Origin of the sequence: Nocardioides sp. IC4_145 (genome assembly GCF_011250565.1) — a bacterium.
GTDB lineage: Bacteria > Actinomycetota > Actinomycetes > Propionibacteriales > Nocardioidaceae > Nocardioides.
In genome coordinates, this window is sequence record NZ_JAANMS010000001.1 from 57,672 (window position 1) to 167,489 (window position 109,818).

General features: G+C 72.6%; 122 protein-coding genes and 1 riboswitch (2 of these 123 running past the window's edge). Of the genes, 74 read left to right on the top strand and 48 right to left on the bottom strand.

Features of this window, described 5'->3' with window-relative positions; genetic code table 11:
• From G6553_RS00270 to G6553_RS00300, 7 genes are all read left to right on the top strand, one after another.
• A protein-coding gene (locus G6553_RS00270; RefSeq protein WP_166188071.1) for a hypothetical protein crosses the window boundary here: on the top strand, positions 1–139 show its 3' end. Its footprint begins 413 nt before the window's first position; the window shows 139 of its 552 coding nt (coding positions 414–552); its start codon lies off the left edge, out of view; its stop codon occupies positions 137–139.
• A 12-nt stretch (positions 140–151) separates the two neighbouring features.
• Positions 152–940 (top strand): hypothetical protein, encoded by a 789-nt coding sequence (locus G6553_RS00275; protein WP_166187945.1) that lies wholly within the window; start codon positions 152–154, stop codon positions 938–940.
• A 73-nt stretch (positions 941–1,013) separates the two neighbouring features.
• Complete coding sequence (locus tag G6553_RS00280) at positions 1,014–2,015, top strand: NAD(P)/FAD-dependent oxidoreductase (protein WP_166188074.1); 1,002 nt, start codon at positions 1,014–1,016, stop codon at positions 2,013–2,015.
• Between the two features lie 3 nt (positions 2,016–2,018).
• Positions 2,019–2,213, top strand: a complete 195-nt coding sequence (locus G6553_RS00285; RefSeq protein WP_166188077.1) for a ferredoxin — start codon at positions 2,019–2,021, stop codon at positions 2,211–2,213.
• Positions 2,214–2,220: 7 nt separating this feature from the next.
• Positions 2,221–3,132 carry a 3-oxoacyl-ACP reductase gene (locus tag G6553_RS00290; RefSeq protein WP_166188080.1) on the top strand — a complete coding sequence of 304 codons (912 nt, stop codon included), beginning with the start codon at positions 2,221–2,223 and terminating at the stop codon, positions 3,130–3,132.
• A 13-nt stretch (positions 3,133–3,145) separates the two neighbouring features.
• The gene (locus tag G6553_RS00295) at positions 3,146–3,913 is read left to right on the top strand and encodes a glucose 1-dehydrogenase (RefSeq protein ID WP_166188083.1); all 768 of its coding nucleotides are present in this window, start codon (positions 3,146–3,148) and stop codon (positions 3,911–3,913) included.
• 17 nt (positions 3,914–3,930) lie between these two features.
• Positions 3,931–4,428 (top strand): TIGR03618 family F420-dependent PPOX class oxidoreductase, encoded by a 498-nt coding sequence (locus tag G6553_RS00300; RefSeq protein ID WP_166188086.1) that lies wholly within the window; start codon positions 3,931–3,933, stop codon positions 4,426–4,428.
• Positions 4,429–4,644: 216 nt separating this feature from the next.
• Here G6553_RS00300 and G6553_RS00305 read toward each other — a convergent pair whose 3' ends face one another.
• Positions 4,645–5,247, bottom strand: a complete 603-nt coding sequence (locus tag G6553_RS00305) for a TetR family transcriptional regulator (protein WP_166188089.1) — start codon at positions 5,245–5,247, stop codon at positions 4,645–4,647.
• Between the two features lie 228 nt (positions 5,248–5,475).
• Between G6553_RS00305 and G6553_RS00310 the strand changes: the two genes are divergently transcribed.
• Genes G6553_RS00310 through G6553_RS00320 form a run of 3 tightly spaced genes read left to right on the top strand, consistent with a single transcriptional unit; the run spans position 5,476 to position 8,612 of the window.
• Positions 5,476–6,759 carry a glycosyltransferase family 4 protein gene (locus tag G6553_RS00310; protein ID WP_166188092.1) on the top strand — a complete coding sequence of 428 codons (1,284 nt, stop codon included), beginning with the start codon at positions 5,476–5,478 and terminating at the stop codon, positions 6,757–6,759.
• A complete protein-coding gene (locus G6553_RS00315; RefSeq protein WP_166188095.1) occupies positions 6,746–7,522 on the top strand; it encodes a class I SAM-dependent methyltransferase in 777 nt (258 codons plus the stop codon). Before G6553_RS00310 ends, G6553_RS00315 begins: the two co-directional genes overlap by 14 nt.
• Positions 7,515–8,612, top strand: coding sequence for a prenyltransferase (locus G6553_RS00320; protein WP_166188097.1), 1,098 nt, complete (start codon positions 7,515–7,517; stop codon positions 8,610–8,612). Before G6553_RS00315 ends, G6553_RS00320 begins: the two co-directional genes overlap by 8 nt.
• Here the strand turns inward: G6553_RS00320 and G6553_RS00325 are convergent.
• On the bottom strand, positions 8,571–9,242 hold the full coding sequence (locus G6553_RS00325) for a class I SAM-dependent methyltransferase (protein ID WP_347565415.1): 672 nt from the start codon (positions 9,240–9,242) through the stop codon (positions 8,571–8,573). The genes G6553_RS00320 and G6553_RS00325 overlap by 42 nt on opposite strands.
• Positions 9,243–9,316: 74 nt before the next feature.
• Between G6553_RS00325 and G6553_RS00330 the strand changes: the two genes are divergently transcribed.
• Both G6553_RS00330 and G6553_RS00335 read left to right on the top strand, forming a co-directional pair.
• Positions 9,317–11,398 (top strand): acyl-CoA dehydrogenase, encoded by a 2,082-nt coding sequence (locus G6553_RS00330; RefSeq protein ID WP_166188100.1) that lies wholly within the window; start codon positions 9,317–9,319, stop codon positions 11,396–11,398.
• Positions 11,399–11,505: 107 nt separating this feature from the next.
• Positions 11,506–12,645 (top strand): CDP-glycerol glycerophosphotransferase family protein, encoded by a 1,140-nt coding sequence (locus tag G6553_RS00335; protein WP_166188102.1) that lies wholly within the window; start codon positions 11,506–11,508, stop codon positions 12,643–12,645.
• Positions 12,646–13,035: 390 nt separating this feature from the next.
• Here G6553_RS00335 and G6553_RS00340 read toward each other — a convergent pair whose 3' ends face one another.
• Entirely contained in the window at positions 13,036–14,280 is a 1,245-nt protein-coding gene (locus G6553_RS00340) for an alpha/beta hydrolase (RefSeq protein ID WP_166188105.1), read from the bottom strand.
• A 109-nt stretch (positions 14,281–14,389) separates the two neighbouring features.
• Here G6553_RS00340 and G6553_RS00345 point away from each other — a divergent pair, with 109 nt between their 5' ends.
• Positions 14,390–15,826, top strand: a complete 1,437-nt coding sequence (locus G6553_RS00345) for a wax ester/triacylglycerol synthase family O-acyltransferase (protein WP_347565416.1) — start codon at positions 14,390–14,392, stop codon at positions 15,824–15,826.
• A gap of 28 nt (positions 15,827–15,854) precedes the next feature.
• On the opposite strand, the gene G6553_RS00350 is transcribed toward G6553_RS00345, so the two are convergent.
• Positions 15,855–17,405, bottom strand: a complete 1,551-nt coding sequence (locus tag G6553_RS00350; protein ID WP_166188108.1) for a DNA polymerase ligase N-terminal domain-containing protein — start codon at positions 17,403–17,405, stop codon at positions 15,855–15,857.
• A 65-nt stretch (positions 17,406–17,470) separates the two neighbouring features.
• Between G6553_RS00350 and G6553_RS00355 the strand changes: the two genes are divergently transcribed.
• On the top strand, positions 17,471–18,385 hold the full coding sequence (locus tag G6553_RS00355; RefSeq protein WP_166188110.1) for an NAD(P)-dependent oxidoreductase: 915 nt from the start codon (positions 17,471–17,473) through the stop codon (positions 18,383–18,385).
• Positions 18,386–18,410: 25 nt separating this feature from the next.
• Positions 18,411–18,998, top strand: a complete 588-nt coding sequence (locus tag G6553_RS21510; protein WP_166188113.1) for a sugar O-acetyltransferase — start codon at positions 18,411–18,413, stop codon at positions 18,996–18,998.
• A gap of 96 nt (positions 18,999–19,094) precedes the next feature.
• Here the strand turns inward: G6553_RS21510 and G6553_RS00365 are convergent, their stop codons facing one another.
• Positions 19,095–19,658, bottom strand: coding sequence for a dihydrofolate reductase family protein (locus tag G6553_RS00365; RefSeq protein ID WP_166188116.1), 564 nt, complete (start codon positions 19,656–19,658; stop codon positions 19,095–19,097).
• Between the two features lie 186 nt (positions 19,659–19,844).
• Between G6553_RS00365 and helR the strand changes: the two genes are divergently transcribed.
• The 3 genes from helR to G6553_RS21935 all read left to right on the top strand — a co-directional run bounded on the left by helR (position 19,845) and on the right by G6553_RS21935 (position 25,254).
• Positions 19,845–22,073, top strand: a complete 2,229-nt coding sequence (gene helR / locus G6553_RS00370; RefSeq protein WP_166188118.1) for an RNA polymerase recycling motor ATPase HelR — start codon at positions 19,845–19,847, stop codon at positions 22,071–22,073.
• Positions 22,074–22,161: 88 nt separating this feature from the next.
• Positions 22,162–23,004, top strand: a complete 843-nt coding sequence (locus tag G6553_RS00375) for a formate/nitrite transporter family protein (protein WP_166188121.1) — start codon at positions 22,162–22,164, stop codon at positions 23,002–23,004.
• A 105-nt stretch (positions 23,005–23,109) separates the two neighbouring features.
• On the top strand, positions 23,110–25,254 hold the full coding sequence (locus G6553_RS21935) for an acyltransferase family protein (protein ID WP_166188123.1): 2,145 nt from the start codon (positions 23,110–23,112) through the stop codon (positions 25,252–25,254).
• Positions 25,255–25,357: 103 nt separating this feature from the next.
• Here the strand turns inward: G6553_RS21935 and G6553_RS00385 are convergent, their stop codons facing one another.
• Entirely contained in the window at positions 25,358–25,903 is a 546-nt protein-coding gene (locus G6553_RS00385; protein WP_166188126.1) for a DUF488 domain-containing protein, read from the bottom strand.
• Between the two features lie 41 nt (positions 25,904–25,944).
• On the opposite strand from G6553_RS00385, the gene G6553_RS00390 reads away from it, so the two are divergent.
• From G6553_RS00390 to G6553_RS00400, 3 genes are all read left to right on the top strand, one after another.
• The gene (locus G6553_RS00390) at positions 25,945–26,769 is read left to right on the top strand and encodes a universal stress protein (RefSeq protein ID WP_166188128.1); all 825 of its coding nucleotides are present in this window, start codon (positions 25,945–25,947) and stop codon (positions 26,767–26,769) included.
• Between the two features lie 293 nt (positions 26,770–27,062).
• Positions 27,063–27,404, top strand: a complete 342-nt coding sequence (locus tag G6553_RS00395; RefSeq protein ID WP_166188131.1) for a DUF2200 domain-containing protein — start codon at positions 27,063–27,065, stop codon at positions 27,402–27,404.
• A gap of 240 nt (positions 27,405–27,644) precedes the next feature.
• Entirely contained in the window at positions 27,645–28,211 is a 567-nt protein-coding gene (locus tag G6553_RS00400; protein WP_166188134.1) for a dihydrofolate reductase family protein, read from the top strand.
• Here G6553_RS00400 and G6553_RS21940 read toward each other — a convergent pair.
• On the bottom strand, positions 28,205–28,921 hold the full coding sequence (locus G6553_RS21940; RefSeq protein ID WP_166188137.1) for a LuxR C-terminal-related transcriptional regulator: 717 nt from the start codon (positions 28,919–28,921) through the stop codon (positions 28,205–28,207). The two genes, G6553_RS00400 and G6553_RS21940, sit on opposite strands and share 7 nt — an antisense overlap.
• 512 nt (positions 28,922–29,433) lie before the next feature.
• Between G6553_RS21940 and G6553_RS00410 the strand changes: the two genes are divergently transcribed.
• From G6553_RS00410 to G6553_RS20820, 10 genes are read left to right on the top strand one after another with little or no spacing between them, the layout of a single operon-like run.
• Positions 29,434–30,204 (top strand): hypothetical protein, encoded by a 771-nt coding sequence (locus G6553_RS00410; RefSeq protein WP_166188140.1) that lies wholly within the window; start codon positions 29,434–29,436, stop codon positions 30,202–30,204.
• Between the two features lie 5 nt (positions 30,205–30,209).
• On the top strand, positions 30,210–31,616 hold the full coding sequence (locus G6553_RS00415) for an SRPBCC family protein (RefSeq protein WP_166188142.1): 1,407 nt from the start codon (positions 30,210–30,212) through the stop codon (positions 31,614–31,616).
• A gap of 39 nt (positions 31,617–31,655) precedes the next feature.
• Positions 31,656–32,072, top strand: a complete 417-nt coding sequence (gene gvpJ / locus G6553_RS00420; RefSeq protein ID WP_207619194.1) for a gas vesicle protein GvpJ — start codon at positions 31,656–31,658, stop codon at positions 32,070–32,072.
• Positions 32,073–32,083: 11 nt separating this feature from the next.
• Entirely contained in the window at positions 32,084–32,860 is a 777-nt protein-coding gene (locus G6553_RS00425) for a GvpL/GvpF family gas vesicle protein (RefSeq protein ID WP_166188148.1), read from the top strand.
• The gene (locus G6553_RS00430; protein WP_166188151.1) at positions 32,860–33,114 is read left to right on the top strand and encodes a gas vesicle protein GvpG; all 255 of its coding nucleotides are present in this window, start codon (positions 32,860–32,862) and stop codon (positions 33,112–33,114) included. The genes G6553_RS00425 and G6553_RS00430 overlap by 1 nt, the downstream gene beginning before the upstream one ends.
• Positions 33,107–33,520, top strand: coding sequence for a gas vesicle protein GvpO (gene gvpO, locus G6553_RS00435; RefSeq protein WP_166188154.1), 414 nt, complete (start codon positions 33,107–33,109; stop codon positions 33,518–33,520). The genes G6553_RS00430 and gvpO overlap by 8 nt, the downstream gene beginning before the upstream one ends.
• On the top strand, positions 33,517–33,936 hold the full coding sequence (locus tag G6553_RS00440) for a gas vesicle protein (protein WP_166188157.1): 420 nt from the start codon (positions 33,517–33,519) through the stop codon (positions 33,934–33,936). Before gvpO ends, G6553_RS00440 begins: the two co-directional genes overlap by 4 nt.
• Positions 33,933–34,718 (top strand): GvpL/GvpF family gas vesicle protein, encoded by a 786-nt coding sequence (locus G6553_RS00445; RefSeq protein WP_166188160.1) that lies wholly within the window; start codon positions 33,933–33,935, stop codon positions 34,716–34,718. Before G6553_RS00440 ends, G6553_RS00445 begins: the two co-directional genes overlap by 4 nt.
• Positions 34,715–34,993, top strand: a complete 279-nt coding sequence (locus G6553_RS21945) for a gas vesicle protein (protein WP_166188163.1) — start codon at positions 34,715–34,717, stop codon at positions 34,991–34,993. The genes G6553_RS00445 and G6553_RS21945 overlap by 4 nt, the downstream gene beginning before the upstream one ends.
• On the top strand, positions 34,990–35,355 hold the full coding sequence (locus G6553_RS20820; protein WP_166188166.1) for a gas vesicle protein K: 366 nt from the start codon (positions 34,990–34,992) through the stop codon (positions 35,353–35,355). The genes G6553_RS21945 and G6553_RS20820 overlap by 4 nt, the downstream gene beginning before the upstream one ends.
• 46 nt (positions 35,356–35,401) lie before the next feature.
• On the opposite strand, the gene G6553_RS00460 is transcribed toward G6553_RS20820, so the two are convergent.
• Entirely contained in the window at positions 35,402–35,683 is a 282-nt protein-coding gene (locus G6553_RS00460; protein WP_166188169.1) for a GlsB/YeaQ/YmgE family stress response membrane protein, read from the bottom strand.
• Positions 35,684–35,739: 56 nt separating this feature from the next.
• Positions 35,740–35,979, bottom strand: a complete 240-nt coding sequence (locus G6553_RS00465) for a hypothetical protein (RefSeq protein WP_166188172.1) — start codon at positions 35,977–35,979, stop codon at positions 35,740–35,742.
• Positions 35,980–36,229: 250 nt separating this feature from the next.
• Between G6553_RS00465 and G6553_RS00470 the strand changes: the two genes are divergently transcribed.
• Entirely contained in the window at positions 36,230–36,580 is a 351-nt protein-coding gene (locus tag G6553_RS00470) for a hypothetical protein (protein ID WP_166188174.1), read from the top strand.
• A gap of 3 nt (positions 36,581–36,583) precedes the next feature.
• Complete coding sequence (locus G6553_RS00475) at positions 36,584–36,874, top strand: hypothetical protein (protein ID WP_166188177.1); 291 nt, start codon at positions 36,584–36,586, stop codon at positions 36,872–36,874.
• 139 nt (positions 36,875–37,013) lie between these two features.
• Here the strand turns inward: G6553_RS00475 and G6553_RS00480 are convergent, their stop codons facing one another.
• The 3 genes from G6553_RS00480 to G6553_RS00490 all read right to left on the bottom strand — a co-directional run bounded on the left by G6553_RS00480 (position 37,014) and on the right by G6553_RS00490 (position 38,720).
• A complete protein-coding gene (locus G6553_RS00480) occupies positions 37,014–37,403 on the bottom strand; it encodes a hypothetical protein (protein ID WP_166187948.1) in 390 nt (129 codons plus the stop codon).
• Between the two features lie 115 nt (positions 37,404–37,518).
• Positions 37,519–37,782: a hypothetical protein gene (locus G6553_RS00485; protein WP_166188179.1), complete on the bottom strand. Its 264-nt coding sequence runs from the start codon at positions 37,780–37,782 to the stop codon at positions 37,519–37,521.
• Between the two features lie 38 nt (positions 37,783–37,820).
• Complete coding sequence (locus tag G6553_RS00490; protein ID WP_347565417.1) at positions 37,821–38,720, bottom strand: alpha/beta hydrolase; 900 nt, start codon at positions 38,718–38,720, stop codon at positions 37,821–37,823.
• 79 nt (positions 38,721–38,799) lie between these two features.
• Here G6553_RS00490 and G6553_RS00495 point away from each other — a divergent pair, with 79 nt between their 5' ends.
• The 7 genes from G6553_RS00495 (at position 38,800) to G6553_RS00525 (ending at position 44,833) form a co-directional block, all read left to right on the top strand.
• Entirely contained in the window at positions 38,800–41,025 is a 2,226-nt protein-coding gene (locus G6553_RS00495; protein ID WP_347565418.1) for an acyl-CoA dehydrogenase, read from the top strand.
• A 61-nt stretch (positions 41,026–41,086) separates the two neighbouring features.
• Complete coding sequence (locus G6553_RS00500; RefSeq protein WP_166188182.1) at positions 41,087–41,614, top strand: MaoC family dehydratase N-terminal domain-containing protein; 528 nt, start codon at positions 41,087–41,089, stop codon at positions 41,612–41,614.
• Positions 41,611–42,036: a Zn-ribbon domain-containing OB-fold protein gene (locus tag G6553_RS00505; RefSeq protein WP_347565419.1), complete on the top strand. Its 426-nt coding sequence runs from the start codon at positions 41,611–41,613 to the stop codon at positions 42,034–42,036. The genes G6553_RS00500 and G6553_RS00505 overlap by 4 nt, the downstream gene beginning before the upstream one ends.
• Position 42,037: 1 nt before the next feature.
• Complete coding sequence (locus G6553_RS00510) at positions 42,038–42,451, top strand: MaoC/PaaZ C-terminal domain-containing protein (protein WP_166188183.1); 414 nt, start codon at positions 42,038–42,040, stop codon at positions 42,449–42,451.
• Positions 42,451–43,617: a lipid-transfer protein gene (locus tag G6553_RS00515; RefSeq protein ID WP_166188185.1), complete on the top strand. Its 1,167-nt coding sequence runs from the start codon at positions 42,451–42,453 to the stop codon at positions 43,615–43,617. The genes G6553_RS00510 and G6553_RS00515 overlap by 1 nt, the downstream gene beginning before the upstream one ends.
• A gap of 11 nt (positions 43,618–43,628) precedes the next feature.
• The gene (locus G6553_RS00520; RefSeq protein WP_166188187.1) at positions 43,629–44,114 is read left to right on the top strand and encodes a hypothetical protein; all 486 of its coding nucleotides are present in this window, start codon (positions 43,629–43,631) and stop codon (positions 44,112–44,114) included.
• A 104-nt stretch (positions 44,115–44,218) separates the two neighbouring features.
• Positions 44,219–44,833 (top strand): DUF4396 domain-containing protein, encoded by a 615-nt coding sequence (locus G6553_RS00525; RefSeq protein WP_166188189.1) that lies wholly within the window; start codon positions 44,219–44,221, stop codon positions 44,831–44,833.
• On the opposite strand, the gene G6553_RS00530 is transcribed toward G6553_RS00525, so the two are convergent.
• Together G6553_RS00530 and G6553_RS21950 are read right to left on the bottom strand one after the other, a co-directional pair.
• Complete coding sequence (locus G6553_RS00530; protein WP_166188191.1) at positions 44,817–45,131, bottom strand: SMR family transporter; 315 nt, start codon at positions 45,129–45,131, stop codon at positions 44,817–44,819. The two genes, G6553_RS00525 and G6553_RS00530, sit on opposite strands and share 17 nt — an antisense overlap.
• 10 nt (positions 45,132–45,141) lie before the next feature.
• Positions 45,142–45,205, bottom strand: a riboswitch (guanidine-III (ykkC-III) riboswitch).
• 15 nt (positions 45,206–45,220) lie between these two features.
• On the bottom strand, positions 45,221–45,706 hold the full coding sequence (locus G6553_RS21950) for a VanZ family protein (RefSeq protein ID WP_166188193.1): 486 nt from the start codon (positions 45,704–45,706) through the stop codon (positions 45,221–45,223).
• 77 nt (positions 45,707–45,783) lie between these two features.
• Between G6553_RS21950 and G6553_RS00540 the strand changes: the two genes are divergently transcribed.
• Positions 45,784–46,617: a sulfurtransferase gene (locus tag G6553_RS00540; RefSeq protein WP_166188194.1), complete on the top strand. Its 834-nt coding sequence runs from the start codon at positions 45,784–45,786 to the stop codon at positions 46,615–46,617.
• Between the two features lie 25 nt (positions 46,618–46,642).
• Positions 46,643–47,065, top strand: a complete 423-nt coding sequence (locus tag G6553_RS00545) for a VOC family protein (RefSeq protein ID WP_166188196.1) — start codon at positions 46,643–46,645, stop codon at positions 47,063–47,065.
• A gap of 82 nt (positions 47,066–47,147) precedes the next feature.
• On the opposite strand, the gene G6553_RS00550 is transcribed toward G6553_RS00545, so the two are convergent.
• Complete coding sequence (locus G6553_RS00550; protein ID WP_207619170.1) at positions 47,148–47,564, bottom strand: nuclear transport factor 2 family protein; 417 nt, start codon at positions 47,562–47,564, stop codon at positions 47,148–47,150.
• 73 nt (positions 47,565–47,637) lie between these two features.
• On the opposite strand from G6553_RS00550, the gene G6553_RS00555 reads away from it, so the two are divergent.
• On the top strand, positions 47,638–47,856 hold the full coding sequence (locus G6553_RS00555; RefSeq protein ID WP_166188200.1) for a hypothetical protein: 219 nt from the start codon (positions 47,638–47,640) through the stop codon (positions 47,854–47,856).
• 86 nt (positions 47,857–47,942) lie between these two features.
• The gene (locus G6553_RS00560; protein WP_166188202.1) at positions 47,943–48,308 is read left to right on the top strand and encodes a hypothetical protein; all 366 of its coding nucleotides are present in this window, start codon (positions 47,943–47,945) and stop codon (positions 48,306–48,308) included.
• Here G6553_RS00560 and G6553_RS00565 read toward each other — a convergent pair.
• The gene (locus G6553_RS00565; RefSeq protein WP_166188204.1) at positions 48,305–49,039 is read right to left on the bottom strand and encodes a dienelactone hydrolase family protein; all 735 of its coding nucleotides are present in this window, start codon (positions 49,037–49,039) and stop codon (positions 48,305–48,307) included. The genes G6553_RS00560 and G6553_RS00565 overlap by 4 nt on opposite strands.
• 83 nt (positions 49,040–49,122) lie before the next feature.
• Between G6553_RS00565 and G6553_RS00570 the strand changes: the two genes are divergently transcribed.
• Complete coding sequence (locus tag G6553_RS00570) at positions 49,123–49,626, top strand: 2'-5' RNA ligase family protein (protein ID WP_166188206.1); 504 nt, start codon at positions 49,123–49,125, stop codon at positions 49,624–49,626.
• Between the two features lie 96 nt (positions 49,627–49,722).
• On the opposite strand, the gene G6553_RS00575 is transcribed toward G6553_RS00570, so the two are convergent.
• A complete protein-coding gene (locus tag G6553_RS00575) occupies positions 49,723–49,926 on the bottom strand; it encodes a cold-shock protein (protein ID WP_154611769.1) in 204 nt (67 codons plus the stop codon).
• 205 nt (positions 49,927–50,131) lie between these two features.
• Positions 50,132–51,214 (bottom strand): radical SAM protein, encoded by a 1,083-nt coding sequence (locus G6553_RS00580; RefSeq protein ID WP_166188208.1) that lies wholly within the window; start codon positions 51,212–51,214, stop codon positions 50,132–50,134.
• A gap of 51 nt (positions 51,215–51,265) precedes the next feature.
• Here G6553_RS00580 and G6553_RS00585 point away from each other — a divergent pair, with 51 nt between their 5' ends.
• Complete coding sequence (locus G6553_RS00585; protein ID WP_347565420.1) at positions 51,266–52,477, top strand: DUF480 domain-containing protein; 1,212 nt, start codon at positions 51,266–51,268, stop codon at positions 52,475–52,477.
• 19 nt (positions 52,478–52,496) lie between these two features.
• Here G6553_RS00585 and G6553_RS00590 read toward each other — a convergent pair whose 3' ends face one another.
• The 3 genes from G6553_RS00590 to kstD all read right to left on the bottom strand — a co-directional run bounded on the left by G6553_RS00590 (position 52,497) and on the right by kstD (position 56,579).
• Positions 52,497–53,828, bottom strand: a complete 1,332-nt coding sequence (locus tag G6553_RS00590; protein ID WP_166188209.1) for a dicarboxylate/amino acid:cation symporter — start codon at positions 53,826–53,828, stop codon at positions 52,497–52,499.
• A 112-nt stretch (positions 53,829–53,940) separates the two neighbouring features.
• A complete protein-coding gene (locus G6553_RS00595) occupies positions 53,941–54,822 on the bottom strand; it encodes a MaoC family dehydratase (protein ID WP_166188211.1) in 882 nt (293 codons plus the stop codon).
• Entirely contained in the window at positions 54,822–56,579 is a 1,758-nt protein-coding gene (gene kstD / locus G6553_RS00600; protein WP_166188213.1) for a 3-oxosteroid 1-dehydrogenase, read from the bottom strand. Before kstD ends, G6553_RS00595 begins: the two co-directional genes overlap by 1 nt.
• A gap of 179 nt (positions 56,580–56,758) precedes the next feature.
• Here kstD and G6553_RS00605 point away from each other — a divergent pair, with 179 nt between their 5' ends.
• The 7 genes from G6553_RS00605 (at position 56,759) to G6553_RS00635 (ending at position 63,122) form a co-directional block, all read left to right on the top strand.
• Entirely contained in the window at positions 56,759–57,670 is a 912-nt protein-coding gene (locus G6553_RS00605) for an acetaldehyde dehydrogenase (acetylating) (protein ID WP_347565436.1), read from the top strand.
• A 1-nt stretch (position 57,671) separates the two neighbouring features.
• Positions 57,672–58,760, top strand: coding sequence for a 4-hydroxy-2-oxovalerate aldolase (dmpG, locus tag G6553_RS00610; RefSeq protein ID WP_166188217.1), 1,089 nt, complete (start codon positions 57,672–57,674; stop codon positions 58,758–58,760).
• A 209-nt stretch (positions 58,761–58,969) separates the two neighbouring features.
• Positions 58,970–59,365, top strand: coding sequence for a VOC family protein (locus tag G6553_RS00615; RefSeq protein WP_166188219.1), 396 nt, complete (start codon positions 58,970–58,972; stop codon positions 59,363–59,365).
• 101 nt (positions 59,366–59,466) lie between these two features.
• The gene (hsaA, locus tag G6553_RS00620; protein WP_166188220.1) at positions 59,467–60,633 is read left to right on the top strand and encodes a 3-hydroxy-9,10-secoandrosta-1,3,5(10)-triene-9,17-dione monooxygenase oxygenase subunit; all 1,167 of its coding nucleotides are present in this window, start codon (positions 59,467–59,469) and stop codon (positions 60,631–60,633) included.
• Position 60,634: 1 nt separating this feature from the next.
• The gene (gene hsaD / locus G6553_RS00625; RefSeq protein WP_347565421.1) at positions 60,635–61,552 is read left to right on the top strand and encodes a 4,5:9,10-diseco-3-hydroxy-5,9,17-trioxoandrosta-1(10),2-diene-4-oate hydrolase; all 918 of its coding nucleotides are present in this window, start codon (positions 60,635–60,637) and stop codon (positions 61,550–61,552) included.
• Positions 61,549–62,451: an iron-dependent extradiol dioxygenase HsaC gene (gene hsaC / locus G6553_RS00630; protein ID WP_347565422.1), complete on the top strand. Its 903-nt coding sequence runs from the start codon at positions 61,549–61,551 to the stop codon at positions 62,449–62,451. The genes hsaD and hsaC overlap by 4 nt, the downstream gene beginning before the upstream one ends.
• Positions 62,452–62,465: 14 nt before the next feature.
• Complete coding sequence (locus G6553_RS00635; RefSeq protein ID WP_242679814.1) at positions 62,466–63,122, top strand: flavin reductase family protein; 657 nt, start codon at positions 62,466–62,468, stop codon at positions 63,120–63,122.
• A 42-nt stretch (positions 63,123–63,164) separates the two neighbouring features.
• On the opposite strand, the gene G6553_RS00640 is transcribed toward G6553_RS00635, so the two are convergent.
• Positions 63,165–64,688: a SulP family inorganic anion transporter gene (locus G6553_RS00640; RefSeq protein ID WP_347565423.1), complete on the bottom strand. Its 1,524-nt coding sequence runs from the start codon at positions 64,686–64,688 to the stop codon at positions 63,165–63,167.
• Positions 64,689–64,752: 64 nt separating this feature from the next.
• Here G6553_RS00640 and G6553_RS00645 point away from each other — a divergent pair, with 64 nt between their 5' ends.
• Positions 64,753–65,169, top strand: a complete 417-nt coding sequence (locus G6553_RS00645; protein ID WP_207619171.1) for a MerR family transcriptional regulator — start codon at positions 64,753–64,755, stop codon at positions 65,167–65,169.
• A 122-nt stretch (positions 65,170–65,291) separates the two neighbouring features.
• Here G6553_RS00645 and G6553_RS00650 read toward each other — a convergent pair whose 3' ends face one another.
• The 7 genes from G6553_RS00650 to G6553_RS00675 form a co-directional block, all read right to left on the bottom strand.
• Positions 65,292–65,675 (bottom strand): hypothetical protein, encoded by a 384-nt coding sequence (locus tag G6553_RS00650; protein WP_166187951.1) that lies wholly within the window; start codon positions 65,673–65,675, stop codon positions 65,292–65,294.
• A 126-nt stretch (positions 65,676–65,801) separates the two neighbouring features.
• Positions 65,802–66,878: a spore photoproduct lyase family protein gene (locus G6553_RS00655; RefSeq protein ID WP_166188224.1), complete on the bottom strand. Its 1,077-nt coding sequence runs from the start codon at positions 66,876–66,878 to the stop codon at positions 65,802–65,804.
• 46 nt (positions 66,879–66,924) lie between these two features.
• Positions 66,925–67,059, bottom strand: a complete 135-nt coding sequence (locus tag G6553_RS21525) for a hypothetical protein (RefSeq protein WP_278249445.1) — start codon at positions 67,057–67,059, stop codon at positions 66,925–66,927.
• Between the two features lie 98 nt (positions 67,060–67,157).
• Complete coding sequence (locus G6553_RS00660) at positions 67,158–68,150, bottom strand: acyl-CoA dehydrogenase family protein (RefSeq protein WP_166188226.1); 993 nt, start codon at positions 68,148–68,150, stop codon at positions 67,158–67,160.
• Positions 68,150–69,046 (bottom strand): acyl-CoA dehydrogenase family protein, encoded by an 897-nt coding sequence (locus G6553_RS00665; RefSeq protein WP_166188228.1) that lies wholly within the window; start codon positions 69,044–69,046, stop codon positions 68,150–68,152. Before G6553_RS00665 ends, G6553_RS00660 begins: the two co-directional genes overlap by 1 nt.
• Positions 69,043–70,188, bottom strand: a complete 1,146-nt coding sequence (locus tag G6553_RS00670; protein ID WP_166188230.1) for an acyl-CoA dehydrogenase family protein — start codon at positions 70,186–70,188, stop codon at positions 69,043–69,045. The genes G6553_RS00665 and G6553_RS00670 overlap by 4 nt, the downstream gene beginning before the upstream one ends.
• The gene (locus G6553_RS00675) at positions 70,189–71,736 is read right to left on the bottom strand and encodes a FadD3 family acyl-CoA ligase (RefSeq protein ID WP_166188232.1); all 1,548 of its coding nucleotides are present in this window, start codon (positions 71,734–71,736) and stop codon (positions 70,189–70,191) included.
• Between the two features lie 77 nt (positions 71,737–71,813).
• Here G6553_RS00675 and G6553_RS00680 point away from each other — a divergent pair, with 77 nt between their 5' ends.
• The 4 genes from G6553_RS00680 to G6553_RS00695 are packed head-to-tail and all read left to right on the top strand — an operon-like array spanning position 71,814 to position 75,618.
• Positions 71,814–73,022 (top strand): acyl-CoA dehydrogenase family protein, encoded by a 1,209-nt coding sequence (locus G6553_RS00680; protein ID WP_166188234.1) that lies wholly within the window; start codon positions 71,814–71,816, stop codon positions 73,020–73,022.
• Positions 73,023–73,826, top strand: coding sequence for an SDR family oxidoreductase (locus G6553_RS00685; protein ID WP_166188235.1), 804 nt, complete (start codon positions 73,023–73,025; stop codon positions 73,824–73,826).
• 12 nt (positions 73,827–73,838) lie between these two features.
• The gene (locus G6553_RS00690; protein WP_166188237.1) at positions 73,839–74,462 is read left to right on the top strand and encodes a TetR/AcrR family transcriptional regulator; all 624 of its coding nucleotides are present in this window, start codon (positions 73,839–73,841) and stop codon (positions 74,460–74,462) included.
• On the top strand, positions 74,455–75,618 hold the full coding sequence (locus tag G6553_RS00695) for an acetyl-CoA C-acetyltransferase (protein WP_166188239.1): 1,164 nt from the start codon (positions 74,455–74,457) through the stop codon (positions 75,616–75,618). Before G6553_RS00690 ends, G6553_RS00695 begins: the two co-directional genes overlap by 8 nt.
• A 51-nt stretch (positions 75,619–75,669) precedes the next feature.
• Here the strand turns inward: G6553_RS00695 and G6553_RS00700 are convergent, their stop codons facing one another.
• From G6553_RS00700 to G6553_RS00730, 7 genes are all read right to left on the bottom strand, one after another.
• Positions 75,670–76,044 (bottom strand): hypothetical protein, encoded by a 375-nt coding sequence (locus G6553_RS00700; protein ID WP_166188241.1) that lies wholly within the window; start codon positions 76,042–76,044, stop codon positions 75,670–75,672.
• The gene (locus tag G6553_RS00705) at positions 76,041–76,505 is read right to left on the bottom strand and encodes a hypothetical protein (RefSeq protein WP_166188243.1); all 465 of its coding nucleotides are present in this window, start codon (positions 76,503–76,505) and stop codon (positions 76,041–76,043) included. The genes G6553_RS00700 and G6553_RS00705 overlap by 4 nt, the downstream gene beginning before the upstream one ends.
• A gap of 10 nt (positions 76,506–76,515) precedes the next feature.
• Positions 76,516–77,850: a CehA/McbA family metallohydrolase gene (locus G6553_RS00710; RefSeq protein WP_166188244.1), complete on the bottom strand. Its 1,335-nt coding sequence runs from the start codon at positions 77,848–77,850 to the stop codon at positions 76,516–76,518.
• 81 nt (positions 77,851–77,931) lie between these two features.
• Positions 77,932–78,999, bottom strand: coding sequence for a nitronate monooxygenase (locus G6553_RS00715; RefSeq protein ID WP_347565424.1), 1,068 nt, complete (start codon positions 78,997–78,999; stop codon positions 77,932–77,934).
• Positions 78,996–79,766, bottom strand: coding sequence for a CoA-transferase (locus tag G6553_RS00720; protein WP_166188246.1), 771 nt, complete (start codon positions 79,764–79,766; stop codon positions 78,996–78,998). Before G6553_RS00720 ends, G6553_RS00715 begins: the two co-directional genes overlap by 4 nt.
• Positions 79,763–80,653 (bottom strand): CoA-transferase, encoded by an 891-nt coding sequence (locus G6553_RS00725; protein WP_347565425.1) that lies wholly within the window; start codon positions 80,651–80,653, stop codon positions 79,763–79,765. Before G6553_RS00725 ends, G6553_RS00720 begins: the two co-directional genes overlap by 4 nt.
• Complete coding sequence (locus G6553_RS00730) at positions 80,650–81,405, bottom strand: enoyl-CoA hydratase family protein (RefSeq protein WP_166188248.1); 756 nt, start codon at positions 81,403–81,405, stop codon at positions 80,650–80,652. Before G6553_RS00730 ends, G6553_RS00725 begins: the two co-directional genes overlap by 4 nt.
• 37 nt (positions 81,406–81,442) lie before the next feature.
• On the opposite strand from G6553_RS00730, the gene G6553_RS00735 reads away from it, so the two are divergent.
• The 3 genes from G6553_RS00735 to G6553_RS00745 all read left to right on the top strand — a co-directional run bounded on the left by G6553_RS00735 (position 81,443) and on the right by G6553_RS00745 (position 84,265).
• Positions 81,443–82,219, top strand: a complete 777-nt coding sequence (locus G6553_RS00735; protein ID WP_166188250.1) for an SDR family oxidoreductase — start codon at positions 81,443–81,445, stop codon at positions 82,217–82,219.
• Positions 82,219–83,100 carry an SDR family oxidoreductase gene (locus G6553_RS00740; RefSeq protein ID WP_166188252.1) on the top strand — a complete coding sequence of 294 codons (882 nt, stop codon included), beginning with the start codon at positions 82,219–82,221 and terminating at the stop codon, positions 83,098–83,100. Before G6553_RS00735 ends, G6553_RS00740 begins: the two co-directional genes overlap by 1 nt.
• 223 nt (positions 83,101–83,323) lie before the next feature.
• Positions 83,324–84,265, top strand: a complete 942-nt coding sequence (locus G6553_RS00745; protein WP_166188254.1) for a type IV toxin-antitoxin system AbiEi family antitoxin domain-containing protein — start codon at positions 83,324–83,326, stop codon at positions 84,263–84,265.
• Positions 84,266–84,463: 198 nt separating this feature from the next.
• Here the strand turns inward: G6553_RS00745 and G6553_RS00750 are convergent, their stop codons facing one another.
• Positions 84,464–85,627 carry a steroid 3-ketoacyl-CoA thiolase gene (locus tag G6553_RS00750; RefSeq protein ID WP_166188255.1) on the bottom strand — a complete coding sequence of 388 codons (1,164 nt, stop codon included), beginning with the start codon at positions 85,625–85,627 and terminating at the stop codon, positions 84,464–84,466.
• A 143-nt stretch (positions 85,628–85,770) separates the two neighbouring features.
• Between G6553_RS00750 and G6553_RS00755 the strand changes: the two genes are divergently transcribed.
• The gene (locus G6553_RS00755) at positions 85,771–87,018 is read left to right on the top strand and encodes a cytochrome P450 (protein ID WP_347565426.1); all 1,248 of its coding nucleotides are present in this window, start codon (positions 85,771–85,773) and stop codon (positions 87,016–87,018) included.
• A gap of 43 nt (positions 87,019–87,061) precedes the next feature.
• Entirely contained in the window at positions 87,062–88,303 is a 1,242-nt protein-coding gene (locus tag G6553_RS21955; RefSeq protein ID WP_347565427.1) for a cytochrome P450, read from the top strand.
• On the opposite strand, the gene map is transcribed toward G6553_RS21955, so the two are convergent.
• The 4 genes from map to G6553_RS00780 all read right to left on the bottom strand — a co-directional run bounded on the left by map (position 88,294) and on the right by G6553_RS00780 (position 92,410).
• The gene (gene map / locus G6553_RS00765; RefSeq protein WP_166188257.1) at positions 88,294–89,103 is read right to left on the bottom strand and encodes a type I methionyl aminopeptidase; all 810 of its coding nucleotides are present in this window, start codon (positions 89,101–89,103) and stop codon (positions 88,294–88,296) included. The two genes, G6553_RS21955 and map, sit on opposite strands and share 10 nt — an antisense overlap.
• A 58-nt stretch (positions 89,104–89,161) precedes the next feature.
• Positions 89,162–90,325 (bottom strand): thiolase domain-containing protein, encoded by a 1,164-nt coding sequence (locus tag G6553_RS00770; protein ID WP_166188259.1) that lies wholly within the window; start codon positions 90,323–90,325, stop codon positions 89,162–89,164.
• Entirely contained in the window at positions 90,325–91,377 is a 1,053-nt protein-coding gene (locus G6553_RS00775) for a thiolase domain-containing protein (protein ID WP_166188261.1), read from the bottom strand. The genes G6553_RS00770 and G6553_RS00775 overlap by 1 nt, the downstream gene beginning before the upstream one ends.
• Positions 91,378–91,447: 70 nt before the next feature.
• Positions 91,448–92,410 (bottom strand): OB-fold nucleic acid binding domain-containing protein, encoded by a 963-nt coding sequence (locus tag G6553_RS00780; RefSeq protein WP_166188263.1) that lies wholly within the window; start codon positions 92,408–92,410, stop codon positions 91,448–91,450.
• Between the two features lie 58 nt (positions 92,411–92,468).
• Between G6553_RS00780 and G6553_RS00785 the strand changes: the two genes are divergently transcribed.
• Genes G6553_RS00785 through G6553_RS00795 form a run of 3 tightly spaced genes read left to right on the top strand, consistent with a single transcriptional unit; the run spans position 92,469 to position 95,706 of the window.
• Positions 92,469–93,512 carry an LLM class F420-dependent oxidoreductase gene (locus tag G6553_RS00785; RefSeq protein ID WP_166188265.1) on the top strand — a complete coding sequence of 348 codons (1,044 nt, stop codon included), beginning with the start codon at positions 92,469–92,471 and terminating at the stop codon, positions 93,510–93,512.
• Positions 93,509–95,140: a fatty-acid--CoA ligase FadD8 gene (fadD8, locus tag G6553_RS00790; protein WP_166188266.1), complete on the top strand. Its 1,632-nt coding sequence runs from the start codon at positions 93,509–93,511 to the stop codon at positions 95,138–95,140. Before G6553_RS00785 ends, fadD8 begins: the two co-directional genes overlap by 4 nt.
• A gap of 17 nt (positions 95,141–95,157) precedes the next feature.
• Positions 95,158–95,706, top strand: a complete 549-nt coding sequence (locus tag G6553_RS00795; protein WP_166188267.1) for a TetR family transcriptional regulator — start codon at positions 95,158–95,160, stop codon at positions 95,704–95,706.
• 7 nt (positions 95,707–95,713) lie between these two features.
• Here G6553_RS00795 and G6553_RS00800 read toward each other — a convergent pair whose 3' ends face one another.
• The 3 genes from G6553_RS00800 to G6553_RS00810 all read right to left on the bottom strand — a co-directional run bounded on the left by G6553_RS00800 (position 95,714) and on the right by G6553_RS00810 (position 97,240).
• Entirely contained in the window at positions 95,714–95,971 is a 258-nt protein-coding gene (locus G6553_RS00800) for a hypothetical protein (protein WP_166188268.1), read from the bottom strand.
• A gap of 97 nt (positions 95,972–96,068) precedes the next feature.
• On the bottom strand, positions 96,069–96,233 hold the full coding sequence (locus G6553_RS00805; RefSeq protein ID WP_166188269.1) for a hypothetical protein: 165 nt from the start codon (positions 96,231–96,233) through the stop codon (positions 96,069–96,071).
• A gap of 158 nt (positions 96,234–96,391) precedes the next feature.
• Positions 96,392–97,240 carry a crotonase/enoyl-CoA hydratase family protein gene (locus G6553_RS00810; RefSeq protein ID WP_166188270.1) on the bottom strand — a complete coding sequence of 283 codons (849 nt, stop codon included), beginning with the start codon at positions 97,238–97,240 and terminating at the stop codon, positions 96,392–96,394.
• 46 nt (positions 97,241–97,286) lie between these two features.
• Here G6553_RS00810 and G6553_RS00815 point away from each other — a divergent pair, with 46 nt between their 5' ends.
• Together G6553_RS00815 and G6553_RS00820 are read left to right on the top strand one after the other, a co-directional pair.
• On the top strand, positions 97,287–98,951 hold the full coding sequence (locus G6553_RS00815; RefSeq protein ID WP_166188271.1) for an acyl-CoA synthetase: 1,665 nt from the start codon (positions 97,287–97,289) through the stop codon (positions 98,949–98,951).
• Between the two features lie 7 nt (positions 98,952–98,958).
• Positions 98,959–100,065, top strand: a complete 1,107-nt coding sequence (locus tag G6553_RS00820) for a nitronate monooxygenase family protein (protein WP_166188272.1) — start codon at positions 98,959–98,961, stop codon at positions 100,063–100,065.
• 12 nt (positions 100,066–100,077) lie between these two features.
• Here the strand turns inward: G6553_RS00820 and G6553_RS00825 are convergent, their stop codons facing one another.
• The 3 genes from G6553_RS00825 to G6553_RS00835 all read right to left on the bottom strand — a co-directional run bounded on the left by G6553_RS00825 (position 100,078) and on the right by G6553_RS00835 (position 103,598).
• Complete coding sequence (locus tag G6553_RS00825) at positions 100,078–101,175, bottom strand: glycoside hydrolase family 6 protein (RefSeq protein WP_166188273.1); 1,098 nt, start codon at positions 101,173–101,175, stop codon at positions 100,078–100,080.
• A gap of 101 nt (positions 101,176–101,276) precedes the next feature.
• Complete coding sequence (locus tag G6553_RS00830) at positions 101,277–102,401, bottom strand: acyl-CoA dehydrogenase family protein (RefSeq protein ID WP_166188274.1); 1,125 nt, start codon at positions 102,399–102,401, stop codon at positions 101,277–101,279.
• Between the two features lie 9 nt (positions 102,402–102,410).
• The gene (locus G6553_RS00835) at positions 102,411–103,598 is read right to left on the bottom strand and encodes an acyl-CoA dehydrogenase family protein (protein WP_166188275.1); all 1,188 of its coding nucleotides are present in this window, start codon (positions 103,596–103,598) and stop codon (positions 102,411–102,413) included.
• A 117-nt stretch (positions 103,599–103,715) separates the two neighbouring features.
• Here G6553_RS00835 and G6553_RS00840 point away from each other — a divergent pair, with 117 nt between their 5' ends.
• From G6553_RS00840 to G6553_RS00865, 6 genes are all read left to right on the top strand, one after another.
• Entirely contained in the window at positions 103,716–104,912 is a 1,197-nt protein-coding gene (locus G6553_RS00840) for a Rieske 2Fe-2S domain-containing protein (protein ID WP_166188276.1), read from the top strand.
• 1 nt (position 104,913) lies between these two features.
• Entirely contained in the window at positions 104,914–105,207 is a 294-nt protein-coding gene (locus G6553_RS00845; RefSeq protein ID WP_166188277.1) for a hypothetical protein, read from the top strand.
• A gap of 93 nt (positions 105,208–105,300) precedes the next feature.
• Positions 105,301–106,404 carry a ferredoxin--NADP reductase gene (locus tag G6553_RS00850; protein ID WP_166188278.1) on the top strand — a complete coding sequence of 368 codons (1,104 nt, stop codon included), beginning with the start codon at positions 105,301–105,303 and terminating at the stop codon, positions 106,402–106,404.
• A 143-nt stretch (positions 106,405–106,547) separates the two neighbouring features.
• Positions 106,548–108,479, top strand: a complete 1,932-nt coding sequence (locus tag G6553_RS00855; protein WP_166188279.1) for a hypothetical protein — start codon at positions 106,548–106,550, stop codon at positions 108,477–108,479.
• A 77-nt stretch (positions 108,480–108,556) separates the two neighbouring features.
• Positions 108,557–109,066 (top strand): hypothetical protein, encoded by a 510-nt coding sequence (locus G6553_RS00860; RefSeq protein ID WP_166188280.1) that lies wholly within the window; start codon positions 108,557–108,559, stop codon positions 109,064–109,066.
• A 176-nt stretch (positions 109,067–109,242) separates the two neighbouring features.
• Positions 109,243–109,767, top strand: coding sequence for a hypothetical protein (locus G6553_RS00865; protein WP_166188281.1), 525 nt, complete (start codon positions 109,243–109,245; stop codon positions 109,765–109,767).
• 1 nt (position 109,768) lies between these two features.
• Here G6553_RS00865 and G6553_RS00870 read toward each other — a convergent pair whose 3' ends face one another.
• Positions 109,769–109,818, bottom strand: the 3' portion of a protein-coding gene (locus G6553_RS00870; RefSeq protein WP_347565428.1) for an MBL fold metallo-hydrolase. 640 nt of this gene lie beyond the right edge of the window; 50 of the gene's 690 nt are visible here — the last part of the coding sequence; its start codon lies off the right edge, out of view; the stop codon is at positions 109,769–109,771.

The following is a 109,818-nucleotide window of genomic DNA, read 5'->3' on the forward strand; positions in this document are numbered from 1 at the left end:
GGTGTACGTCGCCGCCGACAGCGAGGTCGCCAACGTCACCACCGACGGCACCACCCAGCCCCGCTACTACCGCCTCCAGCTCGACATGGTCCGCGAGGACGGCGAGTGGCTGGCCTCCAACGTGCAGTTCGTGGGCTGAGGTGACCCGACGATGACCGACGACACCAGCACCGACACCAAGGCCTGCCCGTTCTGCGCGGAGACCATCAAGGCCGCCGCCATCCGCTGCCGCTACTGCGGCTCCGACCTCGAGCCGGAACCGCCCCCGCTGGTTGAGCAGCGAGCGTCCGAGCCCCCGCTGGTTGAGCAGCGAGCGCCCGAGCCCCCGCTGGTTGAGCAGCGAGCGCCCGAGCCCCCGCTGGTTGAGCAGCGAGCGCCAGCGAGCGTCGTCGAAACCCGGCGAGACGCAAGCCAGCCGCGCCCCCGCCGTTGGCCCGCGGCTGTTCTTGCGGTGCTGGTCCTCGCCCTGGCGATCGTCTTCGTCCGCATGCTCACGGTCGACGACGAGGCCGACGGCCCGCCCGACGGCACGACCCCGCTGGCGGACGGCGTGGTCTTCGAGTCCGAGGGCGCGAAGTCGGCCGGCCTCAGCGCGGCGACGGAGGCGGCGGAGAAGGTGCTGTCGTACTCCGCGGAGACCCTGGACGCGGACATGGAGGCGGCGCTGCCGCTGCTCGCACCGCGGATGCAGACGGAGTACCGCGAGACGCTCGAGGCGATCCGCGAGGACACCGAGCGCAACCAGGCGAAGGTCGAGGCGACCGTCGTGGCGGCGTCCGCGATCTCGGCGAGCGAGCACGACGTGAAGGCGCTGCTGTTCGTCAACCAGGCGACCACCGGCAAGGGCACCAAGCAGCCGCGGGCCGACCTCAACCGCGTCGTCGTGACCCTCAGTCGCGGTGAGGGGGACTGGGTCGTGACGGACCTCGACGCGCTCTGATAGAACTGTCCCCGACCGAACCTAGAACACGTTCTAGTAGACCACCTCGGGCGGGAGGAGCAGGATCGCCGCCGTGACCGCGACTGCCAGCCCGACCAGCCCGTCCCTCCGCGTCGAGACCGACCTGCTCGTGGTCGGCGCCGGACCCACCGGCCTGTTCGCGACGTACTACGCCGGCTTCCGAGGCCACCGCGTCGCCGTCGTGGACTCGCTGCCCGAGCTCGGCGGGCAGGTCACCGCGATGTACCCCGAGAAGCTCATCCTCGACGTCGCCGGGTTCCCCGCCGTCAAGGGCCGCGACCTGGTCGCGGGACTGGTCGAGCAGGCCGCGACCGCCGACCCGACGTACCTCCTGGGCCGCACCGCGACCACGCTCGAGCACGGCGACGACGGCGTGGTCGTCACGCTCGACGACGGCACCGAGGTCGCGGCCGCCGCGGTGCTCATCACCGCCGGCATCGGCAAGTTCAGCCCGCGGCCGCTGCCGGCGGGCGAGGGCTGGCTGGGTCGGGGGATGGAGTTCTTCGTCCCGAGCTTCGAGCCGTACGCCGGCAAGGACGTCGTCATCGTCGGCGGCGGCGACAGCGCGTTCGACTGGGCGCTCCACCTCGAGCCGGTGGCCCGCTCGGTGCGGCTGGTGCACCGGCGCGACGCGTTCCGCGCCCACGAGCGGACCGTCCAGCAGGTGCGCGACTCGTCCGTGGAGATCGTCACCCGTGCCGAGGTGACCGCGCTCGAGGGTCACGGCTCGCTCGAGTCGGTCGAGGTGACCGTCGACGGCGAGCCCACGACGTACCCCTGCCAGGCGCTGGTCGCCGCGCTCGGCTTCATCGCCGACCTCGGGCCGCTGCAGCAGTGGGGGATCGACGTGCACAAGCGGCACGTCGTCGTCGACCCCGCGATGCGCACGAACCTGCCGCGCGTCTTCGCAGCCGGCGACATCACGGAGTACCCCGGCAAGGTCCGGCTGATCGCCGTCGGCTTCGGCGAGGCCGCGACCGCCGTGAACAACGCGACCGTGGCGATCGACCCGACCGCCCACGTCTTCCCCGGCCATTCCAGTGAAGGGAGCTAGTCCATGAGCAGGATCAAGGTCGACTTCGACCTCTGCGAGTCGAACGCGCTGTGCGAGGCGATGGCGCCGGAGGTCTTCGAGCTCGACGACGACGACTACCTGCAGGTCAAGGCCGAGGAGACCACGCCCGAGAACGAGGGCGACGTCAAGCGAGCCGTCGCGGCCTGCCCGCGCGCGGCCATCTCCCTGGAGGACTGATCCACCGATGAGCACCACCACCGACGACCTCTCCCTCGACGGCCGCGTCGCCGTCGTGACCGGCGCCGGCGCCGGCCTCGGGCGGGCCGAGGCGCTCGCCCTGGCCGCTGCGGGCGCCAAGGTCGTCCTCAACGACCTGCCCGGTGCTGCCGACGAGGCGGTCGAGGAGATCCGCTCCCGCGGCGGCGAGGCCACCGTGGTCGAGGGCGACGTCTCCGAGCGGTCCACCGCCGACGCCCTGGTCGCGGCCGCGGTCGACGGGTTCGGCTCGCTCGACATCGTCGTCAACAACGCGGGGATGACCCGCGACCGGATGCTGTTCAACATGTCCGACGAGGAGTGGGACGCGGTCATCCGGGTCCACCTGCGCGGCCACTTCCTGCTCTCGCGCAACGCCGCGGCGTACTGGCGCGGCAAGTCGAAGGAGACCGACGCCCCCGTCTACGCCCGGGTGGTCAACACCGCCAGCGAGGCGTTCCTCGGCGGGTCGCCCGGCCAGCCGAACTACGCCGCCGCCAAGGCCGGCATCACGGCGCTGACCCTGTCGACCGCACGTGGCCTGGGGAGGATCGGCGTCCGGGCCAACGCGATCTGCCCGCGCGCCCGCACCGCGATGACCGCGCAGGTCTTCGGCGAGGACACCTCCGGCCAGGAGATCGACCCCTACTCGCCCGACCACGTCGCGCCGCTCGTGGCGTACCTCGCCTCGCCCGCCGCGGACGCCATCACCGGCCAGGTCTTCGTCGTGTACGGCGGCATGGTCGCGCTCGTGGCCGCGCCGGTCGTCGAGCAGCGCTTCGACGCCTCGGGCTCGGTGTGGGACCTCGAGGACCTCGCCAAGCAGGTCGGCGGCTTCTTCGAGGGCCGCGACCCGTCGGTCGGCTTCGCCGCCGACTCGATCATGCAGCTGACGGTCTGAGGGGGAAGCGGTCATGGGACGACTCGCAGGGAAGGTCGCCGTCGTCACCGGCGGCGCCATGGGCCAGGGCGCGGCGATCAGCCGGGCCTTCGTCGCCGAGGGCGCGTCGGTGGTCGTCGCCGACATCGCCAAGGACGCCGGGCAGGAGCTGGCCGACGAGCTGGCGGGGGCGTCGGAGGGCCGTGCGCACTTCGTCGCCCACGACGTCAGCGACGCCGCGTCGTGGGCGTCGCTCGTGGAGGACACGAACGCGCGCTTCGGCCCCGTCTCGGTGCTGGCCAACAACGCCGGCCTGCTCCGCTTCGGCGAGATCGGCACCATGCCGCAGGACGAGGTGGAGCTGCTGTTCCGCGTCAACCAGCTCGGCTGCTTCCTCGGCATGCAGGCCGTCACCGCGACCATGCGCGCCCACGGCGGCGGCTCGATCATCAACGCGTCCTCGGTGGAGGGCCTGGCCGGCATGGCCGGCTGCACGGCGTACGCCGCCACCAAGTGGGCGATCCGCGGCATGACCAAGTGCGCGGCGATGGAGCTCGGCCCGCAGGGCATCCGGGTGAACTCGGTGCACCCCGGGATGATCGACACCCCGATGACGCGCGTGCACGGCGGCGACGCGGCGATGGAGTACGGCGCCTCGAAGGTGCCCCTGCGCCGGGTCGGCCAGCCGGAGGACATCGCCCCGCTCTACGTCTACCTCGCCTCCGACGAGTCGGCGTACGTCAACGGCGCGGAGATCGCCATCGACGGCGGCGTGACCTCCACGCATGCCTTCGGCGGCTGAGCACTAGGTTCTCGTCCATGGCCAACCAGCGGTCCCAGGTCGTCATGTCCGACGACGAGGTGGACACCTTCCTCACCCAGCAGCGCAGCTCCACGGTCGCCACGATCGGGCCGAACGGGCAGGTGCACCTCGTGGCCATGTGGTACGCCTGGCTCGACGGCCACATCTGGCTCGAGACCAAGGCCAAGTCGCAGAAGGTCGTCAACCTCCGCCGCGACCCGCGGATGAGCTTCCTCGTCGAGGCCGGCCACACCTACGACCAGCTCCGCGGCGTCTCGCTCGAGGGCAACGGCGTCGTGATCGACGACGAGCAGACCGTGTGGGACGTCTGCGTCAACGTGTTCGAGCGCTACAACGCGCCGTACACCGAGGAGCTCAAGCCCTTCGTCGAGCTGATGGCCAAGAACCGCGTCGTCGTCCGCCTCGACGTCGACCGCGTCCGCAGCTGGGACCACCGCAAGCTCGGCATGGACCCCCTCGAGCTCGGCGGCTCCACCGCCGAGTTCCTCGACTGACCTACCCCAGGCCCTCTCGGCTGTGAGCGGGCCCTGGGCCGCTCGTCCTGTCGCTTCATCTAGGTATGCAGGTGAACCGACAGGCGGCGGCTCACCGGCATACCTTGATGAAGCGTCACTTCCCTCGGTCAGTTCACACAGGGATGTGATGCTTCGTCTGCATACCTTGATGAACCGACGCCCCGGCCGACCCGCGAAGCCAGCCGGGATGAGGCGTCAGTCGCGGAGGATGAGGTGGACGGCGCGCTCGATCTGGGCGCCGGTCTCGGCGGCGGTCATCCGGCCGGTGACCCAGCCGACGAGGGCGGCGAGCCAGACGTCGCCGATGATCCGGGTGATGGCGACGTCGTCGTCGGTGGGCTCGGACTGGCCGGGGTGCATGGCGCGGGTGAGCATGGTGCTGAGCAGCATGCCGACCTGGTGGATCTCGGCCTGGACCGAGGCGTCGGCGAACATGAACGCGCGGGTGAGCGCCTCGGTGAGGTGGGGGCTGCTCTGCAGGCCGCGGGTGGTGCCCTTGAGGACGTTGATGACCCGTTCGGAGGCGGTGTCGCCGGGGATCTCGACGTCGCGGCGGGCGGCCTCGGTGCGCTCGAACTCCCGGCCGAGCGCGCTGACGAGCAGGTGGATCTTGGACGGGAAGTAGCGGTAGAGCGTGCCGAGGGCGACGTCGGCCTGGTCGGCGACGGCGCGCATCTGGACGGCGTCGAAGCCGCCCTTGGAGGCCAGGTCGATCGTGGCGTCGAGGATGCGCTTGCGGCGGTCACGCTGGGCCGCGGACCCGAGGTCCTCCGCGTTGAGGGAGTTGGTCGCGCTCATCGAAGGTGCCCCTGGGTGCTCGTCGCGGTCATGGCGGCCCGGTGTCCCGCGTCATGTGATCCGATGCGGAACCGGGATGGATCCGGACCCGACCGCCGGTATGTGGCACTAGGCTAGCCCCACGTGGTCCATGATAGGAACACGTTCCAGTTCGTCCGGCCCGGCGTGTCAAGCATCCGGAGTGTGTCCGGATGTCGGCAACGGCACAGTCGAGAAAGGTCGTGACGCGTGCGGATCGCGATGCTGTCCTACCGGAGCGCACCCCACACCGGGGGTCAGGGCATCTACCTCCGTCACCTCACGCGGGAGCTGGCCAACCTCGGCCACGAGGTCGAGGTGTTCTCGGGCCAGCCCTACCCCGAGCTCGACCACCCCGGGGTCAAGCTGACGAAGGTCCCGAGCCTGGACCTCTACCGGCAGCCCGACCCGTTCCGCGTGCCCAAGCTGCGCGAGTTCCGCGACCGCATCGACGTCGAGGAGTTCCTCACGATGTGCGCGGCCGGCTTCCCCGAGCCGAAGACGTTCAGCTCGCGCGTCGCCCGGGTGCTGCGCGACCGGGTCGAGGACTTCGACATCGTCCACGACAACCAGGTCCTCGGCTACGGCATGCTCGAGATCGAGAAGATGGGGCTGCCGCTCATCACGACGCTGCACCACCCGATCACCTTCGACCGGCGCATCGACATCAGCCAGACGAAGAACCCGTGGCGCAAGTTCACGCTGTGGCGCTGGTACGGCTTCCTGCGGATGCAGGCCAAGGTCGCCCGTGCCGCGCGCAAGATCCTGACCCCCTCGGAGGCGTCCAAGCGCGACATCGCCAAGGACTTCGGCGTCGACCCGGCACGGATGCAGGTGATCCTGCTGGGGGTCGAGGACCTCTTCAAGCCGCCGACCAGGCCGCGCGTGCCGGGCCGGATCCTGGCCATGGCCAGCGCCGACGCCCCGATGAAGGGCATCGCGACGCTGCTGGAGGCCTTCGCCAAGCTCCGCACCGAGCGCGACGTCGAGCTGGTGTTGATCACCAAGCCCCGCCCCGGCGGCACGACCGAGCGGCTCATCGAGAAGCTCTCGATCGGCCACTGCGTGCGGTTCGTGAGCGGGGTGACCGACGAGGAGCTCGTCGACCTGATGGGGTCGGCCGAGGTCGCGTGCGTGCCGTCGTTGTACGAGGGCTTCTCGCTGCCCACCGCGGAGCTGATGGCCTGCGCCACCCCGCTGGTGGTCTCCCGCGCGGGCGCGATCCCCGAGGTGACCGGCCCCGACGGCGAGGCCGCCGACCTCGTCACCCCCGGTGACGTGGGCGAGCTGACCCAGGCGCTCGGCGCGCTGCTCGACGACCCCGAGCGTCGCGCCCGGATGGGTGCCGCGGGACGCAGGCGCGTCGAGGAGATGTTCAGCTGGCGTGCCGTGGCGGTCAAGGTCGCCGCGGCGTACGAGGAAGTGATCGAGGACCACCGCCGCGAGCGCGGCGCGGGTCCCGCCGACGAGAGGAACAACCGTGCTCACCGTTGACTTCGACCGCCTGGGCCTGCGTCCGGGCGACCGCGTCCTGGACATGGGCTGCGGAGCCGGCCGGCACGCGTTCGAGATGTACCGCCGCGGTGGCGACGTCGTCGCCTTCGACATGGACGCCGACGAGCTGGCCAAGGTGCGCGAGCTGTTCGTCGCCATGAAGGAGGCCGGCGAGGTCCCCGAGGGCGCCGAGGCCGACGTCAAGGAGGGCGACGCGCTGCAGCTGCCCTTCGCCGACGGCGAGTTCGACCGGATCGTGGCCGCCGAGGTGCTCGAGCACATCTGGGCCGACGTCGACGCGATCAAGGAGCTGGTGCGGGTGCTGCGCCCCGGCGGCACGCTCGCGATCTCGGTGCCGCGCTGGCTGCCGGAGGTCGTCAACTGGAAGCTCTCCGACGAGTACCACAACGCCGAGGGCGGCCACATCCGCATCTACACCGACCACGAGCTGATCGACAAGGTCACGAAGGCGGGCCGGCCCAACGACGGCGAGCCCGGGGACGCGATGGTCTTCGAGGGCAAGGACTACGCCCACGGTCTCCACGCGCCGTACTGGTGGATCAAGTGCGCGGTCGGCGTCAACAACGACGACCACCCGCTCGCGAAGGCGTACCACAAGCTCCTGGTCTGGGAGATCATGAAGCAGCCGACCGCGCTCAAGGTCGCGGGCAAGGTGCTCGACCCGCTCATCGGCAAGAGCATGGTGCTGTACTTCCGCAAGCCCCAGACCGCCGACGCGCGTGCTGCCGGTGCCGATGTCTGAGCTCCTGCCGTACGTCGAGGGCGTGCTGAGCGCCACCCAGGTCGGCGAGACCGCCGCGTCGATCGCCGCCATGCAGGAGCCCTCGGGCGCCGTGCCGTGGACCACCGGCGAGCATGTCGACATCTGGAACCACGTCGAGGCCGCGATGGCGATGCTCGTCGGCGGCCAGGTGGAGGCCGCCGAGCGTGCCTACGCGTGGGTGCCGACGCTGCAGCGCGAGGACGGCTCGTGGCCGATGAAGATCGTCGGCGGCGAGGTCGAGGACGAGCGCGGCGAGGTCAACATGTCGGCGTACTTCGCCGTGGGCCTCTGGCACCACTGGTTGGTACGCCGCGACCACGCGTTCGTGCAGCGGTACTGGCCCAGCGTGCGCGCCGGCCTGGACTGGGTCGTCAGCCAGCAGCTGCCCTTCGGCGGGATCCGGTGGACCCCGACCGAGGAGGGCGCGCTCCTCGCCGGCTCGTCGAGCATCTACCAGTCGCTGCGCGCCGGGGTGGCCCTGGCCGACCTGCTCGACGACCCGCAGCCGGAGTGGGAGCTGGCCGGCGGCCGGCTCGGCCACGCCGTGCGCGAGCACCGCGACCTGTTCCTGGACAAGGCGACGTACTCGATGGACTGGTACTACCCGGTCCTCGGCGGCGCGGTGCGCGGCGACGCGGCCTTCGAGCTGCTCGAGACCCGGTGGGACGACTTCGTCGTCCCCGGCCTCGGCATCCGCTGCGTCGACACCAACCCGTGGGTGACCGGCGCGGAGACCTGCGAGCTGGTGATGGCCCTGGACGCGATCGGCGACCACCGTCGCGCGCTGCAGCTGCTGGGCGACATGCAGCACCTGCGCGCGGACGACGGCAAGTACTGGACCGGGTGGGTCTTCGGCGACGACGTCAACTGGCCGCACGAGTGGACGACGTACACCGCCGCCGCCGTGATCCTGGCCGTCGACGCCCTCGGTGAGGTCGCCGGGCACAGCTCGGCCGGCTCGGGGATCATGCGGGGCACCTCGCTCGCCCCGCACTTCACCGAGCTCGCGCTCGAGTGTGGTTGCGACTCAGCCGACGAGCTCGCCGGCAGCGCCGGTCGTCCGTCGTAGGACGCGCATGGAGCCCAGCGCCTCGACCTCCTCGAAGGCGCCGGACTCCAGCGCGCGCAGGAAGACGTGGTACGGCGCCTGGCCGCCGTCGGCGGGGTCCTGGAACACGTCGTGGATCACCAGCAGCCCGCCGACCTCGAGCCAGTGGGCCCAGCCGGTGTAGTCGTTCTGCGCGTGCTCCTCGGCGTGCCCGCCGTCGATGAACAGCATCGACAGCGGGGTGCGCCAGTGGGTGGCGACCGTGGTGCTGCGGCCGATGACGGCGACGACGCGGTCCTCGAGACCGGCGCGCTTGAGGGTGCGGCGGAACGTCGGGAGCGTGTCCATCTCGCCGAACTCGTCGTCGACGAGGGTCGCGTCGTGGTGCTCCCAGCCGGCCTGGTTCTCCTCCGAGCCGCGGTGGTGGTCGACCGTGAAGACCACCGCCTGCGGCCCGCCGACCTCGCGGGCGGCGGCGCCGAGGTAGATCGCGGACTTCCCGCAGTAGGTCCCGACCTCGAGCGCGGGTCCGTGGGCGAGGCGCTCGAGGGCCACGCGGTGCAGCAGCATCCCCTCGTCCTCGGGCATGAAGCCCTTCGCGGCCAGGGCGTGTCCCAGCCAGTCGGAGGATCGGTCGACCGTGTTCGTCACGCCGTCAGACTAGTAGGGTTGGAACACGTTCTAGTTCTCGCCTGAGGGCTGGGCAGCCTGGAAGGACGCCTCCCATGTCGATCGGGATCTCCGACGAGCACGTCGAGCTGGCCGAGAGCCTGCGCAAGTGGGCCGCGAGCCTCGACGGACCGGCCGTGGTCCGGGCCGCGGAGGGCGCGGCGGCCGAGGCGTTCGCCGCGACCTGGCGGTCCGTCACAGAGATGGGCGTGGCGACCATCGGGCTGCCCGAGGCGGCCGGCGGCGGCGGCGGGTCGGTGCTCGACCAGGCGGTCGCGCTCGAGGCGTGCGCCCGCGAGATGGTGCCCGGTCCGCTGCTCGGGCCGGTCGTCGCCGCGGCGCTGCTGGCCGACACCGAGGTCGCCCCGGCACTCGGCGAGGGGGGCGTCGTGGCCGTGGCGCTCTCGGACCTGGTCTGGGACGTCCCGTCGGCCACGCACGTGCTGGTCGAGCTCGAGGGGGACGCGGACGGCGGCTGGCGCGTGCTGCCCGTCGAGGCCGTCACCGTGGCTCCGAGCACGGGACTCGACCTGAGCCGGCGCTACGGCACGGTCTCGGTCGACGACCCGACCGCCGGTGTCGCCGTGCCGGGACTGACCCGCGACCTGCTGCACCGCACGGTGGTGACGTACGCCGCCGCGGAGGCCGCGGGCCTCGCGCGGTGGTGCCTGGACACCGCGGTGGAGTACGCCAAGGTCCGCGAGCAGTTCGGCCAGAAGATCGGTGCCTTCCAGGCGGTCAAGCACCTCTGCGCGCAGATGCTGGAGACCGCGGAGGCCGTCACCAGCGCCGCGTGGGACGTCGCCTCCGCGGCCGTCGGGCCCGACGACGAGCAGTGGGCGTTCGCGGCCGACGTCGCCGCCGTGACCTGCTTCGACGGCGCGCTCGAGGTCGCCAAGACCTGCATCCAGGTGCTCGGCGGGATCGGCTTCACCTTCGAGCACGACGCGCACCTCTACCTGCGCCGGGCGGTCGCCCTGCGCAGCCTGGTCGGCAGCACCGACGAGGCGGCCCGACGGCTCGCCGCCCGCGCGGTCGCCGGCACCCGGCGGCGGCTCGCGGTCGACCTCGAGGGGCGCGACGCGGCGGTGCGCGACGAGGTGCGGGCGACGGTCGAGTCGATCGCCGCCCGGCCGGAGGAGGAGCGGCGGGCCGGCCTCGTGGACACCGGCTACCTCATGCCGCACTGGCCGGCGCCGTACGGCATCGGGGCGGACGCCGTGACGCAGATCGTGATCGACACCGAGCTCGCGCGGGCCGGCGTGACCCGGCCGGACATCGTCATCGCCGGGTGGGCGCTGCCGACGATCCTCGAGCACGGCACCGACGCCCAGCGCGAGCGGTTCGTGGAGCCGTCGCTGCGCGGTGACCTGGTCTGGTGCCAGCTCTTCTCCGAGCCCGGCTCCGGGTCCGACCTGGCGTCACTGCGCACCCGCGCCGAGAAGGTCGACGGCGGCTGGCGGCTCACCGGCCAGAAGGTCTGGACGTCGATGGCTGAGCGCGCCGACTGGGGCATCTGCCTGGCGCGCACCGACCCCGACGCCCCGCAGCACAAGGGGATCTCCTACTTCCTCGTCGACATGCGCTCCGCGGGCATCGACGTGCGGCCGCTGCGCGAGATCACCGGGGAGGCGCTCTTCAACGAGGTCTTCCTCGACGACGTGTTCGTGCCCGACGACATGATGGTCGCCGGCCCGGGGGACGGGTGGCGACTGGCTCGCACGACGCTGGCCAACGAGCGGGTCGCCATGGCCAGCAGCCGCCTGTCGAAGAGCACCGAGCGTGCCGTCGAGCTCGCCGCCGGTGGGCTCTCGGTGGCGCAGGAGGTGCGGGTCGGCCAGGCGGTCGCCCTGTCGACCGTGTGCTCGCTGCTCGGCGTCCGGTCGACCCTGCGGTCACTGGCCGGGCAGGGGCCCGGGCCCGAGTCGAGCGTCGCCAAGCTGCTCGGCGTCCGCAACCGCCAGGACGGCTCGGAGCTTGTGGTCGCGCTGCACGGCGACCGCGCGCTGACCGACGCAGATGACGTCCGCGCCGACGTCTGGGAGATGCTCAACACCCGGTGCCTCTCCATCGCCGGCGGCACCACCCAGGTGCTCCGGAACGTCGCCGGGGAGCGCATCCTCGGGCTGCCGCGCTGAGCCGGTGACGGGGCCGTGACGGCCGTTCCTGCGACGGTCGTCAATGCAGGTCAGGACGGGTTTTCGCGCGATTCTGCGGTAGGCCCGCGGACCCGTACGATTCGCCGGTGCTCGACGCCTCCATCCTCGCCTACTTCGCCGACGACACCACCCGCACGTACCAGCTCGTGCAGTGGCTGCCGGTGCTCGAGCAGCTCGCCGAGCAGCAGCACGTCGGCGTCGTCGCGCGCGACCCCGAGGCGGCCGCGCTGCTGCGCACGCGGACCTCGCTGCCGGTGGTCCTGGCCGAGTCGTTCCCCGAGCTGACCGAGCTGTACGCCGTGGTCGACCCGAAGGTCGTCCTCTACGTGAACAACTCGATGCTGAACTTCCAGTCGCTGCTCCACGGCCGGGCGCTGCACGTGCACGTCAACCACGGCGAGAGCGACAAGCAGAGCATGGCCAGCAACAATGCGAAGGCCTACGACCGCGTCTTCGTCGCCGGCGAGGCCGCCGTGCAGCGCCACGTGGCCGGGCTGCTCGAGCTCGACACCCGACGGCTCGTCCGGGTCGGCCGCCCGCAGCTGGACCTGCAGCGCGAGCCGCTGCTGGAGCCGAGCAGCCGTCGCACGGTCCTCTACGCGCCGACGTGGGAGGGCGACGCGGAGTACAACGACTACACCTCCGTCGACACCATCGGCGCCGACGTCGTGCGCGCGGTGCTGGCCGTGCCCGGCGTGCGCCTCGTCTACAAGCCGCACCCCAAGGTCGTCACCAGCGAGACGCCGGCCGTCCGCGACGGGCACCGCGTGATCCTGGCGCTCCTCGACAAGGCGGCCCGGCGCGACCCGGAGGCCGGCCACGTCGCCGTGCTTGCCGGCGACATCCTCGCGCTCATGCCCGACTGCGACGCGATGGTCACCGACGTCTCCTCGGTCGGGCTGGACTGGCTCTACCTGCGCACCGAGCGGCCGATCTTCATCACCGACCGCCACCACGACGCCGAGCGGCTGCGCCAGGAGGTCCCGGTAAGCCGCTGCGCCGACGTCATCGACTCCGTCGACGTCTCCGCGCTCAGCGAGCTGGTCGCCGCGCGGCTCGACCACGACGAGCACCACCTCGCCCGGGTGGCCATGCGGCACCACTACTTCGACGACCTCCAGGTCGGCGACAGCACCCTCCGCTTCCTCGACGCCGTCGCCGAGCTCGCCGCCCGTCGTGACCACCTCCTCGGCGAGACGGCCGTCGACACCGCCATCACCGCCTGAGCCTGCCCTCGTTGGTCGAGCACGGAGGCGCCCCTGACCCGCTGGTCGAGCAGGGAGGCGCCCCAGCGCCGACACCCGCTGGTTGAGCAGGGAGGCGCCCCAGCGCCGACCGTGTCGAAACCCGGTGAGGGGCGCAGGGCCGCAACCACGGTCACCGGGTTTCGACACGGCTCGCTAGCGCTCGCCTGCTCGACCAGCGGACGCGGCGGTGTCTCCCGCTGGTTGAGCAGGGAGGCGCCCCAGCGCCGACCGTGTCGAAACCCGGTGAGGGGCGCAGGGCCGCGACCACGGTCACCGGGTTTCGACACGGCTCGCTGGCGCTCGCCTGCTCAACCAGCGGGGGCTCGCTGGCGCTCACCTGCTCGACCAGCGGGCAGCGGAGGTGAAGGGTCAGCCGGCGAGGCGGCCCTGCTCGCGGCGGTACTGGTTCCAGTGCCAGTGCAGGAAGCGGTCGATGGCGCGGACGATGTGGGAGCTGCGGATCGAGGGGAAGACGTCGAAGGCGTGCTGGGCGCCCGGCAGCTCGGTGTACACGACCGTCCGCTTCGAGACCTGCCGCAGCTTCTCGACGAACGACCGCGCCTGGCTGACGGGGACGAGCGTGTCGTACGCGCCGTGGACGACGAAGAAGTCCGGGGCGTCGGGGGTGATCCGCAGGATCGGGGAGGCGTCCTCGAACGCCTCGGGGTCCTCCGACCACCGCTTCTTGAGCACGCGCGGGGCGAGGAAGAGGTCGCGCAGCTGCTCGGCGGCGCGGGTGCCGGTCGAGCCGGCGAAGTCGTAGACGCCGTAGTGCGGCACGGCGACCTGGACGGAGGTGTCGGCGTCCTCGAAGCCGGGCTGGTACGCCGGGTCGCCGGGGGTGAGGGCGGCGAGCGCGACGAGGTGGCCGCCCGCCGAGCCGCCGGTGATCGCGATGTACTCCGGGTCGCCGCCGTGCTCGGCGATGTTGGCCTTGGTCCAGGCGATCGCCTTCTTGACGTCGACGACGTGGGCGGGCCAGTCCGAGCGCGGCGAGAGCCGGTAGTTGATGGCGACGCAGACCCAGCCCTTCGCGGCTAGGTGCTGCATGAGCGGGATGCCCTGCTGGTCCTTGTTGCCGATGGTCCAGCCGCCGCCGTGGACCTGCAGCAGGACCGGCGCGCCGCCGTCGGGGACGCCGTCGGCGGGGGAGTAGACGTCGAGGAGGCCGCGCTTGCCGATGGCGGGGTCGTAGGCGATGTCCTTCTCGACGCGGACGCGCGCGTCCCGCATCCGGAACGGGTTGACCAGCCGGCGCCACGGCACCGCGAGGTCGGCCGGGGTCGGCTTGGCGTCGAGCTGCTCGAGGTAGTCGGCGCCGAGCGCCTCGACGAGGCTCTCCTCGGCCCGGTGCTGCACCTGGCGCGCCTGGGCGACGAGGCAGGTCAGTCCTGCGGCGCTGGCGGCGGCGAGGGCGAGCCCGCGGGCGTCGCGCCTGGGCCCGCGCACGTGCGCCGCGGCGTCGGCCACGGTCAGCGCCAGCACGTGCGGCGCGAGCTCGCCGACGAGCCAGCCCGCCATGAAGGCGGGGATGCCGGGGCGGAAGCCCGGGAGCGGCCGGAGGGCGTTCGCGGTGAGCGCGGCGGTCACGACCTGGCGTCGGAGGAACGACATGCGGACGAGGGTAGTCCGGAGCTGACGCGCGTCATCGGCACGCCCGCGTGACGTCGTACGGTCCTGGACGTTACGGAAGTGGAACACGTTCTACGCCGAGGGAGTTGCTGTGGTGGACCGGCTGTCGGGGCTCGATGCGAGCTTCCTCTACCTCGAGACGCAGGCGCAGCTGATGCACGTCTGCGGGGTCATCGTGCTCGACCCGGCCACGATGCCCGAGCCGTACTCGTTCGAGCGCCTCCGGGCCACGGTCCACGAGCGGGTGCGCGACACCCCGGCCTTCACCCGCAAGCTGCGCCGCGTGCCGTTGGGCCTCGACCACCCGATCTGGGTGCGCGACCGGCAGTTCGACATCGAGCGGCACGTGCACCGTCTCGCGCTGCCGCAGCCCGGCGGCCTCGCGGAGCTGACCGACCTCGCCGGTCACCTCGCCGGGCAGCCGCTGGACCGCTCGCGGCCGCTGTGGGAGATGTGGGTGATCGAGGGGTACGACGCCGGGCTGGGCCACGACCTGGTCGCGGTGTTCATGAAGATGCACCACGCCACGGTCGACGGCGTCTCCGGCGCCAACCTGGTCTCGCACCTGTGCAGCCTCGAGCCGGAGGCCGAGCCGCTGGCGACCGCCGCGGACCAGCGCTACGGACGCGACCCGGACCGGCTGGAGCTCCTCGGCCGCGCACTGCTCTCCAACGCCACCAAGCCGGTCCAGGCGGTGAAGCTGCTCAGTCCCTCGGCGCAACTGGTCTCGCGCACGATCGGCCGCGCCCGGGCCGGCACCGCGATGGCCGCCCCGCTGACCGCGCCGCGCACGTCGTTCAACGGCACCATCACCGGGCACCGCGCCATCGCGCTGGCCGACATGGACCTCGAGCAGGTCCGCGAGGTCAAGGCCGCCACCGGCACGACGGTCAACGACGTCGTGCTGACGGTGGCCGGCGGCGCGCTGCGCTCCTACCTCGAGGACCGTGGGGAGCTGCCCGACGACTCGCTGCTGGCGACCGTCCCGGTGTCCGTGCACGGCAGCTCGCGGCACGCCAGCGGCGCGAACAAGGTGTCGGCCCTCTTCGCCAAGCTGGGCACCGACGAGGAGGACCCGCTCGTGCGGCTCGAGGAGATGGCCACCCGCAACCGGCACGCGAAGGAGCACCACAACGCGATCAGCGCGGACTCCCTGCAGGACTGGGCGGAGTTCGCAGCGCCGCGGACCTTCGGCCTGGCGGTGCGGACCTACGCCTCGCTGCGGTTGGCCGAGCGGCACCCGGTCGTGCACAACCTGGTGATCTCCAACGTGCCCGGCCCCCCGGTCCCGCTGTACTTCTGCGGCGCCGAGGTGCTCGGGCTCTACCCGCTCGGCCCGGTCTTCCACGGCGCCGGCCTGAACATCACGGTGATGTCCAACTACGGCCACCTTCACGTCGGCGTCATCGCCTGTCGCGAGTCGGTGCCGAACCCCGACGACCTGGTGCAACGGTTCCCCGCCCAGCTGGCCGAGCTGCGGGCCGCGGTGGCCGCCCGCCCGCTGCGCGAGGAGGCCGAGCTCAGCTGATCGCCCAGCTGATCCCTCAGCTGATCCCTCAGCTGATCTCGGGCAGCTCCTGGGCTGCGCCGAGCAGCGCCCGGAAGGGGTCGCCGTGCTCGGCGATGCGGTCCAGCGCCGTGCGGATCGTCCACCGGTCCGGCCGCAGGTCCTGGTCGTCGAGCTCCTCCCACCGGATCGGCACCGAGACCGGCGCGCCGGGTGCCGGCCGGGGCGACCACGGGCCGACGAGCGTCTTGTTGACGGCGTTCTGCGTGTAGTCCAGCCGCGCCAGCCCGCCGCGCGCCTTGACCTCCCACTTCCAGCTGACCAGCTCCGGCACGACCTTCCCGACGGTCCGCGAGAGCCGCTCGACCCAGGCGCGGGTGTCGCCGAACGAGTAGCCGGGCACGACCGGCACCCACACCTGGATGCCGCGCCGTCCGGTCACCTTCGGCAGCGCGGTCACACCGAGGTGGTCGAGCGCGGTGCGGTGCAGCCGCGCCAGCACCAGCAGCTCCTCCCAGCTGGTGCGCTCGCCCGGGTCGAGGTCGACGAGGGCGTACGTCGGCTCGTGCATCGCCTCGGTCCGCGAGGTCCACGGGTGCCACTCGAGCGCCCCGAAGTTGGCCATCCACACCAGCGTGGCCGGCTCGTCGGCGACGACGTACGCCGTGGTCTCGCCCTCGTCGGCGTCCGGGTTCTCCCAGCACTCGACCCACTCCGGCGCGTGGTCGGGACGCTGCTTGTGCCAGAAGCCCGGCCGGTCGGCGCCCTCGGGGTAGCGGTGCAGGTTGACGGCCCGGCCCTCGAGGTAGGGCAGCGCGACCGGCGCCACCTGCGCGGCGTACGCCAGCAGCTCGCGCTTGGTGATCGCCTCCTCGCCGGGGCGGCCGGGAAAGAGCACCTTGTCGAGGTTGGTGACCTTGAGCCGCCGGCCGTGCACCTCCCAGGTGCCGCCGCTGCCGGGCAGGTCGCCCAAGGCGTCGATCGCCTCGTCGGGGACGCTCGCGGCCGGGGTGGGCGGCACGCCGGCGAGGACGTCGTCGTTGGTGCGTCCGCTGAGCACCGAGCGTGGGTGGTCCTCGGGGTCCCAGCCGTCCACGGCGTGCTGGTCGCGCTTGTGCAGGAGCATCCACTCGTCCTTGCCCGAGTCCTTGCCCGAGTCCTTGCCCTCGCGGCGGACCAGGACGAGCCGACCGCGCAGCTTGCGGCCGTGCACCTCGACGTGGAGCTCACCGGCAGCGACGGCGGCCGCCGGGTCGTCGGTGCGGACCGGCTCGAAGGTGCCGGTGTCCCACACGATGACGTCGCCGCCGCCGTACTCACCACCGGGGATCGTGCCCTCGAAGTGCAGGTAGTCGACCGGGTGGTCCTCCACGTGCACCGCCAGCCGCCGCGAGCCCGGGTCGAGCGTCGGGCCCTTCGGCACCGCCCAGCTCACCAGCACCCCGTCGATCTCGAACCGCAGGTCGTAGTGGAGGTGGCTGGCGCGGTGCCGCTGGACCACGAAGCGCGGTGCGTCCGTCGTGGTCGCCACGTCGCCGGCGGGCTCGGGGGTGCGGGCGAAGTCGCGCATCGAGCGGTACGTCGCGAGCGGGTCGGCCATGGCGGTCGGGTACCCACCTGTGCCGTCCGCCTCAGCGTTCGGGACCGCGTGCCATCGTGGCTGGCATGAGCGAGTCAGCAGCAGACGCCCCTGTCGTCGTCGTGACCGGGGCGAACGGCTTCGTCGGGTCCGCCACCTGCACCGCCCTGGTCGAGCGCGGCGCCTCCGTGCGAGCGGTGGTACGCCGTGCCGGCTCGGCGCCGGCGCTGGCCGGGGTGGAGGAGCGGGTCGGCGAGTTCGGCGACCCGGCGTTGGCCGCGTCGGTCGTCGAGGGCGCGACCGCCGTCGTCACGACCGTGCACCCGATGGGCTCGGACCGCGAGACCCAGCACCGGGTCGGCGTCGAGGCCACGACGACCCTTGCGCGGGCCGCCCGCGACGCCGGCGTCGACCGGCTGGTCCACGTGTCGACCGCGGCCGTCTACGACCGCTCGCCCGGGACGGGCGACGTCGACGAGGGCTCGCCGCTGGTCGGCGAGGACGGTGGCGACTACGGGATCACCAAGCGCGACACCGACGCCGCCCTCGCCGGGGTCGACGGGACCACCCGCGTGCTGGTCCGGCCGCCCGCGATCCTCGGCCCGGGGGAGACCTCGGTCTGGAACACGCTCCGACCCGCCGCCGTCCGCGACCAGCCGGACGCACGGCGTACTGCTCCGGACAAGACGTTCGCCTGGGTCCACGTCCGCGACCTCGCGGCGTTCCTTGCCGACGTCGCGGTCGGGCTGGTGGCCGAGTCCGACGACCCCGGCCGCGGGCCGGTCGCCGGCGGCTGCACGCCGGTCAACCTGGCGGCCGAGCCGGCGCGGACGCGGGACTACCACGAGACCGTCACCTCCGCCGTCGGCGTCGAGCCGGAGTGGGTCGACGAGCCGTCGTGGACCGGCCGGATCGTCGCCGACCGGGCCCGCGACTGGGGCTGGGCGCCGGGGGTGACGCTCGACCAGGCGCTCGGCGAGCTCGCCGACGGGCTCCGCTGAGCCCGCCCTGCGTACGCTCGCGCGCATGACCGAGGAGCAGCCCACCGACGCCCGGACGATGCGCGAGCGGATGGAGGCCGGGGACCTCTACCTCGCCGACGACCCGGAGATCGGCGAGGCGAGCGCCGCGGCGCTGGACCTGATGGCGGCGTACAACGCGACCTCGGTGCGGCAGGCGCCGCTGCGTCGGGCGCTGCTCGAGGAGCTGCTCGGCTCCGTGGGGGAGGGCACGGAGCTGCGGCCCCCGGTGTACGTCGACTACGGCACGAACATCACCATCGGCGCCCGGTGCTTCGCCAACTTCGGCCTCGTCGCGCTCGACGTCGCGGCCATCACCATCGGCGACGACGTGCAGATCGGTCCGAACGTCCAGCTGCTCACGCCCACCCACCCCCTCGAGGCCGGCCCGCGCCGCGACAAGTGGGAGGCTGCGCAGCCGATCGTCATCGGCAACAACGTCTGGCTCGGCGGCGGCGCGATCGTCCTCCCGGGCGTCACCATCGGCGAGAACACCGTCGTCGGCGCCGGAGCCGTCGTCACCAAGGACCTCCCCGCCAACGTGGTCGCCGTCGGCAACCCGGCGCGCGTCGTCAAGCAGCTCACCGACGACTGAGGCAGCCGGCAACGGGGTCGTGTGCCAGGGACGCGCGCGACCGCGTCGTGGGGCACACGACCCAGGCGCCGCGGGCGGGACGGGTCGCCTCGAGGCTCAGCGCCGGACGGCGTACCGCGTCATGGCCACCCCGCCGGGGAAGGTCCGCGTCTCGACGAGGTCGAGGCCCACGCGAGCGTCCAGGCCGGCGAGGAACGGCAGGCCGCCGCCGAGCAGCACCGGGTGGGTGACGACGGCGTACTCGTCGACCAGGCCGGCCCGCATCGCCGCCGCGGCGAGGGTGGGTCCGCCGACGCGCAGCGGTCCGCCGTCCTGGGCCTTGAGGCGGGTGAGCTCGGGGACCGGGTCGCCGGTGACGAGGCGGGTGCCCCAGTCGACCGAGTCGAGCGTGGAGGAGAAGACCACCTTCGGGGTGTCCCGCCAGTTCCGCGCGAACGCGACCTGGGCGGGGGTCGCACCGGGCTGCTGGTCGCCCGTCGGCCAGTAGGAGCTCATCGCCTCCCACAGCCGACGCCCGTAGGCGATCACGTCCACGGCCTGCTCCTCGGCGAGCCACCACTCGAACAGCTCGTCGCTCGAGGCGCCCCAGCCGTGGTCGCCGTCGGGCCCGGCGACGTAGCCGTCGAGGCTCACGTTCATCCCGTAGGTCAGCTTCCGCATGCGTCACGCCTTCCGTCCGTCGGTCCTCGGACGGGTGGACCGGCACGGTCGGCGGGACTCATCGGCGCGGGTTCGCCGGCGGGCCGGGCACGCGAAAGGCGAGGGGAGAACCCCTCGCCATGTCCAAGGTATAGCGCGTCGGGGGGCTTGCGGCAAGACCCCCGGGCGGCCCCAGAATCGCCCGCCGTGACGAGGGATGCGGGGGTCTTCGACCTCGACGAACAAGCAAAGGCCGACCCGGCGCTGGTGGCGGCCGACGAGGCGCACTTCACGGCGATCGCGCGGAGGCTCGAGGAGAGCCTGGCCGAGCTGGCCGAGCGCCTCGAGGTCGTGCGCCGTGAGGGCGGCGGGCACGGGCAGGCGGCGCTCGACCGGGACCAGGAGGTGCACCGGCTGAGGGCGCGGATGCGGACGTTGGGCCGGTACGGCGTCGACCTGTGCCTGGGGCGGATGGTGCCGGTCGAGGGCGAGCCGATCTACGTCGGACGACTCGGCCTCACCGACCGGGCGGGCCGACGGCTGCTGGTGGACTGGCGCTCGCCGGCGGCGGAGCCGTTCTTCGGTGCGACGCACGCCGACCCGCAGGGGCTGGTCAGCCGCCGGCGGTACCGCTGGACGCTCGGCCGGGTCACCGACTACTGGGACGAGGTGTTCACCGCCGAGGGGCTCGAGGGGCACGCCGCGCTGGACGACCAGTCCGCGTTCATCGCCAGCCTGGGCAGCAGCCGCGGCGAGCGGATGCGCGACGTGCTGGCCACGATCCAGGCCGACCAGGACGCGATCATCCGGGCCGGCTCGCGCGGGGTGCTGGTCGTCGACGGCGGTCCCGGCACCGGCAAGACGGTCGTGGCGCTGCACCGCACGGCGTACCTCCTCCACGCCGACCCGCGGCTGGGCGCGCAGCACGGCCAGGACGGGCAGCGGCGCGGGGGAGTGCTCGTCGTCGGGCCGCACGAGCCGTACCTCTCCTACGTCGCGGACGTGCTGCCCAGCCTCGGCGAGGAGGGCGTCAGGACGTGCACGCTGCGCGACCTCGTGCCCGAGGGCGCGACCGCCGTCGAGGAGGACGACCCCGAGGTGGCCCGGCTGAAGGCGAGCGCGGCGCTGGTCGACGCGGTCGAGCCGGCGGTGGCTCTCTACGAGGAGCCGCCGACGGAGGGGATGGTCGTCGAGACGCCCTGGTCCGACGTCTGGCTGGGTGCGGACGAGTGGGCGGAGGTGTTCGCCTCGCCCGACCCCGGCACGCCGCACAACGAGGCCCGCGACCAGGTCTGGGACGAGCTCGTGGACCTGCTGGTCGACAAGCACGACCTGGACGAGGACGCGCCGGAGCCGAGCGCCGACGACGTGCGCCGGTCGCTGCACCGCCACCGCGAGCTGCGCACCGCCTTCGACCGCGCCTGGCCGCTCGTCGACGCCGCGGACCTGGTCGGTGACCTGTGGACCGTGCCGGCGTACCTCCGTCGGTGCGCGCCGGACCTCGCTCCCGACCAGGTCCGGCTCCTGCAGCGCACCGACCCGCAGGCCTGGACGACCGCCGACCTCCCGCTGCTCGACGCCGCCCGGCACCGGCTGGGCGACCCGGACGCGGCCCGCCGGCGGCGGCGCGAGCGCAGCGCGGCCGCCGCACAGCGGGCGCGGATGGACGAGGTCGTCGACCATTTGGTCGCGATCGACGACTCGGAGATGCGGGTGATGTCGATGCTGCGCGTGGCCGACCTGCAGACCGCCCTGGTCGACGTGGACGGAGCGGCCGGAGCAGGCGCGGCGGGCGGGGCGTCGTGGGACCGGCTCGCCGGCCCGTTCGCGCACGTCGTGGTCGACGAGGCGCAGGAGCTCGACGACGCCCAGTGGCGCATGCTGCTGCGCCGCTGCCCGTCGCGCAGCCTCACGGTCGTCGGCGACCGGGCGCAGGCCCGGCACGGGTTCGCGGGGTCCTGGGAGGAGCGGCTCGCGCGGGTCGGGCTCGCCTGGTCCGGATCGGGGCAGGTGACCGTGGCGTCGTTGCGGATCAACTACCGCACGCCGGCCGAGGTGATGGCGGCCGCCGAGCCGGTGATCCGGGCCGCCCTGCCGGACGCCAACGTGCCGACGTCCGTCCGCCGCACCGGCCGGCCCGTGCGGCACGGCACCGTGGCCGACCTGGGGCCCGTCGTCGAGGCCTGGCTGGCCGAGCACAAGACCGGCGCCGCGTGCGTCGTGACCGCCGACGGCGAGCGCACCGACGTACCTCCCTCGCCCCGCGTCCGCCAGCTCACCCCCGTCCTGGCCAAGGGCCTGGAGTTCGACCTGGTGGTGCTCGTCGAGCCGGACCGGTACGCCGCGGGGGAGGTCTCGAGCGTCGCCCCCGCCGTCGACCGGTACGTCGCCATGACCCGCGCGACCCAGGAGCTGGTGGTCCTCGACGGCCCGTGAGGGTCGCGGCGGGGCATCCCGACCGCGTCGGCGGGTACCAGCCCAACGGAGGCCGCCACCCGCCGACCAGCGTCCTCGGAGGTGCCCGATGTCCGCTCGCGAACCGCAGGAGACCGCGGCCGTCGCCGCGACGACCGGGGCCAAGAAGGTGCACCGGTCCTGGGACCGGGTGCTCGTCAGCTCCTTCCTCGCCGGGGCGTACATCGCCTTCGGCGGGATGGTCGCGATCACCGTGTCCTCGGGGCTGGACCCGGCGACGTGGGGCACGCTGCCGACGCTGTTCACCGGTGCGGCGTTCACCCTCGGCCTGGTGCTGGTGGTCATCGCCGGCTCCGACCTCGCGACCGGCAACATGATGCTGGTGCCCCTGGGCGCCCTCGACGGCAAGCTCTCCGTCGGCGACGTGGCCCGCAACCTGACGCTCGTGCTGCTCGGCAACCTGCTCGGAGCGCTGTTCGTGGCGTTCTTCCTGGCGGTGGAGACCGGCGTCATCGGCAGCGCCGGGGCGGACCCCGGCAGCGCCGCGGCGATGACCTTCGACCGGCTGGCCGGCATCGCGGAGGGCAAGGCGACCGGGCACAGCGCCTGGGAGACCTTCCTGCGGGCGGTGGGCTGCAACTGGCTGGTGTGCCTGGCGGTGTGGATGTCGCTCGCCGCCACGTCGGTGGCCGGCAAGATCCTCGCGGTCTTCTTCCCGATCATGGCGTTCGTGGCGATGGGCTTCGACCACGTCGTGGCCAACATGTTCTTCCTGCCGGCCGCGATCTTCGCCGGCGTCCCGGGGCTCGGCTGGGGCGACGTGCTGGTCAACTGGCTGCTCGCCGGGGCCGGCAACCTGGTCGGCGCGGTGGTCTTCGTGGCGACCTCGTACTGGTACCTCTTCCTCCGCGACGACGAGCCGGCCGAGGCCGAGCCCGAGCAGGGCGGCTGATCCCCGCCGCGATCTCGGTGCGACCCGGGCGCGACCCCGGTGCGGCCGGCCGGACCGGCTTGTTAGCGTCGAGGCGCCCCTGTCCCACCCGTCCGAGAGGTCAGCGTGCCCCCCTCGCAGCACCCGTCCACCCCGGTCCGCGACCACGGGAAGGAGGGGCGCCAGCCGCAGCGCCGGGGGTTCCGCGACGACATCCAGGGCGTCCGCGCGCTCGCCGTGCTGGCGATCATGCTCTACCACGCGGGGCTGAGCCCCTACCCGGGCGGCTTCGTCACGCTCGACGTCTTCTTCGTCGTCTCCGGCTTCCTCATCACCCACCTCCTGCTCAAGGAGGTGGACCGCGACGGGTCGGTGTCGCTGGTGAAGTTCTACGCGCGGAGGGCGCGGCGCATCCTGCCCGCGGCCTCGATCGTCACTGTCGCGACGCTGGCGGCCTCGGCCATCTGGTTGGGCGTGGTCGAGGCCAAGGACGCCGCGACCGACGCGCTGTGGACGGCGTTCTTCGCGGCGAACATCCGCTTCGCCAGCGAGCAGACCGACTACTTCGCCCAGGACACCGCGGCCTCGCCGTTCCAGCACTTCTGGTCGCTGGCGGTGGAGGAGCAGTTCTACCTCGTGCTGCCGCTGCTGGTGGTCCTCGCCGCCTGGTGGGCCGCGCGGCGGGCCGGGTCGGTGCGGGCGCGGGCCGCGATCGTGCTGGGCACGATGACCGTGGTGAGCCTCGCCTGGTCGGTGCACGCGTCCACGTCCAGCCCGGAGACGGCGTACTTCTCGACCTTCACCCGCACCTGGGAGTTCGGCGTCGGCGCGCTGCTCGCGATCATCGCGCCCTGGCTGGTGCGCCCGCTCGGCGCGCGCGACCGCAGCCTGCTCGCCGCGACCGGCCTGGCGGCGGTCGTGGTCGCCTGCTTCACCGTCACCGAGGAGACCGCGTTCCCCGGGTACGTCGCGCTGCTGCCGGTCCTCGGCACGGGCGCGATCATGGTCGCCGGCGCCGAGTGGTCCGGTCGCCCGCCGCTCGTGCAGCGGATGCTCGGCATCGCGCCGCTGCGGTGGGTCGGCGACGCGTCGTACTCCCTCTACCTGTGGCACTGGCCCGTCTTCCTCGTCGCCAGCCAGCACGTCGGCCGCGACCTCAGCCTGCGCGGGACCGCCGCCGCGGTGCTGGTGACCTTCGCGCTGTCGTGGGCGACGTACCGCTTCGTCGAGACGCCGTTCCGCACGCTCTCGTGGTCGCCGGTGCGCACCCTGCGGCTCTACCCGGCCTCGGTCGGGATCGTCCTGGCCGCCAGCCTCGTCGCGGGCTTCGTCGTCGAGCGGTCGCTGGTGCAGGACGACGCACCGCCGATCACCGTCGCCTCCCAGGACGAGGGCCCGACAGGCGAGGAGCTGTCCGACGACCCCGCCGTCGCGCTCGTGCAGGCCAGCGCGCGGGCCGCCGAGGACGGCGAGCCGATCCCCTCCGACCTCGAGCCGGGGCTGCTCGACCTCAAGGGCGACAAGGCCGACCTGGGGGAGTGCGAGTACGGCGCCGCCCCGTGGAAGCTGTGCCGCCGCGGCGACACCGAGGGCGAACGCACGCTCGTCCTGCTCGGCAACTCCCACGGCCGCCACTGGGTGCCGGCCCTCGAGAGGATCGCCGAGCGCGCCGGCTACCGCGCCTACTACCTGGTGAAGTCCGCCTGCACGCCTGCGCGCGTCGAGTCGCTGCACCCCAAGCTCGACGAGCCGTTCGACGAGTGCACCGACTTCAACCGCTGGGCGCTCAACCGGATCGCGAGGCTCGAGCCCGACCTCGTCGTCATCACCGGCTCCGCCCCGCGCGGGATCGTCGTCGACGGCGAGGTCGTCAAGGACCGCGACGAGATCCTCCCGGCGATGGGCCAGGGGTTCGCCGACGCGATCGCGGACGTCCAGCCGTACGCCGGCCGGGTCGCCGTCCTCGGCGACGCCCCCAAGCGCCAGCGCGAGCCCGCCGACTGCCTCGGACGCCGCGGCGCCACCCTGGCCGATTGCGCCGACGAGCCGGTCGACTCCGCCCGCCAGGTCACGCTCACCGCCCGCGACGCCGCCCAGGACGCCGGCGTGGACTGGGTCGACCCGCAGCGGTGGTTCTGCGCGGGCGGGCTGTGCCCCGCCGTCGTGGGTGCCACCATCACCATGCGCGACCTCGGCCACCTCACCACGGCGTACTCCGAGCAGCTCGCCGAGCCGCTCGGCCGCGAGCTCGGCCTCTGGGGCCGGGACTGAACGCGTCCCTCTCCGCTCTGTCCACAGGCCGGGGACCGCGGGCGGCGTATTCCGTGACGTTCGGCAGGTGGTCCGGGCCGATCCGCCACCCGAGCGTCACGGACTACCCCGGCGGACCGGCCGGTGCGTCGTAGCGCAGGCCGTCACGGGTGACCTGCGCGCCGGCCGACGGCTCGTGGAGGGTGGTGCGGCCGTCGTGGGCGAGGTGGAGGACGGGTACGCCGTGCAGCAGCGTGAGCGCGTCGGCGACCATCCGCCGGTGGCAACGCCACCACAGCGACTCGCTGCACAGGAGAGCGGTCGTGCCAGAGCGCGCGCCCTCAAGTAGGTCGACGAGGCCGGCGCGGAACTCGTCGGTGCGCATGTGCGCGGCGTACGCGCGGAACGCCGCGACCCGCCACCAGCCGTCGACCGATGGGTCCTGACCCTTCGGGACGCTGCGACGGCCGCCGAGGCGCGGCTCCCAGACGTAGCCGATCCCGGCCCGGGGCACCCACTGCTTCATCGCGTCGCGCGACACGTCGGGGTTGCGACGACTGCCGGGGAAGCGGCGCACGTCGACGAGCCGGTCGACGCCAGCGCCCTCGAGGAGGCTGCGGAGCTCGTCGCGCTCCGCGGTGCCGTGTCCGACGGTGAGCAGCTGCGGCATGAGGAGCCGGTGCCCGACCGCCGCTGGGGCACGCTTGCCCCATGGACGAGCTGCTCGGCTCCGGGGCTCTGGATGGTGCGGTCGTGGCGGGCGTGGACGGTTCGACGCAGGCCGACGAGGCGCTGCGGTGGGCGGCGGAGCAGGCCGTGCTCGAGGGCCGGCGGCTGGTCGTGCTGAACGCCGCCGACGCCGGGACCGCGTTCGCCTCGGCGTGGGCAGGAGTCCCGGGGAGCGCGCCGGAGTCGTTGCTGCGCGAGCTCGAGGAGCACGCCCGGGGCTTCGTCGTGCGGGCCGGGAGGTCGGTGGCCGACCTCGTGCCTGGGGTCGAGGTGCTGACTGCGGTCGGGCGGCAGGACCCTCGGCAGGCGCTGCTGGCCTGCTCCCAGCACGCCGCGCTGCTGGTCGTCGGGTCGCGTGGTCGCGGACCGGTGCGGAGCCTGCTCCTGGGGTCGGTCGGCGCGGGTGTCGCCCGGCACGCGACCTGCCCGGTCGTCGTCGTCCGGCCCTGGTGCGGCCTACCGGCGCGGACGGCGCGGACCGGGGTCACCCTCGCCGCCGACCCCGCGCTGCTCGGTCCCCGCACGGTCGGGCGCGCGCTGCTCCATGCCCGCGTCCGTGGCCTGCCGATCACGGTGCTGCACCGGCGGGGGGACGACCCGACCGACGTCCTGCCCGCGGGCACGGACGGCGGCGTCGTGGTCCGGCACCGCTGCACCGACCACGACCTCGTCCGCTCCCTGGAGGAGCTCAGCGGCACCAGCCACCTGGTGCTCGTCGGCGCGCCCCGCACCGGCCGCGGCTCGCGGGCCGCCATGGCGGTGCTCGAGCACGCCCACGGACCGGTCTGCGTCGTGCCGGAGGACTAGCGCGGGGGCCGAGCCGCCGGCGTACGTGGTTCGACCGCACCCGCAAGGACCTCCGCCTGCGAGCCACGCGCACCCGGACGCGCCCCCTGCTGGTCGCGACCGGCCTCACCGTCCTCGTGGCGCTGCTGCCGGTGCGGGGCGGGGCGGGGCGGGAATCCGACGCGCCGCTGTGCTTCGGCCTCGAGCCGACCGTCGTCGGCCGGCTCCGACGGCATCGACCGCTGCCGCGCCGAGGTCGAGCGGGGCTGCGAGCTCGACTGACCCCGCCCGCCACACGGCGTAGCCTCCAGGGCATGCACCGCATCTTCACCACGAGCGTCGCATCGGTGTACCCGCACTACGTCACCAAGCTCGAGCGCAAGGGTCGGACCAAGGCGGAGCTGGACCAGGTGATCGAGTGGCTGACCGGCTTCGACGAGGCGGAGCTGGCGCGCCACCTGGAGGGCGGGACGACGTTCGAGGAGTTCTTCGCCGCCGCCGAGCTCAACCCGCTGGTCTCGCAGATCACCGGCTCGGTCTGCGGCGTGAAGGTCCAGGAGGTCGAGGACCCGCTGATGCGTCGCATCCGCTACCTCGACAAGCTCGTCGACGAGCTGGCCCGCGGCAAGCCGCTGGACAAGGTCCTGCGGTCCTGAGGCCCCCACGCCCGGGCGCACGAGGTGACTGCCGCGCGCTGGCGTCGCGATCCAGCGGTCGCCGGTCGACGATCGTTCAATTGCGCTGGAACGTCGCTGCGCAAGCGCCCGCACACGGCGACTTCCCAGCAATTGCGCGATTGTCGACGGCGCCGACGACCGATGAGGATGGGCCCCCGCGCCGGTCGAACCCGCTGACCAGCCCAGACCACCCCGCCCCATCACCCTCAGGAGCCACCCGTGCGCACGCTCATCGTCACCGCGTTCATGTCCCTCGACGGCGTCATGGAGGCGCCCGGCGGTGAGCCCGGGTATCGCAACAGCGGCTGGACCGTCGACGGCATCGCGTTCGACGAGGCGGCGTACGCCCTCAAGGCCCAGGAGCAGGACGAGGCCGGCGCGCTGCTGCTGGGCCGTCGCAGCTACGAGGCGTTCGCGCCGGTGTGGCCCACGATGACCGAGGAGTTCCCGCGCTACAACGCGATGCCGCGGTACGTCGTCTCCACCACCCTCGAGGGTGACGACCCGCGCTGGCCGGCGACCGTCCTCCGCTCGCTCGACGACGTCGCCGCCCTGAAGCAGACCGACGGCGCGCCGCTGATCGTGCACGGCAGCGCCACGCTCGGCCACGCCCTGGCGGACGCCGGCCTCGTCGACCGCTACCACCTGCTCGTCTTCCCGGTCCTCCTCGGCGCGGGCAAGCGGCTCTTCAGCGACGCGGACCAGGACAAGACGCTGCTCGACGTCGTCGACACCGAGACCTACGCCAACGGCATCGTCAAGGTCGTCGCCGACGTGCGTCACTGACGGGGTCGTCCCTCCTGGCCGCCCGCGCGCTTGGCCAGGGCGACCGCGGCCAGCTGCGAGGACACCTGGAGCTTGGCCAGGATCGACTTGACCTGCGTGCGGACGGTTCCTTCCGCGACGACCTCGCGCCTGCTGATCTCGCTGACGGTCAGGCCCTCGCACAGCAGGGCCAGGACGGTGCGTTCCCGGCGGGTGAGCAGGCCCAGGCGGACGCGCCCGCCGTGCACGGTCTCCTCGTCGGCCGCGGCGAGCGCGACCAGCTCGTCGCGAGCCGTCCGGTCGATGGCCGGGAGCCCGCGGCTCAGCAGCGCGAGCGCGTCCAGCAGCACGGCCATCGGCTCGTCCATGCTGATCGCCGCACCGGCGCCGTGTCGTAGGCAACGGCCCCACCGGGCGCGGTCGCGGGACCCGGTCAGGACGGCCACGTGGGTCCCTTCGGCCGCCAGCCCCGACACCAGCCGGACCGCCTCGTCGAGCTCCGCGTCGAGGTCGACGACCAGCAGGGCGGTGCGGGCACGGGCTCGCATGACCGAGGACGGCGAGGGCAGGGGGTCGGCCGGGGACGGGAACAGGACGCTGCGTACCTCGTAGCCCTCCTGCGCGAGCACCACTCCCAGGCACTGGACGAGCAGGACGTGCCGGCCGAGCACGACCGTCCGGACGTGCCCGAGGCGCCGTCGCGTCAGCTCGTCGTCGTCGACACGTGGCACGTACGGGACCGGTGGCGGGCGATGTCGCACGGGCCGGGTCCGGTCACGCTCGGGGATCCGCGTCATGTGGGGGGTCTCCACGATCGGTACGACGCGCACGGAGTCGGCCGCGGGGGAACGGACGACCCTTCCTCGAGCCCGTGACGCGAGCCGCGCGGAACGGCGTGGGCCGCCGCCCGGTGGTCCGCGCCCTCGGCCCGGGGGAGGACGCGTGTGGCAGGGATCGTCAGGTCTACTCCGGCTCGGGGGCCGGATCAATCGTCCTTTCGGGCAAGTGCGATCGAGCTCGGCAGCACCCCCGACTTGCGCCGCCGACCTGCGCCCTCGTCGCGCCGGTCCCGGACGTCCTCAAGAATGGGTAATTCCGACTGGAACACGTTCTCGTTTCACGCTCAGCAGGCCGTCCCCGCAGGCCAGCCGTCGAGTATGACGAACTCCCGGGGGTACGAGCCGCTTGGGAGATCGGTCAGTCGTCCGGCGTCGGGCGACGGCCGTAGGGAGAGGGAGCTTGCATGTCCGGAACACCGAAGATCGCTGCCGGGGTAGCCGCCGGCTACCTGCTCGGCAGGACCAAGAAGCTGAAGATGGCGTTCACGCTGGCGAGCATGGTGGCCGGCCGGAAGGCCGCCGCCGACCCGCAGGCGCTGCTGGCGCAAGGGACCAAGCTGCTGCAGGGCAACCCGCAGCTGTTGGCCCTGCAGAAGGAGATCACCGACCGGCTGGTCGAGGCCGCGAAGGCCGCCGCGATCACGACTGCCACGGCGCGTGTCGAGCGCCTGACGCAGTCGCTGCAGGCGAGCGGAGCGCAGGGCGACGACCAGGACGAGAACCGGGACGACGAGTCCGAGGACGAAGCGGCGGACGAGTCGCAGGACGAGGCCCAGGACGAGTCGCAGGACGAGGCCGAGCTCGAGGAGGAGGAGCCGGAGGACGAGGCCCCGCCCGAGGACGAGCTCGAGGACGAGGACGAGGACCAGCCTGAGGACCAGGCGGAGGAGGAGCCGGAGGACGAGCCGGCAGACGAGGTCGAGGACGAGGACGAGGCTGAGGACCAGGCTGAGGACCAGGCTGAGGACCAGGCTGAGGACCAGGCTGAGGAGGAGCCGGAGGCTGCGGAGGAGCCGGCCGAGGAGGAGCAGCCCCCGCCCCGCAAGACCGCGAAGAAGGCCGCTCGCAAGGCGCCGGCGAAGAAGGCACCTGCCAAGAAGGCGGCGGCCAAGAAGGCACCCGCCAAGAAGGCACCCGCCAAGAAGACCTCCTCCCGATCCACGACAGGGCGGTGAGGACGATGGCGAAGTCCCCCAGCGCGGTCGAGCCGCTCAAGAACGCCACCTCCGGGTTGGCCAAGGCGCTCGGCGACCGGGCGGTCTCCGGGCTGAGCAACCAGGTCGGCAAGCTGTCGGAGCGGTTCGAGGGCATCGCCGACGGCGGCGGTCCGCTGGGCCAGGCCGTGGCCAAGGGAGGCGAGGCGGCCGCGACCGGTGGGTCAGCGACCGGCGGGGCGGTCAAGGGCCTGCTCTCCGGGGTCAAGGACAAGGTCACCGGCGGCGGCGGGAACAAGGCCGGCGGCGGGTCGAAGGCCACGGACTCGACGAACATCATCGAGTCCATCGACGTGGGCGTGCCCGTCTCCGTGGCCTACAACCAGTGGACCCAGTTCGAGTCGTTCCCGACGTTCATGAAGAAGGTCGAGAACGTCGACGCCCAGAAGGACGAGAAGCTCACCTTCAAGGCGCAGATCTTCCTCTCGCACCGCACGTGGGAGGCGACGGTCCTCGAGCAGGTCCCCGACGAGCGCATCGTGTGGCGGTCGAAGGGGGAGAAGGGCCACGTCGACGGGGCGGTGACGTTCCACGAGATCGGCCCCAACCTCACCCGCATCCTCCTGGTGCTCGAGTACTACCCCCAGGGCCTGTTCGAGAAGACCGGCAACCTCTGGCGGGCCCAGGGCCGCCGGGCGCGCGCCGAGCTGCGGCACTTCCGCCGCCACGTCATGACCCGGACGATCCTCGACCCCGAGTCCGTGGAGGGCTGGCGCGGCGTCATCCAGGACGGCGAGGTGGTCCAGTCCCACGAGGAGGTCGTCGAGGAGGAGCAGCAGGAGGCCGAGGAGCAGGAGGGCCAGGACGCCGAGGACCAGACCGACGACTCCGAGGACTACGCCGAGGACGACGCTCCCGAGGACGCCGAGGACGGCGAGGAGTACGCCGAGGACGAGGCGCCCGAGGACGCCGAGGACGGCGAGGAGTACGCCGAGGACGAGGCGCCCGAGGACGCGGAGGACGGCGAGGAGTACGCCGAGGACGAGGCGCCCGAGGACGCGGAGGACGGCGAGGAGTACGCCGAGGACGAGGCGCCCGAGGACGCCGAGGACGGCGAGGAGTACGCCGAGGACGAGGCACCCGAGGACGCCGAGGACGCCGAGGACGCAGAGGACGCAGAGGACGCAGAGGACTCGGAGGAGTACGCCGAGGAGGAGCCGGAGGCGACCGACGAGGACGCACCGGAGGAGACCGAGGACGCCGCGGACGCCGACGAGTACGTGGACGAGGAGGAGCCCGCCGAGGACGACGAGACCGAGGACGGGGTCGAGCCCGAAGCAGAGGCCGAGGACGAGCCCGAGGACGAGGCCGAGCCCGAGGAAGAAGCCGAACCCGAGCCCCCGAAGCGGCGCACCCGTCGCAAGGCCGGCTGACCCCCCCGACATCCAGGAGACACCATGACCACGCAGACCATGTCCCGCCGCCAGGGTGGCGGCTACCTCGAACGCCCGGCGCCCAGCGGGCTCGCCGACGTCGTCGAGATGATCCTGGACAAGGGCATCGTCATCGATGCCTACGTCCGGGTCTCTCTCGTCGGCATCGAGCTGCTGACGATCGACGCCCGCATCGTGATCGCGAGCGTCGACACCTACCTCCGGTTCGCGGAGGCCACCAACCGGCTCGACCTCGTGGAGAACGGCGGTGGCAAGCCGCTCGACGAGTTCCTCGGCGACATGCAGCAGAGCGGCGCCAGCCGCAAGGTGAAGGGCGCTGTGAGCGGTGTGAAGAGCGCCCTCACCAGCGGCAAGGAGAAGGACGACGACGAGGACGAGGGCTCGCGCCGGCCCGCGCGCAAGGCACCCGCGCGTCGCGGCTCGAGCGACGAGTGACCGTGTCGACGGTGGCGAGCGCCAGCCGGGCCGAGGACGACCGGGGCGAGGTCGCCCGAGGCTGCTTCGTCTACGCCGTCGTCCGCGCCGGCATGCCCGAGGCGCGCGACGCCCCGGCGGGCCTGGACGACGTACCGCTCCGGCTGGTCGTCGAGGGCGACGTCGCCGCCGTGGTGAACGACGTCCTCCTCGACCGGCCGCCGGGTCGCCGGGCGGACTTGATGGCCTACCAGCGCGTGCTCGACCACCTGGCTGCTCAGGGGCCGGTCGTCCCGGTGCAGTTCGGGTCGATGCTCCTCGACGACGACGACGTCAGGGACGGCGTGCTCGGTCCCGACGAGCCTCGGCTCGTGGCGCTCCTGGACGACCTCGAGGGTCGGTCGCAGTACCAGCTGCGCGCGACGTACGTCCCCGGGGTGCCGCTGACGGAGATCCTGTCCCTGGACCCGACGGTGGCGGCGCTCCGCGAGCAGACCAAGGACCGCTCGGAGCTGGAGAGCCACGCCGACCGGGTCGAGCTGGGCCGCCGGGTCGCCGCGGCGATGGAGGACCTGCGCGCGTTCGACGCCGACGTCCTGCTGGACGCCGTGCTCCCCTTCGTGGTGGACCACGTGATCGTGCTCGGCACCGACCTCGAGGGCCTGGCGACGTTCTCGCTGCTCGTCGACGACGAGCGCGTGGCGGAGCTCGAGGCCCAGCTCGAGGAGCTGGCGGAGGCCGTGCACGAACGCATCAGGCTTGCGCTCACCGGTCCGTCCGCCCCCTTCGACTTCGTGGGGGGTGCCTGATGGGGCTGCTGACCGGGCTGCTCGGCCTCCCGCTCGCGCCCCTGCGCGGCACCGTGGCGGTGGCGGAGCAGGTCCTCGCCGCGGCGGAGGAGCAGTACTACGACCCCGCGACCATCCGACGCGAGCTCGAGGAGGTCGCGCGGTTGCGCGACGAGGGCGAGCTCACCGAGGACGAGGCCGTCGCGCGTGAGGACGAGCTCGTCGACCGGCTCGTCGAGGCGCGCCGCAGGGGAGCAGGAGGACGTCATGGCTGAGGAACGACCGGTCCGGAAGCGTCCGGCCGCGAAGTCGGCAGCACGGTCGTCCGGCAAGCCGGCCGCGAGCTCGACCGACGGGTCAGCCCGGTCCCCAGCCGGCTCGGCGTCGTCGGACGACCGCTCCGGTCAGGAGCGGTCGAGGCGGCTCCGCCCCCGCCAGCTGGCCGAGCAGGCGGCGTCCCAGCTGCTGGAGCTCACCGGCAAGCAGCCCGAGGGCGTCACCGGACTCCATCGCACCGACGACGGATGGGTGGTGGTCGTAGAGGTGCTCGAGCTGCACCGCGTCCCCGAGACCACCGACGTGCTGGCCAGCTACGAGGTGGAGGTGGACGACGACGGCGAGCTTCTCGGCTACCGCCGCAGGGAGCGCTTCGTGCGCGGCTCGACGGAGGGCGGGCCGTGAGCGAGTCCACCGGGGTGCCGGCCGCACGGCCGTACTCCGGTGCGGTCGGCGGCCGCCCGCAGCCCGCGAGCCTGGCGGACGTGCTGGAGCGGGTGCTGGACAAGGGCATCATCATCGCGGGGGACATCCGGGTGAACCTCCTGGACATCGAGCTCCTGACGATCAAGATCCGGCTGCTCGTCGTGTCCGTCGACAAGGCCCAGGAGATGGGCATCGACTGGTGGCGCAACGACCCGATGCTCACCTCCCAGGAGAACGACCTCGCCGAGGAGAACCGCGCGCTCCGCGAGCGCGTGCGCGCCCTCGAGTCGGGCGGTGGACCCGCGACGGAGGACGAGGGACGCGGCCGTGCCCATGACGAGGCCGGGGCCGATGACGAGCGCCGGCCGAGCCGCGCGGACGGGGGCGGGCGGTGAGCACGAGCGCGCGCTACGTCTACGCCATCAGTCGCGGCCTCCGGCCCGGTCCGCTGGAGGTCCGAGGTATCCACGGCGCGGAGGTCGAGGTGGTGCGCCACCTCGACCTCGACGCGGTCGTGAGCGACGTCGACCTCGCCGAGTTCGGGGAGGAGCCGCTGCGGGAGAACCTCGAGCAGCTGTCGTGGCTCGAGGACGTCGTGCGTGACCACGACCGGGTCGTCCAGGCCGTCGCGCAGGTGGGCCCGACGGCGCCGCTCAGGCTGGCCACCGTCTTTCTCGACGACGACGGGATGCGCGCGCGGCTCTTCGAGTGGCGCTTCGCCCTCGAGCAGGTCCTCGACCGGGTCACCGGGCGTCACGAGTGGAGCGTCAAGGTGGTCCTGCCGCCGGCTCCGGCCCCGGCCGGCGTGGGCCCGGGGGCGGCCACGCACGCCGGTGACGCGCAGGCAGCCGCGGGCGGCGCGGACTACCTGCGGCGCAAGAAGGAGTCCCTGGCCGGCCGGGTCGCGGCGGAGGAGCGGGGCGCCGAGCTCGGCCGGGCGGTGCACCAGGCACTGGCGGGACGGGCGGCCGCATCCCGTCTCCTGCCGCCGCAGGACCCGCGCCTGAGCGGGCACACGGGCACCATGGTCCACAACGGCGCGTACCTGGTCGCGGACGACGAGCACGAGGCGTTCGTCGAGCGGCTCCGGGAGCTGACCGCCCAGCACCCGGACGTGGTCGTCGACGTCGGTGGTCCCTGGCCGCCGTACTCGTTCGCGATGCTGGAGCAGAGGTGAGCGCCGCCGGCCCGGCCGGCAGCCTGGACGCCGTGCTCGACGGGCACGGCGGGCACGCCGGGCTCGACCAAAGCCGTGCCGACACATCGGACGACCGGCCGCTCGGCGGGGGCGCTCCGGCGTCGCTGGTCGACCTGCTCGACCGCCTGCTCGGCACGGGTGTCGTCCTGGCCGGCGACGTCGTGATTTCGCTCGCCGGCGTCGACCTGGTGCAGGTGCGGCTGCACGCGTTGATCACGTCGGTGCGGGCCGAGATGGTGAGGGGCTGGCCGTGAGCGAGCAACGGCCCGAGGAACGGACGGAGGAGCGGACCGGGGAACGTCGCGGCCCCACAGCGGGGCGCGCCCCGGGCCGCCACGTGCTGCCCCAGCGCCTCGAGACCGACGCGGAGTCGGTGGAGAGGGACCTGCTCAAGCTGGTGCTGACGATCGTCGAGCTGGTCCGCCAGCTCATGGAGCGCCAGGCCCTGCGGCGGGTGGACGAGGGCGACCTCACCGATGAGCAGGTCGAGGAGCTCGGCACCGGGCTGATGCACCTCGAGCGGGCCATGGAGGACCTCAAGGACCGCTACGGCCTGACGAGCGCCGACCTCGACATCGACCTGGGCCCGCTCGGCACCCTGCTGGCACCGGACTGAGTCGGGACCGCCCGATCCCCGAGGGCGGTCCCGACGCCCGACCCCCCTACCGGAAGACCTTGCGCCCGCCCTTGCTCCGCCCGGTGACGCCCGAGGCGATGACCACCAGCACCGCGGCGCAGGCGATCGCGACGGCCCACCGCACCCAGTCGATGCCGTCGCTGCCGTCACCGCCGAACGCGCGGTAGACGAACCAGCCGATGACGACCCCTCCGATGCCGCACAGGATGGTCAGCCAGAGCGGGATGTTGTCCTTGTCGCCCGGGGCGACGAACTTGCCCAGCAGGCCGATGATGACGCCGGCCACGAGCACTCCGATGATCTCCACGAGTCGTCCTCCTTCGGTGCACGCGGGGCGCCCGTCCCGAGGTGACGCGCCGCAGGTCAGGCCAGGTCGCTGAGGCGCCTGATCAGGTCGATGCTCGGGTACTGGTCGGCACGGATCTTGTCGAGCAGGATCTCGCTGTAGACCGGCACGTGGTGGGGCTGCAGGTTCTCCTCGACCAGGTCCATCATCGTCGAGGACGGATAGGCGTCGTCGGCCACCTTCTGGAGCAACGTGGCCATCAGCTGGTCACGCGCGCTGTACTGCTCTTCGCGGTGCTCGTCAGCGCGGTCGGTCATCCGGGGCTCCGATCGATCAGGGGTCGGCGGTCGAGCGGTCGGCCGCCGGAGGAGCGTCCTCGTGCGCGCCGACACCCGTCACGTACCCGACGCGTCCGGCCCGGATGCCACGCGCGCCCGCTCTGCGCAGGACTTACCCGATGTTGAGTACGCCGGCGGCGAGCGGTCGCCCCCATGATGGTCGGGAGGTCCCCTGCCTGCGGTCCGCGTCGGCAGGGTGCCGGACCTGTGCACCGGACAGGAGCCGCTCATGACCACCGCCAGCACCCCCGACCCGCGGCTGCTGGACGCCGACCTCCTGAGCCGCGACGGCACCAAGGTGGGCAAGGTGGGTGCCGTCATCCTCGACCGCGACCTCGTCGCGCCGGAGTTCGTGAGCGTGCGGCGCTCCCTGCTCGGCGGTCCGGCGTGCTTCGTGCCGGTGGCCGGGAGCAGGCTCGACGAGGGCGGCGACCTCGTCGTGCCCTTCGACCTGGCGACAATCGATGCCGCTCCCCAGCCGGAGCTGCGCGGCGGGACCTTCGACGCGGCCCAGGCCCACGAGCTGCACGCGCACTACGGCACGCCGGCACACGGCGCGCCGGCCGACCCGGGCCGGTGAACGGTGCGCATCCTGGCCGCGCTCGCGGGCGCTGTGCTGTGGATCCTGGCAGGGCTCGTCGGCCTGGTCGGCGTGCTGCTGTGCGTGACCCTGGTCCTGCTGCCGCTGGGGATCCCGGTCCTGATGCTCGCTCGTAGGCTCTTCCGCTTCGCGATGACCCTGATGCTGCCGCGCGAGGTGCGCCATCCGGTCGACGCGCTCGGCAGGTCGGCCGAGCGCGCCGGCAAGAAGGCCGGCAAGGCGCTTCCCGGCAGGAAGCGGTCGTTCCTCGGCCGCCGGCGCGGTCTCGTCTGACCCGCCGTCGTACCAGCGCAGGACCTGCCGGATCGCACCGGCGGCGCCGGGGTCGTGTGCCTGACGACGCGCTCCACCGCGTCCAGGGACACACGACCGCCGGCAGCCACGCCGCGTGCGGCCGTGCCGGTCCGGCGGGTCAGCGCATCCGGATCGTGCGGGTCTTGCCGTTGCCGCCGACCTTCTTGACGGTCACCTTGAAGACGTCGGCGCCCTTGGTGTCGCGGCGCCGCTTGTCGATGTCGATGTCGCCGTCGGAGTCGGCACGGTGCACCTTGTTGTGGAACCGCTTGCCGTCGTGGCGCAGCACCACGCGCCACTTGCTGCCCGGGCGGGCGTCGTCGATGTCGACGTCGATCTCGAACCGGCCGTCGTCCTTCTCGACGGAGAAGTCCACGTCGGCGCCGGCCACGCGGAACTCGCGCTCCTTCTCCGGGCCGTCGGCGTGGGCGGGGGCAGCGAGGGCGAGGGGCGCGGCGATCAGGGAGGCCGCGGCGAGGGCGGCGGTGACGGTGCGAGCGTGCGTCATGGGGTGGCTCCGTTCGAAGAGGGGCTTCCGGGGGAGTCCGGGACGTGTGGCCCGAACGGTTCCCACTCTGCGCGGTGGCCATGAGGGCCGGGTGAGACCTTCATGAGGCCGGCTCTCATGTTCGCTGCTGAGGCACCGTGCGCTCGCGCAGCCACGTCGTCGTGCCGGGTGCCAGGCCACGCAGCTTCGGGGTCTCGTGGAGAGGTACGACGACGAGCGCGGCGTCGTCGGGCAGCGACCACTTGAGCGCGTGGTAGACCGCCGAGAGGTGCTCGGTGCTGTCGATGAGCAGCAGGCCGGGGGCGACCGGTCGGGCCTCGGTCCACGGGCCGTCGAGGTCCTCCGGCGGCTCGGCCGTCCAGGCCAGGTAGGCGGGCATGGCGGCATCCTGCCCGGTGATGGGGTGGGTGTTGCTGCTCAACCAGCGGATCGGCTGCGGGCGTCGACGGTGACGGCGGCCTCGAGGAAGCGGGGGACGAACACCTCGGCCTGCAGCACGCAGCCGGCGTGGCCGGTGGCGACCTCGTGGGCCGTGGCGCCGGGGATTCGGCGGGCCAGGGCGAGCTGGCGGGAGGCGGGGATGACGCGGTCGCCCAGCGTGACGACGACGGCGGTCGGGACGTCGATCCGGCCGAGCCACGGCTGGGAGTGGTGGTTCCCGAGCGCGCTGAGCGCCTGGCCGACCGCCCACGGGCTGGTGCTCCGCAGCTCGCGCAGCGCCCAGTCGTGGACGTCGGTGGGACGCAGGCCGGTCGCTCCGCGGGCGGCGCGGACGGCGGTGCGGGAGCGGGAGATGCCGCGGGCGGCGAGCATCGTGGCGCCCATGCCGGCGAAGAACCCCTGCTCGACGGGGTTGTTGCGGAACCGGTCGCTCGTCGCGGCCAGCACCAGCCCGGCGACGCGGTCCGGGTGCTGGCGCCAGACGCGCTGGGCGACGACGCCGCCCATCGAGTAGCCGCCGACGAGCACTTCGTCGAGCCCCAGCACGTCGCACAGCGCGGCCACGTCGTCGGCGCAGTCGCGCAGCGAGAAGTCCTCGCTGCGGATGCCCTGGCCGTGCCAGCGCTGGTCCAGGGTGATGACGCGGAACCGCCGGGCGAGGGCCTCGACCGCCGGGTACCACGTCAGCAACCCCGTGCATCCCAGCGCGTGCAGCAGCACCAGCGGCGTCGAGGACGCGGACGGGCCCGGGGTGTCGGTGACGTACGTCGTGCCCCGCCCGGGCAGCTCGACGGTGCGGCCCGCGGGGATCCGCGCCCACGGCATGTAGACCCGGCGGAGCGCGCTGCGAGGGGTCGGCAGAGCCAGTGGGATCACCTCCTCGCGCGACCGTCGACCTGTGCTAGAACACGTTACAGTTTCGCAGCGGGGCACCCCGAGTCGTGAGGAGACACGCGTGGGCACGGACGGCTACACCGAGGTGGACGCGGAGCGCGCCGAGTCGCTCGACGCGGTCCGGTCGGTCATCACCGAGGCGCTGGAGCGCGGCGGCGGCGGCTGGCGCGAGGACTGGGCGGCGCTCGCCGCGAACGGTCTCACGGCGCTGCCCGTCCCGGCCGAGCACGGGGGAGAGGGACTCGGCCTGGCCGAGGTCGCGGTCCTGCTGCGCGAGACGGGCACCCGCGCCCGCCACCTCCCCGTCTGGGAGACGCTGTGCTGCGGCGCGCTCGTCCTCGCCGCCCACGGCAGCGACGAGCAGCGCGCGGCGCTCCTGCCCGGCGTCGCTTCCGGGGAGCTGCTGCTGACGCCCGCGCTCCGCGAGGTCGGCCGGGGGCTCAGCGCGTCCTGGGCGACGCCGCCCGCCACGACGTACGACGGCAGCACGGTGTCCGGGCGCAAGGTCGGCGTGTCGTACGCCGACGCCGCGGCCCGCCTGCTCGTCACCGCGACCGGGTCCGACGGCGAGCCGGTGCTGGTGCTCGTCGACCCCAGCGGCCCGGGCGTCGAGCTGCACGAGTCGCCCTCCTCGGCCCGGCTCCCCGAGCACACCGTCGTCCTCGACGGCGCCCCGGCCGAGCTGGTCGGCGGGGCGGAGGCCGCCCGGTCGCTGCTCGAGCACGCGGTCACCGGTCTGGTCCTCACCGCCGCGGGCGTGGTGGCCGGCGCCCGCGACCTGACCGCGGAGTACATCAAGGGCCGCACCCAGTTCGGCCGCTCGCTCGCGCAGTTCCAGGCCGTCGCCATGCAGGTCGCCGACGTCTACATCACCTCCCGGCTGGCCGACCTGGCCGGGGCCAACGCCGCCTGGCGCGTCGAGCACGGCCTGGACGCGACCGACGACCTCGCCGTCGCGGCGTACTGGATCTCCGCCGAGGCGCCCCGCGCCATGCGCACCTGCCACCACCTCCACGGCGGCATGGGCGTCGACGAGACCTACCCGATGCACCACTACTACTCGTGGGTGATGGACGTCGTGCACGCGCTCGACACCCGCCCCGAGCACGTCCACGTCGAGGACCCGACCACCAAGAACCTCGAGCTCAGCGCCGAGCAGCGCGCGCTCAAGGCCGAGCTGCGGACCTACTTCACCGGCCTGGCCGACCACGACGCGCACCTCGACATGGGCAAGGACCGGCACGGCCCGACGTACCAGCGCGTCGTGCGGCAGATGGGCGCCGACGGCTGGATGGGCGTCGGCTGGCCGAAGGAGTACGGCGGCCACGGGCTCGGCGAGATCGAGCAGACGGTCTTCGCCAACGAGGCGCAGCGCGCCGACGTCCACCTCCCGGCGGTCACCCTGCAGACCGTCGGCCCGACGCTGATCCGCTACGGCACGCAGAAGCAGAAGGACCTGTTCCTCAAGCGGATCCTCGAGGGCGACGTGCACTTCGCGATCGGCTACTCCGAGCCCGACGCCGGCACCGACCTCGCCTCGCTGCGCACGACCGCCCGCCGCGACGGCGATCACTACGTCGTCAACGGCCAGAAGCTGTGGACCACCGGCGGCCACCAGGCCGACTACGTCTGGCTCGCGGTCCGCACCGACCCCGACGCGCCCAAGCACAAGGGCATCTCGATCCTCATCGTCGACACGACCGACCCCGGCTACTCCTTCACGCCGATCATCACCGCCGACGGCAGCCACCACGTCAACGCGACGTACTACAACGACGTGCGCGTGCCGGTCGACATGCTGGTCGGCGAGGAGAACCAGGGCTGGAAGCTGATCACCACCCAGCTCAACCACGAGCGCGTCATGCTCGGCCCGGCCGGCCGCATCGAGGGGCTGCGCGACCGCGTCCTGGACTGGGCGACCAAGGCCGGCGTCGCCGAGCACCCGGATGTCGTCGACGTGATGGGCCGCACCACCGCGGTCTTCCGCGTCAACGAGCTGCTCAACTGGGAGGTCGCCCGCGCCGCGGCCACCGGGGAGATCTCGGTCGGCGACGCGTCGTCCTCGAAGGTCTTCGCCGCCGACCAGGTCCAGCACCTGCTCGACGACCTGACGCGCGTCGTGCACCGGTACGGCGACCCGGCGGAGGCCGAGACGCGGCACCTGGTCGACTACCTCGACGCGCAGGCCAAGCGCAACCTCGTCCTCACCTTCGGTGGTGGCGTGCAGGAGGTGCAGCGTGAGCTAATCGCGATGTTCGGTCTCGGGCTGCCGCGGGTGCCGCGATGAATCACCCCACGAAGTTCTCCTCCTCCGCTTCGCTCCCGCAGACAACTTCGCGGGGACCCCGATGAGCGCGGCCGCCGCCGACACCGGCGCACACGAGCGGATCATGGCCGAGGCCGAGCGGATCAAGGCGCTCGGCGAGGCGGCTGAGCGCGAGGCGCGCGACCCGGTCAACCAGCCGACGATCAACAACTGGCTCGAGGCGATGGGCAACACCAACCCGCGCTGGCAGGCCGGGGAGGCGCCGCCGTCGATGGCGCAGGTGTGGACGATGTACGGCCTGGGCGGGAAGCCACCGGCCGACGACCCCCTGCACGGGATGATGAAGGTGCTGACCGACGAGGGCTACACCGCGGTCCTCGGGACGAACTGCGAGCAGGAGTACCGCCGTACGCTGCGCGTCGGCGAGCAGGTGCGCGTCACCACCGCCCTCGACTCCGTCGTCGGCCCGAAGAGGACCGGCATGGGCGAGGGCTACTTCGTCACCTCGCGCAACACCTGGTACGTCGACGGGTCGGAGAGCGACGCCGAGGTGGTCGCGACCATGCTCTTCCGCGTCCTCAAGTTCATCCCGAGGGGGGCGGCCTCGTGAGCGCCCCCGGAAGTGTCGCTGTCATCCGGCCGATGGTCGGCCGCGACAGCGCGTTCTTCTGGGAGGGCACCGCCGCCGGCGAGCTGCGCATCCAGAAGTGCAACGGCTGCGGTTCGCTGCGGTTCCCGCCCGGCCCGTCCTGCCCGCGGTGCCACTCGTTCGACCAGACGTACGTCGTCGCGGCCGGCACCGGCACGGTCTTCTCCTACGTCGTGCACCGGCACCCGCCCGTGCCCGGCAAGGAGCTGCCGATCGTCATCGCGCTCATCGACCTCGACGAGGGTGTCCGGATGGTCGGCGAGGTCACCGACGCCGTGCCCGATGGCGGGGGTTCCGAGGAGATCGAGATCGGCATGCGCCTGCGCGTCGACTTCACCCGCATCGACGACGACCTGACCCTCCCGACCTGGCGGAAGGCCTGAGATGACCACGTCCACCCTGCCCCTCACCGTGGGGGACACCATCCCGACCTGGGAGGTGCCGATCACGCCCACCCTCGTGGTGAGCACGGCGATCTCCACCCGCGACTTCCAGGACGTCCACCACGACCGCGACATCGCGCAGGCGGCCGGGTCGAAGGACATCTTCGTCAACATCCTGACCTCGACCGCCCTCGTCGAGCGGTACGTCACCGACTGGGCCCACCAGCGGACGGGCCACTGGGACACCGAGGTCCGCGGCATCGCGATCCGCCTCGGCGCGCCGGCGTACCCCTACGACACCCTCAGCTTCACCGGCTCCGTCGAGTCGGTGGAGGACGGCGTCGCCACGCTCACGGTCACCGGGTCGGTCTCGCTCGGCGACCACGTCATCGGCACCGTGAAGGTGGCCGTCTGATGGCGGGCTTCTCCCGCGAGGCCGCGATCGTCGGCATCGGCGCCACCGAGTTCTCCAAGGAGTCCGGTCGCTCGGAGCTCCAGCTCTCCGTCGAGGCGGTGCTCGCCGCGCTGGCCGACTGCGGGCTCACGCCGGCCGACGTCGACGGCCTGACGACGTTCACGATGGACACCTCCTCGGAGATCGCGGTCGCCCGCGAGCTCGGGGTGCCGGAGCTGCGGTTCTTCTCCCGGATCAACTACGGCGGCGGCGCCGCCTGCGCGACCGTCCAGCAGGCCGCGATGGCCGTCGCGACCGGCGTCGCCGACGTCGTGGTCTGCTACCGCGGCTTCAACGAGCGCTCGGGCAGCCGCTTCGGCCAGGTCTCGGTCGCCGCGGCCACCCAGGTCAACACCAACGGCCTCGACAACGCCTGGACCTACCCGATGGGCCTCGGCACGCCGGCCGCGACCGTCGCCATGCAGGCGCGGCGCTACATGCACGAGTACGGCGCCACCTCGGAGGACTTCGGCCGCGTCGCGGTCGCCGACCGCCGGCACGCCGCCACCAACCCGAACGCCTTCTTCTTCGAGCGGCCGATCACCCTCGAGGACCACCAGGCCTCGCGGATGATCGCCGACCCGCTCCACCTGCTCGACTGCTGCCAGGAGTCCGACGGGGCGGTGGCCCTCGTCGTGGTCTCGGCCGAGCGGGCGAAGGACCTGCCGCAGAAGCCGGCGTACGTCGCCGCAGCGGCGCAGGGGAGCGGCAAGGACCAGTTCGTGATGACGTCGTACTACCGCGACGACATCGGCATCCCCGAGATGGGCGTCGTCGGTCGCGAGCTGTGGCGCCAATCCGGCCTGCGGCCCGACGACATGCCGGTCGCGATCCTCTACGACCACTTCACGCCCTACGTCCTCATGCAGCTGGAGGAGCTGGGCTTCTGCGGCCGCGGCGAGGCGCCCGGGTTCGTCGCGGACGGTGCGATCGAGATCGGCGGCCGGCTGCCGGTCAACACCCACGGCGGCCAGCTCGGCGAGGCCTACATCCACGGGATGAACGGCATCGCCGAGGGCGTCCGCCAGCTGCGCGGCACCTCGGTCAACCAGGTCGACGGCGCCGGGCACGTGCTGGTCACCGCCGGCACCGGCGTGCCGACCAGCGGGCTGGTGCTCTCGGCCTGAGACTGGGCGGCATGTCCTCGCTGCTGCCCCTGCTGACCCTCCTGCTGGTCGCGCTCGTCGTCGCAGGGGTGGTCGCCGTCTACGCGACCAGGATGCAGACGCGGGCACGTCGCCGGGCGACCGGGGCGGACGCGGACCGTCGGACCCGCGAGCTGGTGCTCGCTCCGACGCCGCTCGTCGCGCGGGACAACGAGGTGGTGACCGCACGGGTGAAGCTCACCGTGCGTCAGGACCCCGAGGGCATCGGCGGCTGGCGGGAGGACGACGTACGGCCCCTGGAGGTGCTCGTCGTCGCCACGCTCCGGGCGTGGGCCGAGGAGCTGCCGGCCACGGAGCTGCTGGCAGGGCACCACGCGGTGGCCGACCGCCTGCAGCGGGTCGTGCGGCTCGCCCCCGTCGGGCACGACGTCCGGGTGGTCGTGCGGCTGGAGCGCGGCATGCCGGCGACCGTCGAGCTCGGTGAGCAACGGACGGCGGTGCGGGTGGTCGAGGACTGACGATTCTCCCGCATCCGGGAATGTACCCCGGGGGGGTATGTGTTCGGGTCGGCATGGATCACTCCACGCACCCACACCACCCCCACGCCACGGCGAGCCGGTCGATGGCCGTCAGCGCCACGCTCCACTGCCTCAGCGGTTGCGCGATCGGCGAGATCGCCGGCCTGATGATCGGCACCGCCCTCGGCCTGTCGAACGGCTGGACCATCGTCCTGGCGGTGGGCCTGGCGTTCCTCTTCGGCTACGCGCTCTCGACCCTGCCGCTCGTCCGCACCGGCCTGGGCGTCGGTGCCGCGCTGGGCATCGTGCTCGCCGCCGACACGCTCTCGATCGCGACCATGGAGGTCGTGGACAACGCCGTCATGGCGCTCGTGCCCGGCGCGATGGGCGCCGGCCTGGTCGACGTCACGTTCTGGGTCGCCATGCCGGTCGCGCTGGCGGTCGCGTTCGCCGCGGCCTACCCGCTCAACCGGTACCTGCTCGCGCGGGGCAAGGGGCACGCCCTCACCCACGCGTTCCACGGCGCCCCGGCCGAGCCCACCGGCTACCGGCGGTTCATCCCGGCGATCGCGACCTCGACGCTCGTCGCCGCCATCGCCGCGTTCCTGCTCGGCGGGCTCGTCGTCTCGGCCGCGGACGCCCTCGGCACGGACGGCAGCGGCCACGCCGCCCCCGCAGCCGTGACGCCGGCCGACCCGCCGGTCAGTGGACGAGCTTGAGCCCGATGACGCAGCCGACCAACCCGGCGATCAGCAGCACGCGGGCGACGCTGACCGGCTCGGCACCGGTGGCCATGCCGAAGGCGACCGTGAGCGACGCGCCGATGCCCACCCACACGGCGTACGCCGTGCCGATGGGGAGGGTGCGCATCGCGTAGGCGAGGCCGGCCATGCTCGCCGTGAGCGCGACCGCGAAGACGATCGACGGCGTCAACCGCGAGAAGCCCTCCGACCGGCCGAGCGCGACCGCCCACACCGCCTCAAGACCTCCGGACAGGACCAGCACGAACCACGCCACGACGACTCCTCGCGGCCGTCTTGTCGCTGTCCGGGTACGGCTCCCTCGTCCGGCGAGCCGCTTCGGCCCACTCCCGAGGCTAACAAGCCTCAGGGACGGCGGACGCGGTTCCGTGCGAGGGTCAGCGCGAGCCAGCCGAGCAGCCCGCCGGTGACGGCGCCGACGGTGTTGGAGAGCCAGTCGTCGGTCGAGCACGAGCGACCGAGCGCCGGCACGACTGCCTGCAGCGTCTCGATCGCGGCGCACAGCAGGCTGGCCCCGAGGACGGCCAGGGCGGGGCAGCGCGACGCCACGGCAGCGAGGAGGGCGGGGGCGACGAGGAGGACGACGTTCGCGGCGAGCTCCACCCGGCCGGGGGTCGGCAGCGTCCAGGCGACCTCGCAGCGGGAGAACAGCTCGCGGCCGACCGGCACCAGCGTCAGCGCCACCACCGGCACCAGCGAGAGGACCGTCGCCGCCCACGCGAGCCGCGGGCGGGCGCTCAGCCACGCTCCGACGAACGGGCCGACGACGACGAGCAGCAGCAGCGCCGTGGGGGAGAGCCAGGGGTGCTCGACGAGGACGGTCGTGATCACTGCGGGGTGCCTTGCACGGCGACGAGGGTACGGCGCGCGGTCGGCGTCGCGGGACGGCAGGTGGGTACCGGCGGCGCATGAGCGACGCACCCCGCCACGTGTCCGTCGAGTGGCTCCACGAGCACCTCTCCGACCCCACCCTGCGCGTCCTCGACGCGACGGTGCACCTGTCCTTCGACGCCGACGGGGCGCACGTCGAGCCGGGGCGGGAGAGCTACGAGCGCGGGCACGTGCCGGGCGCGGCCTTCGTCGACCAGGTCGCCGGGCTGAGCGACCCCGAGGGCGAGGCGCCGTTCGCCGCCGTGGCCAGCGAGCGGTTCGCCGCCGTCGTCGGCGAGGCCGGGGTCGGGGACGAGCACCGCGTCGTCGTCTACGACTCGGTCAACGGCATCTGGGCGACGCGGCTGTGGTGGCAGTTCGGGCTGGAGGGCAACGACAACGTGTCGGTCCTCGACGGCGGGCTCGCGGCCTGGCAGGCGGCCGGCTACGAGACGACGACCGGCACCGAGACCTACCCGCCCACGACCTTCACCGTGCGCCGCCGTCCGGAGCGGATCAGCCACACCGCCGACGTCGAGCGCGCCGTCGACGACCCGGGCGTGCTGCTCGTCAACGCTCTCGACCGCGACACCTTCGCCGCCGGCCACATCCCCGGCAGCGTCAACGTGCCGTTCGGCGAGCTGGTCGGCCCGGACTGGCGGATGCGTCCGCTCGACGAGCTGCGCGGCCTGTTCGAGTCCGTCGGCGCGCTCGACCCCGGCAAGCAGCCGGTGACCTACTGCGGCGGCGGCATCGCCGCGACCGCAGCCGCGCTCGCTCTCATGGAGCTCGGGCGTGACGACGTCGCGGTCTACGACGGCTCCATGAACGCCTGGACCGCGGACCCCGCCCGGCCCGTCGAGACCACCTGAGGCCTCCGACGCGGACGGAGGCGCTGTGACCGACCACCCCGTGCTCATGCACACCGTCATCGATGCGCTCGAGTGCCGGCCGCTGGCGGATTTCTACCGCGAGCTGCTCGGCCTGCAGTGGCGCTCCGGCGACGAACCCCCGACCGACGGGTCGCCTGACGACGTCGACTGGCTCGTGCTCGTCGACGACGCGGGCAGGCGGGTGCTCGCCTTCCAGGACGTCCCGTCCATCAAGCGCCCCGACTGGCCTGACCACGAGGTCCCCGCCCAGATGCACCTCGACCTCCGCGTGCCCGACGTCGCAGCGCTCGAGCGCCAGCGCTGGCGTGCCGAAGAGCTCGGTGCGCGGCTGCTCCACGACCGCACCGACGACCCCGACGAGCCGCTCTACGTGCTCGCCGACCCTGCCGGCCACCCGTTCTGCCTGCTCGTCGCCCCAGGCAGCTGAGCAGGAGCCCGTTCGTCGTGCCGAGGTACTGGTTGAAGCGCCGGACCGCGCTCGGCGGCGGTCGACAACGGTGGGTGGCAGGTCAGCCGAGCAGGTGCTGGCTCAGGTCGCCGGTGAGGTCGAGCCGCATGGAGCGGGTGGCGAACCACCAGGTGCCGTCGACCCGGGTGAACGTGTCGACGTAACGACCGGCCGCGACCGCCTGCAGCGGGAGGTCGGGGGTCGCCTGGAGGACGGTGAACCGGGAGCGGCAGGTCGCGGTCCCCGCGGCCTCGTCGACGTCGACGATCGGGTTGCTGACGACGTGGTGGCTGAGCGGGCGGCCGGTCGGCTCGTGCAGCCGCACCGTGGCGGCGTACATCTCCCTGACCGCGGCCGGCCCCTCGTGGCCAACGACGCTGCCGTGCTCGAAGAGCGCCGCGACGCCGTCGAGGTCGCCGGCGTCGACGCGCTCGGCGTAGAGGTAGAGGAGGTTCTCGATCGCGCGTGCGCTGTCCACGCTCCGCAACCTAGCCGCGGGAACGGGTCCGTGCCGGAGGTATGCCGGTGGCCGCGTGCGGAACCGGTACCGCATGACCGGATGGATCGTCCTCGTCGTCGTGCTCGCCGCGATCGCTGTCGGCTACTTCCTCGCCAGCACCCGCACGGCCAAGCAGGAGCAACGCCGGATGGACGACGGCATCGCCGGCGAGCACCTCGACACCAACCTCGACCCGGGTCCGCACCCGCAGTCGCCGCACTCGGGTCCCCGGGCCCCGCGGACCGGCCCGCAGCCGCCCTTCAGCGACTGAGCCCACCGGCGCGGGTCGGCGATCTCCACGGGACCTCCACACTTCCTCGACCCGGCCCGACCGTCGGGACGCCTAGCGTCGGAGGCATGAGCCTGCGCCTCCCCCCGACCACCGCGTCCCGCCTCGGGCTCGTGGTCGCCGTCGGCACCGCCGCCCTCCTCGTCCTCGCCTCCGGCGCGCTCGGCATCGTCGGCGACGGCGGCCGCCCCGACCGCGCGTACGTCGCCGTCCCGGCCGTCCTGGTCCTCGGTTCGCTCGCCGCGCGGCTCCGGCCCCGGGGCATGGTGCTGGCGCTGGGCGCCACCGCGCTGACACAGGTCGTCGTGTCCGCCTCGGTGCTGCTCGCCGGCGTGCACGGTGACGCGTCGGTGGTCGACGTCGTCGGCATCACCGCGATGTTCGCCGGGCTGTTCGCGGCCTCGGCGGGGCTCTACACGGTCGCGGCGGGCTAGCGCCGCAGCCGGTCGTCGAAGAATGCCAGCACGGCGTCGACGGCGTCCTGGTGCCGGTGGAGGGTCAGGGTGGAGTGCTTCGAGCCGGGCAGGTCGACCCGGAGGAACGCGTCGCCGAGCTCGCGGGTGAGCGTCTCGAAGCGGGTGCCGATCATCCGGTCGCCCTGGTAGCGCAGCCCGAGCACCGAGCAGCCGGCGGCCGCCCGCTCGCGGACCACGTCCAGGTCGGCGGGGGAGAGCTGCAGGTCCGACGCGCGCCGACGCCCGAGCGGGAACGGCGTGGACGGCTGGGCCAGCACCGGCGCGGCGACCGAGTCGTCGACCATCATCGCCAGCGCGAAGCCGCCGGTGAAGCACATGCCGAGCGCTCCGACGCCGGGCCCGCCGACCTCCTCGTGCAGCTCGCGGGCCAGCGAGCGGAGCCAGCCCGCGACCGGGGTGGTCCTGCCGGCGGCCAGCATCGACATCTCCCGGCTGACGCAGATCTGCGCGAGCGCGCGACCCACTGACCGGGCACCGACCGGCGCCTCCGACGTGCCGAACAGGTGCGGCATGACGACGGTGTAGCCCGCGGCGACCAGGTCCTCGGCGTACTCGATGACGTCCGGCGAGATGCCGGGGATCTCGTGGACCAGGACCACGCCGGGTCCGTCCCCCTTGCGGTACGTCGGGTGGCTGGTGCCGGCGGCGTCGGTGTGCTCGCCATGGGTCCAGGTGTCGAGGAGCGCCATGACGCGGAGTATGGGTACCGGCGCCCCGTGACGGAACGGCGTGTCCAGCTGGTGGTGCCCCGCGGCGGACGGTGCGGGGCCTGATGCCGCTGCACGCGCTCGAGCTGGTGCCCGACGAGGCCGGCCTCGAGGCGGTCCGCCACGACTGGCAGCGGCTCCGTGACGCCGGACTGCCCTCGCAGCTCGACCACCCCGGCGCGACCAACGCGCCGCACCTGACCGTCGTCTCCGCGCCCGAGCTGCCCGACGCGGCGATCGACGTGGCTGCTGCGCGCCTCGGGTCGTTGCTGCCGTTCCGGGCGCGGTCGGCCGGCCTGCTGCTCCTCGGCGGGGACCGGCTGACCGTGGCCCGCGCGGTCGACATCGACGACGACGTCGTGCGCCGCGTGCTCGCCGTGCGCGTGCAGGTGCCGGACCGAGCCCACCTGGGCTGGCTGCCGCACGTGACGCTGGCCCGTCGGCTCGACCGGGCCGACGCCCAGCGGGCCGTCGACGTGCTCGGTCACGAGGACGTCGTGCTCACCTTCACCCGGCTGCGCCGCTGGGACCCCGACGCCGGACGCGTCACCACCGTCGCGGGCTGGTGAGCCCTGGGCGCCTCGGCGCCAGAAATCGCCGAAGGGCGGCCCCCGGTGCGTGACCGGGGAACCGCCCTTGGACGAAGCGAGTGGGAGCCGGGAGGCTCAGACAGCGCGGACGTTCTCCGCCTGCGGGCCCTTCGGGCCGGCGACGACGTCGAACTCGACGCGCTGGTCGTCCTTGAGGGACTTGTAGCCGTTGCCCTGGATGTTGCTGTGGTGGACGAAGACGTCAGCGCCGCCGCCCTCCTGGGCGATGAAGCCGAAGCCCTTGTCGTCGCTGAACCACTTCACGGTGCCGTTGGTCATGATGCATTTCCTTCGTGTCGGTAGCGGCGGGCGACCTGTTGCCCGCTGCGGGGCTGAAGACAAAGCGAGGCGCCTGATGCCGACGTGCGAGACGAAGAAGACCAAGGACAAGCGATGAGCGCGGCGGCCAGATCGGCCACCAGGTGGGGAGAACCCCCTTCAACACCGTTGACGCTACCAGGGTCGCGTGCCGATGGCACCATCCTCACGTCCAGTAGAGCAGCGGGGCGCCGGGGAGGCGGGCGGCCAGCGCGTCGGTGAACCAGCCGCGCATCTCGGTCATCGTCTCGCGCGGGTAGACGTGCTTGACGCCGCCGAACTTGGTGCGCTTGGCGGTCCGGACGGACTCGTCCATCTCGAGCCTGGTCCGCGGGTACCACCCGAGCAGCACCTCGCGGGAGCCCGGCGTGAAGCGGTGGGTGATCACCTCGGTGGTCAGGTCGAGGTCGGGGACGTCGGCCAGCGCCGTGCCCACGGCGTCCAGCAGCGCGGCGTACTGCTCCTGCCAGCCCTCGACCGGCATGACCGGCGCGATCGTGAGCCCGACGCGGTAGCCGGCGAGCGCCACCCGGCGCAGCGCCTCGATCCGGGCGGGCACGGGCGACGTGCCGCCCTCGAACCGCCCGGCGACCTCCTCGGCGTTGACCGAGACGCGCATCCGGGTGCGGCGGCCGTGGGGAAGCGCGAGCAGGTCGTCGACGGCGTCGAACTTCGTCGTGAAGCGCAGCGACACGTCGTCGCCGTACGCGCCTGTGCCGACGCGGCGCACGGCCTCGGCGAGCGAGCCGGTGAGGTGCTCGACGCCGAGCGGGTCGGTGTAGCAGGACAGCTCGTACGTCGTGCCCTCGTGGTCGCGCTCGGCGGTGCCGCTGGTGACCGCGCCGCGACCGGCGTGGGTGCCGATCCCGGCCAGGACGTCGTCGAGGTTGGCGTAGGCGCGGGTGATCGGCGGCCCGGTGAGCGAGCCCGCGAGGTAGCAGTACTGGCAGTGCGCCGGGCAGCCCCTCGCCAGGTCGATGCGCCAGTCGGCGCTGGGCGGGATCGGTTGCGGCTTGATGGCGCTGGGTGGCGCGACGACGAGCGCGAGCGTCTTCTTCGCGCGGGCGTAGACCTCGCGCTCGGAGCCCTCGTTGAGGCCGGTGAGGCGGTTGCCGGGGAGCAGGCGCACGTCGTCGACGCCGGCCGCCTCGACGCGGCGCAGCACCTCGGCGGTGTGCGGCTGCTCCGCCGCGGCGGCGGTGACCAGGACGTGCTCGGGGACCCAGGGACGTGGCAGCGGACGGGGCATCACCTGGTTCAACACCGGGTGCCGTCGGGGCGTTCCCCTATCGTCGCCCGCGTGACCGAGACCCCGCCCACGTCGGACCTCCAGCTCGACCACGAGGAGCAGCGGGTGCTCGGCGCGCTGCTCGAGAAGCAGGTGACCGTGCCGGCGTCCTACCCGATGACGCTCAGCGGCCTGCGCACCGCCTGCAACCAGACGAGCAGCCGCGAGCCGGTCACGGAGTACGACGAGCGGCTGGTCGAGCAGGTCGGCCGGCGGCTCAAGGAGCGCGGGCTGCTGCGGATCGTGTGGTCCGACACCGGCCGGCGGACGCTGAAGTACCACCAGGTGCTCGACGAGGTGCTCGGTCTCGCGGACGACGAGCGCGCGCTGCTGACGGTGCTGCTGCTCCGCGGGCCGCAGGCGCCCGGCGAGCTGCGCTCGCGGACCGACCGGCTGCACGCGTTCGCCGACCGGCAGGCGGCGGAGGCGCGCCTGCGGCGGATGGCCGAGCGTGGGCTGGTCGAGGAGCTGCCGCGTCGGCGCGGGGACCGGGACGCCCGGTGGCGGCACCTGCTCGGTGCGCCCGAGGACGTGGTCGCGGCCGTCGAGCCGGACGGCCCCGTGGTGCTGCCCGAGGACCGGGACGACCGGGTGCGCGCGTCATACGGGGCGATCGCGGCCGACTACGCCGACGCCATGGGCGACGAGCTGCCCGGGCAGCCGTTCGAGCGGTGGCTGCTCGACCGGGTCGCCGGGCACGCGGTGGCGAGCGGCCGCCCCGTGGTCGACGCCGGCTGCGGGCCGGGCCGGGTGACGGCGTACCTCGCCGCGGCCGGGGCCGACGCCACCGGCATCGACCTCACCCCCGCGATGGTCGAGCAGGCGCAGGCGCGCTTCCCGGACGCGACGTACGCCGTCGGCGACCTGCGCCGCCTGGTGCGGCCGCCGGCCGCGGACGGCTGGGCAGCGGTGCTGGCGTGGTACTCGCTCATCCACCTCGCCCCCGCCGAGCTCGGCGAGGCCGTCGCCGCGCTGGCCCGGCCGCTCGCGCCGGGCGGACTGCTGGTGCTCGGCCTGCACACCGGCGGCCCGCTGCGGGTGCGGCGGCTCGAGGAGTGGTTCGGCCACGAGGTGTCGCTCGACGTCGTGATGCACGACGTCGCCGAGGTCCGCACCGCCGTGGAGGCGGCCGGGCTCGGCGACGTCGAGTGGTACCGGCGCGGCCCGGTCGCCTCGCGGGGCGAGACGACCGAGCGGCTCTACGTGCTGGCGACCCGGGGCTAGCCCCGGCCGGCAGCGGGGCTCAGGCCGAGACCGGCTCCCGCTCGGTGCGCTGCTCGGCGACCGGCTCGTCGCCCAGGGCGTCTCCGCGGGGAGCGGCGTACGCCGCCAGGTCGAGCAGCCCCTCGCGCTTGGCGACAATTGTCGGCACGAGCGCCTGGCCGGCGACGTTGGTCGCGGTCCGGATCATGTCCAGGATCGGGTCGATGGCGAGCAGCAGCGCCACGCCCTCGACCGGCAGGCCCAGCGTCGACAGGGTCAGCGTGAGCATGACGACCGCGCCGGTGAGGCCCGCGGTCGCGGCGGAGCCGATGACCGAGACGAACGCGATGAGCAGGTAGTCCTGGATGCCGAGCTCGATGCCGAAGATCTGCGCGACGGTGATCGCCGCGAGCGCGGGGTAGATCGCCGCGCACCCGTCCATCTTCGTGGTCGCGCCGAACGGCACGGCGAAGGAGGCGTACTCCTCCGGGACCCCGAGGTTCCGCGTCGTCACGCGCTGGGTGAGCGGCATGGTGCCCACCGAGGAGCGCGAGACGAACGCGAGCTGGATGGCCGGCCAGGCGCCGGTGAAGAACTTGACAGGGGAGAGGCCGTTGAGCCTCAGGATGACCGGGTAGACCACGAGCATCACGATGAGGCAGCCGACGTAGACGTCGATCGTGAACGTCGCGAGCGGGCCGACGAGGTCCCAGCCGTAGGTCGCGACCGCGGTGCCGATGAGGCCGAGCGTGCCCAGCGGGGCGAGCTTGATGATCCACCACAGCACCTGCTGGATGACGGCGAGCGCGGAGCGCATGAAGTTGAGGAACGGCTCGGCGGCGTCGCCGGCCTTGAGCGCGGCCGCGCCGATCGCGAGCGCGACCACCACGAGCTGCAGCACGTTGAACGACACGCCGCCCTCGTCGGCGGAGAGGCCGAGGAAGTTCGCGGGGACCAGGCCGGTGAGGAAGTCCAGCCACGAGCCGGTGCCGCCGTCGTACGACGCACCCGCCGGCGCGACGTCGGCCGACTCGCCCGGGTCGGTGAGGATGCCCAGGCCCAGGCCGACGCCGACCGCCACCAGCGAGGTGACCATGAACCACAGCAGGGTCTGGCCGGCCAGGCGGGCGGCGTTCGTGACCTGGCGCAGGTTGGCGATGCTCACGATGATCGCGGTGAGCACGAGCGGCGGGACCGCGGCCTTGAGCAGGCCGACGAAGACGTCGCCGATGGTGGCCAGCGTCGTGGTCAGCCACTCGGTCCCGGTGGTGCGGGCGACCAGGCCCAGCAGCACACCGAGGACGAGGCCGGCGACGATCTGCGCCCAGAACGGGACCGTGCGCGCGGTGCGCAGGACCGAGGAGTTCGACATTCGCAGGAGCCTTTCGGGGGAGGGACTCCTGCCCAACACGTCCTCGGCTGGGGCCATGCCCCGGCCCCGGGTGAGTCGGGTCACCCCGGGGCGGGGCGTTCGGGTCGGCGGCTCAGGCCAGGTCGAGCACCACGTCGCCGAGCACGGGGGAGCCGTCGCGCTCGCCGCCGGCGATCTCGGCCGAGGCCAGGATCCGGCCGTCCTCGCGCCACCCGCGGGTGCGGATGGTCTCGCCCGGGAAGACGACGCCGGCGAACTTCGCCGCGAAGCCGCCCACTCTCGTCGCGTCGCCGTCGAGCAGCTCGTCGGTCAGCGTCCGCAGCACGATCCCGTAGGAGCACAGCCCGTGCAGGATCGGCGCGGGGAAGCCGGCCGCCTTGGCGAAGTCGGGGTCGGCGTGCAGCGGGTTGCGGTCGCCGCACAGGCGGTAGAGCAGCGCCTGCTGCGGGGTGACGTCGTACGCCGCGTCGGCGTCGGGCGCGCGCTCGGGCACGGTCACGGGCGTCGAGGAGCCGCGGTCGCCGCCGAAGCCGCCCTCGCCGCGGACGAAGATCGACGAGCGGACCCGCCACAGCTCCTCGCCGGCCGGTGACGTGGCGACGCCCTCCTGCCAGATGACGGCCGCCTTGCCCTTGTCCCACACGTCCGTGAGCGTCGTGCGGATCGTGGCCGTGCCGCTGGTCGGCAGCGGGCCGCCCGTGACGGTGATCGCCTGCGAGCCGTGGACGACCTGGGCCAGGTTGATGTCGCAGCCGGGCAGGTCCAGTGGCGGTGGGTCGGTCTCGTGGAACGTCGGCGCGACGACGCCGAAGGACGGCAGCACCTGCAGGCCCGGCCCGTCGAGGGTGTAGCGCAGCGCCGCGGCGGACAGGTTGTCGCCCGGACGCGAGCCGCCACCGATGCCGAGGTGGTAGAGCAGCACGTCGCTCTCGGACCAGCTGAACTCGCGGGAGCCGAGGTCGGCCCCGATCGCCACGGAGGGGTCGATGGGCATCAGGCGGTCTCCTTCTGGACGGTCTGCTCGGCGGTGGCCTGGGCAGCGTGCCGGCCGGCGGGCTGTGCGGCCGCGAGGTCCTCCGCGGCCAGGTAGCCGAAGACCAGCGCCGGGCCGATCGTGCCGCCGGGGCCGGGATAGGTGTGGCCCATCACCGCGGACGACACGTTCCCGGCGGCGTACAGCCCCTCCAGCACGGTGCCGTCCTCGCGCAGCACCCGGGCACGCTCGTCGGTGACCAGGCCGCCCTTGGTGCCGAGGTCACCGGGGACGATCTTGACGGCGTAGAACGGGCCCTCGTCGATGCTGTGGAGCGACGGGTTCGGCTTGACGGTGGGGTCGGAGTAGTACTTGTCGTAGGCCGACTCGCCGCGGTGGAAGTCCTCGTCGACGCCGGCGCGGGCGAACCCGTTGAACCGCTCGACGGTCCGCTCCAACGTCTCGGCCGGCACGCCGATCTCGGCGGCCAGGCCGGCGAGGCTGTCGGCCTTCTTGACGATGCCCTCCTTGAACCAGCGGCCCGGGAACGGCTGGCGCGGCATCAGGCCGGCGAAGACGTAGCGGTTGCGGTAGCGCTGGTCGATGACCATCCAGGACGGCACGTGCGGCACGCCGGTCTGCTCGCCCTTGTACATCTCGTGGACGGCCTCGACGTAGGGGAGCGCCTCGTTCATGTACCGCTCGCCGGCCTGGTTGACGATGATCGAGCCGGGCAGGTTGCGCTCGGCCAGGCAGAACCACGGGCGACCGGGCAGCGGGATCGTCGGACCCCACCAGCCGTCGTCGAGCAGGTCGGTGCGGGCGCCGACCGCCATGCCGGCGACGAGCCCGGCCCCGGTGTTGTTCTGCGAGCCGGTCGTCCACTCGGTCGAGGTGGGCTGGGGGAGGAACCTCTCGCGCAGCTCGGCGCTGCGCTCGAAGCCGCCGCTGCCGAGCACGACGCCACGACGGGCGCGGACGACCTGCTCGACACCGTCGCGCAGCACGCGTACGCCGACCACCCGGCCGCCGTCGACGACGAGGTCGCGCAGCTCGGTCTCGTAGTGGACCGGCACGCGCGCATCCATCAGGCCCTTGCGCAGCCCGATCGCGATCGCGTTGCCCATGGCGTACATCCGGCGGCGCAGCAGGCCGGAGATGATCCGCTTGATCGTCACCTTGACCATCGTCAGCGGGCCCTTGAGGGTGCGCATGCCGAGGCTGATCTTCCGGAAGTCGGCCTGCGTGACGATCATGTTCGCCGGCGCCTTGGTATACGGCGGGTGCAGGCGCTCGAGCTCGGCACCGAGGAAGCTCGCGTCCAGCGGGACCGGCTCGACGGTGCGCCCGCGGGCGCGGCCGCCCGGCTGCTCGGGGTGGTAGTCGGCGTAGTCGGGCACCCAGGTGAACCGGACCGGGGTGCGTGCCTTGAGGAAGTCCATGACCTCCGCGCCGCGGTCGACGTAGGTGTCGCGGCGGACCTTCGGGACGACGTCGCCGACGATCGAGTCGAGGTAGAGCTTGGAGTTCTCCAGCGGGTCGTCCTGGCCGACCGCCTCGAGCGCGTAGTTGCCGGGGATCCAGACGCCGCCGCCGCTGCGCGCGGTCGAGCCGCCGAACCAGCGGCTCTTCTCCAGCAGGATGGTGTCGAGGCCGCGGTCGGCGGCCGCGAGGGCGGCGGACATGCCGGCCGCTCCGGCGCCGACGACGACGACGTCGACCTCGCTCGGGAGGTCGGTCGGCGAGCCGCTGGAGGTGGCGTGAGGGTACCCCGTCATGGCGCAAAACTGTAACAGGTTCTAGCATGTCGCCATGCCGTCCGATCCCACTTGCCGGGAGGCTGGGCCGATGCGCTCGACACCCTCCCGCACGCCGCTCCCGGTGAGCGGTCCGGGGTCGTCCGCAGGGGTGCGCCGCGTGCCACGCTCGGCCCCTACCGACTGAGAGGTCCACCCAGATCATGACCAAGCTGACCGCGGCCATCGTCGGGCCGGGCAACATCGGCACCGACCTGATGTACAAGCTGCTGCGCTCGGACGTCGTCGAGCCGCGCTGGATGATCGGCGTCGACCCGGCCTCCGAGGGGCTCAAGCTCGCCGCGCAGCAGGGGCTCGAGGCCTCGCACGAGGGCGTCGACTGGCTGCTGAAGCAGGACGTGCTGCCCGACCTGATCTTCGAGGCGACCTCGGCCTACGTGCACAAGGAGTACGCCCCCCGCTACGAGGAGGCCGGCATCCGCGCGGTCGACCTGACCCCCGCCTCGGTCGGCCCGGCGGTGATCCCGCCGGTCAACGGCGAGGAGCACGTCGACGCGATGAACGTCAACATGATCACCTGCGGCGGGCAGGCCACCATCCCGATGGTCGCGGCGGTCTCGCGGGTCGCCCCGGTGCCGTACGCCGAGATCGTCGCCTCCGTCTCCAGCGTCTCTGCGGGCCCCGGCACCCGCGCCAACATCGACGAGTTCACGCGGACGACGGCCGCCGGCGTCGAGCGGATCGGCGGCGCCGAGCGCGGCAAGGCAATCATCATCCTCAACCCGGCCGAGCCGCCGATGATCATGCGCGACACGATCTTCTGCGCCGTCCCGCCCGACGCCGACCGCGACGCGATCGTGCAGTCGGTCTTCGCGATGGAGAAGGCCGTCCAGGAGTACGTCCCCGGCTACCGCCTGCTGCAGGAGCCGCAGGTCGACGAGCCGTCCGCCGCGACGCAGGGCCAGGTCAAGGTCTCGATCTTCGTCGAGGTCGAGGGCGCCGGCGACTACCTGCCGCCGTACTCCGGCAACCTCGACATCATGACCGCCGCCGCCGCGAAGGTCGGCGACAACATCGCGCGGTCCGTGCTCGCCGGCCGCAAGGAGGCCTGAGATGACCGGGACCACGCAGCTCGACACCCTCGCTCGCACGTGGAAGGACGCCCACGGCGGCGACCTCGACCTGCGGCTGACCGACACCTGCCTGCGCGACGGGTCGCACCACAAGCGGCACCAGTTCACCGCGCAGGAGGTGCACGACATCGTCGAGGCGCTCGACACCTCCGGCATCCCGGTCATCGAGGTCACCCACGGCGACGGCCTGGGCGGCTCGTCGTTCAACTACGGCTTCTCCCGCACGCCGGAGCAGGAGCTGATCCGGATCGCGGCGGAGACCGCCAAGAACGCCCGGATCGCCTTCCTCATGCTCCCCGGTGTCGGCACCAAGGACGACATCCGGGCGGCGCAGGACAACGGCGGCCAGATCTGCCGGATCGCCACGCACTGCACCGAGGCGGACACCTCGATCCAGCACTTCGGGCTGGCCCGCGAGCTGGGCCTGGAGACCGTCGGCTTCCTCATGATGAGCCACACCCAGCCGCCCGAGGTGCTCGCGAAGCAGGCGCGGATCATGGTCGACGCCGGCTGCCAGTGCGTGTACGTCGTCGACTCGGCCGGCGCGCTGGTCATGGAGCAGACGGCCGACCGCGTCTCCGCCGTCGTCGCCGAGATCGGCTCGCAGGCCGACGTCGGCTTCCACGGCCACGAGAACCTCGGCCTCGGCGTCGCCAACACCGTCATCGCCGCCCGCGCGGGCGCCACCCAGATCGACGGCTCGGTCCGCCGCTTCGGCGCCGGCGCCGGCAACACCCCGCTTGAGGCGTTCGTCGGCGTCTGCGACAAGCTCGGCTGGCGCACCGGCGTCGACTTCCTGCAGATCGTCGACGCCTCCGAGGACGTCATCAAGCCGGCCATGCCCGAGGAGTGCCAGCTCGACCGGATGACCCTGATGATGGGGTACGCCGGCGTCTACTCCTCCTTCCTCAAGCACGCCGGCAACGCCGCCGACCGCTACGGCGTCTCCGGCGCGAAGATCCTGCTCGAGGCCGGCCGCCGCGAGCTCATCGGCGGCCAGGAGGACCAGCTCATCGACATCGCCCTCATGCTCAAGGCCGAGCAGGACAAGGCTGCCGCCAACGCCTGATCCGGCGTTCCACCGGTGCCTCTCCTCTGAAGGTCCGCGGGCCCCGCCTGTTGCTTCATCAAGGTATGTCGCCGAACCGCCACTTCCCTCGGTCAATCGACCCAGGGGAGTGGCGGTTCGTCTGCGTACCTTGATGAACCGACGCCTGGTGCCCCCGCCGCTGCGGAAAGCGGTCGACGAGAAGGCGACCGGCCGGGTACAGACGGGGCATGGCATCCCGCGCATCCAACTTCTGCATCGACGCCCACGACCCGTACGCCCAGACGATGTGGTGGTCGGAGGTCCTCGAGGACCACCGGCTCCCGACGGCGGAGGAGGGCGAGAACGAGCCGGGGGAGGAGGAGTGCGGCCTGGTGGGCCCGGACGACCGGTACCTGCTGTTCCTCAAGGTGCCCGAGCCGAAGACGGTCAAGAACCGCATGCACATGTGCCTCCGGCCCACCGACCGCACCCGGGACGAGGAGGTCGACCGCATCCTCGGCCTCGGCGCGACGATGGTCGACGACCGGCGCGAGGGCGACCTGGGCTGGGCCGTGCTGGCCGACCCGGAGGGCAACGAGTTCTGCGTGCTGCGGCGGTACCAGCCGAGCGACGCGACCGCCTGAGCACCGCCGGTGCGGCCGACCCGCTGAGCGGGAGCGCGATCTGGTTCAAAACAAGAACGTGTTCTAGTATTGCCGACGTCCCACCACGACAGGAGTTGGCGATGACCCAGGCTGTTCTCGACGGCGTTCGTGACCTGCTGCCCACGTTCCGCGAGCGCGCCGACGAGGCCGAGCGCCTGCGGGTCGTGCCGGAGGCGAGCATCAAGGAGCTGGAGGAGGTCGGGTTCTTCCGGCTGCTCCAGCCGAAGCGCTTCGACGGGTTCGAGGCCGACCCCGTCACCTTCTACACCGCGGTGCGCGACATCGCGTCGGCCTGCGGATCGACCGGCTGGGTCTCCAGCGTCGTCGGCGTGCACCCCTGGCAGGTCGCGCTCTTCGACGACGAGGCGCAGCAGGCGGTCTGGGGCGAGGACACCAACACCCGGCTCAGCTCGTCGTACGCCCCGACCGGCAAGGCGACCGTCACCGACGGCGGCTACACCCTGTCCGGCAAGTGGAGCTTCTCTTCCGGCTGCGACCACTGCAGCTGGGTCCTGCTCGGCGGCCTGGTGTTCAACGCCGAGGGCCAGGTCGTGGACTTCAAGACGTTCATGGTCCCGCGCGAGAAGTACCAGATCGTCGACGTGTGGCACATGGTCGGCCTGCGCGGCACCGGCTCGAACGACATCGTGGTGGAGGACGTCTTCGTCCCCGAGGCGTTCACGCTCTCCATGAGCCAGACCGGCGCGTGCAAGGGCCCGGGCCAGGAGCAGAACACCTCCGACCTCTACAAGCTGCCCTTCCACTCGATCTTCACCGGCACCATCACCACGCCGATCATCGGCATGGCGCGCGGGGCGTACGCCGAGCACGTCGAGATGCAGCAGAAGCGCACGCGCGCGGCGTACCTCGGCGAGAAGGCCTCGCTGGACCCCTTCGCGGCCGTCCGCATCGCCAAGGCGAGCAGCGAGATCGACGCCGCGTGGGCGCTGCTGGTCAACAACATCCGCGAGGAGATGGACCACGTCGCCAAGGGGGAGAAGATCCCGCTCGGCCTGCGCCTGAAGGTCCGCCGCGACCAGGTCCTCGGCAGCCAGCGCGCGATCGACGCCATCGACGCGCTGTTCGAGGCCTCGGGCGGCCGGGCGCTCGCCGAGGGCACCTACCTGCAACGTGCCTGGCGCGACGCCCACGCCGGCCGGGTGCACGCCGCCAACGACCCCGAGCGTGCGCTGCAGATGTTCGGCGCCCACGAGTTCGGCCACAAGGTCGACCCGGGGATGTACTGACGTGGACGCAGCTGACACGAGATTCGGCCAGGAGAGCGTCCGTCGCTCGGCCAAGGCCGGCGACCTGACGCTCAACTACTACGAGGCCGCGCCGGACACGCAGCCGGCGCAGGTCGGCGGCGGCCTGCCGCTGGTCATGCTGCACGGCGGGGGCCCGGGCGCCTCGGCGTGGTCGAACTTCGGCCCGGCGCTGCCGCACTTCGCGCGGTCCTTCCGCACGCTGCTCGTCGACCAGCCTGGCTTCGGCGGGTCCGACAAGCCGCCGGTGGAGGGCAACTACTACCGGTTCGCGGCCAACCACGTCGTACGGCTCCTCGACGAGCTCGGCATCGAGCGGGTGCACCTGCTCGGCAACAGCCTCGGCGGCGGTACGGCGATGCGGCTCGCGCTGACCTACCCCGACCGCGTCGGCCGGCTGGTGCTGATGGGCCCGGGCGGGCTCTCGCTCAACCTGTTCCACGCCGACCCGACCGAGGGCGTCCAGCGGCTGATGGACTTCGGCGCCGACCCGACCCGCGAGAAGCTCCGGGCGTTCATCTCGACCATGGTCGTCGACCAGTCGCTGGTGACCGACGAGCTGGTCGAGCAGCGGTTCGCCGACGCGACCGCCCCGGGCGCGCAGGAGGCGATGCGCTCGATGGGCATGTCGTTCTGGAACCCCGAGACCGCCGAGGACGGCATGCTCTGGCGCGAAGCGCACCGCCTGCGCAAGCACACCCTGCTGACGTGGGGCCGCGAGGACCGGGTCAACCCGCTCGACGGTGCCATGGCCGCGCTCAAGCTCATCCCGAAGGCGCAGCTCCACGTCTTCCCCAACTGCGGGCACTGGGCGCAGATCGAGGCGGCCGAGGAGTTCGCCGAGATCACCACCGCCTTCCTGGCTCGCCACGTCGAACGACCCCGAAAGGCCACCACGTGACGATCGACATCAAGTCCATGGGCTACGTCCGCGTGGCGTCGACCGACCTCGAGCAGTGGAAGGTCTTCGCCGGCAAGGTGCTGGGCCTCGCCGAGGGCCGCGGTCCCAACCCGGACCACCAGTACTGGCGCATCGACGAGGTCTCCGCCCGGCTCGTCGTCGTCCCCTCCGACCGTGACCTGCTCGAGGCCACCGGCTGGGAGGTCGCCGACCACCGGGCCCTCCAGGAGGCGCGCGAGCACCTGCAGAAGGCCGGCGTCGTCTTCGAGGAGGCGACCAAGGAGGAGCTCGACGAGCGCCGCGTGCAGGAGATGATCCGGTTCTCCGACCCGTGGGACAACGTCTTCGAGCTGTTCCACGGCATCACCTACGAGGCCCGGCCGATCGTGACGCCGTACGCCGCCAGGTTCGTCACCGGCGACCAGGGGATGGGCCACATCGTCATCCCGGTGCTCGACGACGTCGAGGCGCTGCGCTTCTACACCGACGTCCTCGGCTTCCGCCTGCGCGACTCGATGAGCATGCCCGGCGAGTTCGTCGGCAAGGAGCCGGGCTCGAAGGTCTGGCTGCGGTTCCTCGGCGTCAACCCGCGGCACCACTCGCTGGCGTTCCTGCCGATGCCGAACCCGGCCAAGTGCGTCCACATCATGCTCGAGGTGGACGAGCTCGACCACGTGGGCCGTGCGCTGGAGCGCGTGCGCAAGCACAAGGCGCCGCTCTCGGCGACCCTGGGCCGGCACATGAACGACGAGATGGTGTCGTTCTACGTCAAGTCGCCCGGCGGCTTCGACGTGGAGTTCGGGACCGACGGCCTGCAGGTCGAGGACAGCAAGTGGGTGGCTCGCGAGTCGACCGCCGTGTCGTACTGGGGCCACAACTTCGGCGGCGGAGGCCAGTGACTAGCGTGGGGACCATGTCAGCCCACTCGGGGGCCTCCGCGGACATCCCGGAGGGCATGAACCCCAACGCCGCGGAGACCTGGCCGAGCCCCGAGCTGATCGCTTCCTGGCTGGGCAGCGAGGCCTTCGAGATCGAGCCGCTCGGCCCCGGCGAGGGCTCGGCGGTGCCGACCGACGACCCGGCCAAGCAGGCCGAGGCTCGGCACTTCCGCGACGTGCTCGGCCGCTTCGCCTCGGGCGTCACGGTCGTCACCGCGGTCAGCGGCGGCGAGCCGGTGGGCATGACCTGCCAGTCGTTCTCGAGCGTCTCGCTGGACCCGCCGCTGGTGCTGTTCGTCCCCGCGAAGACCTCCCGCGCGTGGCCGCTGATCCAGCGCTCGGGCCGGTTCTGCGTCAACTTCCTCGCCGACGGCCAGGCCGAGCTGTCCAACCAGATGGCCAGCCGCGGCACCGACAAGTTCGCCGGCGTCGCCTGGCACCCGTCGGTCGAGACCGGCTCGCCGGTGCTCGAGGGATCGCTGGCCCACGTCGACTGCAGCGTCCACGCCGTGCACGAGGCCGGCGACCACTGGGTCGTCATCGGCCGGGTGCTGCACCTCGCCACCGCGTCCGAGGGCGCGGCCGAGGACCCGCTGCTGTTCTACCGAGGGAAGTACGGCACCACGCGCTGACCCGCCCCGAGGACGGGACGACGGCTCGGACCGGTCCTCCGGTCATTGCGTGTCGAGCCGGCCGGTGAGCCGGCCGTGCCGCTCGGCGCTCGCGCCGTCCAGGCCGACGATCTCGACGGTCTTGCCCTTCCGCGCGTACTTCGTGGTGATCGCGTCCAGGGCGGCGACCGTCGAGGCGTCCCACACGTGCGAGCCCGAGAGGTCGATGACGACCCGCTCGGGGTCGCGGGCGTACTCGAACTGCGTGTAGAGGTCGTTGCTCGAGGCGAAGAACAGCTCGCCGCTGACCCGGTAGACCGCCCTCGCCGTCCCGTGCTCGTCCTCGACCAGCTCGCGCTCGGTCTCCGTCAGGTGCGCGACACGGCGGGCGAAGAGCGTCATCGCGACGAGCACGCCGACGACGACGCCGATGGCCAGGTTGTGGGTGAGCACCGTGACCACGACGGTCGCGATCATCACCGTGGTCTCGGACCTCGGCATCCGCTGCAGCGTGCTCGGGCGGACCGAGTGCCAGTCGAACGTGCCGACCGAGACCATGATCATCACCGCCACGAGAGCGGCCATCGGGATCAGCGCGACGACGTCGCCGAAGCCGACGACGAGGACGAGCAGGAGGACGCCGGCGAGGAACGTCGAGATCCGGGTGCGTGCGCCCGAGACCTTCACGTTGATCATCGTCTGGCCGATCATCGCGCAGCCACCCATCCCGCCGAAGAACCCGGTGATGACGTTCGCGGTGCCCTGGCCCCAGGCCTCGCGCGTCTTGTCGGAGTGGGTGTCGGTGATGTCGTCGACCAGCTTCGCCGTCAGCAGCGACTCCAGGAGCCCGACGACTGCCATGGCGAGCGCGTACGGCGCGATGATCTCGAGGGTGTCCAGGCTGAACGGCACGTCGGGCACGAACCAGCTCGGCAGGCTGTCGGGCAGCTCGCCCTCGTCGCCGACGTCGGGGACGCCCACCGAGGCGACCAGCACGAAGGCGGTCAGGGCGACGATGGCGACGAGCGGGGCGGGGATGACGCTGTTGACGCGCGGGAAGCCCACGATGACGGCGATGCCGACGGCGATCATCGGGTAGACGGCCCAGGGCACGTCGACCAGGTGGTCGATCTGCGCCTCGAGGATCAGGATCGCCAGCGCGTTGACGAAGCCCACCATCACCGAGCGGGGGATGAACCGCATCAGCTTCGCGACGCCGGCGAGGGCGAGCACGACCTGGATCACGCCGCCGAGCAGGACCGTGGCGATGAGGTAGTCGTACCCGTGGTCGCGCATGACCGGGGCGGTGACCAGCGCGACGGCGCCGGTCGCAGCTGAGATCATCGCGGGACGGCCACCGAGGAACGAGATCGCGACGGCCATCGTGAACGACGCGAACAGCCCCACCCGCGGGTCGACGCCGGCGATGATCGAGAACGAGATCGCCTCGGGGATGAGCGCCAGGGCGACGACCAGACCCGCGAGGACCTCGGTCCGCAGCATCCGCGGGGTGCGCAGCGCGACGCGCACGCTCGGCTCCACCGGTTCGGCGGAGGCGGGGACCGGCGTGGAGGATGGCGAGGACACGGACGCACAACCTACTCTTCCGCAACGGAAGGGTTTGCATCCAGGCGACCCCGAGGAGGGCGACGTGGCCGACGACACTCGCAGCGCGCCCGCCCTGCACATCGGCGAGGTCGCGAGCCGGACCGAGCTCTCGCTGCGCAGCCTGCGCCACTGGGAGGAGGTCGGCCTGCTGCATCCCTCCGGCCGCACCGACGGCGGCTTCCGGCTCTACACCGACGAGGACGTCGAGAAGATCCTCGTCATCCGCCGGATGAAGCCGCTCGGGTTCACCCTCGAGGAGATGAGGTCGGTGATGACCGACATCGAGGTGCTCCGCGACCCGGGCGCCGGGCCCGCCGACCGTGAGCGGGCCCGCGGCCGGCTCGAGGAGGTCAGGGCGGACGGCGCCGAGCGCCGCGAACGGCTCGTGCGCCAGCTGGCCATGGCCGACGAGTTCATCGAGCTGCTCACGGCCGAGTGCGCGCCGCCCACCGAGCGGTAGCGCCGCCAGCTGCTCGGCTCGGTGCCGCTGGGTGCTCCCCGACCCTCGACCCGGGGTCGTGTGCCTCAGCACGCGGCGTGCCGCGTCCTCACGCACACGACCGGCACGAGCAGAGGGGACGCTCAGCCCTGGGTCTTCCTCCGCACAGCAGCCGGGGCGTCCGAGGTGCGCTTCTTCGGTCCTCCCTGCCCGCCTGAGTCGCGCGCCCCGGCGTCGTCCGACGGGCGACTGCTGCGGCTCGACGACGACGCCGACGCCTCGCCGCTCGACCCGCCGCTCGACCCGCCGCTCGACCCGCCGCTCGACCCGCCGCTGCCGCCGGTCGCCCCGGTTCCGCGGTCCCCGGCGACCACGCCGCCCGCGGTCAGGCGGTAGGCCTCGGCCAGGTCGACCAGGAGCTGCGCCTTCTCCGTCGCCTTGAGCGCGGACTTCATGTTGGACTCCGCCTGGTCCTTGATCGCACGGAACAACGCCTCCTGCGCCGCCCGCTTGCTGCTGTCGGCCATGCCGTGCCTCCCTCGTCAGGTGCCGACCCTCCATCGGCGCCGAGACAGGCCCCGTACCCGTGCCGCCCCGGGGGAGACGAGGAGGCCGAGCACATCATCGGAATCGATGACGTCTCCGAGCCCCGCTCAGAACGCGTACCGCACCCGGCACGACGGCAGCGTCTCGCCGATCATGTCGACCAGCTCGTCGACCCAGCGGCGCTTCCAGGCGACCTTGTAGCGGACGTTCTCCTGGCCGCTCTCGGAGCGCTTGCGCTGCTGGAGGTCGGGGCGCCACAGCTGCTCCTCGCCCTTCGGGTGCCAGCCGAGGTTGACCTCGTGGAGCTGCTCGTTGTGGGTGAGGAAGATGATCTCGCAGGCGAGCTGGGCCTTGGCCTTCTCGCCGATGCCGTCGGCGACCTGCGACAGCAGCTCCGCCCACTCCTCCTTCCAGCCCTCGTGCACGACGACCGGGCTGAAGTTGAGGTGCACCTCGTAGCCGGCCTCGACGAAGTCGTCGATGGCGGCGATCCGCTCGGCGATCCGTGAGGTCCGCAGGTCGAGCTTCTTCGACATCTCCTCGGGCATGAGCGAGAAGCGGACGCGGGTGCCGCCGCGGGGGTCCCAGTCGAGCAGGTCGCGGTTGACGAACTTCGTGGCGAAGCTGGCCTTGGCGCCGTCGAGCCGGGCGTAGAGGTCGACCAGGTCGCGGACGTTGTCGCTGACGAGCGCGTCGACCGAGCAGTCACCGTTCTCGCCGAGGTCGTAGACCCAGTCGACCGGGTCGCACTGGTTCGGCACGGTCTTGGGGCCCTGGCGGCCGGCGTGCCGCTCGAGGTAGCCGAGGATCTTCTCGATGTTGACGAACGCGGTGATGGGGTTCGCGTACCCCTTGCGACGCGGCACGTAGCAGTACGAGCAGGCCATCGCGCAGCCGTTGGACGTCGAGGGCGCGATGAAGTCCGAGCTGCGGCCGTTGGGGCGCGCGGAGAGTGACTTCTTGGTGCCCAGCACGAGCACCTCGCGCTTGTTGCGCACCCAGTCCTCGACGTTGCCCTCGTTGCCGTAGAGCCCGGGGATCGCCTGGTGCGAGAGCACCTCGACCCGCTCGGCGTCGGGGAAGCGCGCCAGGATCTCGGCGCCGCGTGGATAGGTCTCGACGTCGCGCTCGTGGAAGATCGTCCTGACGTCGAGCAGCCGGTCGGCGTGGGTGCGTGTCGTCATCACCAGTGCAACACGCGGGCGGCCCCGGGCAATCCCGGGGACGCGGTCAGATCCGGGTGCGGATCGGGTTGGCGACCATCCCGATCGGGAAGTCGTCCTGCGCCTGCGCGGCCTCGGAGGCCTCGGACGCCTCGACCACCGCGGTCGGGTCGGTCTCGGTGACGTCGGTGTCGATGCTCATGGGGCTCAACCTAGTGGGCGTCGTCGCAGGTCAGGGCGACATGAAGACCACAGCGGGAGGAACGGTCCGGTGGTCTTCCTCACACGCTGGCGAGCGGTTCAAAGGGGCACCGCAGCACGATGGGCGCGGGCCGTGCCGAAGAGCTGGCCGAGGGAGTGCGCCCGCTTCAGCACCAGGTGCGCGTCGTGCTCCCACGTGATCGCGATGCCCCCGTGCAGCTGCACGGTCTCGGCGGCGATCGCGGTGAGGGCGTCGGAGCAGTACGCCGCGGCGACGTGCGCGAGGCGCTCGGCGTTCGCGCCGCCGCTGGACACGGCGTACGACGCCGCCCAGGCCGCCGAGCGGGCCATCTCCACCCGCACCAGCATGTCGGCCATCCGGTGCTTGAGCGCCTGGAAGGAACCGATCGGGCGGCCGAACTGCACCCGCTCCTTCGCGTAGGCGACCGTCATCTCCAGCGCCCGGGCGGCGGTGCCGACCTGCAGCGCGGCGACGCCCGCGGCGCCCACCAGCGCCGCCCGCTCGGCGGCGGGAGCGCCCTCACCGATCCAGGTCGCGGCGGCGGTGTCCACCGGGACGCGGGCGAGCCGGATCGTCTGGTCCATGGACGGCGTCCACTCGCGTGTGGTCGCCTCCGGGTCGAGGAGCCAGAGCCCGTCGTCGGTCGCGGCGACGAGCATGGTCGCGAGGTCGCCGTCGAGCACGTCCGCAACGGTCGTGGCGCCGGCGCCCCGGCCGGTCGCGTCGACGAATGTGCCAACCTCACCGGCGGCGAGCCTGGGGAGCAGGCCGTCCTTGGCCTCGTCGGTCGCGCCGGCCAGCAGCGCCTCCGACGTCACCAGCGAGGACAGCAGGGGCGAGGGCACCAGCGAGCGGCCGACCTCCTCGAGCGCGACGAGCGACTCGAAGAGCGTGAACCCCGCGCCGCCGTGCTCCTCGGGGATGCCGAGCGCCGCGACGCCGATCTGCTCGCACAGCAGCGCCCACAGCTGCTCGTCGTAGGTCTCGACGCGCGGGTCGGCCCGCTTGGCCAGCAGCGAGCGCACGGTCGAGGCGAGCTCCTGCTGCTCCTCGGAGAGCGCGAAGTCCATCAGCTCGCCCCGAGCTGCTGCAGCAGCCGGCCGCGGTGGAAGTCCGGTGTGCCCCACGCGGTCACGAGCGCGCGGATCCGCCCCAGCCACAGGCTCAGGTCGAACTCCTGGGTGTAGCCGATCGCGCCGTGGACCTGGAGGCCGGTGCGCGCAGCGAGGTACGCCGCGTCGCCGCACGCGACCTTCGCCGCCGAGGCGTCCACCTCGCCGAGCGCAGCCCCGTGGACCAGCGGGCGGGCGAAGTCGAGGGCGATCCGGACGTCGGCGAGCGCGTGCTTGACGGCCTGGTAGGAGCCGATCTCGCGACCGAACTGCTTGCGCTGCTTGACGTAGGTGACCGAGTCCGCGAGCACCCGCTCGCCCGCACCGAGCAGCTCCGCGGCGCACGCGAGCACGGCGAGGTCGAACGCCTCGCGGGACGGCTCGGCACCGCCGCCACCGTCGACACCATCGCCACCCTCCACGCGGAAGAGCCGCCGGGTGCGGTCGACCGAGGTCAGCCGCTCGCCGACCCCGGTGACGGGCGTGCTGCCGACGTAGACCTCGTCGGCGACGTCGGCGTCGAGCGCGTGGGGCACGTGCGGCGGCAGGGCGACCGTGGCGACGCCCTCGACCTCGCGGCCCAGAGCGACCGGGAGGTACGCCGCGGACTCGATCCACGGCCCGGGCACGACGTGTCGCCCCAGCGCCTCGAAGGCGAGCGCGACCTCGACCGGGGTCGCGTCGGTGGCCAGCGAGAGCACCCCGAGGTCGGCCAGCCGCTTCCACAGCGCCAGTCCGGGGGCGGTCTCGCCCTCGGCCCAGGCTCGGGCCGCGGCGACCGTGTCGGCGCCGGCGAGCAGCGACTCGAGCGCGCCCGCGAAGTCGCGCTGGTCCTCGTCGAGCACGAACCTCACTTGCGGACCTCCCGCGGCAGGCCGAGGATCCGCTCGGCGACGATGTTGCGCTGGATCTCGTTGGTGCCGGCGTAGATCGGGCCGGAGAGCGAGAAGGTGTAGCCGTCCAGCCACGGCGAGGCGACCTCGGCCTCCGGGCCGAGCAGGTCGAGCGCGGTCTCGTGCAGCGCGATGTCGAGCTCGGACCAGAAGACCTTGTTCACCGATCCCGCGGCGCCCATGTCACCGCCGGCGGCGAGCCGGGTGACCGTGCCCCACGTGTAGAGCCGGTAGGCCTGCGCCTTGACCCAGGCGTCGACGACGCGGTCCGCCGCGGCCGCCGGTGGCCGCTCTGTCGAGCGGTAGAGGTCGACCAGGCGGTCGGCGGCGGCGCAGAACCGGCCGGGGGAGCGCAGCGAGAGGCCGCGCTCGTTGCCGGCGGTCGACATCGCCACCCGCCACCCGTCGCCGGGGGCGCCGAGGACGTCGGAGTCGGGGACGAAGACGTCCTCGAAGAACACCTCGGCGAAGCCGGCCTCGCCGTCGAGCTGTGCGATCGGCCGGACCGTGATGCCGTCCGCGTCGAGCGGGAAGAGGAAGTAGGTCAGCCCCGCGTGCCGCTGCGCCTCGGCGTCGGAGCGGAAGAGGCCGAAGCCCCAGTGCGCGAACGCCGCCCGCGAGGACCAGGTCTTCTGCCCGTTGAGCACCCACCCGCCGCGCTCGTCGTCGCGTCGCGCGGTCGAGCGCAGCGCGGCCAGGTCGGAGCCGGCCTCGGGCTCGGACCAGCACTGCGCCCAGATCTTCTCGCCGGTCGCCATCGTCGGCAGGAACCGGTCCTGCTGCTCCTTCGTGCCGTGGTCGAAGATGATCGGCGCGAGTAGGAAGATGCCGTTCTGGGAGACGCGACCCGGCGCACCGGCGCGGTAGTACTCCTCCTCGAAGACCAGCCACTCGACCAGCGACGCCTCGCGGCCGGAGTACTCCCGCGGCCACGACACGACCGACCAGCGCGCCTCGGCGAGCCGCGCCTCCCACTCCTGGTGGGCCTTCCAGCCGGCCTCGGTGTCCATCGACGGCAGCGGCTCGGACGGCACGTTGGCGGCGAGCCACTCGCGCGCCTCGGCCTGGAAGGCCAGCTCGGACTCGGACAGGGACAGGTCCATTCACTCGCTCCTGGGCTGGTCTCGGAGGTCGGTCTTGAGCACCTTGCCGGACAGGTTCCGGGGCAGCGCGTCGAGGAACGTCACGCGCCGCGGGACCTTGAAGTTGGCCAGCCGCTCCTTGCAGTACGCCGTGACGTCGTCGGTGGTGAGCGCCTCGCCCGCCGGACCGGCCGCGCGGACGACGTACGCCGCACCGACCTCGCCCATCCGCTCGTCCGGCACCCCGACGACCGCCACGTCCGCGACGCCCTCGAGCCGGGCGAGCACCTGCTCGACCTCGGCGGGGTAGACGTTGAAGCCGCCGGAGATGTACATGTCCTTGAGCCGGTCGGTGATCCGCAGGTTGCCGGCCTCGTCGAGCGTGCCGACGTCGCCGGTGTGCAGCCACCCGTCGGCGTCGATGGCGGCGGCCGTGGCCTCCTCGTCGTCGAGGTAGCCGAGCATCACGTAGTCACCGCGCAGCAGCAGCTCGCCGGCCTCGCCGGGTCCGGCACCGGGTGGGGCGTCGATGCGGGTCTCCATGCCGGGGATCGCGCGGCCGCAGGTGGTCGCGACGAGCTCGGCCGGGTCGCCGGCGCGCGCCATCGTCGCGACGACGGCCTCGGTCATGCCGAACGCGGTGACCACCTGGTCGAAGCCGAGGCCCTCGGGCGCCGGCTGCCGCATCCGCTCGATGAGCACGACCGGGACGACGGCCGCGCCGGTGACCGCGAGCCGCAGCGAGGACAGGTCGCGCTGTTCGCGCCCGGGGGCGGTGAGCAGCGACTGGTAGATCGTCGGCGCGCCGGGCAGGACGGTGATCCGCTCCTCCTCGACCAGCCGCATGGTCGTGTCGAGGTCGAAGGTCGCGAGCGGGTAGAGCGTCGCGCCGGTCACCAGGCCGGTGACGATGCCGACCTTGTAGCCGAAGGAGTGGAAGAACGGGTTGACCGCCAGGTAGCGGTCCTCGGCGGTCACGCCGCCGAGCTCGCCCCAGGCGCGGGCGACCCCGACCGTCTGGCGGTGCGCGGACATCGCGCCCTTGCTGCGGCCGGTCGTGCCGGAGGTGAAGAGGATGTCGGCGACGTCGTCGGGGGAGACCGACTCCGCGACCGCGTCGACGTCGGCCGTGGTCACGTCGCCCGGGTCGAGGTCGCCGAGGTCGGCCAGGTCGATCGTCGCCAGCACCGACGGGTGCTCGCCGGTCGCCCGCAGGTCGGCCAGCTGGGTGCGCCCGAGGAAGCCGTCGGCGACGACCACCAGCCGCGCGGCGGTCCGCTCGACCACGTCGGCGACCTCGTGGGCGGTGTACCGGGAGTTGACCGGCACGAGCACGCCGCCGGCGTACGACACCGCCAGGCCGGCCACGACCCAGTCGATGCTGTTGGGCGCCCACAGGCAGACCCGGTCACCGGGACGCAGGCCGCGGGCGACGTACGCCCGGGCCGCGCGCCGGACCCGGCTCAGCAGCTCGAGGAACGTGACGACCTCGCCGTCCTGGACGTACGCCGGGTGGTCGCCGAAGCGGTCCGCCGCCGCGCCGAGCGCGGCCGGGATCGTCTGCTCCACCGTTCACCTCCTGCCTTCGTGGCTGCCGGGAGGGGCCGATCTGCCCAACCAAGCAATTGCTTGGTACTGTAGCACTCGTGGACCTGACCTACTCGGCCGAGGACGAGGCCTTCCGTGCCGAGGTGCGGGACTTCCTCGAGGAGCACCTGCGCGGCGACTTCGCCGCGCTCAAGGGCCTCGGTGGCCCCGGTCGGGACCACGAGGCGATCGAGGAGCGCCTCGCCTGGAACCGGCACCTCGCGCAGCACGGCTGGACCTGCGTGGGCTGGCCGACCGAGCACGGTGGCCGCGGCCTGTCGCTCTCGCAGCAGGTGATCTTCCACGAGGAGTACGCCCGGTCGAACGCGCCCGCGCGCCTCAACCACCTCGGCGAGGAGCTGCTCGGCCCGACGCTCATCGCGTTCGGCACGCCCGAGCAGCAGGCCCGCTTCCTGCCGCCGATCCGTGCGGTCGAGGAGCTGTGGGCCCAGGGCTACTCCGAGCCGGGCGCCGGCTCCGACCTCGCCAACGTCCAGACCCGGGCCCGGCTCGAGGACGGTCCCACTGGGCGGGAGTGGGTCATCGACGGGCAGAAGGTGTGGACGTCGAACGCCCACTTCTCCCAGTGGGTCTTCGTGATCGCCCGGACCGAGCCGGGCTCCCAGCGCCACGCCGGTCTCTCCTTCCTCCTCGTCCCGCTGGACCAGGAGGGCGTCGAGGTCCGGCCGATCGAGCAGCTGACCGGCGGCTCGGAGTTCAACGAGGTCTTCCTCTCCGGCGCCCGGACCGACGCCGACCTCGTCGTCGGCGAGCCCGGCCAGGGCTGGCGGGTCGCGATGGGCCTGCTGGGCTTCGAGCGCGGCGTGTCCGTGCTCGGCCAGGTCGTCGGCTTCGCCCGCGAGCTCGAGGGCGTCGTCGAGCTGGCCAAGGCGAACGGCGCGATCGACGACCCGCTGCTGCGCGACCGGCTCGCCGACCTCGCCGTCGAGCTCGAGGTGATGCGCTTCAACGCGATGCGCGGGCTCTCGGCCGTCACCGGCGGCGACGACTCCGCGGCCGGCGGGGGAGCGGCGTCGATCTTCAAGCTCGTGTGGGCGGCGTGGCACAAGCGGCTCGGCGAGGTGGCGATGGACGTGCTCGGCGCCGACGGGCTCACGGCCCGCGCCGCGCCGTACGACCTCGACGAGTGGCAACGACTCTTCCTCTTCGCGCGCGCCGACTCGATCTACGGCGGCAGCGACGAGGTGCAGCGCAACATCCTGGCCGAGCGCGTGCTCGGGCTCCCGCGTGAACCGAAAGGCGTCTGAATGACCACCACCCGTCCCGAGCAGCCCGCCCCCGCCTACGTCCCCGGCCACGACCTGTTGGCCGGCAAGGTGGTCGTCGTGACCGCCGCTGCCGGCGCCGGCATCGGCGCCGCCGTCGTGCGCCGGGTGCTCGAGGAGGGCGCGAAGGCGGTCGTCTTCAGCGACACCCACGAGCGCCGGTTGGCCGAGGCCGAGGAGGCGCTGGCCGCCGAGTTCGGCGCCGACCGCGTGCGCCAGCGGGTCTGCGACGTCACCGACGAGGCGCAGGTCGCCGCGCTGCTCGACGTCGCCGACGAGCTCGGCGGCGTGGACGTCATGGTCAACAACGCGGGGCTGGGCGGCACCGCCAGTGTGCTGGAGATGACCGACGAGCAGTGGCTGCGCGTCCTCGACATCACCCTGACCGGCACCTTCCGCTGCGTCCGCGCCGCCGGTCAGCGGATGGTCGCCGCCGGCAAGAAGGGCGTCATCGTCAACAACGCCTCCGTCGTCGGTTGGCGCGCCCAGGAGGGGCAGGCCCACTACGCCGCCGCCAAGGCCGGCGTCATGGCGCTGACCCGCTGCTCGGCGGTCGACCTCGCCCCGCACGGCATCCGCGTCAACGCGGTGAGCCCGAGCCTGGCGATGCACCCGTTCCTTGCGAAGGTGACCTCCGACGAGCTGCTCGCCGAGCTCAAGAACCGGGAGGCCTTCGGGCGGGCCGCCGAGCCGTGGGAGGTCGCGAACGTCATGGTGTTCCTGGCCAGCGACTACGCGTCGTACATGACCGGCGAGGTCGTCGCCGTCTCCAGCCAGCAGGCGTAGGACGATTCCTCCATGAGCACCGAGAGCGCGACCCCGGCCGGAGCGACTGGCGCGACCGGAGCGACCGGCCGTCGCCGGGAGCTGCTGTCGATCGCCGCGGAGCTCTTCGCCGACCAGGGCTTCAAGAACACCACCGTCCGCGACATCGCCGACGCGGCCGGCATCCTCTCGGGCAGCCTCTACCACCACTTCGACTCCAAGGAGTCGATGGTCGACGAGATCCTGTCGTCGTTCCAGGCCGAGCTGTTCGCGGCGTACGACGAGGTGCTGCGCAGCGACGACGACGCGCGCACCAAGATCGAGCGGGCCGTGCGGCTGTCGTTCGAGGCGATCGACCGGCACCGGCACGAGGTGGCGATCTTCCAGAACGAGGCTGACTTCCTCGGCCAGCAGGAGCGCTTCGCCTACCTCGCGGAGCGCAACGCCCAGTCCCGGGACGTCTGGATCACGCTCCTCGAGGACGGGCTCCGGTCCGGTGCGCTGCGCGCCGACCTCGACGTCGAGCTGACCTACCGCTTCATCCGCGACACCGTCTGGGTGGCCGTGCGCTGGTACCGCCCCGGCGGCAAGCTCACCCACACCGACGTCGCGGACCAGTACCTCACCATCCTCCTAGACGGGATCGCCCATGCCTGAAGCATTCATCGTCGACGCTGTCCGCACGCCGACCGGCAAGCGCGGCGGCGCCCTCGCCGGCGTCCACTCCGCCGACCTCGCCGCCCACTCGATCTCCGCGCTGGTCGACCGCACCGGCGTCGACCCGGGCGCCGTCGACGACGTGATCCTCGGCTGCTGCGACACGATCGGCTCCCAGGCCGGCGACGTCGCGCGCACGGCCTGGCTCGTCGCGGGCCTGCCCGACCACGTGCCCGGCGTGACCATCGACCGGCAGTGCGGCTCCTCCCAGCAGGCGGTCCACTTCGCGGCCCAGGCGGTCATGTCCGGCACCCAGGACCTCGTGGTCGCCGGCGGGGTGCAGAACATGTCGGCCATCCCGATCTCCGCGGCGATGATCGTGGGCCAGCAGTACGGCTTCACCACGCCGTTCGCGGAGTCGCCGGGCTGGCAGAAGCGCTTCGGCGACCAGGAGGTCAGCCAGTTCCGCTCGGCCGAGATGATCGCCGAGAAGTGGGGTCACACCCGCGAGCAGCTCGAGGCCTACGCGTTGGCCTCCCACGAGCGGGCGCTGACCGCGATCGCCGAGGGCCGCTTCGAGCGCGAGGTCGTCCCGGTGACGCTGCCCGACGGCTCGACGTTCTCGGTCGACCAGTGCCCCCGGCAGACCTCGTTGGAGAAGATGGCGTCCCTCGAGCCGCTCGCCCCCGGCGGCCGGATCACCGCCGCGGTCGCCTCGCAGATCTGCGACGCCTCCTCGGCGATGCTCATCGCCTCCGAGCAGGCCGTCGCCGACCACGGCCTCACCCCCCGCGCCCGCGTCCACCACCTCTCCGTCCGCGGCGACGACCCGGTCTGGATGCTCACCGGCCCGATCCGCGCCACCCGCCACGCCCTGGAGAGGACCGGCCTCTCGGTCGACGACATCGACCTCTTCGAGTGCAACGAGGCCTTCGCCCCCGTCGTGCTCGCGTGGATGGAGGAGATCGGCGTCCCGCACGAGAAGGTCAACGTCAACGGCGGCGGCATCGCGCTCGGCCACCCGATCGGGGCCACCGGCACCCGCCTGATGACCACCCTGCTCAACGAGCTCGAGCGCACCGGCGGCCGCTACGGCCTGCAGACCATGTGCGAGGGCGGCGGCCAGGCGAACGTCACGATCCTCGAGCGGCTCTGAGGGTCGGCGGGCGAAGTGTTCGTCCGCAGCCCTGCCCCGGCCCGCCGCGGGTTAGGCCAGCACCATCCACACCCCGACGATGCCGGGGATGGTGCCGAGGAGCAGCCACGGGGAGAGCGGGTTCTTGCGGTGGATGGCGAGCGCGGCGGCCACGGCCATCACGCCGAACGCGCCGCCCAGCACGCACAGCCCGACCTGGGAGACGCGGTGCTCGTCGTCGATGACCAGGCCGGCGAAGACCAGGCCGATGGCGAGGTGCAGGATCGTCGTGGCGGCCAGGACCGAGAGCACGTAGCGCTGGACGATCTCGATCGGCATCCCGCCCGGCTTCCCGCCCTTGCGGCGACGGGTCGGCTGCGGCGGACGCGGGTTGTCGGGATCCAGCAGGTGACGGGCCCTCCGGGGCGGCGGCGTGGGCGCGCTCATGCCTCCGAGGGTACGGCGGCGGGCCGTCGTCCGGCCGTGAGGGTCACCACCAGCGCGACCCACGCCATGACCGTCACCAGCGCCGAGACGGCCATGGTCGTCGTGGTCGCCGCCCACACCCACTCGCGGTCGCCGAGCACCTCCACCAGCAGGGCGGTGTCGCTGTCCTCGGTGTCGCCGAAGTCGAACGAGAACGCTCCGAAGACGGACATCGCTGCCCACATCACCAGCTGCGCCTGCGCCTGGGGCCGCGTCAGCTCGCGACGCCCGCCGGGCTCCGCCCGCTGCGTCAGCGCGAGCACGCTCGTCACGAGCAGGCCGAGCAGCAGGACCGGCACGACGCTCACGAGGTAGACCAGCAGCATCCAGCCGCCGACCCCGAAGAGCATCCGGCCGCCCCACACCCACGCGACGAGCGCCAGGTTCGCCGGGACCATCCACAGCAGCACCGAGCGGGTCACGGCGGCCACCCTAGGCGGCCTCGATCCACCAGGGGCTGGTGTACGCGACGCCGAGGTCGTTGCCGGGGTGGCCGTCGGGGCCCGGCGTGGCGTTGCGCTCGGCGGGGTCGGCGACCCGGAGCAGCACCCAGTCGCCGTCGGTCAGGTCGAGGGGCAGCCGGAAGCGGACGACCGGGCCGACCTCGAAGTCGACCACCCGCACCACCGCCGGCACCTCGGACCCCGGCCGCAGCACCTGGACGGTCAGCGGCCGGCCGCGCCACTCGCGGTCCCGGGCCAGGTCGAGCTCGAACGTGACCACACCGCGTCCGCGGGGGAGCCGCAGCACCGAGCCCATCCGGGAGCGTCGGCCCCCACGCGGGGTCGCCGTGGCGTCCACCCGCAGCCCCGAGGTCCGGGTCGCGAAGAACCGCCGCGCGCGCATCGCCCGCTTCACGCCGGCTCGCGAGTGGTCGTCGACCCACAGTCCCGTGCGTCCCTTGCCCTCCGGGTGGCCCCAGTCGGTGCCGTGCTCGTCAGTCACGCCGGTGATGCCGGTGCGCCACCCCGCGCCGAGGCAGGCGACCAGCGGCGACGAGCGGCCGTCGGCGTACCCCTCGAAGAGGTAGTCGTCGCCCCGGTTGAACAGCTCCAGCGACACCACGCGGTCGCGCACCCGGGGGTCGTGGTGGAACTCCTGGAAGCGCAGCGGCTCCCGCCCGGGGTGGTTGAAGCCGGCGAGCCCGTCCGCGCCGCCGTCGAGCACCAGCCCCGGCTCGCGCCGCAGCCAGTCGAGGAACGGCTGCATCAGGCCGGCCTGCAGCACGTCGACGTAGTGCTCGGTGAACCACACGTTCATGTGGCCGAGGAGCGGCTCGGACCACTCGAAGCCGCGGATCGCGGTGAAGGCGCCGTCCTGGTTCGCGGCGTCGGCGTACGCCGCGGTGCGCGCCCAGCCGCTGCGCGTGAGGCCGCCGAGCTGCTTGTACTCGTCCGGCAGGATCCCGGCGAGCAGGTCGCCCAGCAGGCTGTCGGAGATCGTCGCGTGGTCGGTCAGCGCGGCGACGTCCAGCCCGGCGCTGCGCATCGAGTCGAACGCGAGGGCCGGGTCGCCGTCACCGTCGGAGAGCAGCGTGTGGTTGTGCAGGTCGGCGTGGACCAGGCGCGTGCCGCGGGTGATCCGCGAGGTGCGCGAGGCGCCGCGGACCGCCTGCGTGCCGCTCGCGGCGACCGCCGGCGTGTCCGGGCCGAGTGCCTGGGCCATGAGCAGCCCGGCGCCGGCCGAGGCCAGGGCGGTACGCCGGGTGAACGGGCGGGTGGGCAGGCGTGGGGGCAGCGTGTGGCCGGCGGAGTGGTCGTCGCACATGCCCGACCAACGCGCGTCTGCGAGCCGGGGTGACGGGCCGGGGGATGGACAGCGGGTGAACAGCCGGTCCCGGCTGGTCGCTCAGACGACGTACGACGCGGCGCGGCGCAGCTCGTCGGCCGCGCGGGTGACCACCCGGTCGACCAGCTCCTCGCAGGTCGGCAGGTCGTCGATGACGCCGACGACCTGGCCGCTGGCGAGCACGCCGGCGGTGGTGTCGCCCTCGACCAGGCCGGCCTTGAGCATCATCGGGGTGTTGGCGGCCAGGGCCATCTGGCCGAGCGTGCGGCCCTGCGCCTTGCGCATCTCGCGCCCGTCCTTGGCCAGCGCCAGCCAGCTCATGCCGGTGTCGCGCTTGAACTCCAGCGTGCGCCGGACGGTCGGGCCGAGCCGCTTGAGCGTGCCGGTCTCCTCGAGCTCGGCGACGAGGTCGGTGCGGAGCATGCGGTGCGGCATGCCGTCGACCTTCGCGGTCACGACGGTGTCGGTGAGGCCGCGCTCGAGGTAGAGCCGCTTGACGGCGTCCGGCACCGCGCTGTCGCGGGTGAGGAGGAAGCGGGTGCCCATGCCGACCCCGGCGGCGCCGTACGACAGCGCGGCGGCGAGGCCGCGGCCGTCGAAGAACCCACCGGCCGCGATCACCGGGATGTCGACGGCGTCCAGCACGGTCGGCAGCAGCAGCGTGGTGGGGACCGGGCCGGTGTGGCCGCCGCCCTCGCCGCCCTGGACCATGACCGCGTCGGCGCCCCAGGAGGCGACCTTGACCGCGTGCTTGGCGGCGCCGATCGACGGCATCACGACGATGCCGTGCTCCTTGAGCATCGCGATGAGGTCCGGCTTCGGCGCGAGCGCGAACGACGCGACCTTGACGCCGTGGTCGATGAGCAGCCGGCAGCGGTCCTTCGCGTCGCCCGCGTCGGCGCGCAGGTTGACGCCGAACGGCTGGTCGGTGCGGCCCTTGACCTCGATGATCGCCTGCTCGAGCTCGGCGAAGGTCATCGTCGCGCTGGCGAGGATGCCCAGCCCGCCGGCGTTCGCGGTCCCGCTGACCAGGCGCGGGCCCGACACCCAGCCCATGCCGGTCTGCGCGACCGGGTGGCGGACGCCGGTGAGGTCCGTGAACGGCGTCCGGATCAGCTGGTCGATCACTGGTCCGGGACCTCCTTGAAGCGCAGGCTCCTGGGGTCCAGCACCTCGCGGATGACGACCTGCTCCTCCATCGTGGGCTCGCGGGTGGTCGGCACGTCGGCCGGCACGTCGAGCTCGAACCCGGTCGCCGCGCACACCTCGTCGACCGTGACGCCGGGGTGGACGCTCAGCAGCCGCACGGTGTCGTCGGCACCCTTGACGTCGAGGACGGCGAGGTTGGTGACGATGCGGTGGATGTCGTTGAAGCGGGCCGCGCCCGGGCCGGCCTCCTTGGCCCGCTTCGGGCCGACGCCCGAGACGATGTCGACGGCCTCGACGAACACGCGGGCAGAGTGCTTGGGCACCCAGTACGACGTGCGGTTGTTGACCGTGTTGCCCGGCGCGCCGCGCGAGCCGAGCAGCTGGCGCGTGGGGCGGGCCCAGTCGCCGATGGCCGAGATGTTCTGGTTGCCGTGCCGGTCGACCTGGGTCGCACCCATCATCACGTGCCGCTTGCCGTAGGCGATCACGTCGAAGACCTTGCGGAACGGGATCCAGCCCTCGACCACGTCGGCCGTGGCGAAGAGCGGGGGGACGCCCGCGAGGAAGAGGGCTTCGCCGTCGCTGATCACCAGGTCGGGGTTGGACGTCAGCTTGGCCAGACGCACGCCGAGCATCGGCAGCATGCCCATGGGGCTGGCGAAGATCTCGCCGTCGTCGCGGAACGCGTCGGCGATGGCCGCCGCGCAGACGTCGGCGCGGGTCACGGTGCTGGCGTCGGTGCTCACTTGCCCTCCTCGGCGAACGCGGCGACAGCCGCCTGGTAGGCGTCCTCGTCGCCGGACAGGAACCGCTGCTCGAAGGCCGCCCACTCCTCGTCCGACCCACCGGCCGCGGCGGCGTACGCCCGCTGGAACTTCTCGTCGCGCTCGTAGTCGGGCGTGCAGGTGGTGAAGTGCGCCCCGTTCGGCGTCTCGACGACGCCGCTGACCATCATCCGGTTCAGCAGCACCCGCTGGACGGGCGTGTCGACCGTCAGGCCGGCGGTGTCGACGACCTGCTCGCAGGAGACGAACGCGCGGTCGGCCGCCATGCAGGAGAGGTCGTCGAAGTACGGGTCGGGTCCGAGGTACGTCGCGTTGCCGTGCTTGTCGGCACGGTTCATGTGGACGAGGGCGACGTCGAGGCGGATCGCCGGCGCGGCGACCAGCTCCTCGTGGCCGTGGCCCTCGTCGTACGGGCTGGTGACCGTCTTGATCCACGGCTGGTTGACCAGCACGTCCGAGCCGAGGCCCGCCCGCATCGGCAGGAACGGCAGCCGCTCGGCGGCCGCGCGCAGGCCGGTCTGGAACATCCCCTCGTCGAGCTCGACGACCTCCGGGATCGTCCCCTCCTGGCGTGCCCTCTGGAAGCTCGGCTCCAACGGGACCGAGTCGAGGGAGACGAACGCGAAGACGAGCTTGCGGATCTTGCCGGCACGCGCCAGCAGGCCGACGTCGGCGCCGCCCCAGCTGACGATCGTGAGGTCCTGGAGGTCGCTGCGGAGGATTGCGCGGACCAGGGCCATCGGCTTCCGTCGCGGTCCCCACCCGCCGATGCCGATGGTCATGCCGTCGCGCAGCTCGCCGACGACCTCGTCGATGCTCATCCGCTTGTCGCGGGGTCCCTTGCTCACTTCTTCGCCTTCTCTGTCCCTGCGAACTCGTCACGGAGCTCGTCGCTGACGCCGGCGAGGTTGAGCTCGAAGGTGAAGCCCTGCTCGAACCGGTAGCTCTTGTTGACGTCGGTCGGGTCGATCCCGTTGAGCGCCTCCTTGGCCGCGCGCACGACGCGCGTGTCCTTCGCGGCGATCTCGCCGGCGACCGTCATCGCGGCGTCGTCCAGCCGGTCGCGGGGGACCGTCTCGAGGACGCTGCCGAACTGGACGAGGTCCTTGGCCGGGATGGTGCGGGCGGTGAAGTAGAGGGTGCGCATCATGTGCTGGGGGACCAGCCGGGCCATGTGGGTCGCGGCGCCGAGCGCGCCCTGGTTGACCTCGGGGACGCCGAAATAGGCGTCGTCGCTGGCAACGACGCAGTCGGCGTTGCCGACCAGGCCCACGCCGCCGCCGAGGCAGAAGCCGTTGACCGCCGCGATCACCGGGACCGAGCACTCGTAGACGGCCTTGAACGCCGCGTAGCAGCCCTTGTTGGCGCCGATGAGGGCGTCGAAGCCCGTGGTGTTCTGCATCTCCTTGATGTCGACGCCCGCGTTGAAGCCGCGGCCCTCGGCGCGCAGGACCACCACGTGGGTGGCCTGGTCGCGGCTCGCCTCGTCGAGCGCGGCGGCGACGTCGAACCAGCCCTGCACCGTCAGGGCGTTGACCGGCGGGTGGTTCATGGTGATGACGCGGATCCCGTCCGCGCGGAGCTCCGAGGTGGTCGGCATGTGGGCCAACCTAGCATTTGCTTGGTATGGTCGCAGCATGGTGATCCCACTCGACCTCGGCGGCCGCGTCGCCCTCGTCACCGGCGGCACGAAGGGCATCGGTCTCGGGATCACCCAGGCGCTCCTCGCCGCCGGCGCCGCGGTCGTCACCTGCTCCCGCTCCGACGCCGACCCCGTCCCCGGGGCCACCCACCTCGTCTGCGATGTGCGGGACGCCGACGCCGTGGAGCGGCTCGTGGCGGAGGTGGTCGCGGCCCACCGCCGGCTCGACGTGCTGGTCAACAACGCCGGCGGGGCGCCGCACGCACTGGCGGCGGAGGCGTCGCCGCGCTTCCACGACAAGGTCGTCGGGCTCAACCTGATGGCGCCGCTCGTCGCCGCGCAGGCGGCCAACCGGGTGATGCAGTCGCAGCCCGAGGGCGGGTCGATCGTCAACGTCTCGTCGGTCTCGGCGACCCGGCCCTCGCCGGGCACCGCGGCGTACGGCGCCGCCAAGGCCGGCCTCGACTCGCTCACGCGCTCGCTGGCGGTCGAGTGGGCGCCGCGCGTGCGGATGAACTCGATCGACGTGGGGCTGTGCCGCACCGAGAACACCGACGACCACTACGGCGGCGACGACGGGGTCGCCGCCATCGAGCGGACCATCCCGCTCGGCCGCATGGCGCGGCCCGAGGAGGTCGGCCACGTGGCGGCGTTCCTCGCGAGCGACCTCGCGTCGTACGTCTCCGGCGCTCGGATCGAGTGCCACGGCGGCGGCGAGCCGCCGGTCTTCCTGTCCGCCCTGACCTCCCCCTCGACCCAGGAGCAGAACTGATGAGCAACCTCCTCGACGGCCGCGTCGCGATCGTCACCGGCGCCGGCCGCGGCATCGGCCGCGCCCACGCGCTCGAGCTGGCCCGGCACGGCGCGCGCGTCGTCGTCAACGACTACGGCGTCTCGCTCTCCGGCGAGGGCACGGGGGAGACCCCGGCCGAGTCGGTCGTCGCCGAGATCGAGGCGATGGGCGGCCAGGCCGTCGTCAACGGCGCCGACGTGGCCGACTTCGCCGCCGCCGAGGCGATGGTGCAGCAGGCCGTCGACACCTTCGGCGGGCTCGACATCCTCGTCAACAACGCCGGCTTCGTCCGCGACCGGATGCTCGTCAACACCTCCGAGGAGGAGTGGGACGCCGTGATCCGCGTCCACCTCAAGGGCCACTTCGCGCCGCTGCGGCACGCCGGCGCGTACTGGCGCAACGAGTCGAAGGCCGGCCGCACCCGCGCCGCGCGGGTCGTCAACACCTCCTCGGGCGCCGGCCTGCAGGGCTCGATAGGCCAGGCGACGTACTCCGCCGCCAAGGCCGGCATCGCCGGGCTCACCCTCGTCGCTGCCGCCGAGCTCGGCCGGTACGGCGTCACCGTCAACGCCATCGCCCCCGTCGCCCGGACCCGGATGACCGAGGGCGCCTTCGACACCTCCGCCATGCCCGAGCCCGAGGACAACTCGCCCGTCGTCGCCTGGCTCGCCTCCGAGGAGGCCGGCGACGTCACCGGCCGCGTCATCGAGATCGAGGGCGGCAAGGTCACCCTCGAGAACGCCTGGGCCCACGGACCATCGCGCGACAACGGCTCCCGCTGGGACGCCACCCAGCTCGGCCCCGTCGTCCGCGAGCTCATCGCCGCCGCGCCTGCTCCGGAGCCTGTGTACGGGACGTGATGGCGCGGGCGGTGGCGTCGGTTCATCAAGGTATGCAGGTAAACCATCACTTCCCCGTATGAGTTCATCGTGGGGAGTGACAGTTCATCAAGGTATGCAGGCGAACCGACGCCGGCCCGCCGAGCCGCCCAGCAGTCGTCCACCGGGCGTCTTGCGGCACGCCTGTCCCCAGGGGCGCGCTCAGTGCTGACGTACCGCGGGGCACTGCGGCGACGGTGGCGCCATGGACCCCCTCCGAGTGCTCGCCGAGGAGATCGGCTTCTTCACCCGGGCCCAGGCGCGCAGTGCCGGGTACGCCGACCGTGACGTCACCCGTGCCGTCCGGCAGGGCTTGTGGCGCCGGATCCGCCGCGGCTACTACACGTTCGCCGACCTGTGGCAGGTGGCGGACGATGTCGACCGGCATCGGATCCGGAGCCGTGCCGTCCTGGACTCGCTCGGGGATCGCGTCGCGTTAAGCCACGTCTCAGGCGTCATCGAGCACGGCATCGACGTGTGGGGACTCGATCTGTCACGGGTCCACGTCACCCGCCTGGACGGCGGGCCGGGGCGGGTCGAGGGCGACGTGGTGCACCACGAGGGCTTCTGTGCCGATGATGAGGTGCGCGAGCGGGACGGTCGGCTCGTGCTGCCTCCCGACCGGTGTGTCCTGGAGGCCGGCTCGCGGACGGACAACGAGCGGGCGCTCGTGATGATGGACTCGCTGCTGCACCGGGGGCTGGTCGACCATGCGGAGCTCTTCGCTCGCTTCGAGCTGATGGCGCGATGGCCCTACGTCCAGCACCTGCACGTCGTTGTACGCATGGCGAACGGCCTCGCCGAGTCCGTCGGGGAGTCCCGGGGGCGCTACCTGTTCTGGAGCCACGGCCTGCCGGCACCCGAGTTGCAGTACGCCGTGCGCGATGCCGCCGGAGTGCTCGTCGCAACGACGGACTGGGGCTGGCCCGGGCACGGCGTGCTCGGCGAGTTCGACGGCCGGACGAAGTACGGCCGGCTCCTGCGCCCGGGACAGGACGCCGGCGCGGTGGTCTTCAGCGAGAAGCAGCGTGAGGACTTGGCCCGCGAGACCAGCGGCATGAGCATGATCCGGCTCGTCTGGTCGGACTACGACCGCCCGGGGGTCACCATCGCTCGGATACGTCGCGCTCTGCGACTGACCGGCTGACCGGCTGACCGGCTGACCGGCTGATCGCGAGGTCGCCGTCGGCTGGCCGGCCGGCGGGTGAGCCCCGCGGCCCGGTCGGTTCGCCTGCATACCTTGATGAACCGCCACTCCCCACGATGAGCTCATGCAGGGGAGTGACGGTTCGCCTGCATACCTAGATGAAACGACAGGCGGCGCCGTGCCACGGAGCGCCGAGCCTCAAATCCGCTCGATCACGGTGCCGGTGGCCATGGCTCCGCCGGCGCACATGGAGATGAGGGCGGTGGAGGCGTCGCGGCGCTCGAGCTCGTGGAGGGCGGTGGTGATGAGGCGGGTGCCGGTGGAGCCGACGGGGTGGCCGAGGGCGATGGCGCCGCCGTTGACGTTGACCCGGTCCATGTCGACAGAGTGCTGGCCGGCCCAGGAGAGGACGACGGAGGCGAAGGCCTCGTTGACCTCGAACAGGTCGAAGTCGGAGATCGACATCCCGGTGCGGGCGAGCACGCGGGCGGTGGCGTCGACGGGGCCGTCGAGGTGGTAGTACGGGTCGGAGCCGACCAGGCAGTGGGTGACGATCCGGGCACGCGGGGCGAGGCCGAGCGAGCGCGCCCTCGACTCGTCCATGATCAGCACGGCGGAGGCGCCGTCGCTGATCTGCGAGGACGTGCCGGCGGTGTGCAGGCCGTCCGGGAGGACGGTCCGCAGGCCGGCGAGGCCCTCGGCGGTGGTGTCGCGCAGGCCCTGGTCGGCCTCGACCAGGCGGGTCTCGCCGGTGGAGGAGCCGTCCTCGCCGAGGACGGGCGCCTCGATCGGGGCGATCTCGCGCTTGAAGCGGCCCTCGTCGACGGCGGCGCGAGCCTTCTGCTGGGAGGCGAGCCCGAACGCGTCGAGGTCCGAGCGGGTCAGGCCGCGGTTGCGGGCGATCCGGTCGGCCGCCTCGAACTGGTTCGGCATGTCGATGGTCCAGTCGTCCGGGCGCGGGTCGCCCAGGCCGGGCGGGACGTTGCCGCCGAGCGGGATGCGCGACATCGACTCGACGCCGCAGGCGATGCCGACGTCGATCGTGCCGGCGGCGACCATGTCGGCAACGAGGTGGGCCGACTGCTGGCCGGAGCCGCACTGGGCGTCGATCGCGGTCGCGCCGGTGTGCTGGGGGAGGCCCGCGTGCAGCCAGGCGCGGCGGACCATGTCGTTCGACTGCTCACCGGCCTGCGTGACGCAGCCGCCGACGACCTGCTCGACGAGCTCGGGGTCGACCCCGGCCCGGGCCAGGACCTCGCGCTGGGCGAAGCCGAGCAGCACGGCGGGGTGGACGCCTGCGAGCCACCCCTTCTTCTTCCCGAGCGGGGTGCGGACGGCGTCGACGATCACAGGAGTGCCCATGACCGCCAGACTAGAACAGGTTCTCGTTCGGCGGGAGGGCCTGTCCCAGTCGGTGCGCCGCGACGCTTCCCTTCCGTACCGGCAGTATGTAACCTCAGCCACTAGAACGTGTTCCACTAGTGCCGACCTCCGAAGGACTCCACGTGACCGCAACCGCCGTGCCGGCGTTCGACCCGACCGACCCCGACGTGATGGCAGAGCGCCTGCCGCACGACGAGCTGCTCGCGCTGCGGCGTACGGCGCCGGTCTCCTGGATCGCCCAGGACGAGGCGGCGCGGGCGGGCTTCCCCGACCACGAGGGCTACTGGGCGCTCAGCCGCCACGCCGACGTCGCGGCGGTGTCCAAGGACCAGGCCAACTTCTCCACCCGCGAGAACGGCGTGATCATCCGGTTCGCGCCGGAGATGACGCGGGAGGAGGTGGAGCAGACCGGCTTCCTGCTCATCAACCACGACGCGCCGGACCACACCAAGCTGCGCCAGATCGTCTCCCGCGCCTTCACCCCGCGCGCGATCAACGCGCTGCACGACGGCCTCAAGGCCCGTGCGGAGAAGATCGTCGACGACGCGATCGCCAAGGGGGAGGGCAACTTCGTCGAGGACGTCGCCGCCGAGCTCCCGCTCCAGGCGATCGCCGAGCTGCTCGGCGTGCCGCAGGAGGACCGCGGCAAGCTCTTCGAGTGGTCCAACCAGATGCTGTCGTACGACGACCCCGAGGTCGAGGGCGACCAGATGACGGCGTTCATGGAGATCCTCGCCTACTCGATGGCGCTGGCCGACGACCGCCGCACGAACCCCCAGGACGACATCCTCACCCGCCTGGTCACCGCGGACGTCAACCTCGGGGAGGGCGACGAGGGCCGCGGCCTGACCGACGACGAGTTCGGGTTCTTCATGATCCTGCTCGCCGTCGCCGGCAACGAAACCACGCGCAACGCCATCACGTGGGGCATGCACGCGTTCATGCAGCACCTCGACCAGTGGGAGCTGTACAAGAAGGAGCGTCCCGCGACCGCGGTCGACGAGATCATCCGCTGGGCCACGCCGGTCACGGTCTTCCAGCGCACCGCCACCAATGACGTCGTCGTCGGCGGCCAGCAGGTCAAGAAGGGCGACCGGGTCGGCCTGCTCTACGCGAGCGCCAACTTCGACGAGGACGTCTTCGAGGACCCGTTCCGCTTCGACGTCACCCGCGACCACAACCCGCACCAGGCTTTCGGCGGCCACGGCGCGCACTACTGCATCGGCGCGAACCTCGCCCGCCTCGAGGTCGACCTGATCTTCCGGGCGCTCGCCGACCGGGACGTGACCGTCACGCAGCTGTCCGAGCCGCGCAAGCTGCGCAGCTCGTGGATCAACGGGGTCAGGGAGCTGCGCGTCGCCTACCGGTGACGTGCTCGGGGCCGGCTCGACCACGCGAGAGAGGGAGAACGCAGTGACCGCAAGCGACGTGCTCGTCGAGGGCTTCGACCCCACCGACCCCTTCGTCAACGAGAAGGCCGTCCCCCACGACCAGTTCCGGGCGATGCGGCGGAGCGGCCCGCTCACCTGGGTCGAGCAGGCGCCCGGGACGTACGACGGCATGGCCCCCGAGTCCGGGAGCGGCTACTGGGCCGTCACCCGGCACGCCGACGTCTCGACGATCTCGAAGAACTCCAAGGACTGGTCCAACGCCGAGAACGGCGCGATCATCCGGTTCTCCGAGGGCATGCTGCGCGAGCAGGTCGAGATGCAGCGCGTGATCATGCTCAACCAGGACGCGCCGGAGCACCCGACCACGCGCCAGATCGTCTCGCGTGCGTTCACCCCACGCTCGATCAACGAGCTCGAGGACCTGATGCGCGAACGGGCGGAGAAGATCGTCCGGGACGCCGTCGAGCGCGGGTCGGGGGACTTCGTGGAGGAGGTCGCGGCCGAGCTGCCGCTGCAGGCGATCGCCGACCTGATCGGCGTGCCGATGGAGGACCGGTTCAAGCTCTTCGACTGGTCCAACCAGATGCTCGCCTCCGACGACCCGGACTACCCCGGTGACCCGGACGTGGCGGCGGCGGAGATCCTCGGCTACGCGATGGCGATGGCCGCCGAGCGGCAGGCGAACCCGCGCGACGACCTCATCACCCGGCTGCTCAACGCCCACAAGGGCGAGCGCGGCCTGACCGACGACGAGTTCGGCTACTTCGTCATCCTGCTGGCCGTCGCCGGCAACGAGACCACTCGCAACGCGATCTCGCACGGGATGAACGCCTTCCTCGACAACCCCGAGCAGTGGGAGCTGTGGAAGGCCGAGCGCCCGGCCACGATGGTCGACGAGGTCGTCCGCTGGGGCACGCCCGTGACGGTCTTCCAGCGCACCGCCGTGGGCGACGTCGAGGTCGGCGGCGTGACGGTCACCCGGGGCCAGCGGGTCGGGCTGTTCTACGCCAGCGCCAACTTCGACGAGGACGTCTTCGAGGACCCGTTCCGCTTCGACATCACCCGCGACCCCAACCCGCAGCTCGGGTTCGGCGGCCACGGCGCGCACTACTGCCTCGGCGCCAACCTGGCCCGCCAGGAGATCCGGGTCATCTTCGACGCCCTGGCCGACCACACGCCCGGGATCCTCAAGGAGCGCGAGCCGCGTCGGCTGCGGCACTCATGGATCAACGGGCTGAAGGACCTCCCGGTCCGCTACGCCTGAGCCGGCGCGAGCCCGCCCCTGAGGACGGGCTCGCGCTCGCGCGCCGTCAGCACGAGCGGGCCGTCCTCGGTGATCGCGACGGTGTGCTCCATGTGGGCACCGCGGGAGCCGTCGAGGCTGCGGATCGTCCAGCCGTCGGCGTCGGTGAAGATCTCGTCGGTGGTGTGCAGGAACCACGGCTCGATGGCGACGACCAGACCCGGCTTCAGCGTGTAGCCGCGGCCCGGCCGCCCGTCGTTGGGGATGTGCGGGTCGCCGTGCATGGTGCGCCCGACGCCGTGCCCGCCGAACTGCGTGTTGATCCGCAGGCCGGCCTCGCGCGCGACCGAGGCGATCGCGTGGGAGATGTCGCCGATCTTCCCGCCCGGCTGCGCGGCCGAGATGCCGGCCTCGAGCGCGCGCTGCGTGGTGTCGATGAGCGCGAGGTCCTCGGGCCGGGCGGTGCCGACGACGAGGGAGTACGCCGAGTCCGAGACCCAGCCGTCGACGCTCGCGGCGAAGTCGACGCTGAGCAGGTCCCCGTCCTTGAGCACGTAGTCGCGGGGGAGCCCGTGCAGCACCGCGTCGTTCACCGACGTGCACAGCACCTTGCCGAACGGCGAGGCGCCGAAGGACGGGTGGTAGTCGATGTAGCAGGACTCCGCGCCGCGCTCGCGGATCATCCGGTGCGCCAGGGCGTCCAGCTCCAGCAGGTTCACGCCCACGTCGGCGGCCTCGGCCAGCGCGGTGACGACGTCGGCGACGAAGCGGCCGGCGGCGCGCATCTCGTCGACCTGGGTGGGGGTGCGGAGCTCGATCACGGGCCGAGCCTAGAACGCCGCCCCCACCCCGGCCGACACGGGCGGGTCACTCGCCGGGTCAGTTGCTGGGCTTGTCGGCGCCGACAAGCCACATCGCGAAGAACTGCGACCCGCCGCCGTACGCGTGGCCCAGCGCCTTGCGCGCGCCGTCGACCTGGTGCTCACCCGCCGCGCCGCGGACCTGGAGGGCGGCCTCGCCGAAGCGAAGCATCCCGGAGGCGCCGATCGGGTTGGAGGAGAGCACCCCACCGGAGCAGTTGACCGGCAGCCGGCCGTCCATGGCGGTGCCGCCGGACTCGGTGAGCTTCCAGCCCTCGCCCTCGGCGGTGAAGCCGAGGTTCTCCAGCCACATCGGCTCGAACCACGAGAACGGCACGTAGATCTCCGCCGCGTCGATCTCCGCGAGCGGGTCGGTGATCCCGGCCTGCTTCCACAGGTACGCCGCGGCGTCGCGGCCGGCCTGCGGGTTCACCTGGTCGCGCTCGGCCGCGGTGGTGGCCTCCGAGCGCATGACCGTGCCGTGGATCCACGCCGGGTTCGGCGAGGCGGCGGCGGTGTCCTCGTCGACGATCACCATCGCGCAGGCGCCGTCGGAGGAGGGGCAGGTCTCGTCGTACCGGATCGGGTCCCACAGCACCTGCGAGGCCAGCACCGACTCGACGGTGGTGTCGGGGTTGCGCAGGTGCGCGTAGGGGTTCTTCAGCGCGTTCTGCCGGTCCTTGGCCGCGACGATCGCGCCGACGTGGGTCGGGGCGCCGGAGCGGCGGATGTAGGAGCGCACGTGCGGGGCGAAGTAGCCGCCCGCGCCGGCGTGCACCGGCATGTTGAACGGCACGGGCACCGAGAGCGCCCACATCGCGTTGGACTCCGACTGCTTCTCGTAGGCCACGGTCAGGACGCGCTTGTGCACGCCGGCCTGGACGAGCGAGGCCGCGACGATCGCGGTCGAGCCGCCGACCGAGCCGGCGGTGTGCACGCGCAGCAGCGGCTTGCCCGCCGCGCCGAGGGACTCGGCGAGGAACAGCTCGGGCATCATCACGCCCTCGAACAGGTCCGGTGCCTTGCCGACGACGATCGCATCGATGTCGTCGAGGGAGACGTTCGCGTCCGCGAGCGCCCGGTCGATCGCCTCGCGGCACAGGCCCGCCATGGAGACGTCCTCGCGCTTGGCGCGGTGGTGGGTCTGGCCGACGCCGACGATCGCGGCTGGCTGCTTGGCCATCAGTTCCTGCCCTCCATGGTGCACACGATGTTCTGCTGCAGCGCCGGGCCGCTGGTGGCGTGACCGAGGACGCGGCTCGCGTCGCCCTGCCAGACCTTCTTCGCGGCCTCGCCGAACCGGATGAGGCCGCCGGTGAACATCGGGTTGCCGGCGAGCGCGCCGCCCGAGGGGTTCACGACGACGTCGTCGGCGAGCCCGAGCTCGCGCTTGAGCACGAGCTCCTGGTGGCTGAACGGCGCGTGCAGCTCGGCCACCTCGACGCCCTCGGTCCCGGCAGCAGCCGCCGCACGGGCGGCCGAGGGGGAGCGGGTGAGGTCGCGGGTGCCCATGCTGATCGGGTCCACGTAGTGGCTGAACCCGGTGATCCACGCCGGCCGGTCGCAGACCTCGCGGGCCCTGTCGCCGGCGGCGAGCACCATCGCGGCCGCGCCGTCGGTCACCGGCGCGCAGTCGTGCTTGCGCAACGGGTCGGCGTACATCGGACGGGCGAGCAGCTCTTCGACCGAGGACCCGCCCTTCCGGACGGCGTACTCGTTCTTCTCCGCGTCGGTCAGCGACCGGTTGGCCACCTCGGCCATCGCCCGCTCGTCCCACAGGCCGGCGTCGATGCCGGCGCGGGCCTGGAGGCCGGCCAGCGACACGGTGTCGGGCCACAGCGGGGTCATCGTGTAGGGGTCGAGCTGCAGCGACAGCGTCCGGCGCAGCACGCCGGCCGAGCTCTTGCCGAAGCCGTAGACCAGCGCGGTGTCGACCTCGCCGGTCTGGATCTTCAGCCACGCCTCGTAGAGCGCCCAGGCGGCGTCCATCTCGACGTGCGACTCGTTGACCGGCGGGATGACGCCGATCGCGTCGACGGCCTGGACGAACGAGAACGACCTGCCGGCCAGGTAGTCGGACGAGCCCGAGCACCAGAACCCGATGTCGCGCCGGGACCACCCGGTCTGCTCGTAGCACTCTGCGAAGAGCGGTACGAGCAGCTCCACGCACGTGGGCGACCCGTCGAACTCCTCCATCTGCCGCTGGGCGAACCCGACGACGGCAACTTCTCTCACGACAACTCCTTGGGACATCCGGGGCCCCCGCGGCGCTTGCGAGCGCCAGCGAGCAACGGCGTGGGGTGGGTCATAGGTGGTGCTTGTAGGTGTCGTAGTCCGCGTCCGGCTCGCCGGTGGGACTGAAGTGGCTGATGTTCTCGATCGTGGTGCCCCACTCCTCGCGGGGTTTCCAGACCGCCTTGACCCGCATGCCCATCCGGACCTCCTCGGCCGGGATGTCGAGGATCAGGTGGAGGAAGGCGATGTCGGCGCCGTCGAGCAGGACGTACGCCGAGACGTACGGCGGCGTGATCCGCTGGCCGAGGAACGGCACGTTGACGATGCAGAACGTCGTCACGGTGCCGGTGTGGGACAGCTCGACCTCGTCCGTTGTCGGCGTGCCGTCCGCAGGGCAGGCGCTGCGCGGTGGGACGTAGACCTTGCCGCAGGCCGGGCACCGCTGGCCGATGATCCGCCCCTCGGCGATGGCGCGGTAGAACGCGGACTCCTCCGGCGAGGCGGCGTACTGGTAGTCGAGCTCGACGGGGGTGACCACGCCCGTGACGGGGTTGGCGCCGAGGTCGCCGAGCTCGATCGCGGAGCCGGTCGGTGCGTCCTCGGCCGGCTCGAAGCACGCGACGTCGGTGATGGCGCCGACCCGTTCCTCGGCCCATCGGACCCGCACCCGCATGCCGGTGCGCACCTGGTCGGGGGAGGACACGTCGAGCGCGTGCACCATCGGCGCGTCGGCGCCGTCGAGGGTGACCAGCGCGAACGCGAACGGGCGGTCCAGCGGCTGGCCCTCGACCGGCTCGGGCACCCAGGTCCACGACGTGACGGTGCCGGTGTCGGCGACCTCGACGAAGTCGTCGACCTGCTGGTGGGTGACGGGGTCGAACTCGGGCGGGGGGACCACGACGCGGCCCTCGGAGGTGCGGACGCCGACGACGCGCTTCTCGCGCAGCCCGGTGAGGAACCGGCCCAGGACGGGGCCGGTGGAACGGGTGTAGTCGAAGGCGACCGTGACCGGAGCGGACAAGGTTCGGGACATGGTCCGAAAGTGAAACACGTTCTAGAAATCGCGGCAAGGGTCTGCCAGGGTGGCGCCCATGAAACTCGGACTGCAGCTCGGCTACTGGGGCGCCCAGCCGCCGACGGGGGTCGCGGAGCTCGTGGCGGCGGCCGAGGACGCCGGCTTCGACGCGGTGTTCACGGCCGAGGCGTGGGGCTCCGACGCGTTCACCCCGCTGGCCTGGTGGGGGCGCGAGACGACGCGCCTGCGCCTGGGCACCTCGATCGTGCAGATGTCGGGTCGCACGCCCACCTCGATCGCCATGCACGCCCTCACGCTGGACCACCTCAGCGGCGGTCGCGTGGTGCTCGGCATGGGCGTGAGCGGTCCCCAGGTCGTGGAGGGCTGGTACGGCCAGCCGTTCGCGAGGCCGCTCGCCCGCACCCGTGAGGTCGTCGACATCATCCGCAAGGTCCTCGCCCGCGAGGCGCCGGTGACCAACGACGGCCCGCACCACCCCATGCCGTACGCCGGGCCGGGTGCGACAGGGCTGGGCAAGCCGCTGAAGTCGATCGTCCACCCGCTGCGCGCCGACATCCCCATCTGGCTCGGCGCCGAGGGCCCCAAGAACGTCGCGCAGACCGCCGAGATCGCCGACGGCTGGATCCCGATCTTCTACACGCCGCGCTCGGCCGGGATGTACCAGCCGTGGCTCGACGAGGGCTTCGCGCGGCCCGGCGCACGGCGTACCCGTGCCGACTTCGAGATCGCCGCCACCTGCCACCTCGAGATCGTCGAGGACGCCGCCGGCAAGCAGGCCGTCATCGACGCGATGAAGCCGTTCGTCGCGCTCTACATGGGCGGCATGGGGGCCAAGGACCAGAACTTCCACAAGCAGGTCTTCGAGCGGATGGGCCACGCCGAGCTGGCCGCGCAGGTCCAGGAGCTCTACCTGACCGGTGAGAAGGACAAGGCGACCGCGCTGATCCCCGACGAGCTGGTCGACGACATGCACATCATCGGAACCGCGGGCGAGGTGCGCGAGCGCGTCGCCCAGTGGGAGGAGACCGGAGTGACCACCCTGCTGCTCAGCTGCCGTTCCGCGGACGAGGTCCGCCGCGTCGCGGAGGTGCTCGCATGAGCACCGACCACACCACGGAGGAGCTCATGCGGCTCGGCACCCACAACGGCCACCTCATGGTCGCGGCGCTGAAGAAGCACCGCACCAAGCCGGTCATGCACCTCGGCGAGGTGACGCTGACGGGCGGCGAGGTGGCCCAGCGCATCAGCCAGTACGTCCAGGCGTTCGAGGCGCTCGGCGCCGGCCGCGGCACGGCGGGCGCGCTGCTCGCGCTCAACCGGCCCGAGGTGCTGTTCATCCTGGGCGCGGGGCAGACACAGGGCTACCGGCGCACGTCGCTGCACCCGCTCGGCTCGCTCGAGGACCACGCCTACGTCATCAACGACGCCGAGATCACCACGCTGGTGATCGACCCGAACCCGATGTTCGTCGAGCGGGCGCTCGGCCTGCTCGAGCGGTGCCCGGCCCTGGACAAGGTGCTGACCATCGGGCCGGTGCCCGGGGAGCTCGCGGCGACCCGCGCGGAGACCGCGGACCTGACCGCGGAGGCGGCGGAGTTCGACCCGCAGCCGCTCGAGGCCGTGCTGCTGCCACACGACCACGTCGTGTCGATCACCTACACCGGCGGCACGACCGGCAAGCCCAAGGGCGTCATCGGCACCGCGCGGCAGATGAACACGATGACGCAGATCCAGATGTCGGAGTGGGAGTGGCCCGAGTCGCCGCGGTTCCTCATGTGCACCCCCCTCTCGCACGCCGGCGCGGCGTTCTTCGTGCCGACCGTGCTTAAGGGCGGCTGCCTCTACGTCCTGGCGAAGTTCGACCCGGCCGAGGTGCTCCGCACGATCGAGGAGCAGCGGATCACCGCGACCATGCTGGTGCCGTCGATGCTCTACGCGCTGATGGACCACCCCGACTCGCGCACCCGCGACCTGTCCTCGCTCGAGACCGTCTACTACGGCGCCTCGGCGATCAACCCGGTGCGGCTGCGCGAGGCGATCGACCGGTTCGGGCCGATCTTCGCGCAGTACTACGGCCAGTCCGAGGCGCCGATGGTCATCTCCTACCTCGGCAAGGACGACCACGTCTCCTGGGACGACCGCCGGCTGTCCTCGTGCGGGCGCCCGTCGGCGTTCCTGCGCACCGCCCTGCTCGGTGAGGACGGCAAGCCCGTCCCGACCGGCGAGCCGGGGGAGATCTGCGTGGCTGGGCCGTTGCTGGCCGGTGGCTACTGGAAGCTGCCAGAGCCGACCGCCGAGACCTTCCGCGACGGGTGGATGCACACCGGCGACGTGGCCCGCGAGGACGAGGACGGCTACTGGTACATCGTGGACCGCACCAAGGACATGATCGTCACCGGCGGCTTCAACGTCTTCCCCCGCGAGGTCGAGGACGTCGTGGCCGAGCACCCGGCGGTCGCGCAGGTCGGCGTCATCGGCACCCCGCACGAGAAGTTCGGCGAGGCGGTCACCGCCATCGTCGTGCTCCGCGAGGACGCGGCCCGCGACGAGGAGTCGGTGGCGCGGATGACCGCCGAGATCCAAGAGATGGTCAAGGAGCGCAAGGGCTCGGTGCAGGCGCCCAAGCAGGTCGTCGTCGCCGACGCGCTCCCGCTGACCGCGCTCGGCAAGCCGGACAAGAAGGCGCTGCGCGCGCAGTACTGGACCGGCGAACGGGCGGTCGGCTGACGCACTAGCCTGCGCGCGTGACCGGCACCAGCACGCGCGCGGCGATCGCCGAGGCCGCCCGACGGCAGTTCCAGGCCGGGGGGTACGCCGCCACGTCGGTGCGGTCGGTCGCCGCCGAGGCCGGCGTCGACGCCGCGCTGGTGATGCGCCACTTCGGCTCCAAGGAGCAGCTGTTCATCGAGACGATCGACGTCGAGGGCGCCTTCGAGCAGGCGCTGGACGGTCCGGTCGGGCGGCTGGGGGAGCGGCTCGTGTCCCTGGTGCTGGACGACGGGCTCGGCCGCGTGTTCCGGACGACGTACCGCGCCATGATCCGGGCCACCGACAGCGGCCAGGTCCGCGCCCACCTGCTCGAGGCGATGGACGCGACCCTGGCCGCCCCGCTGGCCGAGCGGCTCAGCGGGCCGGACGTCGTCCTGCGGGCTCGGCTCGTGGCCGCGCAGGTCGGTGGGCTGCTGGAGGCGGTCGCCATCCTCGAGGACCCCGTCGTCGCCGGCGCAGCGGTCGAGGACGTCGCCCGGTGGTACGGCGCCGCCGTCCAGGCCCTCGTGGACGGCGACGCCTGAGCCGCTCCTAGAGGAGGCCCTGGACCGCCCGGGTGTCGCCGTCGCGGCCCACGACGAGCTGGGTGCCGTCGGCGTTGTCGAGGTACTCCCGCACCGGGTCCAGCTCCAGCCCGGTCGCCTCGGCGATGTCGGTGTCCTTGATCGACGTGACCGCCTGGCCGAAGCCCTCCGGCGGCGCGAACTCGTCGCCGCCCTGGGCACGCTGCCAGAGCTCGCGGATCGTGTTGAGCAGGTCGTCGGTCGTTGCTTCCAGGTCGCTGGTCATGCCCGCGCGGTACCCGGGCGCCCCGCCGCCAACGGCCCCCGCCGCTGCGGGGAACGTCTCCGGTCGACCCGCTGGCCGCGGGCCCTGAGCCGTGCGGTCAGTCGTCTCGGAGGGCGGCGTGCTGGTCGGTGTTGCGGCCGGCGTGGGGGTCGGGGAGGAGTGCGGGGTCGAGGGACGTGACCGTGTCGTCGACCGGCACGACGGCGGGCAGCGTGCGGTAGTCGGGTCGGTCGCCGGGGCCGCGACGGCTCGGGGTGGTCATCCCGCCAGTGTGGTGCGGACGGAGCCGTTGGCGAAAGGGCTGCTGGGTACCCGGGCCGGCATGAGGGTGAGGGACCTACGGCCGTGGACACGTCACGGCGTCTCGACGACGCTCGCCGGCGCTCGCTGCTCGACCAGCAGCGCCGGAGCGCCGCGACGTCAGGAGGCGGTGAACTGCGGCGCGCGCTTCTCGGCGAAGGCGCGGGGGCCCTCCTTGGCGTCGTTCGAGGCGAAGACGGCGGCGCCGACGCGGGCGTCGTCCTTCCACGCCTCGTCCTCGTGCTTGCCCTCGGACTCGCGCATGGTGCGGAGGATGGCCTGGACGGCGAGCGGGCCGTTCGCGGCGATCATGTCCGCGATCTCGTGGGCCTTGGCGAGCGCCTGGCCGTCGGGGACGACGTGCCCGACGAGGCCGATCTCCTTGGCCTCGGGCGCCTTGATGTGGCGACCGGTCAGCAGCAGGTCGGCGGCGACGGTGTAGGGGATCTGGCGGACGAGACGGACGGCCGAGCCGCCCATCGGGTAGAGGCTCCAGCGCGCCTCGGAGATGCCGAACTTCGCCGACTCGCCGGCCACCCGGATGTCGGTGCCCTGGAGGATCTCGGTCCCGCCGGCGATCGCCGGTCCCTCGACGGCGGCGATGAGCGGCTTGGTGAGACGGAAGCCCTTGAGCAGCCCCTTGATCACCGTCGGGTCGTACTCACCGGACTCGAAGCTCTCCGACGGCGGGCGCTTCGACATCGACTTCAGGTCCGCGCCGGCGCAGAAGTAGCCGCCGGCCCCGGTCAGGATGCAGACGCGGATCTCCGGGTCGGAGTTCACCCGGTCCCACGCCTCCTCCATGATCGCGAGCATCTCGCCGGAGAGCGCGTTGCGGGAGGCGGGACGGTTCATCGTCACGACCAGCTTGTGGCCGTCCTGCTCGACGAGGCAGTGCGGCTCCTCCGGCGTCTCGGCGCCACCGGGGGCGCTCGCGGGAGTGGTCTGGGAGGCGTCCGTGCTGGTCATGGCGGGATGCTAGCCAAGAACGAGAACGTGTTCTAGTCTCGCCGCCGTGGCTCACAACATCGCTGACCTGTTCGAGCACGCGGTCGACGCCGCGCCCGACAACCCGGCCGTCAAGGTCGGGGACCGGGTCGCCACCTTCGCCGACCTCGAGGCCGAGTCCAACAAGCTCGCGCACTACCTGCAGTCGCAGGGCGTGGGGCCCGGCGACCACGTCGGCATCTACGCCAAGAACAGCATCGAGCACGTCGTCGCGGTGCTGGCGGTGACGAAGATCCGCGCGGTCAACATCAACGTCAACTACCGCTACGTCGAGGGCGAGCTGAACTACCTCTTCGACAACGCCGACGTCGTGGCGCTCATCCACGAGCGGACGTACGCCGACCTGGTCGCGGCCTGCTTCCCGAAGCACGACAAGCTGCGGGTGGCGGTCGTCGTGCCCGACGTCCTGGAGCCGGACGACGCGAGCGACGTGTCGTCGTACGGCGGCGTCCTGTGGGAGGACGCGCTGGCGGGCCAGTCGGCCGAGCGCGACTTCGGCGAGCGCAGCGGCGACGACCTGCACATCATCTACACCGGCGGCACGACCGGCTTCCCGAAGGGCGTCATGTGGCGCCACGAGGACTTCTGGCGGGTGCTCGGCGGCGGCATCGACTTCTACACCGGCACGCCGCTGGACGAGCACGACCAGTCCAAGCAGGCGACCGACCCGCGGATGGTCACGTTCCCGCTGAGCCCGCTCATGCACGGCGGCGCGCAGGCCGGCCTGCTCATGCACCTGTTCGCGGGCCACCTCACGATCCTCGAGCCGAAGTTCGACCCCGTCCGCACCTGGGAGATCATCGACCGCGAGAAGGTCCAGCTGATCTTCATGACCGGCGACGCGATGGCGCGCCCGCTCATCGAGGCCTACGAGGCCGGCGGCTTCGACGGCTCCAGCCTGTTCGCGATCTCCAGTAGCGCGGCCATCTTCAGCCCGCCGGTGAAGAAGCGGTGGATGGACGCCTTCCCGAACGCGGTGTTCACCGACTCCATCGGCGCCTCGGAGACCGGCTTCCAGGGCATGGGCATGCAGGAGCGGGACAAGATCAGCCCCGACGGCCCCGTCGTCGCGCTCGGCCCGGCCAGCGTCGTCATCGACGAGGACAACCGCGTCCTCGACGTCAGCAAGGACGTCGGCAAGATCGGCCGCCTCGGCCGAGGCGGGCACGTCCCCGTCGGCTACTACAAGGACGAGGTCAAGTCCGCAGCGACCTTCCTGACCATCGACGGCGAGCGCTACTCCGTCCCCGGCGACAACGCCCGCATCGAGGAGGGTGGCAAGGTCACGCTGCTGGGCCGCGGCTCGAACTGCGTCAACACCGGCGGGGAGAAGGTCTACCCCGAAGAGGTCGAGATGGCGATCAAGGGCCACCCCGCGGTGTACGACGTGCTCGTGGTCGGTGTGCCCGACGAGCGGTACGGCCAGGCCGTGGCCGCCGTCGTCGAGCTGCGCGAGGGCCACTCGCTCGAGCTCGAGGAGCTCCGCACCTACCTGCGCGCACACCTGTCGGGCTACAAGCTGCCCCGCGCCCTCACGGTCGTCGACCGCGTGCCGCGCAACGCGACCGGCAAGGCGCAGTACCCCCGGGCCAAGGAGCTGGCCCTGTCCGCCTCCGGCCCGGCAGCCGCCGCCCCGTCCAGCCAGTCCGCCACCGCACCCACGGGAGCCTGAGCACCTGATGCGTACCCCCCTCTGCGACGCCTTCGGCATCGACTACCCGATCTTCGCCTTCACCCCCTCCGAGCACGTCGCGGCCGCCGTGTCGCGCGCCGGCGGCCTGGGCGTGCTCGGCTGCGTCCGCTTCAACGACACCGAGGAGCTGGAGCAGACGCTCAGCTGGCTCGACGAGAACACCGACGGCAAGCCGTACGGCGTCGACATCGTCATGCCGATGAAGGTGCCGGAGGAGGTCAAAGGGCTCGACGTGTCCTCGATGATCCCCGAGGGGCACAAGCAGTTCGTCGACCAGACGCTGCTCAAGCTCGGCATCCCGCCGCTGCCCGAGGGCGAGGGTCGCGAGGGCGTGCTCGGCTGGCTGCACTCGGTGGCCCGCAGCCACCTCGACGTGGCGCTGCAGCACCGCCCGGTGCTCATCGCCAACGCCCTGGGCTCCCCGCCGAAGGACGTCATCGACAAGTGCCACGAGCACGGCGTGAAGGTCGCCGCGCTCGCGGGCGCGGCCAAGCACGCGCTGTCCCACGTCGCCAACGGGGTCGACATCATCGTCGCCCAGGGCTACGAGGCCGGCGGCCACACCGGCGAGGTCGCCTCGATGGTGCTGCAGCCCGACATCGTCGACGCGGTAGGGCCCGACGTGCCGGTGCTCGGCGCCGGCGGCATCGGCTCGGGCCGCCAGATCGCGGCGTCGCTGGCGCTCGGCTCGCAGGGCGTGTGGACCGGCTCGATCTGGCTCGGCACCGAGGAGTACCGCAACCTCTCGGCCAACCACTCCGCCTGGGAGACCGCCTTCACCCGCGCCTCGTCCAGCGACACCGTCCGCACCCGGGTCTACACCGGCAAGCCCGCGCGCCTGCTCAAGACGAGGTGGACGGAGGCCTGGGCCGAGGAGGGTGCCCCGCAGCCGCTGCCGATGCCGCTGCAGAACCTCCTGGTCGCCGAGGCGCACAACCGGATCGTCGCGTCCAACGACCCCGACGTCATCTCCATGCCGGTCGGCCAGGTCGTGGGTCGGATGAACGAGGTGCGTCCGGTCGCCGACGTCATGGCCGACCTGGTCGCGGAGTTCGACGAGACCGTCAAGCGGCTCGACGGGATGACCGTCTAGGGGCCCGACCGCTCAGCGGTACGGCGTGGTGCGGGTGACCGCGAGGGCCCGCTGCAGGTCGAACGGCTTGGCCTGGCGGCGCAGCCACGGGCGGCCCGCCCAGAGGTAGCCGTCGACGTGCTGGGCCGCCAGGCGGCGTACGTCGTCGGGCAGGCCCCACCGCTCGTCGGCGACCCGCCAGGTCGGCGGGATGCCGAGGGTGACGCAGTGCGTCTGCTGGCGCGTCCGGCAGGTCGGCGCGTTGTCGAAGCGGCCGCCGTGGTGCTTGCGGTTGTGCTCCCAGGTGAACCCGCGGCCGTTCTGCGCGGTGTCGACGGTGAAGTGCTTGCCGGCGATCCCGCGCGCGGCGAGCGCCGCCACGACCTCGGCACCGAAGCGAACCTGCCGCTCGGTCGTCTCGTAGTGCGTCGTGTTGAGGTGGAACCCCCGGACCTTGCGGATGCCGGCGCGGACGAGCTGCTTGACGGCCAGCTGGGGGTCGAGGTGGTTCCAGCCGGCCGAGCCGACCTCGATGTAGACGGCGGTGCGGGGGAGCGCGGCGAGCGTCCGAGCGGCGTACCCGACCAGCCGGGAGAGCTCTGTGGACCCGCGCGGCGCGCACAGCGCGAACGGACCGTCGGGCTGGAGCACGACCGCGGCGCGGGTGTCGCCCAGCGCGGCGGCGAAGCGGCGGATCCAGCGCTTGTACGACGTCTTCTCGGCCTTCGTGGGCAGGCGCGTGCAGGCCTCGTGCTCCCACGGCACCATCCGGAAGACGGTCAGCTGCACGAGCGCGTCGGGGTCGCCGGCCTGCGCGTTCGCGACGTACTCCTTCACCTTCGCGCCGATCGCGCCGTCGGGGATCCAGTCGCCGAACCACTTCGCCTTCGGCGCGTCCGCGATCATCGCGAGCAGCTCGCGCTTGCGGCCGGACGCGCGCTCGTAGGGTGCCCAGGCCATCTCGGCCCCGCCGCGGTAGACGCCCCACGTCCCGCCCGCGAGCGGGTTGTCGTCGGAGCCGGCGGCGGCCGTCATCGCGGGCGCCGCGGTCGAGCCGGCGGGGGCGACCGGCAGCAAGGCGAGCAGGAGCGCCGCCACGAGGGCAGGCAGCAGCGACAGCCGGGGGGACACGGTCCCCGAGACTAGGAGCCGTCAAGCAGGCGCGCCGTCGATCCGGCCAGGTGTGACCGATCGGACGACACGGGGTGGTGCGACCGGGTGGCGCGACCGGGTCAGGCCGGCTCGGCGGCGAGGCGGCGTCCGATGAGCAGGGCCTGCTCGGTGGCGCCGCCGTGGAGCATCTCGAAGCGCTTGGCGGTGGTGAAGTACCGGTGCGCCTCGCCGTCGAGGTCGATGCCGACGCCGCCGTGGACGTGGACGGTGGTGTGCGCGAGGCGGTGCCCGGCGTCGGCCGCCCACAGCTTCGCGATCGCGACCTCGGTCTCGGCCGGCAGCCCCTCGGCGAGCCGCCAGGCCGCCTGCCACAGGGTCAGCCGCTGCCCGAGCACGTCGATGTAGCCGTCGGCGAGGCGCTGCGAGACCGCCTGGAACGTCCCGATGGGGCGGCCGAACTGCTCCCGCGTCTTCGCGTAGGTCGCCGTGAGCGCCAGCGCGCCCTCGGTGACCCCGAGCTGCTCTGCGGCCGCGGCCAGCACGAGCAGCTGGCGCAGCCTGCGGTCGACCGAGCCGTCGGCGGGCCCGAGCAGCCGGTCCGCGCCGACCGTCGCGCCGTCGAGCTCGACCCGGGCGACCTGGTCGCCGTCGGTGAAGGCGAGCGGGGTCACCGTGACGCCGGGATCGTCGGGACGGACGAGGAAGACGGCGACGCCGTCGGTGGTCTCGGCCGGGACGAGCAGGAGGTCGGCGTACGCCCCGGCCGGGACGACCGCCTTGGCGCCGGTGAGCACCCAGTTCCCGCCCTCGGTCCCGCTTGCCCGGGTGGCGGTCGTGGTCGGCCGCTCGGGTGCGAAGGCGAGGTCCTCGGCGACCGCGGCGGTCACCACGGACGCGCCGGAGGCGGCGTCGGGCAGCCAGGCGGCCTGCTGCTCGGCCGAGCCGACCTCGGCCAGCAGCCGGGTGGCCGGGCCGTGGAAGGCGAGCGGGACAGGGGCGACCTTGCGGCCGACCTCGACGAGCACCCGGCACAGCTCGAGGAGGCCGAGGCCGGCGCCGCCGTGCTCCTCCGGGAGCGCCAGGCCCAGCAGCCCGGCCTCGCCGAGATCGGTCCAGAGGTCCCGGTCGAAGCGGTCGCCGGCCTGCTCGACGACGCGCATCCGCTCCGGCGTCGCCCGGTCGGCGAGGATCCGGGCGGCCAGCTCGGCGGCCTCGTCCTGCTCGGGGGTGAAGGAGAAGTCCATGCCGGTGCCCTACCTCTTCGCCGCGGGCAGCCCGAGGCCCACGTAGCCGATGATGTCTCGCTGGATCTCGTTGGTGCCGCCGCCGAAGGTCATGACCAGCGAGGAGCGGTACATCCGCTCGAGCCGCCCGGACAGGACCGCACCCTCGGTCGACGCCGGCAGCGCGGCGTTCGGGCCGACGACCTCCATCAGCGAGCGGTAGACCTCGGTGGCCAGCTCGGAGCCGTAGATCTTGGTCGCCGACGCCTCGGCGGGGGAGAGGTCGACGCCGTGATCGGCGTCGGAGGCGAGCTTCCAGTTCAGCTGGGTCAGCATCTCCACCCGGGCGTGCGCCCGGCCCAGCGCGATCTGGACCCACTCGGTGTCGATGACCCGGCTGCCGGTGGCGGTCTTGGTCTCCTGGGCCCAGGCGCGCACCATCCGCAGCGACTGGGTCAGGGGCGCCGAGGAGGTCAGCGCGACCCGCTCGTGGTTGAGCTGGTTGGTCATCAGCGCCCAGCCGCCGTTGAGCTCGCCGACGAGGTTGGACGCAGGGACGCGGACGTCCTCGTAGTAGGTCGCGCTCGTGCCGACGCCGGCGACGGTGTGCACCGGTGTGTACGAGAAGCCCGGCGCGTCGGCCGGCACCAGGATCATCGAGAGGCCCTTGTGCCGGGGCAGGTCGGGGTCGGTGCGGCAGGCCAGCCACACCCAGTCGGCGTACTGGATGAGCGAGGTCCACATCTTCTGCCCGTTGATGACCCACTCGTCGCCCTCGCGGACCGCGCGGGTGTGCAGCGAGGCGAGGTCGGTGCCGGAGCCGGGCTCGGAGTAGCCGATGGAGAAGTGCAGGTCGCCAGCGAGGATGCGGGGGAGGAAGTACTCCTTCTGCTCGTCGGTGCCGTAGCGCATGATCGTCGGCCCGACGGTGTTGAGCGTGAGGTACGGGATGGGCACGCCGTGGTCGGCGGCGACGTCGGTGAAGATCAGCTGCTCGACCATCGAGCGCGCCTGGCCGCCGTACTCCTCCGGCCAGCCGATGCCGAGCCAGCCGTCGCGGCCGAGCCGCCGGATGACGTCCTTGTAGACGCCCGCCTCGCCGAACTCGCCGGTCGAGGCGGCCAGGCCGGCCCGGACCTCCGGCGTGACCAGCTCGGAGAAGTAGTCGTGGAGCTCCTCGCGTAGTGCGAGCTCCGCGTCCGATAGGGCCAGGTGCATGCTGCGGACTCCTGCCGAGTGGTACCGATGGTGGAAGAACCGGTCAGAAAACTATAACCTGTTCTCGTTTTGGTCCACCGGCACGCGGTACGGCCATCGACGATCGGGAGGCACGCGATGAGCGACACCGGATCCAGCACCCGTTTCCTGGACCAGGGCACGCCGCCGGAGCGCTTCGCGCGCGGCTGGCACTGCCTCGGCACCGAGACGTCCTTCGCCGACGGCAAGCCGCACGGCATCGAGGCCTTCGGGACCAAGCTGGTCGTCTGGCAGGACAGCAAGGGCAGCATCAACGTCCTCGACGGCTACTGCCGCCACATGGGCGGCGACCTGACCCAGGGCTCGGTCAAGGGCGACGAGGTCGCCTGCCCGTTCCACGACTGGCGCTGGGGCGGCGACGGCAAGTGCAAGCAGATCCCCTACGCCCGCCGCGTCCCGCTGCGTGCCCGCACGCAGAGGTACCCCGTGGTCATCCGCAACGGCCAGGTGCTCATCTGGCACGACGTCGAGGGCTCCGCTCCGGACATGGAGATCCTCCCGCCCGAGCTGGCCGGCATCGGCACCGACGAGTGGACCGACTGGTTCTGGGAGGTCGTGCCGATCGAGGGCTCGAACTGCCGCGAGCTCATCGACAACGTCGTGGACATGGCGCACTTCTACTACGTGCACCTGTCGTTCCCGACGAGCTTCCGCAACGTCTTCGAGGGCACCCGCGCCACGCAGTACATGGCGTCCAAGGGCCGCCCCGACGTGAGCGGCGGGTACGGCGACGCCGAGATGTTCCTGAAGTCCGAGGCCACCTACTACGGGCCGTCGTACATGATCAACTGGCTCGAGGTCGACTACAAGGGCTTCGTCACCGAGGTCGTCCTCATCAACTGCCACCTGCCCACCGGGCCGGACTCGTTCACGCTGCAGTACGGCATCGCGGTCAAGAAGCCCGAGGGCCTCGACGAGAAGACCGCGCAGTACATCGCCAAGAAGTACGCCACGATGTTCGGCGAGGGCTTCCTGCAGGACGTGCACATCTGGAAGAACAAGGTGCCGGTGCAGAACCCGCTGCTGTGCGAGGAGGACGGCCCCGTCTACCAGCTCCGCCGCTGGTACGAGCAGTTCTACGTCGACGCCGCAGACGTCGCGCCCGAGATGGTCGACCGCTTCGAGTTCGAGGTGGACACGACCAAGGCCAACGAGTTCTGGCAGGCCGAGGTGGCCGAGAACCTCGCCCGCAAGGCCGCCGAGGACGACGCGGCCGCCGCCGGCGTCGCCGACCCCGAGGCCGAGGGCAAGCCCCAGGTCATGACGGGCACCTGAGATGCCGTCGTTCGTCCCGCTGAGCCCCGAGACGCTCGAGGACCAGCGCCTCTACACCTCTGCCCGGCTGACCGAGGTCGCGTGCCTGGACTGCCTGGCGAAGGTCGGGGTGAAGAAGAACAGCGAGCACCACACCTCCATCCAGTGGAGCACCGAGGCGCGGGCGCACTGCCCCGAGCTGAACCGGCGCGCCGGCGGCCGCGAGAGCCACGTCGGCTGCGCGCGGATGCTGGCGAGCATCGAGACCGCCGTGCGGGAGGGCGCCGTCCCCATCGGCGCCGAGGACGGATACTGAGCACCGCTCCACCACCCGCACCACCTGCTCGACCCGCACCCTCGCCGCCCCGCACGACGGCCGTCCCCGGCCGCCCCCGACCAGGAAGACCCCGTGGACACCGACTCCTTCGAGCTGAAGATCCTCGACGTCGTCGAGGAGACGCCCGACGCCCGCTCCATCAGCTTCGAGGTGCCCGCGGGCGCTGAGGAGCACTTCGCCTACAAGCCCGGGCAGTTCCTGACCGTCGCCGTGCCGAGCGACCAGACCGGCGTCGCCGCGCGGTGCTACTCGCTGTGCAGCAGCCCGGTCGGCAGCGGCCCGCTGACGATCACGGTCAAGCGCACCGACGGCGGCTACGCCTCCAACTGGCTCTGCGACAACCTCGCCCCCGGCGACACCCTGCGCGTGCTGCCCCCGAGCGGAATCTTCACGCCGGCCTCGCTCAGTGCCGACCTCCTGCTCTTCGCCGGCGGCAGCGGCATCACGCCGGTCATGTCCATCACCCGCACCGCGCTGGAGCACGGAACCGGGCGGATCGTGCTGTTCTACGCCAACCGCGACGAGCGCTCGGTCATCTTCGCCGGCGAGCTCGCCCGGCTGGCCGCGGAGCACCCCGACCGGCTCGTGGTCGTGCACTGGCTGGAGTCCGTCCAGGGCCTGCCCAGCCAGGAGCAGGTCAAGGCGTTCGCCGCCGGCTACCCGTCGTACGACGCGTTCGTCTGCGGTCCGGCGCCGTTCATGAAGATGACGGTCGCGGCGCTCAAGGAGCTCGAGTTCCCCCGCGAGCGTCGGCACCAGGAGAAGTTCGTCTCGCTGGGCGGCAACCCGTTCGGCGACCTCCACGACGTCGAGGTGGCCGAGGCGGAGATCGACGCGGCCGAGCACGACGAGGACGACGCTGCCCAGGAGCCGGCGAGCCACGGCGGCGGGCCGGCCGGCCCGGTCCGCCTGGAGGTCGAGCTCGACGGCGAGACGCACGAGTTCGACGACTGGGCGCCCGGCACGACCATGCTCGACCACCTCGAGGCCAAGGGCGTGAAGGCGCCGTACTCCTGCCGTGAGGGGGAGTGCTCCGCCTGCGCGGTCCGGCTGCTCGCGGGCGAGGTCGAGATGAAGCACAACGACGTGCTCGACGACGAGGACCTCGCCGACGGGATCCGGCTCGCCTGCCAGTCCGTCCCGACGACCGACACGGTGCGCGCGACGTACAGCTGACCCGCCCGCGGCGACGGGCCGGACGCGCGCGAGAATTACAGATCTGTAGTTGCCGCGGAAGCGTTGCGTGGGGCTGATGTGGCTGATGTGATTCACCCGCGCCCGCGTCGTGGCGTGCCCGAACCATCGTCTGGAGGAGTCGCGTGGCAGCCCCGAGCGCGGTCGTGCACGTCGTGCGCCGCACCCTCGCGAGCACCCTCGCGGCCGTCCTCGTCCTCGGGCTCGCGGTCACGCTGCTGGCCGCCCCGGGCGGCGCGCCGGCGGTGCCCCGCCCCGCAGGTGTCACGCCGATCGCGCCCGTCGCGGCCGCGCTCCCGAGCGCGACGTACCGCACCTTCACCCTGAACGTCTGCCACTGCCTGGGGCCGAAGAAGGCGATGGCCGACGTGCGCCGGGCGCTGACGCTCGGTGACGCCGGTGGCCTGCAGGAGTTCTCCCAGCTCGAGGACCGGCAGAACCTCATCAAGCTCCTGCAGGAGAAGGACTGGGGCTGGTACATGCCGCTCGGTGCGGGCGTCGCGATCCCGATCGTGTGGGACCGCCAGCGCTTCCGGCTCATCCAGGGGCGGTCGGTGCAGACCCACGGCCCGCAGAACGGCGTGACTCCCGCCCGCTACATCAACACCGTGCGGCTGCGCGAGCTCGCCACCGGCAAGGTGTTCGGCTTCATCAACACCCACACGATCGCCCAGGCCTCGCGCGACGCGCAGCTCACGAACATGAACCGCATCCCGCGGCTGCGCAAGCACCTGCGGATGCTGCGGCAGGAGATCAAGCGCCTCGCGGGGGCGACCGAGCACGTCTTCGCCGCCGGTGACCTCAACGTCAACTACCTCGCTGACCGCCGCCGTCGCCTGCCCGGTCTGCCGACCGACGCCCTCGGGGACCTCGTCAGCTTCGACATGGCGCTCACGGGCTCCCGGGGGCCGGGCTCGCTGCTCGACTACGCGATGACGCTGCGCAAGGGCAGCGGCTTCGACCGGACCAGCGCGACCGTCGTGCGCGGCTTCAACTCCGACCACGACGCCGTCGTGGTCACCTACCGGACCAACGACCTGTTCGCGACCGGCGCCCTGCACAACCGGCCGGTCGGCGGCAGCGGCGCCGACCGCAAGCGGATCGGCGACCGGCAGGCACGCGCGGTGATGAACGCCGAGCCCGGCGCCCTCGTCCGGCTCGCGACCACGCGCCTCGACGACCCGACCGTGGGCGACGCCCTGGTCGCGGCCGCGGCGGAGGGTGTCTCCGTGCAGGTCGTGCTCGGTGCCGGCGCCGGCACCGACGTCGAGCGGCGTCTCGCCGCAGCGGTCGGGAGCGACCGCGGCGCGCCGTCGTGGGTCGTGCGCTGCGAGGGCAGCTGTCTCGGCGGCGCCGGCCGCACCGACACCAACGTGCTGCTGGTGAGCCGCGCCGGCGGCACCACCGAGCTGACGATGGTCGGGGCGGGGCAGCTGACCAAGGCGGCCCGCCGCCACTGGTCGAGCACCTACGTCTCCTCGGACCCCGAGCTGTACGCCGGCTACGGCCGGATCTTCACCCGGCTCGCGGCCGACACCACCGACACCACGCGCACCCGCGTCCTCAGCTGGGGACGGTACGTCGCGCAGCTCTACCCCGTGCCGGACGTGCCCCGCCGCGACCCGGTCCTCCGCGGGCTCGCCGCGGTCGGCTGCAAGAACGCGCAGGGACTCCGGACCGAAGACGGCCGCACCAACGTCCGGGTCGCGGTGCGGTCCTGGGCCGGCGCGCGCGGCAAGCGGATCGCCGAGCGGCTCGTCACCCTGCGCAACCGCGGCTGCGACGTCGCAGCCGTCCTCGGCCCGAACGTGCTCAGGGGCGTCCGCCACACCCTCCAGCGCGGCGGCGTACCCGTGCGGAGCGCGAAGGTCGGCGGCAACCTCCTGGTGCTCGACGGCCGCTACGGCAAGCGGGCCGGCGTGCAGAAGGCCTGGGTCGGCGGGCCGGCGTGGTCCGACGGTGCGCTGTCGGGCGACGGCCTGAGCCTGGTGGTCAGCGAGCGCGAGACCGTGCGGCAGTACCTCGACGGCTTCAGTCGCGCCTGGAACAACGGCTGACGGTCCCGGTCCAGACCGTGCCGTCGCGCCGCCGGGTCGGCGCGTGACCAGCCGGGCCGGGGCCTCGTTGGGGTGGCATGGTCCTCACGTCCCTGCTCCTGGCCGGCCTCCTGCTCGCCGCCTGGCCGCTCGCCACCGGCTCGCTGCCCACCGCGTCCGGGAGCGGTCGGCGGGCCGACGCCCGGCGGCTGCGGTACGTCGACCGGCGCCCTAGCGAGGCGACCACGGCCGACGTCGCGCGACTGCTGCGGGCCCACGAGCTGCCGGACGACGAGGTCCGCTTCGTGCTGGCCAAGGCCGACCAGCTGCGCGTCGCGCCGTTCACGCTGTGGCTGTGGACCAAGCGGTTCGACGTGCACGCGCTGGCCGTCGTGCTCGGCGCCGACCTGACCCACGACGCGCTGCTGGGTCACCTGGCGGACGGCTCGCTGCCCGACCTCGCCGAGCTCGAGGTCTTCGCGGTGCTCAACGGGTTGCCGCGCCGCACGTCCGTCACGGCCGTCGAGCCGGCGCTCGCCGAGGTGCGGCGCGAGCCGGGCAGCGGACTCACGATCGAGGACCCCGGCAGCTGGCCGTACGCCGCCTGAGGGCACCCCAGGGGTCACCTGGCCCGAAGTGACCAGGCGACGGCGGCCGTTCCACCGGCGTACCCGCGCCGGGGGCGGGGCACCATTCCCGCACCAGTGCTCCGTGAGGACGGGCGACCTCCCCCACTCGACCGTGACCGTCGGCCGAGGGCCGCCCTTCCGGGAAGGAGGGCGCCGTGATCCCCATCCTCGTCTCCCTGGCCGTGCTCGTCCTGGCCTGGCCGGTCGCCACCGGCTCGCTGCCGACGGCCGGAGGCGGCCGGCGGGCCGACGCCCGCCGCCTGCGGCACGTCGAGCGTCATCCGCGCGAGGTCACGACGGCCGACGTCGCTCGCCTGCTGCGGGTGCACGAGCTGCCGGCCGAGGAGGTCCGCTTCGTGCTGGGCAAGGCCGACGACCTCGGGGTCGGGGCGTTCACGCTGTGGATGTGGATCCAGCGCTTCGACGTGCACGCGCTCGCGGTCGCGCTCGGCGCCGACCTGAGCCACGCCGACCTCCTGCGCCACCTCGCCGACGGGTCGCTGCCGGACCTCGCGGAGCTCGAGGTCTTCGCCGTGCTCAACGGCCTGCCGCGTCGGCGACCCGACGTCACCACGCACGCCGAGCCCACGGCACCCGCCCCGCAGCTGGCGGCCGTGCCCCGCGAGCCGGGCAGCGGGCTCCGGATCGAGGACCCCGGCACCTGGCCGTACGCCGCCTGAGCTACCAGCCCCGCTCGCGCCACTCCGGCAGGTGCGGGCGCTCGGCGCCGA

Excerpts from the sequence above, each read along its gene's own strand:
- G6553_RS00275 (WP_166187945.1), top strand. The coding sequence starts at position 152 with ATGACCGACGACACCAGCACCGACACCAAGGCCTGCCCGTTCTGCGCG.
- G6553_RS00285 (WP_166188077.1), top strand. The coding sequence starts at position 2,019 with ATGAGCAGGATCAAGGTCGACTTCGACCTCTGCGAGTCGAACGCGCTG.
- G6553_RS00290 (WP_166188080.1), top strand. The coding sequence starts at position 2,221 with ATGAGCACCACCACCGACGACCTCTCCCTCGACGGCCGCGTCGCCGTC.
- G6553_RS00295 (WP_166188083.1), top strand. The coding sequence starts at position 3,146 with ATGGGACGACTCGCAGGGAAGGTCGCCGTCGTCACCGGCGGCGCCATG.
- G6553_RS00300 (WP_166188086.1), top strand. The coding sequence starts at position 3,931 with ATGGCCAACCAGCGGTCCCAGGTCGTCATGTCCGACGACGAGGTGGAC.
- G6553_RS00305 (WP_166188089.1), bottom strand. The coding sequence starts at position 5,247 with ATGAGCGCGACCAACTCCCTCAACGCGGAGGACCTCGGGTCCGCGGCC.
- G6553_RS00320 (WP_166188097.1), top strand. The coding sequence starts at position 7,515 with ATGTCTGAGCTCCTGCCGTACGTCGAGGGCGTGCTGAGCGCCACCCAG.
- G6553_RS00330 (WP_166188100.1), top strand. The coding sequence starts at position 9,317 with ATGTCGATCGGGATCTCCGACGAGCACGTCGAGCTGGCCGAGAGCCTG.
- G6553_RS00340 (WP_166188105.1), bottom strand. The coding sequence starts at position 14,280 with ATGTCGTTCCTCCGACGCCAGGTCGTGACCGCCGCGCTCACCGCGAAC.
- G6553_RS00350 (WP_166188108.1), bottom strand. The coding sequence starts at position 17,405 with ATGGCCGACCCGCTCGCGACGTACCGCTCGATGCGCGACTTCGCCCGC.
- G6553_RS00355 (WP_166188110.1), top strand. The coding sequence starts at position 17,471 with ATGAGCGAGTCAGCAGCAGACGCCCCTGTCGTCGTCGTGACCGGGGCG.
- G6553_RS21510 (WP_166188113.1), top strand. The coding sequence starts at position 18,411 with ATGACCGAGGAGCAGCCCACCGACGCCCGGACGATGCGCGAGCGGATG.
- G6553_RS00365 (WP_166188116.1), bottom strand. The coding sequence starts at position 19,658 with ATGCGGAAGCTGACCTACGGGATGAACGTGAGCCTCGACGGCTACGTC.
- G6553_RS00375 (WP_166188121.1), top strand. The coding sequence starts at position 22,162 with ATGTCCGCTCGCGAACCGCAGGAGACCGCGGCCGTCGCCGCGACGACC.
- G6553_RS00385 (WP_166188126.1), bottom strand. The coding sequence starts at position 25,903 with ATGCCGCAGCTGCTCACCGTCGGACACGGCACCGCGGAGCGCGACGAG.
- G6553_RS00390 (WP_166188128.1), top strand. The coding sequence starts at position 25,945 with ATGGACGAGCTGCTCGGCTCCGGGGCTCTGGATGGTGCGGTCGTGGCG.
- G6553_RS00395 (WP_166188131.1), top strand. The coding sequence starts at position 27,063 with ATGCACCGCATCTTCACCACGAGCGTCGCATCGGTGTACCCGCACTAC.
- G6553_RS00410 (WP_166188140.1), top strand. The coding sequence starts at position 29,434 with ATGTCCGGAACACCGAAGATCGCTGCCGGGGTAGCCGCCGGCTACCTG.
- G6553_RS00415 (WP_166188142.1), top strand. The coding sequence starts at position 30,210 with ATGGCGAAGTCCCCCAGCGCGGTCGAGCCGCTCAAGAACGCCACCTCC.
- gvpJ (WP_207619194.1), top strand. The coding sequence starts at position 31,656 with ATGTCCCGCCGCCAGGGTGGCGGCTACCTCGAACGCCCGGCGCCCAGC.
- G6553_RS00430 (WP_166188151.1), top strand. The coding sequence starts at position 32,860 with ATGGGGCTGCTGACCGGGCTGCTCGGCCTCCCGCTCGCGCCCCTGCGC.
- gvpO (WP_166188154.1), top strand. The coding sequence starts at position 33,107 with ATGGCTGAGGAACGACCGGTCCGGAAGCGTCCGGCCGCGAAGTCGGCA.
- G6553_RS00465 (WP_166188172.1), bottom strand. The coding sequence starts at position 35,979 with ATGACCGACCGCGCTGACGAGCACCGCGAAGAGCAGTACAGCGCGCGT.
- G6553_RS00470 (WP_166188174.1), top strand. The coding sequence starts at position 36,230 with ATGACCACCGCCAGCACCCCCGACCCGCGGCTGCTGGACGCCGACCTC.
- G6553_RS00480 (WP_166187948.1), bottom strand. The coding sequence starts at position 37,403 with ATGACGCACGCTCGCACCGTCACCGCCGCCCTCGCCGCGGCCTCCCTG.
- G6553_RS00485 (WP_166188179.1), bottom strand. The coding sequence starts at position 37,782 with ATGCCCGCCTACCTGGCCTGGACGGCCGAGCCGCCGGAGGACCTCGAC.
- G6553_RS00500 (WP_166188182.1), top strand. The coding sequence starts at position 41,087 with ATGAGCGCGGCCGCCGCCGACACCGGCGCACACGAGCGGATCATGGCC.
- G6553_RS00510 (WP_166188183.1), top strand. The coding sequence starts at position 42,038 with ATGACCACGTCCACCCTGCCCCTCACCGTGGGGGACACCATCCCGACC.
- G6553_RS00515 (WP_166188185.1), top strand. The coding sequence starts at position 42,451 with ATGGCGGGCTTCTCCCGCGAGGCCGCGATCGTCGGCATCGGCGCCACC.
- G6553_RS00520 (WP_166188187.1), top strand. The coding sequence starts at position 43,629 with ATGTCCTCGCTGCTGCCCCTGCTGACCCTCCTGCTGGTCGCGCTCGTC.
- G6553_RS00525 (WP_166188189.1), top strand. The coding sequence starts at position 44,219 with ATGGCCGTCAGCGCCACGCTCCACTGCCTCAGCGGTTGCGCGATCGGC.
- G6553_RS00540 (WP_166188194.1), top strand. The coding sequence starts at position 45,784 with ATGAGCGACGCACCCCGCCACGTGTCCGTCGAGTGGCTCCACGAGCAC.
- G6553_RS00555 (WP_166188200.1), top strand. The coding sequence starts at position 47,638 with ATGACCGGATGGATCGTCCTCGTCGTCGTGCTCGCCGCGATCGCTGTC.
- G6553_RS00560 (WP_166188202.1), top strand. The coding sequence starts at position 47,943 with ATGAGCCTGCGCCTCCCCCCGACCACCGCGTCCCGCCTCGGGCTCGTG.
- G6553_RS00565 (WP_166188204.1), bottom strand. The coding sequence starts at position 49,039 with ATGGCGCTCCTCGACACCTGGACCCATGGCGAGCACACCGACGCCGCC.
- G6553_RS00570 (WP_166188206.1), top strand. The coding sequence starts at position 49,123 with ATGCCGCTGCACGCGCTCGAGCTGGTGCCCGACGAGGCCGGCCTCGAG.
- G6553_RS00575 (WP_154611769.1), bottom strand. The coding sequence starts at position 49,926 with ATGACCAACGGCACCGTGAAGTGGTTCAGCGACGACAAGGGCTTCGGC.
- G6553_RS00580 (WP_166188208.1), bottom strand. The coding sequence starts at position 51,214 with ATGCCCCGTCCGCTGCCACGTCCCTGGGTCCCCGAGCACGTCCTGGTC.
- G6553_RS00590 (WP_166188209.1), bottom strand. The coding sequence starts at position 53,828 with ATGTCGAACTCCTCGGTCCTGCGCACCGCGCGCACGGTCCCGTTCTGG.
- G6553_RS00595 (WP_166188211.1), bottom strand. The coding sequence starts at position 54,822 with ATGCCCATCGACCCCTCCGTGGCGATCGGGGCCGACCTCGGCTCCCGC.
- kstD (WP_166188213.1), bottom strand. The coding sequence starts at position 56,579 with ATGACGGGGTACCCTCACGCCACCTCCAGCGGCTCGCCGACCGACCTC.
- dmpG (WP_166188217.1), top strand. The coding sequence starts at position 57,672 with ATGACCGGGACCACGCAGCTCGACACCCTCGCTCGCACGTGGAAGGAC.
- G6553_RS00615 (WP_166188219.1), top strand. The coding sequence starts at position 58,970 with ATGGCATCCCGCGCATCCAACTTCTGCATCGACGCCCACGACCCGTAC.
- hsaA (WP_166188220.1), top strand. The coding sequence starts at position 59,467 with ATGACCCAGGCTGTTCTCGACGGCGTTCGTGACCTGCTGCCCACGTTC.
- G6553_RS00635 (WP_242679814.1), top strand. The coding sequence starts at position 62,466 with ATGTCAGCCCACTCGGGGGCCTCCGCGGACATCCCGGAGGGCATGAAC.
- G6553_RS00650 (WP_166187951.1), bottom strand. The coding sequence starts at position 65,675 with ATGGCCGACAGCAGCAAGCGGGCGGCGCAGGAGGCGTTGTTCCGTGCG.
- G6553_RS00655 (WP_166188224.1), bottom strand. The coding sequence starts at position 66,878 with ATGACGACACGCACCCACGCCGACCGGCTGCTCGACGTCAGGACGATC.
- G6553_RS21525 (WP_278249445.1), bottom strand. The coding sequence starts at position 67,059 with ATGAGCATCGACACCGACGTCACCGAGACCGACCCGACCGCGGTGGTC.
- G6553_RS00660 (WP_166188226.1), bottom strand. The coding sequence starts at position 68,150 with ATGGACTTCGCGCTCTCCGAGGAGCAGCAGGAGCTCGCCTCGACCGTG.
- G6553_RS00670 (WP_166188230.1), bottom strand. The coding sequence starts at position 70,188 with ATGGACCTGTCCCTGTCCGAGTCCGAGCTGGCCTTCCAGGCCGAGGCG.
- G6553_RS00685 (WP_166188235.1), top strand. The coding sequence starts at position 73,023 with ATGACCACCACCCGTCCCGAGCAGCCCGCCCCCGCCTACGTCCCCGGC.
- G6553_RS00690 (WP_166188237.1), top strand. The coding sequence starts at position 73,839 with ATGAGCACCGAGAGCGCGACCCCGGCCGGAGCGACTGGCGCGACCGGA.
- G6553_RS00695 (WP_166188239.1), top strand. The coding sequence starts at position 74,455 with ATGCCTGAAGCATTCATCGTCGACGCTGTCCGCACGCCGACCGGCAAG.
- G6553_RS00700 (WP_166188241.1), bottom strand. The coding sequence starts at position 76,044 with ATGAGCGCGCCCACGCCGCCGCCCCGGAGGGCCCGTCACCTGCTGGAT.
- G6553_RS00710 (WP_166188244.1), bottom strand. The coding sequence starts at position 77,850 with ATGTGCGACGACCACTCCGCCGGCCACACGCTGCCCCCACGCCTGCCC.
- G6553_RS00730 (WP_166188248.1), bottom strand. The coding sequence starts at position 81,405 with ATGCCGACCACCTCGGAGCTCCGCGCGGACGGGATCCGCGTCATCACC.
- G6553_RS00735 (WP_166188250.1), top strand. The coding sequence starts at position 81,443 with ATGGTGATCCCACTCGACCTCGGCGGCCGCGTCGCCCTCGTCACCGGC.
- G6553_RS00740 (WP_166188252.1), top strand. The coding sequence starts at position 82,219 with ATGAGCAACCTCCTCGACGGCCGCGTCGCGATCGTCACCGGCGCCGGC.
- G6553_RS00745 (WP_166188254.1), top strand. The coding sequence starts at position 83,324 with ATGGACCCCCTCCGAGTGCTCGCCGAGGAGATCGGCTTCTTCACCCGG.
- G6553_RS00750 (WP_166188255.1), bottom strand. The coding sequence starts at position 85,627 with ATGGGCACTCCTGTGATCGTCGACGCCGTCCGCACCCCGCTCGGGAAG.
- G6553_RS00770 (WP_166188259.1), bottom strand. The coding sequence starts at position 90,325 with ATGGCCAAGCAGCCAGCCGCGATCGTCGGCGTCGGCCAGACCCACCAC.
- G6553_RS00780 (WP_166188263.1), bottom strand. The coding sequence starts at position 92,410 with ATGTCCCGAACCTTGTCCGCTCCGGTCACGGTCGCCTTCGACTACACC.
- G6553_RS00785 (WP_166188265.1), top strand. The coding sequence starts at position 92,469 with ATGAAACTCGGACTGCAGCTCGGCTACTGGGGCGCCCAGCCGCCGACG.
- fadD8 (WP_166188266.1), top strand. The coding sequence starts at position 93,509 with ATGAGCACCGACCACACCACGGAGGAGCTCATGCGGCTCGGCACCCAC.
- G6553_RS00800 (WP_166188268.1), bottom strand. The coding sequence starts at position 95,971 with ATGACCAGCGACCTGGAAGCAACGACCGACGACCTGCTCAACACGATC.
- G6553_RS00805 (WP_166188269.1), bottom strand. The coding sequence starts at position 96,233 with ATGACCACCCCGAGCCGTCGCGGCCCCGGCGACCGACCCGACTACCGC.
- G6553_RS00810 (WP_166188270.1), bottom strand. The coding sequence starts at position 97,240 with ATGACCAGCACGGACGCCTCCCAGACCACTCCCGCGAGCGCCCCCGGT.
- G6553_RS00820 (WP_166188272.1), top strand. The coding sequence starts at position 98,959 with ATGCGTACCCCCCTCTGCGACGCCTTCGGCATCGACTACCCGATCTTC.
- G6553_RS00830 (WP_166188274.1), bottom strand. The coding sequence starts at position 102,401 with ATGGACTTCTCCTTCACCCCCGAGCAGGACGAGGCCGCCGAGCTGGCC.
- G6553_RS00835 (WP_166188275.1), bottom strand. The coding sequence starts at position 103,598 with ATGCACCTGGCCCTATCGGACGCGGAGCTCGCACTACGCGAGGAGCTC.
- G6553_RS00840 (WP_166188276.1), top strand. The coding sequence starts at position 103,716 with ATGAGCGACACCGGATCCAGCACCCGTTTCCTGGACCAGGGCACGCCG.
- G6553_RS00845 (WP_166188277.1), top strand. The coding sequence starts at position 104,914 with ATGCCGTCGTTCGTCCCGCTGAGCCCCGAGACGCTCGAGGACCAGCGC.
- G6553_RS00860 (WP_166188280.1), top strand. The coding sequence starts at position 108,557 with ATGGTCCTCACGTCCCTGCTCCTGGCCGGCCTCCTGCTCGCCGCCTGG.